The sequence below is a fragment of the Dickeya oryzae genome (genome assembly GCF_020406815.2).
Taxonomy (GTDB): Bacteria; Pseudomonadota; Gammaproteobacteria; order Enterobacterales; family Enterobacteriaceae; genus Dickeya; species Dickeya oryzae.
The window spans coordinates 2,191,515-2,306,857 of record NZ_CP162670.1; the positions used below are offsets into that span (position 1 = coordinate 2,191,515).

The 115,343-nt window shown below is 51.6% G+C and carries 111 protein-coding genes, 2 tRNA genes, 1 pseudogene, 1 riboswitch and 1 other annotated feature (1 of these 116 only partly in view); of the genes and pseudogenes, 60 read left to right on the forward strand and 54 right to left on the reverse strand.

The window, feature by feature from the left end:
- A protein-coding gene (locus LF929_RS09620; RefSeq protein WP_210176793.1) for a DeoR/GlpR family DNA-binding transcription regulator crosses the window boundary here: on the forward strand, positions 1-251 show its 3' portion. The gene continues 505 nt to the left of window position 1, outside the view; only the last 251 of its 756 coding nucleotides appear in the window; the start codon falls outside the window, past its left edge; it ends in the stop codon at positions 249-251.
- Positions 252-272: 21 nt separating this feature from the next.
- On the opposite strand, the gene LF929_RS09625 is transcribed toward LF929_RS09620, so the two are convergent.
- From LF929_RS09625 to LF929_RS09635, 3 genes are all read right to left on the reverse strand, one after another.
- Complete coding sequence (locus tag LF929_RS09625) at positions 273-719, reverse strand: hypothetical protein (RefSeq protein WP_226092578.1); 447 nt, start codon at positions 717-719, stop codon at positions 273-275.
- Between the two features lie 154 nt (positions 720-873).
- Entirely contained in the window at positions 874-1,671 is a 798-nt protein-coding gene (locus LF929_RS09630) for an HNH endonuclease (protein ID WP_226092577.1), read from the reverse strand.
- A gap of 460 nt (positions 1,672-2,131) precedes the next feature.
- Positions 2,132-2,221 (reverse strand) — tRNA-Ser (locus LF929_RS09635).
- Between the two features lie 269 nt (positions 2,222-2,490).
- Here LF929_RS09635 and LF929_RS09640 point away from each other — a divergent pair.
- Both LF929_RS09640 and LF929_RS09645 read left to right on the forward strand, forming a co-directional pair.
- A complete protein-coding gene (locus tag LF929_RS09640; protein WP_210175702.1) occupies positions 2,491-3,228 on the forward strand; it encodes a phosphatase in 738 nt (245 codons plus the stop codon).
- Positions 3,229-3,274: 46 nt separating this feature from the next.
- Positions 3,275-3,853 (forward strand): molecular chaperone, encoded by a 579-nt coding sequence (locus LF929_RS09645; protein ID WP_038914032.1) that lies wholly within the window; start codon positions 3,275-3,277, stop codon positions 3,851-3,853.
- A gap of 69 nt (positions 3,854-3,922) precedes the next feature.
- Here LF929_RS09645 and LF929_RS09650 read toward each other — a convergent pair whose 3' ends face one another.
- The 3 genes from LF929_RS09650 to mdtH all read right to left on the reverse strand — a co-directional run bounded on the left by LF929_RS09650 (position 3,923) and on the right by mdtH (position 6,646).
- Positions 3,923-4,486, reverse strand: coding sequence for a lipoprotein (locus LF929_RS09650; RefSeq protein ID WP_016941208.1), 564 nt, complete (start codon positions 4,484-4,486; stop codon positions 3,923-3,925).
- A 126-nt stretch (positions 4,487-4,612) separates the two neighbouring features.
- The gene (gene grxB / locus LF929_RS09655) at positions 4,613-5,260 is read right to left on the reverse strand and encodes a glutaredoxin 2 (protein ID WP_019844994.1); all 648 of its coding nucleotides are present in this window, start codon (positions 5,258-5,260) and stop codon (positions 4,613-4,615) included.
- A 180-nt stretch (positions 5,261-5,440) separates the two neighbouring features.
- Entirely contained in the window at positions 5,441-6,646 is a 1,206-nt protein-coding gene (mdtH, locus tag LF929_RS09660; protein ID WP_038904484.1) for a multidrug efflux MFS transporter MdtH, read from the reverse strand.
- 312 nt (positions 6,647-6,958) lie between these two features.
- On the opposite strand from mdtH, the gene rimJ reads away from it, so the two are divergent.
- The 5 genes from rimJ (at position 6,959) to LF929_RS09685 (ending at position 12,884) form a co-directional block, all read left to right on the forward strand.
- Complete coding sequence (gene rimJ, locus LF929_RS09665) at positions 6,959-7,543, forward strand: ribosomal protein S5-alanine N-acetyltransferase (RefSeq protein WP_013317780.1); 585 nt, start codon at positions 6,959-6,961, stop codon at positions 7,541-7,543.
- A gap of 36 nt (positions 7,544-7,579) precedes the next feature.
- Complete coding sequence (locus LF929_RS09670; RefSeq protein ID WP_226092576.1) at positions 7,580-8,233, forward strand: YceH family protein; 654 nt, start codon at positions 7,580-7,582, stop codon at positions 8,231-8,233.
- A gap of 35 nt (positions 8,234-8,268) precedes the next feature.
- On the forward strand, positions 8,269-9,192 hold the full coding sequence (locus LF929_RS09675; RefSeq protein WP_038908098.1) for a Gfo/Idh/MocA family protein: 924 nt from the start codon (positions 8,269-8,271) through the stop codon (positions 9,190-9,192).
- Positions 9,193-9,390: 198 nt separating this feature from the next.
- Entirely contained in the window at positions 9,391-10,926 is a 1,536-nt protein-coding gene (gene murJ, locus LF929_RS09680) for a murein biosynthesis integral membrane protein MurJ (RefSeq protein WP_226092575.1), read from the forward strand.
- A 365-nt stretch (positions 10,927-11,291) separates the two neighbouring features.
- On the forward strand, positions 11,292-12,884 hold the full coding sequence (locus LF929_RS09685; protein ID WP_038908095.1) for a methyl-accepting chemotaxis protein: 1,593 nt from the start codon (positions 11,292-11,294) through the stop codon (positions 12,882-12,884).
- Positions 12,885-12,963: 79 nt separating this feature from the next.
- Here LF929_RS09685 and argS read toward each other — a convergent pair whose 3' ends face one another.
- Entirely contained in the window at positions 12,964-14,694 is a 1,731-nt protein-coding gene (gene argS, locus LF929_RS09690; RefSeq protein WP_226092574.1) for an arginine--tRNA ligase, read from the reverse strand.
- A gap of 702 nt (positions 14,695-15,396) precedes the next feature.
- On the opposite strand from argS, the gene LF929_RS09695 reads away from it, so the two are divergent.
- The 3 genes from LF929_RS09695 to LF929_RS09705 all read left to right on the forward strand — a co-directional run bounded on the left by LF929_RS09695 (position 15,397) and on the right by LF929_RS09705 (position 17,580).
- Positions 15,397-15,984, forward strand: coding sequence for a VOC family protein (locus LF929_RS09695; RefSeq protein WP_226092573.1), 588 nt, complete (start codon positions 15,397-15,399; stop codon positions 15,982-15,984).
- A 280-nt stretch (positions 15,985-16,264) separates the two neighbouring features.
- On the forward strand, positions 16,265-17,029 hold the full coding sequence (gene cutC, locus LF929_RS09700) for a copper homeostasis protein CutC (protein WP_226092572.1): 765 nt from the start codon (positions 16,265-16,267) through the stop codon (positions 17,027-17,029).
- A gap of 254 nt (positions 17,030-17,283) precedes the next feature.
- Positions 17,284-17,580, forward strand: a complete 297-nt coding sequence (locus LF929_RS09705; RefSeq protein ID WP_038904472.1) for a hypothetical protein — start codon at positions 17,284-17,286, stop codon at positions 17,578-17,580.
- 92 nt (positions 17,581-17,672) lie between these two features.
- Here LF929_RS09705 and cmoB read toward each other — a convergent pair whose 3' ends face one another.
- The 4 genes from cmoB to LF929_RS09725 form a co-directional block, all read right to left on the reverse strand.
- Complete coding sequence (gene cmoB / locus LF929_RS09710) at positions 17,673-18,644, reverse strand: tRNA 5-methoxyuridine(34)/uridine 5-oxyacetic acid(34) synthase CmoB (protein WP_016941239.1); 972 nt, start codon at positions 18,642-18,644, stop codon at positions 17,673-17,675.
- Positions 18,641-19,384 carry a carboxy-S-adenosyl-L-methionine synthase CmoA gene (gene cmoA, locus LF929_RS09715; RefSeq protein ID WP_038908071.1) on the reverse strand — a complete coding sequence of 248 codons (744 nt, stop codon included), beginning with the start codon at positions 19,382-19,384 and terminating at the stop codon, positions 18,641-18,643. The genes cmoB and cmoA overlap by 4 nt, the downstream gene beginning before the upstream one ends.
- Positions 19,385-19,517: 133 nt before the next feature.
- Positions 19,518-19,913 carry an MAPEG family protein gene (locus LF929_RS09720; RefSeq protein ID WP_012884874.1) on the reverse strand — a complete coding sequence of 132 codons (396 nt, stop codon included), beginning with the start codon at positions 19,911-19,913 and terminating at the stop codon, positions 19,518-19,520.
- A 254-nt stretch (positions 19,914-20,167) separates the two neighbouring features.
- Entirely contained in the window at positions 20,168-20,980 is an 813-nt protein-coding gene (locus tag LF929_RS09725) for a DUF72 domain-containing protein (RefSeq protein WP_210175694.1), read from the reverse strand.
- A gap of 327 nt (positions 20,981-21,307) precedes the next feature.
- Here LF929_RS09725 and aspS point away from each other — a divergent pair, with 327 nt between their 5' ends.
- The 7 genes from aspS (at position 21,308) to ruvB (ending at position 28,059) form a co-directional block, all read left to right on the forward strand.
- A complete protein-coding gene (aspS, locus tag LF929_RS09730; protein ID WP_038908069.1) occupies positions 21,308-23,098 on the forward strand; it encodes an aspartate--tRNA ligase in 1,791 nt (596 codons plus the stop codon).
- 1 nt (position 23,099) lies between these two features.
- Positions 23,100-23,549, forward strand: a complete 450-nt coding sequence (gene nudB / locus LF929_RS09735; RefSeq protein ID WP_210176781.1) for a dihydroneopterin triphosphate diphosphatase — start codon at positions 23,100-23,102, stop codon at positions 23,547-23,549.
- A gap of 71 nt (positions 23,550-23,620) precedes the next feature.
- Entirely contained in the window at positions 23,621-24,364 is a 744-nt protein-coding gene (locus LF929_RS09740) for a YebC/PmpR family DNA-binding transcriptional regulator (protein WP_016941244.1), read from the forward strand.
- A gap of 40 nt (positions 24,365-24,404) precedes the next feature.
- Positions 24,405-24,926 (forward strand): crossover junction endodeoxyribonuclease RuvC, encoded by a 522-nt coding sequence (gene ruvC / locus LF929_RS09745; RefSeq protein ID WP_016941245.1) that lies wholly within the window; start codon positions 24,405-24,407, stop codon positions 24,924-24,926.
- 279 nt (positions 24,927-25,205) lie between these two features.
- Positions 25,206-26,234, forward strand: a complete 1,029-nt coding sequence (locus LF929_RS09750) for a HoxN/HupN/NixA family nickel/cobalt transporter (RefSeq protein ID WP_226092571.1) — start codon at positions 25,206-25,208, stop codon at positions 26,232-26,234.
- Positions 26,235-26,423: 189 nt separating this feature from the next.
- Positions 26,424-27,041 carry a Holliday junction branch migration protein RuvA gene (ruvA, locus tag LF929_RS09755; protein WP_226092570.1) on the forward strand — a complete coding sequence of 206 codons (618 nt, stop codon included), beginning with the start codon at positions 26,424-26,426 and terminating at the stop codon, positions 27,039-27,041.
- 7 nt (positions 27,042-27,048) lie between these two features.
- A complete protein-coding gene (gene ruvB / locus LF929_RS09760; RefSeq protein ID WP_020477026.1) occupies positions 27,049-28,059 on the forward strand; it encodes a Holliday junction branch migration DNA helicase RuvB in 1,011 nt (336 codons plus the stop codon).
- Between the two features lie 120 nt (positions 28,060-28,179).
- Here the strand turns inward: ruvB and znuB are convergent, their stop codons facing one another.
- Entirely contained in the window at positions 28,180-28,965 is a 786-nt protein-coding gene (gene znuB, locus LF929_RS09765) for a zinc ABC transporter permease subunit ZnuB (RefSeq protein WP_016941249.1), read from the reverse strand.
- Positions 28,962-29,720 carry a zinc ABC transporter ATP-binding protein ZnuC gene (gene znuC / locus LF929_RS09770; RefSeq protein ID WP_226092569.1) on the reverse strand — a complete coding sequence of 253 codons (759 nt, stop codon included), beginning with the start codon at positions 29,718-29,720 and terminating at the stop codon, positions 28,962-28,964. The genes znuB and znuC overlap by 4 nt, the downstream gene beginning before the upstream one ends.
- Positions 29,721-29,795: 75 nt before the next feature.
- Here znuC and znuA point away from each other — a divergent pair, with 75 nt between their 5' ends.
- The 5 genes from znuA (at position 29,796) to LF929_RS09795 (ending at position 34,882) form a co-directional block, all read left to right on the forward strand.
- The gene (gene znuA, locus LF929_RS09775; protein WP_226092568.1) at positions 29,796-30,821 is read left to right on the forward strand and encodes a zinc ABC transporter substrate-binding protein ZnuA; all 1,026 of its coding nucleotides are present in this window, start codon (positions 29,796-29,798) and stop codon (positions 30,819-30,821) included.
- 12 nt (positions 30,822-30,833) lie between these two features.
- Complete coding sequence (gene mepM / locus LF929_RS09780; protein ID WP_038904467.1) at positions 30,834-32,252, forward strand: murein DD-endopeptidase MepM; 1,419 nt, start codon at positions 30,834-30,836, stop codon at positions 32,250-32,252.
- Between the two features lie 149 nt (positions 32,253-32,401).
- Positions 32,402-33,388 (forward strand): lauroyl-Kdo(2)-lipid IV(A) myristoyltransferase, encoded by a 987-nt coding sequence (lpxM, locus tag LF929_RS09785; protein ID WP_210175690.1) that lies wholly within the window; start codon positions 32,402-32,404, stop codon positions 33,386-33,388.
- Between the two features lie 410 nt (positions 33,389-33,798).
- Positions 33,799-34,203 (forward strand): hypothetical protein, encoded by a 405-nt coding sequence (locus LF929_RS09790; RefSeq protein WP_226092567.1) that lies wholly within the window; start codon positions 33,799-33,801, stop codon positions 34,201-34,203.
- 256 nt (positions 34,204-34,459) lie between these two features.
- Positions 34,460-34,882, forward strand: a complete 423-nt coding sequence (locus LF929_RS09795; RefSeq protein ID WP_038906359.1) for a hypothetical protein — start codon at positions 34,460-34,462, stop codon at positions 34,880-34,882.
- Between the two features lie 153 nt (positions 34,883-35,035).
- Here LF929_RS09795 and pyk read toward each other — a convergent pair whose 3' ends face one another.
- Positions 35,036-36,478, reverse strand: a complete 1,443-nt coding sequence (gene pyk, locus LF929_RS09800) for a pyruvate kinase (RefSeq protein ID WP_038904462.1) — start codon at positions 36,476-36,478, stop codon at positions 35,036-35,038.
- 184 nt (positions 36,479-36,662) lie between these two features.
- Entirely contained in the window at positions 36,663-37,532 is an 870-nt protein-coding gene (locus LF929_RS09805) for a MurR/RpiR family transcriptional regulator (RefSeq protein WP_038904461.1), read from the reverse strand.
- Positions 37,533-37,897: 365 nt separating this feature from the next.
- Between LF929_RS09805 and zwf the strand changes: the two genes are divergently transcribed.
- Together zwf and LF929_RS09815 are read left to right on the forward strand one after the other, a co-directional pair.
- Positions 37,898-39,373: a glucose-6-phosphate dehydrogenase gene (gene zwf, locus LF929_RS09810; protein WP_016941258.1), complete on the forward strand. Its 1,476-nt coding sequence runs from the start codon at positions 37,898-37,900 to the stop codon at positions 39,371-39,373.
- 154 nt (positions 39,374-39,527) lie between these two features.
- Entirely contained in the window at positions 39,528-40,169 is a 642-nt protein-coding gene (locus tag LF929_RS09815) for a bifunctional 4-hydroxy-2-oxoglutarate aldolase/2-dehydro-3-deoxy-phosphogluconate aldolase (protein ID WP_016941259.1), read from the forward strand.
- 95 nt (positions 40,170-40,264) lie between these two features.
- On the opposite strand, the gene purT is transcribed toward LF929_RS09815, so the two are convergent.
- Positions 40,265-41,443, reverse strand: a complete 1,179-nt coding sequence (gene purT, locus LF929_RS09820) for a formate-dependent phosphoribosylglycinamide formyltransferase (RefSeq protein WP_038904460.1) — start codon at positions 41,441-41,443, stop codon at positions 40,265-40,267.
- A gap of 277 nt (positions 41,444-41,720) precedes the next feature.
- Here purT and LF929_RS09825 point away from each other — a divergent pair, with 277 nt between their 5' ends.
- Positions 41,721-43,757, forward strand: a complete 2,037-nt coding sequence (locus LF929_RS09825) for a S9 family peptidase (protein WP_226092566.1) — start codon at positions 41,721-41,723, stop codon at positions 43,755-43,757.
- Positions 43,758-44,320: 563 nt separating this feature from the next.
- On the opposite strand, the gene LF929_RS09830 is transcribed toward LF929_RS09825, so the two are convergent.
- Positions 44,321-44,551 carry a DNA polymerase III subunit theta gene (locus LF929_RS09830; RefSeq protein WP_038904458.1) on the reverse strand — a complete coding sequence of 77 codons (231 nt, stop codon included), beginning with the start codon at positions 44,549-44,551 and terminating at the stop codon, positions 44,321-44,323.
- 161 nt (positions 44,552-44,712) lie between these two features.
- Between LF929_RS09830 and copC the strand changes: the two genes are divergently transcribed.
- From copC to ftnA, 3 genes are all read left to right on the forward strand, one after another.
- The gene (gene copC, locus LF929_RS09835) at positions 44,713-45,093 is read left to right on the forward strand and encodes a copper homeostasis periplasmic binding protein CopC (RefSeq protein ID WP_210175686.1); all 381 of its coding nucleotides are present in this window, start codon (positions 44,713-44,715) and stop codon (positions 45,091-45,093) included.
- An 18-nt stretch (positions 45,094-45,111) separates the two neighbouring features.
- Positions 45,112-45,990 (forward strand): copper homeostasis membrane protein CopD, encoded by an 879-nt coding sequence (gene copD / locus LF929_RS09840; RefSeq protein WP_226092565.1) that lies wholly within the window; start codon positions 45,112-45,114, stop codon positions 45,988-45,990.
- Positions 45,991-46,315: 325 nt separating this feature from the next.
- Positions 46,316-46,825 carry a non-heme ferritin gene (ftnA, locus tag LF929_RS09845; protein WP_038908056.1) on the forward strand — a complete coding sequence of 170 codons (510 nt, stop codon included), beginning with the start codon at positions 46,316-46,318 and terminating at the stop codon, positions 46,823-46,825.
- Positions 46,826-47,033: 208 nt separating this feature from the next.
- On the opposite strand, the gene LF929_RS09850 is transcribed toward ftnA, so the two are convergent.
- The 6 genes from LF929_RS09850 to LF929_RS09875 all read right to left on the reverse strand — a co-directional run bounded on the left by LF929_RS09850 (position 47,034) and on the right by LF929_RS09875 (position 51,847).
- Positions 47,034-48,305 (reverse strand): alanine racemase, encoded by a 1,272-nt coding sequence (locus tag LF929_RS09850; protein ID WP_226092564.1) that lies wholly within the window; start codon positions 48,303-48,305, stop codon positions 47,034-47,036.
- A gap of 11 nt (positions 48,306-48,316) precedes the next feature.
- Positions 48,317-49,054: an amino acid ABC transporter ATP-binding protein gene (locus LF929_RS09855; protein WP_016941268.1), complete on the reverse strand. Its 738-nt coding sequence runs from the start codon at positions 49,052-49,054 to the stop codon at positions 48,317-48,319.
- On the reverse strand, positions 49,051-49,695 hold the full coding sequence (locus LF929_RS09860; protein WP_038904453.1) for an amino acid ABC transporter permease: 645 nt from the start codon (positions 49,693-49,695) through the stop codon (positions 49,051-49,053). Before LF929_RS09860 ends, LF929_RS09855 begins: the two co-directional genes overlap by 4 nt.
- Positions 49,692-50,432 (reverse strand): amino acid ABC transporter permease, encoded by a 741-nt coding sequence (locus LF929_RS09865; RefSeq protein ID WP_038904452.1) that lies wholly within the window; start codon positions 50,430-50,432, stop codon positions 49,692-49,694. Before LF929_RS09865 ends, LF929_RS09860 begins: the two co-directional genes overlap by 4 nt.
- A gap of 48 nt (positions 50,433-50,480) precedes the next feature.
- Entirely contained in the window at positions 50,481-51,317 is an 837-nt protein-coding gene (locus tag LF929_RS09870; protein ID WP_226092563.1) for a transporter substrate-binding domain-containing protein, read from the reverse strand.
- A gap of 137 nt (positions 51,318-51,454) precedes the next feature.
- Positions 51,455-51,847: a RidA family protein gene (locus LF929_RS09875; protein WP_016941272.1), complete on the reverse strand. Its 393-nt coding sequence runs from the start codon at positions 51,845-51,847 to the stop codon at positions 51,455-51,457.
- Positions 51,848-52,250: 403 nt separating this feature from the next.
- Here LF929_RS09875 and LF929_RS09880 point away from each other — a divergent pair, with 403 nt between their 5' ends.
- The 4 genes from LF929_RS09880 to LF929_RS09895 all read left to right on the forward strand — a co-directional run bounded on the left by LF929_RS09880 (position 52,251) and on the right by LF929_RS09895 (position 54,636).
- Positions 52,251-53,003, forward strand: coding sequence for an IclR family transcriptional regulator (locus LF929_RS09880; protein ID WP_168365619.1), 753 nt, complete (start codon positions 52,251-52,253; stop codon positions 53,001-53,003).
- Between the two features lie 455 nt (positions 53,004-53,458).
- Positions 53,459-53,785 carry a hypothetical protein gene (locus LF929_RS09885; RefSeq protein WP_038908054.1) on the forward strand — a complete coding sequence of 109 codons (327 nt, stop codon included), beginning with the start codon at positions 53,459-53,461 and terminating at the stop codon, positions 53,783-53,785.
- 462 nt (positions 53,786-54,247) lie between these two features.
- Positions 54,248-54,415, forward strand: coding sequence for a hypothetical protein (locus LF929_RS09890; RefSeq protein WP_193744464.1), 168 nt, complete (start codon positions 54,248-54,250; stop codon positions 54,413-54,415).
- Between the two features lie 53 nt (positions 54,416-54,468).
- On the forward strand, positions 54,469-54,636 hold the full coding sequence (locus tag LF929_RS09895) for a hypothetical protein (RefSeq protein WP_226092562.1): 168 nt from the start codon (positions 54,469-54,471) through the stop codon (positions 54,634-54,636).
- A gap of 374 nt (positions 54,637-55,010) precedes the next feature.
- Here LF929_RS09895 and LF929_RS09900 read toward each other — a convergent pair whose 3' ends face one another.
- The gene (locus tag LF929_RS09900; protein ID WP_038908052.1) at positions 55,011-55,349 is read right to left on the reverse strand and encodes a YebY family protein; all 339 of its coding nucleotides are present in this window, start codon (positions 55,347-55,349) and stop codon (positions 55,011-55,013) included.
- Positions 55,350-55,644: 295 nt separating this feature from the next.
- Between LF929_RS09900 and LF929_RS09905 the strand changes: the two genes are divergently transcribed.
- Positions 55,645-56,040 (forward strand): hypothetical protein, encoded by a 396-nt coding sequence (locus tag LF929_RS09905; RefSeq protein WP_016941276.1) that lies wholly within the window; start codon positions 55,645-55,647, stop codon positions 56,038-56,040.
- 101 nt (positions 56,041-56,141) lie between these two features.
- Here LF929_RS09905 and LF929_RS09910 read toward each other — a convergent pair whose 3' ends face one another.
- Positions 56,142-57,419, reverse strand: a complete 1,278-nt coding sequence (locus LF929_RS09910) for a YeaH/YhbH family protein (protein ID WP_038906357.1) — start codon at positions 57,417-57,419, stop codon at positions 56,142-56,144.
- A gap of 36 nt (positions 57,420-57,455) precedes the next feature.
- Complete coding sequence (gene yeaG, locus LF929_RS09915; protein ID WP_038908051.1) at positions 57,456-59,390, reverse strand: protein kinase YeaG; 1,935 nt, start codon at positions 59,388-59,390, stop codon at positions 57,456-57,458.
- Positions 59,391-59,839: 449 nt separating this feature from the next.
- Here yeaG and LF929_RS09920 point away from each other — a divergent pair, with 449 nt between their 5' ends.
- Together LF929_RS09920 and LF929_RS09925 are read left to right on the forward strand one after the other, a co-directional pair.
- A complete protein-coding gene (locus tag LF929_RS09920; protein ID WP_038908050.1) occupies positions 59,840-60,589 on the forward strand; it encodes a MipA/OmpV family protein in 750 nt (249 codons plus the stop codon).
- Between the two features lie 114 nt (positions 60,590-60,703).
- Positions 60,704-61,555, forward strand: coding sequence for an aldo/keto reductase (locus tag LF929_RS09925; protein WP_226092561.1), 852 nt, complete (start codon positions 60,704-60,706; stop codon positions 61,553-61,555).
- Positions 61,556-61,622: 67 nt separating this feature from the next.
- Here LF929_RS09925 and LF929_RS09930 read toward each other — a convergent pair whose 3' ends face one another.
- Positions 61,623-62,495, reverse strand: coding sequence for a D-hexose-6-phosphate mutarotase (locus tag LF929_RS09930; protein WP_210176770.1), 873 nt, complete (start codon positions 62,493-62,495; stop codon positions 61,623-61,625).
- 88 nt (positions 62,496-62,583) lie between these two features.
- A complete protein-coding gene (gene gapA, locus LF929_RS09935; RefSeq protein ID WP_012884832.1) occupies positions 62,584-63,579 on the reverse strand; it encodes a glyceraldehyde-3-phosphate dehydrogenase in 996 nt (331 codons plus the stop codon).
- Between the two features lie 349 nt (positions 63,580-63,928).
- Here gapA and msrB point away from each other — a divergent pair, with 349 nt between their 5' ends.
- Together msrB and LF929_RS09945 are read left to right on the forward strand one after the other, a co-directional pair.
- Positions 63,929-64,345, forward strand: coding sequence for a peptide-methionine (R)-S-oxide reductase MsrB (gene msrB / locus LF929_RS09940; protein ID WP_038906356.1), 417 nt, complete (start codon positions 63,929-63,931; stop codon positions 64,343-64,345).
- 84 nt (positions 64,346-64,429) lie between these two features.
- Positions 64,430-64,705, forward strand: a complete 276-nt coding sequence (locus LF929_RS09945) for a YeaC family protein (protein ID WP_210176769.1) — start codon at positions 64,430-64,432, stop codon at positions 64,703-64,705.
- 64 nt (positions 64,706-64,769) lie between these two features.
- On the opposite strand, the gene pncA is transcribed toward LF929_RS09945, so the two are convergent.
- From pncA to sppA, 3 genes are all read right to left on the reverse strand, one after another.
- Positions 64,770-65,408: a bifunctional nicotinamidase/pyrazinamidase gene (pncA, locus tag LF929_RS09950; RefSeq protein ID WP_038904440.1), complete on the reverse strand. Its 639-nt coding sequence runs from the start codon at positions 65,406-65,408 to the stop codon at positions 64,770-64,772.
- Positions 65,409-65,462: 54 nt separating this feature from the next.
- Positions 65,463-66,482 carry an asparaginase gene (gene ansA, locus LF929_RS09955; RefSeq protein WP_038904438.1) on the reverse strand — a complete coding sequence of 340 codons (1,020 nt, stop codon included), beginning with the start codon at positions 66,480-66,482 and terminating at the stop codon, positions 65,463-65,465.
- Between the two features lie 119 nt (positions 66,483-66,601).
- The gene (sppA, locus tag LF929_RS09960) at positions 66,602-68,452 is read right to left on the reverse strand and encodes a signal peptide peptidase SppA (protein WP_038904437.1); all 1,851 of its coding nucleotides are present in this window, start codon (positions 68,450-68,452) and stop codon (positions 66,602-66,604) included.
- 246 nt (positions 68,453-68,698) lie between these two features.
- On the opposite strand from sppA, the gene LF929_RS09965 reads away from it, so the two are divergent.
- The 3 genes from LF929_RS09965 (at position 68,699) to LF929_RS09975 (ending at position 71,702) form a co-directional block, all read left to right on the forward strand.
- Positions 68,699-69,250 (forward strand): NAD(P)H nitroreductase, encoded by a 552-nt coding sequence (locus tag LF929_RS09965; RefSeq protein WP_016941286.1) that lies wholly within the window; start codon positions 68,699-68,701, stop codon positions 69,248-69,250.
- 83 nt (positions 69,251-69,333) lie between these two features.
- Positions 69,334-71,259 carry a DNA topoisomerase III gene (locus LF929_RS09970; RefSeq protein WP_210175676.1) on the forward strand — a complete coding sequence of 642 codons (1,926 nt, stop codon included), beginning with the start codon at positions 69,334-69,336 and terminating at the stop codon, positions 71,257-71,259.
- A gap of 164 nt (positions 71,260-71,423) precedes the next feature.
- Positions 71,424-71,702 (forward strand): DUF1496 domain-containing protein, encoded by a 279-nt coding sequence (locus LF929_RS09975; RefSeq protein ID WP_050570735.1) that lies wholly within the window; start codon positions 71,424-71,426, stop codon positions 71,700-71,702.
- 36 nt (positions 71,703-71,738) lie between these two features.
- Here the strand turns inward: LF929_RS09975 and xthA are convergent, their stop codons facing one another.
- On the reverse strand, positions 71,739-72,545 hold the full coding sequence (gene xthA / locus LF929_RS09980) for an exodeoxyribonuclease III (protein ID WP_038908041.1): 807 nt from the start codon (positions 72,543-72,545) through the stop codon (positions 71,739-71,741).
- 242 nt (positions 72,546-72,787) lie between these two features.
- A riboswitch (glycine riboswitch) is annotated at positions 72,788-72,882 on the forward strand.
- 21 nt (positions 72,883-72,903) lie between these two features.
- Here xthA and LF929_RS09985 point away from each other — a divergent pair.
- Complete coding sequence (locus tag LF929_RS09985; RefSeq protein ID WP_016941290.1) at positions 72,904-73,524, forward strand: trimeric intracellular cation channel family protein; 621 nt, start codon at positions 72,904-72,906, stop codon at positions 73,522-73,524.
- Positions 73,525-73,720: 196 nt separating this feature from the next.
- On the opposite strand, the gene LF929_RS09990 is transcribed toward LF929_RS09985, so the two are convergent.
- The 3 genes from LF929_RS09990 to LF929_RS10000 all read right to left on the reverse strand — a co-directional run bounded on the left by LF929_RS09990 (position 73,721) and on the right by LF929_RS10000 (position 75,367).
- A tRNA-Tyr gene (locus tag LF929_RS09990) sits at positions 73,721-73,805 on the reverse strand.
- 165 nt (positions 73,806-73,970) lie between these two features.
- A complete protein-coding gene (gene purU / locus LF929_RS09995) occupies positions 73,971-74,822 on the reverse strand; it encodes a formyltetrahydrofolate deformylase (protein WP_038904431.1) in 852 nt (283 codons plus the stop codon).
- A gap of 77 nt (positions 74,823-74,899) precedes the next feature.
- Complete coding sequence (locus tag LF929_RS10000; RefSeq protein ID WP_038908040.1) at positions 74,900-75,367, reverse strand: YchJ family protein; 468 nt, start codon at positions 75,365-75,367, stop codon at positions 74,900-74,902.
- Between the two features lie 237 nt (positions 75,368-75,604).
- Here LF929_RS10000 and rssA point away from each other — a divergent pair, with 237 nt between their 5' ends.
- The 3 genes from rssA (at position 75,605) to galU (ending at position 78,698) form a co-directional block, all read left to right on the forward strand.
- Positions 75,605-76,507, forward strand: a complete 903-nt coding sequence (gene rssA / locus LF929_RS10005) for a patatin-like phospholipase RssA (protein WP_038908039.1) — start codon at positions 75,605-75,607, stop codon at positions 76,505-76,507.
- Between the two features lie 60 nt (positions 76,508-76,567).
- On the forward strand, positions 76,568-77,584 hold the full coding sequence (gene rssB / locus LF929_RS10010; protein ID WP_038904428.1) for a two-component system response regulator RssB: 1,017 nt from the start codon (positions 76,568-76,570) through the stop codon (positions 77,582-77,584).
- A gap of 202 nt (positions 77,585-77,786) precedes the next feature.
- Complete coding sequence (galU, locus tag LF929_RS10015; protein WP_038904427.1) at positions 77,787-78,698, forward strand: UTP--glucose-1-phosphate uridylyltransferase GalU; 912 nt, start codon at positions 77,787-77,789, stop codon at positions 78,696-78,698.
- Between the two features lie 314 nt (positions 78,699-79,012).
- Here galU and hns read toward each other — a convergent pair whose 3' ends face one another.
- Positions 79,013-79,420, reverse strand: coding sequence for a histone-like nucleoid-structuring protein H-NS (hns, locus tag LF929_RS10020; RefSeq protein ID WP_029456333.1), 408 nt, complete (start codon positions 79,418-79,420; stop codon positions 79,013-79,015).
- Positions 79,421-79,875: 455 nt separating this feature from the next.
- Between hns and LF929_RS10025 the strand changes: the two genes are divergently transcribed.
- Entirely contained in the window at positions 79,876-80,475 is a 600-nt protein-coding gene (locus LF929_RS10025) for a thymidine kinase (RefSeq protein ID WP_016941297.1), read from the forward strand.
- Positions 80,476-81,001: 526 nt separating this feature from the next.
- On the opposite strand, the gene adhE is transcribed toward LF929_RS10025, so the two are convergent.
- Complete coding sequence (gene adhE, locus LF929_RS10030) at positions 81,002-83,695, reverse strand: bifunctional acetaldehyde-CoA/alcohol dehydrogenase (protein ID WP_038908036.1); 2,694 nt, start codon at positions 83,693-83,695, stop codon at positions 81,002-81,004.
- A 556-nt stretch (positions 83,696-84,251) separates the two neighbouring features.
- Between adhE and LF929_RS10035 the strand changes: the two genes are divergently transcribed.
- The 6 genes from LF929_RS10035 (at position 84,252) to oppF (ending at position 91,652) form a co-directional block, all read left to right on the forward strand.
- Positions 84,252-84,896, forward strand: coding sequence for a YchE family NAAT transporter (locus tag LF929_RS10035; RefSeq protein ID WP_016941300.1), 645 nt, complete (start codon positions 84,252-84,254; stop codon positions 84,894-84,896).
- 1,166 nt (positions 84,897-86,062) lie between these two features.
- The gene (gene oppA, locus LF929_RS10040) at positions 86,063-87,706 is read left to right on the forward strand and encodes an oligopeptide ABC transporter substrate-binding protein OppA (RefSeq protein WP_226092560.1); all 1,644 of its coding nucleotides are present in this window, start codon (positions 86,063-86,065) and stop codon (positions 87,704-87,706) included.
- A gap of 100 nt (positions 87,707-87,806) precedes the next feature.
- A complete protein-coding gene (gene oppB, locus LF929_RS10045; protein ID WP_012884812.1) occupies positions 87,807-88,727 on the forward strand; it encodes an oligopeptide ABC transporter permease OppB in 921 nt (306 codons plus the stop codon).
- Positions 88,728-88,739: 12 nt separating this feature from the next.
- Positions 88,740-89,648 (forward strand): oligopeptide ABC transporter permease OppC, encoded by a 909-nt coding sequence (gene oppC / locus LF929_RS10050; RefSeq protein ID WP_038904422.1) that lies wholly within the window; start codon positions 88,740-88,742, stop codon positions 89,646-89,648.
- Between the two features lie 16 nt (positions 89,649-89,664).
- Entirely contained in the window at positions 89,665-90,651 is a 987-nt protein-coding gene (locus LF929_RS10055) for an ABC transporter ATP-binding protein (protein WP_023639746.1), read from the forward strand.
- Positions 90,648-91,652 carry a murein tripeptide/oligopeptide ABC transporter ATP binding protein OppF gene (oppF, locus tag LF929_RS10060; RefSeq protein WP_226092559.1) on the forward strand — a complete coding sequence of 335 codons (1,005 nt, stop codon included), beginning with the start codon at positions 90,648-90,650 and terminating at the stop codon, positions 91,650-91,652. The genes LF929_RS10055 and oppF overlap by 4 nt, the downstream gene beginning before the upstream one ends.
- Before the next feature lie 112 nt (positions 91,653-91,764).
- On the opposite strand, the gene LF929_RS10065 is transcribed toward oppF, so the two are convergent.
- Both LF929_RS10065 and cls read right to left on the reverse strand, forming a co-directional pair.
- Positions 91,765-92,088 (reverse strand): HI1450 family dsDNA-mimic protein, encoded by a 324-nt coding sequence (locus LF929_RS10065; RefSeq protein ID WP_012884808.1) that lies wholly within the window; start codon positions 92,086-92,088, stop codon positions 91,765-91,767.
- A gap of 54 nt (positions 92,089-92,142) precedes the next feature.
- Entirely contained in the window at positions 92,143-93,603 is a 1,461-nt protein-coding gene (gene cls / locus LF929_RS10070) for a cardiolipin synthase (protein WP_038904419.1), read from the reverse strand.
- Positions 93,604-93,810: 207 nt separating this feature from the next.
- Here cls and LF929_RS10075 point away from each other — a divergent pair, with 207 nt between their 5' ends.
- Complete coding sequence (locus LF929_RS10075; protein ID WP_012884806.1) at positions 93,811-93,987, forward strand: YciY family protein; 177 nt, start codon at positions 93,811-93,813, stop codon at positions 93,985-93,987.
- A 76-nt stretch (positions 93,988-94,063) separates the two neighbouring features.
- Here the strand turns inward: LF929_RS10075 and LF929_RS10080 are convergent, their stop codons facing one another.
- Positions 94,064-95,767, reverse strand: a complete 1,704-nt coding sequence (locus LF929_RS10080) for a methyl-accepting chemotaxis protein (protein ID WP_210175671.1) — start codon at positions 95,765-95,767, stop codon at positions 94,064-94,066.
- Between the two features lie 128 nt (positions 95,768-95,895).
- Positions 95,896-96,192, reverse strand: coding sequence for a YciI family protein (locus LF929_RS10085; RefSeq protein ID WP_016941307.1), 297 nt, complete (start codon positions 96,190-96,192; stop codon positions 95,896-95,898).
- 175 nt (positions 96,193-96,367) lie between these two features.
- On the opposite strand from LF929_RS10085, the gene tonB reads away from it, so the two are divergent.
- Positions 96,368-97,120, forward strand: a complete 753-nt coding sequence (gene tonB / locus LF929_RS10090; protein ID WP_016941308.1) for a TonB system transport protein TonB — start codon at positions 96,368-96,370, stop codon at positions 97,118-97,120.
- A gap of 78 nt (positions 97,121-97,198) precedes the next feature.
- Here the strand turns inward: tonB and yciA are convergent, their stop codons facing one another.
- From yciA to LF929_RS10110, 4 genes are all read right to left on the reverse strand, one after another.
- Positions 97,199-97,621 (reverse strand): acyl-CoA thioester hydrolase YciA, encoded by a 423-nt coding sequence (gene yciA, locus LF929_RS10095; RefSeq protein ID WP_038908028.1) that lies wholly within the window; start codon positions 97,619-97,621, stop codon positions 97,199-97,201.
- A gap of 52 nt (positions 97,622-97,673) precedes the next feature.
- A complete protein-coding gene (locus tag LF929_RS10100) occupies positions 97,674-98,234 on the reverse strand; it encodes a septation protein A (protein WP_016941309.1) in 561 nt (186 codons plus the stop codon).
- A gap of 197 nt (positions 98,235-98,431) precedes the next feature.
- Positions 98,432-99,184, reverse strand: coding sequence for a YciC family protein (locus tag LF929_RS10105; RefSeq protein ID WP_210175670.1), 753 nt, complete (start codon positions 99,182-99,184; stop codon positions 98,432-98,434).
- A 113-nt stretch (positions 99,185-99,297) separates the two neighbouring features.
- Positions 99,298-99,666, reverse strand: a complete 369-nt coding sequence (locus LF929_RS10110; protein ID WP_210175669.1) for a YkgJ family cysteine cluster protein — start codon at positions 99,664-99,666, stop codon at positions 99,298-99,300.
- A gap of 282 nt (positions 99,667-99,948) precedes the next feature.
- On the opposite strand from LF929_RS10110, the gene ompW reads away from it, so the two are divergent.
- Complete coding sequence (gene ompW, locus LF929_RS10115; RefSeq protein WP_038904411.1) at positions 99,949-100,581, forward strand: outer membrane protein OmpW; 633 nt, start codon at positions 99,949-99,951, stop codon at positions 100,579-100,581.
- 68 nt (positions 100,582-100,649) lie between these two features.
- Here the strand turns inward: ompW and LF929_RS10120 are convergent, their stop codons facing one another.
- The 6 genes and pseudogenes from LF929_RS10120 to LF929_RS10145 all read right to left on the reverse strand — a co-directional run bounded on the left by LF929_RS10120 (position 100,650) and on the right by LF929_RS10145 (position 108,493).
- Positions 100,650-101,381 carry an oligogalacturonate-specific porin KdgM family protein gene (locus tag LF929_RS10120; protein ID WP_038908022.1) on the reverse strand — a complete coding sequence of 244 codons (732 nt, stop codon included), beginning with the start codon at positions 101,379-101,381 and terminating at the stop codon, positions 100,650-100,652.
- Between the two features lie 542 nt (positions 101,382-101,923).
- Positions 101,924-102,733 carry a tryptophan synthase subunit alpha gene (trpA, locus tag LF929_RS10125; protein WP_038908021.1) on the reverse strand — a complete coding sequence of 270 codons (810 nt, stop codon included), beginning with the start codon at positions 102,731-102,733 and terminating at the stop codon, positions 101,924-101,926.
- The gene (gene trpB / locus LF929_RS10130; RefSeq protein WP_172640062.1) at positions 102,733-103,926 is read right to left on the reverse strand and encodes a tryptophan synthase subunit beta; all 1,194 of its coding nucleotides are present in this window, start codon (positions 103,924-103,926) and stop codon (positions 102,733-102,735) included. Before trpB ends, trpA begins: the two co-directional genes overlap by 1 nt.
- Before the next feature lie 15 nt (positions 103,927-103,941).
- Complete coding sequence (gene trpCF / locus LF929_RS10135; protein WP_226092589.1) at positions 103,942-105,327, reverse strand: bifunctional indole-3-glycerol-phosphate synthase TrpC/phosphoribosylanthranilate isomerase TrpF; 1,386 nt, start codon at positions 105,325-105,327, stop codon at positions 103,942-103,944.
- A gap of 8 nt (positions 105,328-105,335) precedes the next feature.
- A pseudogene (gene trpD / locus LF929_RS10140) lies at positions 105,336-106,931 on the reverse strand (bifunctional anthranilate synthase glutamate amidotransferase component TrpG/anthranilate phosphoribosyltransferase TrpD).
- A complete protein-coding gene (locus LF929_RS10145; RefSeq protein ID WP_226092558.1) occupies positions 106,931-108,493 on the reverse strand; it encodes an anthranilate synthase component 1 in 1,563 nt (520 codons plus the stop codon). Before LF929_RS10145 ends, trpD begins: the two are co-directional and overlap by 1 nt.
- A 22-nt stretch (positions 108,494-108,515) precedes the next feature.
- Positions 108,516-108,615, reverse strand: a sequence feature (Trp leader region).
- Here LF929_RS10145 and LF929_RS10150 point away from each other — a divergent pair.
- From LF929_RS10150 to rluB, 4 genes are all read left to right on the forward strand, one after another.
- A complete protein-coding gene (locus tag LF929_RS10150) occupies positions 108,553-108,678 on the forward strand; it encodes a hypothetical protein (protein WP_264084733.1) in 126 nt (41 codons plus the stop codon). Its footprint overlaps the feature before it by 63 nt.
- Positions 108,679-108,867: 189 nt before the next feature.
- The gene (locus LF929_RS10155; protein WP_210175666.1) at positions 108,868-109,740 is read left to right on the forward strand and encodes a PHP domain-containing protein; all 873 of its coding nucleotides are present in this window, start codon (positions 108,868-108,870) and stop codon (positions 109,738-109,740) included.
- 190 nt (positions 109,741-109,930) lie between these two features.
- Entirely contained in the window at positions 109,931-110,551 is a 621-nt protein-coding gene (locus LF929_RS10160; protein WP_016941321.1) for an L-threonylcarbamoyladenylate synthase, read from the forward strand.
- Positions 110,552-110,775: 224 nt separating this feature from the next.
- Positions 110,776-111,666 (forward strand): 23S rRNA pseudouridine(2605) synthase RluB, encoded by an 891-nt coding sequence (gene rluB / locus LF929_RS10165; RefSeq protein ID WP_023639728.1) that lies wholly within the window; start codon positions 110,776-110,778, stop codon positions 111,664-111,666.
- A 93-nt stretch (positions 111,667-111,759) separates the two neighbouring features.
- On the opposite strand, the gene cobO is transcribed toward rluB, so the two are convergent.
- Complete coding sequence (cobO, locus tag LF929_RS10170; protein WP_210175665.1) at positions 111,760-112,350, reverse strand: cob(I)yrinic acid a,c-diamide adenosyltransferase; 591 nt, start codon at positions 112,348-112,350, stop codon at positions 111,760-111,762.
- Positions 112,351-112,383: 33 nt separating this feature from the next.
- Positions 112,384-113,145: a YciK family oxidoreductase gene (locus tag LF929_RS10175; protein ID WP_038904401.1), complete on the reverse strand. Its 762-nt coding sequence runs from the start codon at positions 113,143-113,145 to the stop codon at positions 112,384-112,386.
- Positions 113,146-113,427: 282 nt separating this feature from the next.
- On the opposite strand from LF929_RS10175, the gene sohB reads away from it, so the two are divergent.
- On the forward strand, positions 113,428-114,474 hold the full coding sequence (gene sohB, locus LF929_RS10180) for a protease SohB (protein WP_038909573.1): 1,047 nt from the start codon (positions 113,428-113,430) through the stop codon (positions 114,472-114,474).
- 272 nt (positions 114,475-114,746) lie between these two features.
- Here the strand turns inward: sohB and LF929_RS10185 are convergent, their stop codons facing one another.
- A complete protein-coding gene (locus LF929_RS10185; RefSeq protein WP_226092557.1) occupies positions 114,747-115,340 on the reverse strand; it encodes a YolA family protein in 594 nt (197 codons plus the stop codon).
- Between the last annotated feature and the right edge of the window lie 3 nt (positions 115,341-115,343).

The window sequence follows — 115,343 nt, forward strand, 5'->3', positions numbered from 1 at the left end:
TGGGCGTCACCGGGGTGCATCCGCAAGCGGGTTTCAGCACCGGCGATCTGGAAGAGGCGTATATCAAACGGGCGCTGGCAGCACGAGCGGCGGAAACCGTTGTCATGGCGACACAGGATAAACTGAATGTCGCCTCCCGCTATGCAATCGGCGAGCTCACCATGGCCAGCACGCTGATTGTGGAATCCGCAGTGCCTGATGAGGTGACGGCACCTTTTTCGCAGGCGGGAGTGAGTTTGGTTCGGGCTTGACGTTGTGGGTGGACACAAGTGCTATTTACGATTGCAGACGGGTAACCTACCGTTGGCGTAAACAAACTGCAGAATTTGTCTGCGTTCTAAATATCTTATGTATGCTGATGTATAAATGCCGCCCGTCCGTTCCATCGGTATTATCGGCTCGACTGGAATAGGGCAGGCAGATACCCACAGCATACTTTCTGACACACCGCCTGATATTTCTTCGTTGTTTCGGAACGTATTTCCACCTGAATGACCCGGCTTATTATTAAAGGCAGATACAACAAATTGATGAATTCGATTATTAAGTTTTTGACTTGTCGTTTCGCCGATATAAATGATGGATGCGTTATTGGCACAATAGTCAGAAGGTGCAGTCTCACCGCGGGCAATCATATAGACACCAGGATGATCTTTCCCAATGATATCTTGCCTTTGGGTTAGGTTAACCCATGGGTGGAATTTAAAGTTTTTAGACATATGAATCCCTTTTTATATTGCCTAACAAATAAACTTTTATCAAAATAATAAAATAAAAGTTTATGTATTAATGCATATTTGGATTTTTAAGTTGCTCTGTATTGTCAATATGGTATTTTTTATAGATGCATAGTGACATGTGGTGTATTCTATTTTAATTTACTTTCAATATTTTCCCTAGATTGTTTTTAACTATTTCCTTCAAGGTCTGAAGTGGTTCTGTGCTTTGGATACGATGTAACATTGCATGACAGTTCGGGCAAACAGGGATTAAATCATCTTTATAATTAATTATATACTCTTCACCAATTTCTGATATTGGGATTAAATGATGAACATGTATAAATCCGTTAGCCAATTTCCCATAGATTAAAGTTAGGTCTAGATTACACACCTTACATATCGTACCATGATAGTTAATGCATTTATTTCTTGCTTCTCTACTACGTTCATATTTTTTAGTGAAAACCTGTTTTATTGTACCTTCCTTGAGATCTGAGGATGATTGAGCCTCATCGGGGAGAGATTCTTTTTCGAGCTTATTGTTGAAATAATCTTCAATGTAATTAAGCAAGTGTGGCGTACGATCAAGTTTTTTGGTCCCTTGTGGAGCGGCTTTAAGTTCATGTTTTAATAGTTTTTCAAGTGATAGATTGGGATTTTCGATTTGCTCAATAAGCTCTAGGCGCATATAAAATCCGGATAAAGACTTCTGATATTCATCTCGATTTTTCCAATATTCTTTATCATTACGAATTTCGTCTGAAGACAAATTCACTTTAGTGACACGGCATTTATATTGGATTTTTCCTGTTGGTTTTGTAACGTAAATGTAAACGATATCTAATACTTTGTACTTAGTTCTGCCCTGACGCCAATCAATAGATCCATAATCCTTAAAAGAGGATGTATGATCGTATACCTCTGAATTTGCTGAAATCAACCAATTCATAAAGATTTCCTTGGGGTGAAAATTAATTCCATGGGTCTTTATTACATCAAAATTTGTATTTTCTACTCTTTCATGTATATGAAATGTACATTCCCTAACTCTGTTTTTTCAACGTTAGGATCCAAAATAGTAGTCAGGGTTATAGGGGGAATATTTATATAAACAAAAAACTGATCGAGTATGATAATATATTTAATACCAGTTCTTTTGTTCAGTATCAAGTATCAAATCTTATAAATGAAAAACTATCGCATCCCCAGACTTGCACCTGAATCAAGGATAAGGGGGGCTAAACCGACCGGTCGGGATTGACTCGCGCGTTGCGCTCGCCCTACGGGCCGCCTGCGGCGGTCCAAAACGGCAAGCCGTTTTGTCGAACCCTGTCGAGGCTTCTCATCCATCCCGTCACCGGTTAAAAACAAAAACCCCAGACTTTCGTCTGGGGTTTTTGTTTTTAATCTGGCGGTGAGGGAGGGATTCGAACCCTCGATACGTTTTCACGTATACACACTTTCCAGGCGTGCTCCTTCAGCCACTCGGACACCTCACCGGATCGTCGCCTGCAGGGGCAACGGGGCGCTACTCTAGGGAAAATCCTCAGCAGCGTCAACACACTTCTTTCATAAAAGCGTGCGTTTAGCCAAACTTAGCGCAATTTGCTGCTTTAGTCGCCATTTCTGCCTGTCAGCTCTCTGCCACGATGGGGGAAATAGTGCATGTTTCATTTCTGTTAATTTGTCGTTATCCCATCATTGCCTCGGCTGTGCCAGTACGGGATAAATGGTATGCTTGCTTATCAATGCCGAGTCAGGAGAAACCATGTACCCCGTCGATTTACACATGCACACCGTCGCCAGCACCCACGCTTACAGCACCCTGCATGACTACGTGGCAGAAGCCAAAACCAAACAGATCCGCCTGTTCGCTATTACCGATCACGGCCCGGATATGGCGGATGCACCGCATCACTGGCATTTCATCAATATGCGTGTCTGGCCGCGAATGGTGGAGGGGGTTGGTATCCTGCGTGGAATTGAGGCGAATATTAAGAATCTGGCAGGCGACATCGACTGCACCGGGCCGATGCTGGAGTGTATGGACGTGGTTATCGCTGGTTTTCATGAGCCGGTGTTTCCCCCCTCAGACCGTGATATCCACACCGAAGCGATGATTGCCGCGATGGCTCAAGGATCAGTCCATATCATTAGTCATCCCGGCAACCCAAAATTCCCGATTGATATTCAGGCGGTTGCTCAGGCGGCCGCGAAATATAATGTGGCGCTGGAATTGAATAATTCCTCGTTTACTCATTCCCGCAAAGGCAGTGAGGCGAATTGCCGGGCAGTAGCCGAAGCGGTGCGCGACGCGGGTGGGTATCTGGCGTTGGGATCAGATTCACATATCGCCTGGTCGCTGGGTGAGTTTCCACACTGTGAGCGTATTATGCGAGACGTTGATTTTCCGCAGGATCGCGTGTTGAATGTCAGCCCGCGCCGGGTGCTGGATTTTCTGGAACAACGTGGGAGACCGGCCATCCCGGAGTTTGCCGATCTGTGACGTTGTCACTAAATCGCGCTGTCATGTCTTTTTACAGGTTGATGAGATGAATGAATTTTCCGTGGTGTGCCGTATTCTCGGCACGCTGTTTAAACGCTCGCCACAGGATCCGCTGTTGGCACCGTTGTTTACCCTGATTGAACAGGGCAAGCTGGCACAACAATGGCCGCTAGAGCAAGATGCGTTGATGGCGCGCTGGCAGCGCAGTATCGATTTACCGGCGATGAGTGCGGATTATGAGGCCTTGTTCGGCGCAGAACCCTCGGTGTCGCCATGGCGTTCCAGTTGGGAGCCGGACGCACCGCAAGCTGAAGTTCGGGCGTTTTTACAACAGCGCGGTATGCCATTAGGCGAAGGGCCGGTCGACCACTTTGGCGCATTGCTGCTGGCCGCATCCTGGCTGGAAGATCAAGCGCAGGAAGATGAAACGGCAGCGCAGTCAGCGTTTTTCGATAACTATCTGTTGCCGTGGAGCGATCGTTTTCTGGGCAAGGTGGAAAGCCATGCCACGACGGCGTTTTATCGTACGCTGGCGATTATTTGCCGTGAAGCGCTGGAAGCGATGCGTGACGAACTGGCAGAAGCAGAAGGCGACGAAACGGATGATGAGTCGTCTGAAGAATGAAAAACGGGTGGCGCATGCCACCCGCTTTCTTGTCTGTAGAAAACCCCAGCCTGGCTGGGCGTTCCCCATTTAATCGGTCAACATGATAACCAACTGACCGGGTTTTACCTCGATACCTTTAGCCAACTTTTTCGCCAGTGCCTCTTTGTTACTGTGCTCCGGATTCAGCACATAGGCGGGCTTCTGGTCAAAATAGCTCTTCAGCGATTGGTTCAGGTAGGGCGTCAGCGTTTGCATCACCGTTTGTAATTTTTCCGGCTGAACGCTGTAATCCACCAGCTCCATATCTTTCAGGTAGATGGCACCTTCATCCTTGTTGAATACTGGCTGGGCTTTGAGCGTCAGCTTCATGTCTGCCTGCTGTTTTCCCAGCAGGGAACTGATATCCACTTTCGCGTTGCCGCTCAACGTGACTTTGCCGGGTTCCGTGCGACCAATTTGGCTTGCCAGGTCAGTCAGCGTAATGTGTGCGTCCACCACACCGGGAACACCCAGTTGCTTCTGGTAGTCATTATGCTGTTGCAAATACTGATTGATTTCCTGCTCGCTCAGGCTGTATTGCGCCAACTGGTTGCAACCGCTGATGAGTAACGTCCCCAACAGCGCCAGAGCGGCCAGTCCCGATTTTCTCATTGTTATAACCTCTTGTTTTTCGTAATGGACCCCGCCGTGCGAGGCCTGTCGGCAGGGTGCGTTATTCCGCTGATATCGCCAATCGGAATACACCTAAACGCCGCCGTCGGGCGGCGGCGCCAGGGGTTATTGTGCCTGTTCGATCAGCAGGTCGATGTTGGCAAGCTGAGACATTGTATCGCAGTAGGTGGCGACAGCCGCCGGGACATTGACGTCAGCAACAATGGTCAGTGAACGCAGCAAGGGGAACAGGTTGATATCATCCAGTGACAATGTGCCATTGCAGGCCTGTGACGAGACAATTAACGGGGCCAGTGCCTGCAGATCACTTTCCAGCTGTTTTGTCAGGGTATCAGTCTGGCTAAAGTGGGTAGCAAAGCTGCCGATTTGTCCCTCTTTTTTGTTGATGAAGTAATTACGACCGGCTTCTGTCGCGAATTCCTCAAAGTCAGCCTGGGAGAAACGGGGAATCAGCAGACGTGGTGCGTAGTCGTACACGCCACGAATCCAGGCATCAATCGCCGGATTAGTGGTACCGGTCAGCACCGGTTTACCGTCCAGCTCATCAACGTATTTCACGATATCCAGACTTTCCGGCATATAGCTGCCGTCCTCTTTTTGCAGAATCGGCACCATTTTCTGACCGACCATCGAAATCGGCGTGGTTTCGTCATCGTTGGATAACACGCACAGTTCCACCGGTAACTGCTTCAGACCGAAAATCATGCGTGCCTTCACGCAGAAAGGACAATGTTCATAAATAAACAGTTTCATACCGGAACTCCTAGGGTTGATCAGCGTCGCATCGGACGCAACTGTGATGGTGGTGTCGAAGGGGATTATCTATTGTCAGCGTCGGCTCGTCCATGCGCAATGTGTGCTGCAACAGCTGGAAATTGAAGATAAAAACAGGGCGATGCGACGCCCCGTTCGTGATGTGGAAGCAACCCGCGATCAATGCTCGCTCAGCATGGCCGGTTCGATACGTCTTAAGTGGAACTGCCAGTAGAGGGCCGCCAGAGTCAGCATGCCGATGATACCCAGCATGCACCAGGGTAAGGCTGGCTGGCCGAGCGCCTTTCCGGTATCAAACAACCAGCCGCCGCCGCTGTAACCCAGCGCGCCGCCCAGTGCCAGCCCCATACGGCTAAACCCCATGTAGCTGCCGCGAGCGCGGGCATCGGACAATGATGCCCCCAGCGTTTCCCGCGCCGGTTCAGCAATGATAGAGCCAATATAAAACAAGGCGATTAACCCTAACAGCCATTGCAGGCTGGTGACCATCCCCATCGGAATCAGGCTCAGGGTCATGATGAACAGCCCGAACATCAGCCGTTGTTCCAGTCGAAACCGTTTTTCGCTCCAGCGGGCGACGGGGTAAAGCAGCGTCAGCGACAGCGCGGCTTCGATTGCGTACATCCATTTTACCGCAGACGGCGAGCCAGCCAGTTCATTGACCATGATCGGCATCATCAACAGTACCTGCACACCTAACATGAAATAGCCGGTCAGCGTCAGTACATAGACCACAAAACGCCGGTCGCGCATGACCCGCATCATGCCTTCGCGGATTGGGGTACGGGTGGTGGAAATACGATAAGCGGGTAATAGCAACGCATTCAGCAAGGCCACCAACACGAATACGCCTGCGCCGACCCAGCACACCACGGAAAAGTTGTATTGCATCAGCCAACTGCCGATGAGCGCGCCGATCACCGCACCAGCGTTATCCTGCATCATTAACAAGGAGAAGAAGCGACTGCGTTCATGGGGGCGCGTCAGCTTAATCACCATGGCGTTACGGGGTGGTTCGAACAGCGTCCCGCCCAGTGCGGAGAGCACGCAGGAGAGCATCAACATCAACGGGGTCGTTGCCAGCGCCATGAACGCAAAGCCAGAGGCACGCAACAGCATGCCGGTGACGATCATCGGTTTGGCACCGAAACGATCGGCGATGGCACCGCCGAAAATACCGAGTCCCTGTTGGGTGAACTGACGCAGGCCGAGCGCAATCCCGACGGTGAGCGCAGCCCAGCCAAGTTGATCGACAAAACGGATGGAAATGAGCGGGAACACCACAAAGAAACCCAGTATCACCAGCATGTTATCCAGCAACAGAAAATATTTACCCAGGCTGCGAGCCTGTGCCATCAACGACATGTTTCACCACGAGGCAGAAAGAGAGGAAGGTAAAAGATAACCATTCCATTCTCTCGCCGATTGCGTGATGGCGATAGGGGATCCTGCTAATAAATTTTTTTATCGTTCAACTGTTATCTGACGAACAATTTAAGAAAAAAAGTCATGACGGCGTATCGATTGTGCAATAACTCAGCGGTCATGATTTTACGCTATGGAATTTATAGGGTTATAGTAAGCGCTATGGGTTGTTTATCCTGTGGCGACGTTCGTCGGCGTTGATCACATTAATAAAAGTTATTCATCGATAATCCGTCACCTGAGGGGGAAGGCATGTTTGGCTATCGCTCAACGACACCCAGAGTCCGCTTGACTACGGATCGGCTGGTGGTCCGTCTGGCGCACGAACGCGATGCCTGGCGTCTGGCTGAGTATTACGCAGAAAACCGTGATTTTTTGAAACCCTGGGAGCCGGTGCGCGATGCCAGCCATTGTTACCCTTCTGGTTGGCAGGCGCGGTTAAGCGTGATTTGCGATATGCACAAACAGGGCAGCGCCTACTACTTTCTGCTGCTGGACCCGGATGAAAACGAGGTGCGTGGCGTCGCGAACTTCAGCAATGTGCTGCGCGGCTCTTTTCACGCCTGTTACCTCGGCTATTCGCTGGGCCAAAAGTGGCAGGGACAAGGCATGATGTATGAGGCGCTGCAATCTGCGCTGCGTTACATGCAACGCCAGCAACATATGCACCGTATTATGGCTAACTACATGCCGCACAATCAGCGCAGCGGTAACCTGTTGGCGCGTTTGGGGTTCGAAAAGGAAGGTTACGCCAAGAATTACCTGTTGATTGATGGTAAATGGCAAGATCACGTGCTGACTGCCCTGACTAATAATGAATGGACGCCGATGCGTTAAGTGCACGCCGCTACGGATCCGAATGAGGATAAGCCCATGAAATACCAATTGACGCCCCGCGAAGCGCGGATTATTGGCTGCCTGCTGGAAAAGCAGGTGACCACCCCGGAACAGTATCCAATGTCCCTCAATGGGCTGACCGCCGCGTGTAATCAGAAAACCAACCGGGAGCCGGTCATGGAACTGAGCGAAAGCGAGGTACAACAAACGCTGGATTTGCTGGTGAAGCGGCATTTTCTGCGTACCGTCAGCGGTTTTGGCAACCGGGTGATGAAATATGAACACCGCTTCTGTAACTCGGAATTTGGTGATCTGAAGTTTTCAACCGCTGAAGTGGCACTGGTCACGACCTTGCTGTTGCGGGGCGCTCAGACGCCGGGTGAACTTCGTACCCGTGCGGCTCGTTTGTACGAGTTTGCCGATATGGACGAGGTGGAGAACGTCCTACAGCACCTGCAACAGCGGGAAGACGGGCCGTTTGTTGTGCGACTGGCGCGGGAACCGGGTAAGCGTGAAAGCCGGTTTATGCATCTGTTCAGCGGCGAGGTTGATGACGCGGTGTCGTCTTCTGAGTCGGATGAGACGTCCGCATCGGTAGATGGCTCATTGGTCGCACGGGTGTGCGCGCTGGAAAATGAGGTGGCTGAACTGCGTGCGCAACTGGCGGCGTTACAGGCACACCTTGCCTGATACCATCCGGATAAGTGGGAAGGCGGGAGAACAGCATGACGCTTTTGCGTATTGGTGTGGTGGGGTTAGGGGATATCGCCCGTAAAGCCTATTTACCGATTTTGTCCCAGGCCACCGACTGGCAACTGGTGGGGGCCTGGTCGCCGGGTCAGGCGCGCGCCCGACAGGTATGTCAACAATACCGTATAACCTGCTTTTCCTCGCTGGCTGAATTAGGTCGCCAGTGTGACGCGGTATTTGTGCACAGCAGTACCGCCAGCCATTACGAGGTGGTGAAAACCCTACTGCTGGCGGGTAAACACGTCTATGTGGATAAACCGCTGGCGGAAACGCTGGCGCAGGCGGAAGAGCTGGTCGCGCTGGCTGCCAGCCGTAACCTGCTGCTGATGGTGGGGTTCAACCGCCGTTTTGCGCCGCTCTACCAACGGCTGCGACAGCAGCAGACTGTGCCGGATAGCCTGCGCATGGAAAAGCATCGTGTTGATAATGTTGGCCCGCAGCCGTTGGCGTTTTCGCTGTTGGATGACTATTTGCATGTGGTGGATACCGCACTGTGGCTGGCTCAAACACCGGATACGACCGCCACGTTGTGCGCTGGCCGGATACGGTGCAATTCGCAAGGGCAGATGGTGTACGCCGAACACCAGTTCCAGACCGCGCATACCCTGATCACCACCAGCATGCATCGCCAGGCGGGTAGCCAGCGGGAAAGCGTTCAGTTGATCAATGACGGCGGCTGGTATCAGGTGGATAACCTGCGGGAATGGCGTGAAGAACGCGAGGGGGTCGTGGTACTTCGTCCCGCGCCTTCCTGGCAGAGTACGCTGGAGCAGCGTGGTTTTACTGGCGCTGTCCGACATTTTATTGAAGCGGTGGTTTCACAGACGCCGCCGTTGACCTCAGGCGATCAGGCGTTGTATGCACAGCGGTTGATCGACTCGCTGCTGAGAGAATGCTGAAAAAAGCAGCGACCATCGGGTGCCTATGTGGCTATTGACGGTACAATCGACTAGGCTGTGTGCCGCGATAGCTGTGCCTGACCGTCAGTGTTGTGGCTGTCGGCATGACGTATCGCGGGCGGTGTGACCGTCGTGGACATGGCGGCTGAGCTGGTTTTGCCCTGCCATCTCTCTCTTTCCCATAGTCAGAACAACTGAATGAATCTACTGAAATCATTGGCTGCGGTCAGTTCCATGACCATGCTTTCCCGTGTGTTGGGCTTTGTGCGTGATGCCATCGTCGCTCGCGTGTTTGGTGCTGGTATGGCGACCGACGCCTTTTTTGTGGCGTTCAAACTGCCCAATCTGTTACGACGTATTTTTGCCGAAGGCGCGTTTTCCCAGGCATTTGTGCCCATTCTGGCGGAGTACAAGAGCCAGCAAGGCGAGGAGGCAACGCGCACCTTTTTGGCCTATGTCGCCGGGATGTTGACGCTGATTCTGGCGCTGGTCACGGTTGCCGGGATGATTGCCGCGCCTTGGGTCATTATGGTGACGGCACCGGGTTTTGCCTCCACGCCGGAGCGTTTCGAGCTGACGTCGGCACTGTTGCGGGTGACCTTTCCTTATATTCTGCTGATTTCACTGACGTCGATGGTCGGGTCGGTTCTCAACACCTGGAACCGTTTTTCCGTGCCAGCGTTTGCACCGACCTTATTGAACGTCAGCATGATCGGTTTTGCATTGCTGGGTGTGCGTTGGTTTAATCCGCCGGTGATGGCGTTAGGCTGGGCGGTGGTGGTCGGCGGGGTACTACAACTGGGCTATCAATTGCCGCATCTGAAGAAAATCGGCATGTTGGTATTGCCCCGCATCAAGTTTCGCGACCCTAGCGTCAGCCGGGTAATGAAGCTGATGGCACCCGCCATTCTCGGTGTGTCGGTCAGCCAGATCTCCTTGATCATCAATACTATTTTTGCTTCATTCCTCAGTCAGGGTGCGGTTTCCTGGATGTATTACGCGGACCGTTTGATGGAGTTCCCATCCGGTGTGCTGGGTGTGGCGCTGGGGACGATTTTGTTGCCCTCGCTGTCGAAAAGTGTCGCCAGCGGCGATCACCAGGAGTATTCCCGGTTACTGGATTGGGGGCTGCGGCTTTGCTTTCTGCTGGCGTTGCCCGCCACCGTCGCACTGGGGTTGCTGGCTAAACCGCTGACCGTTGCGTTATTTCAGTACGGTAAATTCAGCGCCTTTGACGCGATGATGACCCAGCGGGCGCTGGTAGCTTACTCCATCGGGCTGATGGGCTTGATCCTGGTGAAGGTGCTGGTGCCCGGATTTTACGCCCGGCAGGACATTAAAACGCCGGTAAAAATTGGTATCGCGACACTGGTGATGACCCAACTGATGAACCTGATGTTTATCGGTCCGTTGCAACATGCCGGGTTGTCGCTGTCGATTGGTCTGGCATCCTGCATCAATGCCGGGTTGCTGTTCTGGCAATTGCGTCGTCAGCGCCTGTTTGCACCGCAGCCCGGCTGGACGATATTTTTGGTTAAAATGGTCACGGCCGTTGTTGTCATGTCGCTGGTGCTGCTGGCGCTGAACCTGTGGATGCCCCCCTGGGCGCAAGGCAACATGACGGAGCGCCTGCTGCGCTTGTTGTTTGTGGTAGTCGTGGGGGCTTGCAGCTACTTTGCTTCACTGGCTGTATTGGGCTTTCGTCCGAAAGATTTTTCTCGCCGCAGTCTCTGATCCTTTCTCTTTTTCTTGCTCGCTCTTGCGTTCTGCAGGTGGTCTGACCCACCGCCTGCAGCGGATTTCTGCTTTTCAGGGTTCCATTTTTATTCTGACGTTTCCTAAAAAAATAGCACATCAACTGACTTTTAGCCTTTTGTTTAGCTTTTCTGATCAGTTAAGCCGAAAGCTTCACAAATAACCTATTCAGTAAAGATCTGGTTTTAATCGATCTTCGTTGAAGGAATGTTTTTTATATTACTGTTTTGTAAGTAGATTCCCGTAATGATGTAACACTTGTTGCCGATAACGAGTTATCAGCGCAACACGGCTGATGCTTTAAATAAAAACACGATAACCTTTAGTAAACAAAGGAAAAAAAGATGACAATTTTCCAAAAGCTAGCGATAGCTATCATGATTTTCGTACTGGCGCTCATTGCGGTGGGTGGGTACGGCATTAAGGCACTCGGGGATTCGAAAGATAGAGTGGAATACGTGACAGGGAATACGCTGCCTAGTCTGACATTATTATCTAACTCAAACATCAACATACGGGAAGTTAGGGCAACACTTTCCACTCTGCCACTCGTTGAAGATCAGGAGCAACGCACAACTCAACTGAAATCGGCTATGGACAAGTTGGCCAGCGTGGATAAGTTCATGGCGGATTATAAGCAGAACTACATTGCTGATAGCCGCGATGCGCAGATGACGGATAATACGATTCAACTGCTGGTGTCTTATCGTCAGAACATTGAGAACCTTTATAAGGGCGGCACTATCCAGAAAAGCACCGATGCGGCAGCGGAGAGCGCCAAAAAGCAAACAGAGCAGGCGGTGATTAAATCCTTGCAAGATCAGCGTGAATACAACCTGACGCTGGCTTCTGCTCAGGAAAAAGCCAATGAGGAGAGCTATGACAGCACGTTATATACGCTTATCAGCCTGATCGTTGTTTCAGTCGCGGTAGCGGGCACGCTGGCGTTGATGATCCTGCTTTATGTCCGTCGTAGCCTTAACCACTTGCAGCATACTTTGCTGACGATTAGCGACAGTCTGGATCTGACGCTGCGGGCGGATGATAGTCATCATGATGAAATCGGTAAAACCGCACAGGCACTGAACAGCCTGACTGAGCGTTTTGCGACGGTGCTGGCAGATGTGCGTACGGCTAGCGAGAGCGTGGCGACGGCATCTAACGAAATAGCCGCCGCCAATATCGATCTTTCCGCACGTACTGAAGAGCAGGCGGCATCACTGGCGCAAACCGCCGCCAGCATGCACGAAATTTCCTCTACCGTAGAAAGTAACGTCGAAAATGCCCGTCAGGCCAATAGTCTTGGTCAACAAGCCGCAGATGCCGTTGCCCATGGTGATGACTCGGTGGAACGCATGATGCAGGCGATGAAGGCGATTGCTTCCGGTTCCGAAAAAGTCGCAGAGATCACTACGCTTATCGAAGGTATCGCTTTTCAGACGAATATTCTGGCGCTTAACGCCGCAGTGGAAGCGGCACGTGCTGGTGAGCATGGACGTGGTTTCGCCGTGGTAGCAGGCGAGGTGCGCACGTTGTCTCAGCGCTCGTCTTCCGCAGCCAGAGAAATTAAAACGCTCATCGATAATGCTATTGGGGCAGTGAAAAACGGGTCGCAGCAGGCTGATGATGTGCGCGATGCCATCAGCAATGTCAAAACCTTGATCACCAATGCATCATCACTGGTAGGGGAAATGTCGCTGGCATCGGAAGAGCAAAGTCGTGGCATCAGCCAGATCAACGTGGCGATTAACCAGATGGAAGCTGTCACGCAGCAAAACGCCGCTATGGTGGAAGAGGCATCATCAGCAGCAGAATCACTCAATGATCAGGCGGTGCGGTTGCGTCAATTGGTAGAGATCTTTCGGTTGAATGCAGGCGGGGAACGTCAACAATTTGGCGAGGTATCCGCACCCCGGTTGTCTGTTGGGATGAGATAACGGTTAACGACAATCGAATCGTGTCCTGGGATGAGACTGGCCGACATCACGTAGTGGATGTCGGCCAGGGTTCGGATAATTACATCTTCTCAACGGTCTGGATGCCGAGCGTATCCAGGCCGGTTTTCAGCGTTTTCGCGGTCAGCTGTGCCAGTTTGAGACGGCTCTGGCGAGTACTGTCGTTGTCAGCATTGAGAATAGGGCAGTTTTCGTAAAAACCGGAGAACAACCCAGCCAGGTCGTAGAGGTAAGCACACATCACATGCGGCGTACCGTCGCGGGCTACGGTCGTTACTGTCTCTTCAAACTGCAGCAAACGGGTCGCCAGCGCCTGTTCGTGTTCAGCGCTCAGCACGATAGGCTGAGTCAGGCTGCTTTCTTCCACGCCAGCACGTTTGAAAATAGACGACACGCGAGTGTAAGCGTACTGCATATACGGCGCAGTGTTGCCTTCAAACGCCAGCATGTTATCCCAGTCGAAAATGTAGTCGGTGGTGCGGTTTTTCGACAAGTCAGCGTATTTGACCGCGCCGATGGAGACCACTTGCGCCAGTTGTTCCAGCTCAGTACGTTCCATTTCCGGATTTTTACCAGCAATCAGCGTCAGTGCACGTTCGTAGGCTTCATCCAGCAGTTCGGACAATTTGATGGTACCACCCGCACGGGTTTTAAACGGTTTGCCGTCTTTACCCAGCATCATGCCGAACATGTGGTGTTCCAGGCTGACGGATTCCGGCACGTAACCGGCTTTGCGTACGATGCTCCAGGCCTGCATCAGGTGCTGATGCTGGCGAGAATCGATGTAATACAGCACACGGTTGGCACCCAGCTCTTCGTAGCGGTATTTGGCACAAGCGATATCCGTGGTGGTGTAGAGGTAGCCGCCATCCTTTTTCTGGATGATGACACCCATCGGTTCGCCTTCCTTGTTTTTGTATTCATCCAGATAGACCACGATGGCACCTTCGCTCTCTTCTGCCAGCCCTTTGGCTTTCAGGTCCGCGACGATGTCAGGCAGCATGGCGTTATAAAGGCTTTCACCCATGACATTCTCTGGCGTCAATGACACATTCAGGCGGTCATAACTGCGCTGGTTCTGCACCATGGTGATGTCGACCAGTTTGCGCCACATTGAACGGCAGTACTCATCGCCACTTTGCAGCTTCACCACATAACCACGTGCCCGCTCAGCGAACGCTTCATCGTCGTCGTACTGTTTTTTCGCTTCGCGGTAGAAGGCTTCCAGATCAGCCAGCTCCAGGTCCTGGGTACTGTCATTTTGGACATCTTCCAGATGCGCGATCAGCATGCCAAATTGTGTCCCCCAGTCGCCGACATGGTTGGCACGGATAACGTGGTGACCGAGGAACTCCAGCGTTCGCACGGCCGCATCACCGATGATGGTGGAGCGCAGGTTGCCGACGTGCATCTCTTTTGCAACGTTGGGGGCGGAATAGTCAACGACGATAGTTTGCGGCTCAACCGGTGAAACACCCAGTTTGGGTGCTGTCAGCGCGTGTTCCAGTTGGGCAGACAACCATTGAGGATCGAGAAAGATATTGATGAAACCGGGACCGGCAATTTCTGTCTTGGCTGCAATGCCATCCAATTGCAGTGTGTTAACGACTTTTTCGGCCAACTGGCGAGGTGGCACGCCTAATTTCTTGGCGGCAGCCATGATACCGTTTGCCTGATAATCACCAAATTGCGCTTTTGCTGACTGGCGAACCATTGCTTCGCTGTCAGCGGGTGCGCCCGCCGCAATCATTGCCTGATGGACTTTTTCTGAAAGAAGAGCCTGAATATTCACCGGTTTACCCTAAATGACGAATCAAGCCTTTCTTTATACCATATTTGGGTGGTGTAGTCAGCAGAGCAGCATAACAAGCGCCCCGGGCGGGGCGGCAATAAAAATAAATACAGTGCCTGATAATGCGGCAAGATACTTGCTGTCATTATCGATAGTCAGAATTAAGGTAAAACATACGGCTTACCGACAAGCCGGAATAATGAAGGGAGGGGATTATAAAAAAAACTTAGCGCCGTTTGTGTCGGCGATCCGTACTCAGGCGTGTGCTCTGTATCGTTTTGAAATGGCGGAACAGAGAATAGCCAGCAATGACAACCAGCATAGAGAACGTTATTAGCAACATGATGAATGCCCTTCAGTCATTTAGTGGAAAGTGGGTAGTTTCGAAGTTATCTGCTTTTCGTTTATTTCTCAATGTTACAGAGAATATTTAAGAATACTCTCATCGGGTTTTTAAAGTCATTTAAAATCAATTAATTGTAATTTATATTATATTTCTTTCATTTTGTTAATGGTGCCTGTTGGTATTATTGTTTGATTGAAATGAAGTTTGTCCAACATTGTCAATGATGACATGAAAAGACAAGAATAGGGGGCTAATGTCAGCATTGTTTGATACAAAAAGCGGAAAAAAGACGGCGGTTATTCTGCCTATGTTAAATTATACTGAATAAACTTTTTATTCAGGCTAATGAGGAAATAATGACCGCTCTGTTACCGTCGACGCTTCCCCCCTCCTTAATGAATGATCTTTCCCGCTTTACGATAGAACTCCAGCAACTCGCGCAACAGCTTGAGCTTGATCTGGCTGCGTTTGAAGCCGACCACATATCCCTGCGTTGTCATCAAAACAGTACGGCTGAGCAGTGGCGTACCGCATTACTGGCTTGTGGCACGTTGTTATCGGAAAACGTGATTAATGGCCGAACAATTTGTCTGTTCACGCTGCACCAGCCATTAATCGTCGGACCGTGGCAGATTGACTGCGTGGAGTTACCGTGGCCAGGCAATCGGCATTATCCGCATGAAGGGTGGGAGCATGTGGAATTGGTCTTGCCCGGCGACCCGGCGACACTTCATCCCCGAGCACTGGCCTGTTTGTCGGATACGGCCCTGACCGCGCCCGGGATTAAACTGAAATTCAGTCATCCCCAGGGTGAGCATGAACGATTGCCCAACCCGACGCTGGCAGTGACCAATGGTCGCATCACGTTAAAATTCCATCCCTATCGTATTCAGGACATCGTAGCCAGCGAACAGTCAGCCATCGAACAGTCGACCCGTCAGTAGGTTAAGTCCCGCTACATGCTATGCAACCCACTGCGCATATATAACAAACGTTATGCCATCAATGACATGTTCGTGGTGGCTGGCAAGGGATCGGTAAACTGTGTGGCGCGTCATATTCCACATGTAAATGCTGTCACCAGTGTGACATGCCTCTCTTCGCCACCAGCGAGGGGATGCCAGTATTAGGCCGTATGCCATACGGTCAACTCATTATGAGCGGGCAATTGTTTCGGAAAGTCTGGTGTTTTTCCGATTTGGTTATTTTTTCTAAGGAGGGGGTATGCCGATGTTGGAGGTCTGCTGTTACAGTCTGGACTGCGCACTGACGGCACAGCAGGCAGGTGCGGATCGAATCGAGCTCTGTGCTGCACAGCGTGAGGGAGGCTTAACGCCGGGGTACGGTGTGCTGCGCTGTGCACGGGAAATGTTGTCTATCCCGGTACATCCGATGGTTCGACCGCGTGGGGGAGATTTTTGCTATAGCCAGCAGGAATTCAACGCCATGCTGTATGACATTGATCAGATTAAGGCGATGGGGTTTCCTGGGTTGGTCGTCGGCGTTTTGGATGAGGAAGGGCACATCGATATCGCGCGGATGCGGCAGGTGATGGCGCGGTGTGATGGGCTGGCCGTCACATTTCATCGTGCATTCGATATGTGCCTGAATCCCCGTCTGGCGCTGAATCAACTGACGGATTTGGGGATTGCCCGGGTACTGACATCCGGGCAACAGCAAAGTGCCGAAAATGGTTTAACGCTATTACGGGAACTTAATGAGGCCAGTTGTGGTCCAATCATTATGGCTGGGGCTGGGGTGCGTTTGACTAATTTGCACAAGTTTCGCGCCTGCGGCATTCAGGAGTTACATACATCCGCAGGCCAGTGGCTACCATCGCCGATGCGTTATCGTAAATTAGGCGTCACGCTCTGCTCTGAAACCGACATGGATGAGTTCCAGCATTACTGTGTTGATGGCGATGTCGTCGCGGCCATGAAAAACGCGTTGAGCCCACAGATGGCTCCCTCTGCGACATCCGCTTCCTAGGTGGTACCCCGTGGGGTGGGCACCATCAGGTATTCTTCCGATGCCCTTTGCCGCGCAGCATTCCTTTTTCGGTCTGCTTGCGAGTACCAGGCCCCGACGACTTTGTCGGGGCTTTTTTTCTGCTATAAATTGCATTGTAGCCGTTCGCGTAATGTGGGGTTGGTGCGACGATTATTCCGCCATCGAACGTGATCCATACCCAAAAATGCGCTGAATTGTTATGCGCTTATCTTTTATCATTCTAAGCCGGTGATATGCTGCTTACTATCTCAACAGTCAAAAGGAATCCTGTTATGCGTGGAGTCGTTGTGCATCATGAGCATCGCATTGGTCTCATCGTTATCCGCGATCCTGAAGAGCGGTTTATCGTTGCCAAATTGCTGGATATTTATGAGGTGGAAAGAGGAGACACGGTAACCGGTGATTTTCATACCGTTGGTAATACGACGCTTTTTAATGAAACCAGCAATCAGGACATTCAGGTCGAGATCCAGAGTACTGATATGACCGAAGAGACGGCCATTGATATGATCGTCAAGCATCGCAACTGACATTCTGTGCAGTGTGGGGCGGCGAGATTATGCCAGTCGGTATTGGGGCTGGCATGTCGCGCCGCTCTGTTTTTGTATATCGGGTTGCCCGGTCAGGGTTTGCGTGCAACCAGTACCGCACGTAAAGGCGCAGGATAGCCTTCGACTGTCTTGCTGCGGTCATGTGGATCAAGAAAGTCCGCCAGTGACCCGGTTGTCATCCAGTCGGTGCGGCGTTGCTCTTCCAGCGTCGTCACGCATTGATCCACGATACGGATGTCGACAAAACCGCATTTTTCCAGCCAACGGGCAAGTGCGGCAGCCGAAGGCAGGAAATAGACATTGCGCATTTGAGCGTAACGCTCGCCCGGCAGCAGCACCGTATTCTCATCGCCTTCCACCACCAGGGTTTCCAGCACCAGTTCTCCGTCGGTAACCAACTGATTTTTGAGCTGCCAGAGGTGGTCGAGCGGTGAACGCCGGTGGTACAGCACGCCCATCGAGAATACGGTATCAAATGCCGCCAGTGCCGGGAGTTGTTCAATGCCCAACGGCAGCAGGTGCGCACGTTGATCGTCACCCAGCAGCTTGCGTACCGCTTCAAACTGACACAGAAACAGTTGCATCGGGTCGATGCCGACGGCCAGTTTGGCACCGGCACCGATCATGCGCCACAAGTGATAACCGCTGCCGCAGCCCACATCCAGAATCAATCGGTCCTGCAAGGGGCTGATATGTGGCAAGACGCGATCCCACTTCCAGTCAGAACGCCACTCGGTGTCGATAGTGACGCCATAGAGCGAGAACGGCCCTTTGCGCCAGGGCATCAGATTGCGCAACAGGCGCTCAACACCCGCTTGCTGACGCACCGACAACGGCGTGTCCAGACTGGCGGTCACGCCGTGGGTGAGGTCGAGCTGGTCGGGCGTCAGCACAGGCAAATGTGAAACGCTATTGAACCAGTGCTTGAACTCGCCGTGCAACGACTCCTGCTGCCATTGGCTGATCTGGGGTGGCAGCGTGTTGAGCCAGTGGCTAAGCGGCCCTTTGGCGATCAGTTGATAGAAATTACCGAAATCGATCATGGTTGTGGCCCCGCTTTTAGCGCTAGCAAAGAGCCGAAGTTGAAGCACTGAAACCACACGTCGTTGTGTGCAAAGCCTGCCTCACGCAGCCGGGCTTTATGGGTATCAACCGAATCGGTGAGCATCACGTTTTCCAGCATGCTGCGCTTTTGGCTGATTTCCAGCTCGCTGTAGCCGTTGGCGCGTTTGAAATCCAAATGCATATTGAAGAGCAATTCGCCGATAGAAGCATCATCAAAACTGAATTTCTCCGATAGCACCAGCGCGCCACCGGGACGTAACCCTTGCCAGATACGTTTTAGCAGCAGCAAGCGCTGTTCTGGCGGGATAAATTGCAACGTAAAATTGAGCACGACCAGTGACGCATTTTCAATGTCGATATCCAGAATATCCGCTTCGCGTACGTCTACGGGGGTCTCGGCACGGAACGCTTCAATATGGCGGCGGCAGCGTGCCACCATCGCCGACGAATTATCCACAGCGATGATACGGCAACCCGGCACATGAATGTTGCGACGCATCGACAAGGTGGCCGCTCCCAGAGAACAGCCAAGGTCATAGACCTGGGTGTCCGCCTGAACAAAGCGCTCCGCCAGCATGCCGATCATGGAAATAATATTCGAATAGCCAGGAACAGAGCGCTGAATCATGTCTGGAAACACTTCAGCGACGCGTTCATCAAACGTCCAGTCACCCAGATTGGCGATGGGCGCGGAAAAAAGCATATCGCGGTTTGACATAGCAGGAAACATACATACAGGGAAGAACAGGCGCGCATTCTAGCAGAAAGATGACACAAAGATGTATGAGAGAAAGGCGGTAAGACATCACTATAAGCGGGCAGGGATGCCTTACCGTGAATAACCAATAGGGTTAACGCAGGGTCAGTATCAACTCCCAGGGCAGATAATAGAGGTTGAACAGGATCATTAGCAGTAACGACACATACGTGGCCATCATGCCGGAACGTCGCCAGTTCAACTCGCGATGGCGCAGGCCATAATAATGGCACAGCCGACCAAGCAACAGCATAATGCCGCACAGATGAATCATCGCATTCATGGCTCCGTTCATCTCCATCAGTACCAACAGCAGGCCACCGATGGGGATGTATTCGACCGCATTGCCGTGAACGCGAATGGCTGTCTGTAACTCGTAAAACCCACCGTCGCCGTAAGCCACCCGGTATTGCATCCGCAGTTTTACGACATCAACTGATAATTTCACTAACAACAATGCGCTGAGCACCACATAAAGCGCGCTTACCATTTTTTACTCCATTGCCTGACCAGAAACGGCAGCTGTTATCATAACGTGTCTGTTGAACGCATAACACGAAGATATTGTAGGTAAAATTGTCGGATATCCAATTCCGTTAATAAGAAATTGTGATAGAAGCCAACGACAGCAATCATGGGTCCGAGTGCCGAAAAATGCGCTAAAACAGTTACTTCAAGGCATCATCTTCAAAAAACTATTTTCAATACACGCTTTTTAAAACGCTATGCGTTAAGCCGCAGGTTTTAAAAGAGCGAGGTCTGCTGCGGCCAGTCGGGGCAGGGCGGCATGCTGGGAATCACGGCGCTCAGAAGCGGCCATAGCCGTTGCGCCAGCTCAGGGGCGCTGGCGGTACCTGCTGTGTGGATAAACAGATAAGGCGAGTGTGATTGCCACTGCGCCAGTTTGTCTATCCACGGTGTAAACCAGCGGAGATTGTCGTCGGCGTCTTCATTACCAATAAACCGAATTAAAGGGGCATCGGCAGTGCGCACCACATGGAGTGGTACCTTGGGTTTCTTGCGTTGAGCATCGCGCAGTACCTCGCTGACTGGTGCGGCATGGTGCACTGGTCGGCTGTCCATAATAACCCGGTTCAGGCCGCGTTGATGCAACCCTTGGTTGATACGGCGTTCATCGTCACCCTTAGCGAAAAACAGTGGGTGACGCACCTCGACCCCGTAGCAAAACCCTGTGGGCAGTGTATCCAGGAATTGCCACAGCGTTTCTTCCTGGTCGGGGCCAAACGCGGACGGCAACTGTAACCACAGTTGCCCCAGGCGAGGGTGCAGAGGTTCAAGACAACGAAAAAACTCGGTCACTTGCTGCTGGCAATGGCGTAAACCGGCCTGATGGCTAATGGCAGCGGGAAATTTGAAACAGAAGCGGAAATCATCATGGGTCATGTCGTGCCAGCGCAATACTGATTCGGCCGACGGCAACGCATAAAAGGTGGTGTTTCCTTCCACGCAGTTGAAATAGCGGGCGTAATCCGCCAGATCGCGCAGGCCCAGCCGGGTCCAACCCGGATGCTGCCACTGCGGTAAACCAATATACATAAGCCCTTGTCCTGATAGGTTTCTCTGCGAACCAACATCCTGATGTCATCCACTTTTATGGCGATGGATGTAACAGGGTTTTAGCATAATAACTCGCAATTGTGTAACCAGCAGGCAAATGCACGGCAAAAAACAAAAAAGAGTATGCGGGGCGGCCCGCAGACCGCTACCATCATACTTATCGTTGTGGGGAAATTCCTTTATAATGCCCCCCTTTTTTCATTGGACTGTAATCCAGAAAAACCATGCCGACCGGTTCACCGATTCTTATCGTTGCCATTTGGCAAGCGAAACAGAGCACCGGCGGCGGTGTAAAAGGACATCGTAATGCGTACTGAATATTGCGGGCTGTTGAATTCGTCCCATGTGGGCCAGGAAGTGACGTTGTGCGGTTGGGTTAATCGTCGCCGCGATCTGGGTGGGTTGATTTTTATTGATATGCGCGACCGCGAAGGTCTGGTGCAGGTGTTCTTCGACCCGGACCGTCAGGAGGCATTCAATCTGGCTTCCGAGCTGCGTAACGAATTTTGCATCCAGCTGACTGGTGTGGTGCGTGCCCGTCCGGACACTCAAATAAACAAAGACATGGCGACCGGTGAAGTAGAAGTACTGGCGACAGCACTGACTATCATCAACCGTGCTGAACCGCTGCCGCTGGACTCTAACCAGAACAATACCGAAGAAGCGCGCCTGAAATACCGCTACCTTGACCTGCGCCGCCCTGAGATGGCTCAGCGTCTGAAAACCCGCGCCCGCATTACCAGCTTTGTACGCCGCTTCATGGATAGCCACGGATTCCTCGATATCGAAACGCCGATGCTGACCAAAGCCACACCGGAAGGCGCTCGCGACTATCTGGTGCCAAGCCGTGTGCACAAAGGTAAATTTTACGCGTTACCACAGTCGCCACAGCTGTTTAAACAGCTGCTGATGATGTCTGGGTTTGACCGTTATTATCAGATAGTCAAATGCTTCCGTGACGAAGACCTGCGTGCCGACCGTCAGCCAGAATTCACCCAGATCGATGTGGAAACCTCGTTCATGACCGCGCCACAAGTGCGTGAAGTGATGGAAAAACTGGTGCGTGAGCTGTGGCTGGAAGTGAAAGGGGTGGATCTGGGCGATTTCCCGATCATGACCTTCGCAGAAGCCATGCGCCGTTTTGGTTCCGACAAGCCCGACCTGCGTAACCCGCTGGAACTGGTGGATGTGGCTGACCTGCTGAAAGATATCGATTTCAAAGTCTTTTCCGGTCCGGCCAACGACCCCAAAGGTCGCGTAGCCGCGATTCGTGTGCCGGGTGGCGCGCAGTTGAGCCGTAAGCAGATAGATGAATACGCTAAATTTATCGAAATCTACGGCGCTAAAGGGCTGGCTTATATCAAGGTTAACGAGAAGGCTAAAGGGCTTGAGGGTATCCAGAGCCCGGTAGCCAAGTTCCTGAATGACGGCATTCTGGCCGCCTTGCTGGAGCGTACTGCTGCCGATGACGGCGATATTCTGTTCTTTGGTGCTGATAGCGCGAAAGTGGTCACGGACGCACTGGGTGCGCTGCGCCTGAAGCTGGGCCGTGATCTGAAGATCACCAATGAAAACAGCTGGCAGCCGCTGTGGGTCATCGACTTCCCGATGTTTGAAGATGACGGCGAAGGCGGTCTGGCCGCGATGCATCACCCGTTTACGGCACCGCGTGATATGTCTCCGTCGGAGCTGAAAGACAACCCGACAGCCGCTATCGCTAACGCTTACGACATGGTGCTGAACGGTTACGAAGTCGGTGGTGGTTCCGTGCGTATCCACAACGGTGAGATGCAGCAGACGGTGTTCCGTATTCTCGGTATCGACGAACAGCAACAGCGCGAAAAATTTGGCTTCCTGCTAGATGCCCTGAAATTTGGTACGCCGCCGCATGCCGGTCTGGCGTTCGGGCTTGATCGTCTGGTGATGCTACTGACCGGTACCGACAATATCCGTGACGTGATTGCCTTCCCGAAAACCACAGCGGCAGCCTGCCTGATGACCGAAGCGCCGAGCTTCGCGAACCCGTCTGCGCTGGAGGAGTTATCCATTGCGGTGGTGGGTAAGGGCAAAGCCGCGCAGGATGCAGAGAATCAGTAAGATGAACTATAAGCGACCTGTCTCGGTGTTGGTGGTGATTTATGCCCAGAACACGGGGCGGGTGCTCATGCTTCAGCGGCGTGATGATCCGGATTTCTGGCAGTCGGTTACCGGTAGCCTGGAAGAGGATGAAAGCGCGCGATGTGCCGCACAGCGTGAAGTGAAAGAAGAAGTTAACATCGACATCGCCGCTGAGGCGTTGTCGTTGTTTGACTGTCAACGCAGTGTGGAATTCGAGCTTTTTGCTCATTTGAGACGTCGCTATGCCCCAGGCGTGACGCATAACCTGGAACACTGGTTCTGTCTGGCGTTGCCCGATGAGCGTCAGGTAGATATCAGTGAGCATCTGGCTTACCAATGGCTGGATGCACCCGATGCGGCGCGGTTGACCAAATCCTGGAGCAACCGGCAGGCGATTGAAGAATTTGTTATTTGTCCAGCCAGGCCCTGACCGCTTTTGGGGTGCTGCAATGCGGCGACCCGATAACGTTAGGGAATAACAGGCTTTTTTCGGAGATTTTTATGGCAGGTCATAGTAAGTGGGCCAACACTAAACATCGCAAGGCGGCACAGGACGCTAAACGCGGTAAAATTTTCACCAAGATTATCCGCGAACTGGTTACCGCGGCCCGTTTAGGCGGCGGCGATCCCGGTTCTAACCCACGTCTGCGTGCTGCTATCGATAAAGCGCTGTCCAACAACATGACGCGCGATACCCTGAACCGGGCAATCGCGCGTGGTGTGGGTGGCGATGAAGAAGCCAACATGGAAACCATCATTTATGAAGGTTACGGTCCTGGTGGTACAGCGGTGATGGTGGAATGCCTGAGTGACAACCGTAATCGTACGGTATCTGAAGTGCGTCATGCCTTTACCAAATGTGGTGGTAACCTGGGAACCGACGGCTCTGTGTCCTATCTGTTCTCCAAGAAAGGCGTGATTTCTTATGCACCGGGTCTGGATGAAGATACAGTGATGGATGCAGCGCTGGAAGCCGGTGCTGATGACGTGGTGTCCTATGATGATGGTGCCATCGACGTGTTTACGCCGTGGGAAATCTTCGGTCAGGTAAAAGATGCGTTGGATGCCGCGGGTCTGGTGTCTGAGGCGGCTGAAGTCTCGATGATTCCGTCTACCAAAGCGGATATGGATGCAGAGACAGCACCGAAACTGATGCGCTTGATCGACATGCTGGAAGATTGCGATGACGTTCAGGAGGTTTATCACAACGGTGAGATCTCCGACGAGGTAGCGGCACTGCTGTAATGGCAGTCCCTTCCTTTCTACCGGTGACTGGGGAAGAACGATGAGCATTATTCTCGGTATCGACCCCGGTTCCCGCGTGACCGGCTACGGCATTGTTCGTCAGCAGGGGCGGCAGATAAGCTATCTGGGCAGTGGATGTATTCGTACTGCGGTGGATGATCTACCTACGCGTCTTAAGCTGATTTATGCTGGTGTTAGCGAAATCATCACCCAATTTCAACCCGACTATTTCGCTATCGAGCAGGTGTTTATGGCTCGCAATGCGGATTCGGCGCTGAAACTGGGGCAGGCACGCGGTGCGGCCATTGTTGCAGCGGTAAACCAGTCTCTACCGGTATTTGAATACGCCGCGCGGCAGGTGAAGCAAACAGTGGTTGGCACGGGGGCGGCGGAAAAAAGCCAGGTGCAACACATGGTGAAAACGCTGCTCAAGCTGTCGGCTAATCCGCAGGCAGATGCTGCTGATGCACTGGCGATTGCCATCACCCATTGCCATTTTAGCCAGAATCTTTCACGTATCAGTCATGACAAACTGACGCTGGCGCGTGGACGAATTCGTTGAATGGTGTGATGTTTTAACCCCGGTTGCCGTTTGACTGCACCATAACGTTTGTCAGACGGCAGCCTGATTCCTCTTCTTTCTTTTCCGCTATTCCTGATACGCATCGTTGGCGTTTTATGTTCGCCCATGCTTCATGACCATGAATGTAACGTCTTCTTTGTACAACCACGCCCTGTTTTGATCTGGGATAACACAGCGGTGTATGAACAATTCATAAAATCTCATACCCGCAATTTACCCGACGGCAATGACCCGCCGGATCGATACAGAGATATTGTTATGATGTCTTCTCTTCTCAAAAATAACCCACGCGCTGTGGTCATACTGAGCGCGCTGGGTGTGGTCAATATAGTGGTGTGGTTACTGGCATGGGGTATGTTTCACAATCAAACTGCACTGATGGCGACGTGTCTGTTAGCCTGGTGCTATGGCCTGCGCCATGCGGTGGATGCAGATCATATTGCCGCCATCGATAACGTTACCCGAAAAATGATGCAGGAAGGAAAGATGCCATTAGGCGTCGGAGCCTGGTTTTCGCTGGGGCACTCTTCCATTGTAATCCTGGCATCGCTGGCGCTGGCAGCCACGGCGGCGGCCTTGCAAGATGACATGGCGTGGTTTCATGAGATTGGCGGTGTTATCGGCACCTCGGTTTCTGCCGGTTTCTTGCTGCTGATGGCTCTGGTGAATTTGGTGATTTTGCGTGGTGTCTGGCAGCGTTTTCAGCAGTTCAAGCAAGGCGGGGGGATACTAGGCCAGACTGACGCGGTACCCACTACAGGCGTTATGGGATGGTTATTCCGCGCCACGTTTCGGATGGTGAATAAAAGCTGGCATATGTATCTGGTCGGTTTGTTGTTTGGTTTAGGGTTTGATACCGCTACCGAAATTGGCGTGCTGGGGATTTCCGCTGCGGGGGCATCGCAAGGAATGTCTATCTGGTCAATCATGATTTTCCCGGCGTTATTTACCTGCGGCATGGCATTGGTGGATACGTTGGATAATGTGCTGATGGTGGGGGCCTATGGTTGGGCGTTCAGCAAACCACAGCGCAAGCTTTACTATAACCTGACGATTACGGCGACATCGGTGGTGGTAGCCGTCTTTATTGGTGGTATGGAGGCGCTCGGGTTGCTGGCGGATAAACTGGACCTGCATACCGGGTTTTGGAGCCTCATCGATGCGTTCAATGAACAACTGGGTAATGCCGGATTTTATGTGGTCGCGCTGTTTATCGCATGTTGGGTTGTCTCGTTGTGTAATTATCGCTGGCGCAATTACGACGCCATTAATAGCCAGGCAGTGTAATTAGCTAGCTGACTGGACGATCTCATCACCAATTTCTCCGGTGTTTCGCGGTTTTCATACCGTCACCGGAGAATGCTCACTGCCCTGTCTGATATCTGGATATGCATCCAGCTTTTCTGTATCCGCCTTTTTTTTTGTGTTATAAGCTATACGCCACGTTTACGTCAGCCAGATTAAGGAAAACATCACGTGATAGGTCGTCTCAGAGGCATCGTATTGGAAAAACAGCCGCCACTGGTACTGATTGAAGCCAGCGGTGTCGGATATGAAGTGCATATGCCGATGACCTGCTTTTACGAATTGCCGGATCTCGGTCAGGAAGCGGTGATTTTTACCCATTTTGTGGTGCGTGAAGACGCGCAACTGTTGTTCGGTTTTAACAATAAACAAGAACGCTCTTTGTTTCGTGAGCTGATTAAAGTCAACGGCGTAGGGCCGAAGCTGGCGCTGGCGATCCTGTCCGGCATGTCGGCACAGCAGTTTGTCAGCGCGGTGGAACGCCAGGAGATTAACGCACTGGTGAAATTGCCGGGCGTCGGCAAGAAAACCGCCGAGCGACTGGTCGTGGAAATGAAAGATCGCTTTAAAGGCCTGAATGGCGATTTGTTTAATGCCGCCAGTGATATTGCCTTGCCGACGGCAACCGGGAATGCAACACCGGAAGCGGATCCGTTGGCGGAGGCTGAAGCCGCATTGGTCGCGCTTGGTTATAAACCGCAGGAAGCGAGCAGAATGGTGAGCAAAGTGTCTCGTCCGGGCGCTGACTGCGAAACCCTCATCAGGGATGCGCTACGCGCTGCGTTGTGAGGTATATATGATTGAAGCCGATCGTCTGATTTCACCTGCCGCGGTATCCGATGAAGAGATACTGGATCGCGCCATTCGTCCTAAGCTGTTGTCGGAATATGTCGGACAGCCGGTGGTGCGCGAACAGATGGAGATTTTTATCGAGGCGGCCCGCAAACGAGGTGATGCACTTGACCATCTGTTGATTTTCGGCCCTCCGGGGTTGGGGAAAACCACACTGGCGAATATTGTCGCCAATGAAATGGGCGTCAATCTGCGCACGACTTCCGGGCCGGTATTGGAAAAGGCAGGTGATCTGGCGGCGCTGCTGACTAACCTTGAACCACACGATGTGCTGTTTATCGATGAAATTCATCGACTGTCACCGGTCGTGGAAGAAGTGCTCTATCCGGCGATGGAAGATTATCAGTTGGATATCATGATAGGTGAGGGGCCGGCGGCACGTTCTATCAAGCTGGATCTGCCGCCTTTCACGCTTATCGGCGCGACAACCCGTGCGGGTTCGCTGACATCACCGCTACGAGACCGTTTTGGCATTGTGCAGCGGCTTGAGTTCTACCAGGTGGCTGATTTACAGCATATCGTGCAGCGCAGTGCGCAATGTCTGGGGCTGGATATGACGGATGACGGTGCGCTGGAGGTAGCCCGCCGGTCACGCGGTACGCCACGTATCGCCAACCGATTGCTGCGCCGGGTACGGGATTTCTCCGAAGTGAAATCAGACGGCGCAATTTCAGCAACGGTCGCGGTGCAGGCGTTGGACATGCTGGCGGTCGACTCCGAAGGTTTTGATTATATGGACCGCAAACTGCTGCTGGCGGTTATCGATAAATTTATGGGCGGTCCGGTGGGGTTGGATAATCTGGCGGCGGCTATTGGTGAAGAACGCGAAACCATTGAGGATGTGCTGGAGCCTTACCTGATTCAGCAGGGTTTTTTGCAACGCACGCCACGGGGGCGTATTGCGACGCAGCATGCCTATCGCCATTTCGGACTCACTCGTGAACACGGCGAGTAAACAGGACAAGACGATATAGTCAGCCACCTCTATCCGTTATTGCCGCCAGTTTATAAGCTGGCGGCAACGCTGGTTCTTGCAACAGGTGGGTATTGTTTTACCGTAGCGTGATACGCCAGGTCAGGCGGCCTGCTTTTTCAGCAGACTGAGAATGAACAGCAGTGATGCGCATAGCACAACGGAAGGTCCAGCCGGTGTATTCGCTTCGGCCGAGAAGGCAAGCCCTCCCGTAACAGCCAGAATACCCGCGCCCATCGCGCAGAGTGCCATCTGTTCCGGTGTGCGAGAGAATCGGCGTGCGGTAGCGGCGGGAATAATCAACAGTGATGTGATGATCAGCGCACCGACAAATTTCATCGCCAGCCCGATGGTTAATGCTGTGACCAGCATCAGAATCAGTTTGGTGCGGGCGATAGCTACACCGTCAACGTGCGCCAGTTCAGGGCTGACGGTCATGGAGAGTAGTGCCTGCCATTGCCACCCCAGTACACCAAGCACCAGCAGTACACCGGGGCCTATTAGCCACAAATCTTCACTGGTAACGGCCAACAGGTCACCAAACAAATACGCCATCAGATCGACGCGGACATTATTCATCAGGCTGACGACTACCAGACCTAGCGACAGTGCGCTGTGTGCCATGATGCCAAGCAGGGTATCAATGGCCAGTCCGGGGCGTCGTTCCAGCCAGACCAGCCCTACCGCCAGTAACAGGGTAATGGCGATCACGGCATAGAACAGGTTAACACCCAACAGTAACCCCAGTGCGACGCCGAGTAATGAAGCATGGGCGAGGGTATCGCCAAAATAGGACATGCGGCGCCACACGACAAAGGAACCCAGCGGCCCTGCCGCCACAGCCAGACATACCCCTGCCAGCCAGCCGGGCAACAACAACTCGATCATGCGTTATTACCATCCTGTCGTTTTAAAATAATTTTTCCGTTCAGATCGTGACGGTGATTGTGATGATGGCGGTAAATAGCCAGTTGTCCGGCACCACGGTGGCCGAACATGGCTAAAAATTCCGGGTGTAGCGACACGACTTCCGGCGTGCCTGAACAACAAATATGTTGATTAAGACACAGGACCTCATCGGTTTTCGCCATCACCAGATGCAGGTCGTGGGAAACCATCAATACACCGCATCGGTATTCTTGTCGCAACTGGTTAATCAACTCATACAACGCCAACTGCCCATTGACGTCGACACCTTGCGTGGGTTCATCCAGCACCAGCAGTTGCGGACGGGCGAGAATCGCGCGCGCCAACAAAACTCGCTGGGTTTCACCACCCGAGAGCTTTTGCATCGGTTGTTCTAGCAGATGACCGGCCTGCACGCGTTTTAATGCCGGCATAATATCTTGCTTATTCACCCCTGGGCGTAATTGCATAAAGCGTTTGACCGTCAAGGGCAGGGTCGGGTCCAGATGCAGTTTTTGCGGTACATAGCCAATGCAAAGACCCGCAGACCGTGTCAGCTTACCGTGGGTGGGAGGCTGCAAACCCAGTACAACCCGTACCAGCGTGGATTTCCCCGCGCCATTCGGTCCAAGCAGCGTCAGAATACGACCAGCCTGCAATGTGAAAGAAATATCATTGAGTACAGATTTGTTGCCAAACTGCACGCCAATATTTTCCAGTGAAACCAGCGTTGACATAGAATTCTGTTTGCAGAGGGGGTGTGACGTTATAATATAACGCGTTTTTGTTAATAAATCGACGGATGATTGGGAATGTTGCGAGTCACTCATTATAAATGGCTAAACGCTGTGCTGGCCACCGGTGCATTATTGGCGTCTCTGGCTACCATGTCGACGGCCTGTGCCGCTGTGGTTACGTCTATTCGCCCGCTGGCATTTATTGCCGCCGCTGTTGCAGACGGTGTGACACCGACGGAAGTAATGCTACCGGACGGCGCATCGCCGCATGATTATGCACTACGTCCGTCTGATATACAGCGCCTTAAATCGGCGCAACTGGTCATCTGGGTCGGGCCGGAAATGGAAGCCTTTCTGTCTAAAGCGTTACAGCCGTTACCGGCAGAGCGGCAAATCGCGTTAAGTCAGCAACCGGCAATCCGCACGCTATTGTTACAAGAATCACATCCTGAGCATGCGGCAGCAGAAAATGATACGCATCATGACGCTGATCATGACAATCACGCCAGCCACGAGCATGATCACGGTAATGAGCCTGAAAATCATCAGGATAGCGATGATGATGGGCATCATCATGGCGAGTTTAATATGCATATCTGGCTGTCGCCGGAAATGGCGCAGGCATCAGCCATTGCGATTCATGCAAAATTAGTGGAACTCATGCCGCAGAATAAAGACAAACTGGATGCAAATCTGCGTAAATTCACTGAGAAACTTGCACAGACAGATAAAAATATTGTTAATATGCTGACGCCTGTGCGCGGCAAAGGGTATTTCGTGTTCCACGATGCCTATGGCTACTTCGAACAGCATTACGGGTTGACCCCACTGGGGCATTTTACTATCAACCCGGCGATTGCACCCGGCGCACAGCGTTTAAACCAAATACGAACACAGTTGGTTGAGCATAAAGCGGTTTGCGTTTTTGCTGAACCACAATTCAGGCCAGCGGTCATCAATGCTGTCGCCAAGGGAACTGACGTGCGCATCGGCGTGCTGGACCCATTGGGAAGTGACATTGCACTGGATCAGGACAGCTATATGCGTTTTCTGTCGCAACTGTCTGAGCAGTATTTGAGCTGCCTGAAGGAAAAATCATGAGGATAGGAATAAGTGCAGCAGATAGTCCGAACTATCGCTCTGGCGTATAACAGCCTGCCCCGACCTCACCGTGTGATGTTGGGGTCACTGACTGTTGTTACATTGGCCGCCGCTGTCTGGCGGCCAATGACATATCCACCAGTCAATGACGCACCTGTTATCGTAAGAGACGCGGAAAGCGAAAAAACGCAAACACAGACCCAGAGCCAGGCTCTGAATCCCCCAGCCAGTGAACCCCTGGATAGTAATCCGTTGCCGCCTGTCGCTGCCCAGCAAACGGCTGCTTCTGCACCAACGACGGATGTTTCCGAAGTTAACAGCGAACCGCTGGATCAACCTTCAACAACGAATGGTATTGCCAGCGACGAGTTGGACGACAAAGACTCTGATAATACACATGAGTACGTTGTTTCTACCGGTGACACACTGAGCAGTATTCTGACCCAGTATGGCATCGATATGTCCGATATTGCTGCACTGGCTGACAAGAATGCGGCGCTGCGCAATTTGAAGATTGGTCAGCAATTGAGCTGGACGCTGGATGCCGATGGCGCACTACAAACGCTGACCTGGCAAGTCTCCCGACGTGAAAGCCGCACGTATACCCGCAGCGGCGACATATTCCGTGAGGAAATCGAAAACGTTGAGGGCGACTGGCAAAACAAAGTGCTGACCGGACGGCTCGACGGTAGCTTTGCCAGCAGCGCGCAGGCTGCCGGGTTGACCAGTAGCGAAGTGCGCGAAGTGATTCGTGCGTTACAATGGCAATTGGATTTCCGCAAGTTGCGTAAAGACGATAGCTTTGCTGTGCTGATTTCCCGAGAAATCCTGGATGGTCACAGCGAACAAAGTGAATTGCAGGGCGTTCGCTTGCGTACCGGCGGGAAAAATTACTATGCGTTCCGCGCTGAAGACGGCAAATTCTACGACCGGGAAGGTTCAGGGCTGACCAGAGGATTCCTGCGCTTCCCAACCATGAAGCAGTTCAAGGTATCCTCTAATTTCAATCCACGTCGTCTCAATCCGGTCACCGGCCGTATTGCGCCGCATCGTGGCGTCGACTTCTCCATGCCGGTAGGTACCCCTGTTCTGGCCGTGGGTGATGGTGAAGTGGTTGTGGCGGAGCGGGATAGCGAAGCCGGCAATTTTGTGGCTTTGCGTCACGGGCGGCAGTATACCACCCGCTATATGCACATGACCCGTTTGCTGGTGAAGCCGGGGCAGAAGGTGAAACGCGGCGACCGAATTGGGTTATCCGGCAATACCGGGCGCTCAACCGGCCCGCATCTGCATTATGAACTGTGGATTAATCAGCAGGCGGTCAACCCGCTCACGGCGAAATTGCCACGCTCTGAGGGCCTGATGGGTAAAGAACGTCGTGATTATCTGGCGCATGTACGCGAAGTTCTGCCTCAACTGCAACTGGATTGAGTGTCGTTGTGGATGATCGACAGCCGGCAGTCAACGCTGCCGGCTGTTTTTTTATCGCGTACGGGCAAATGTCAGGCCAGTGCGTGTTCAATTGCAAAACATCGGGTAGCGATTATCATTAACCCGATTTTGTGATGAAGAGTGGTTGCATGGAACAAGAAAAGAAAGAAAGAAAAACCAACGCTGAATTCATTCCACAGTTTACGTCGGCTTTTTTGCATCCGCGTTACTGGGGAATTTGGCTGGTGGTCGGGGTGATGGCGCTGCTGGTATGTATTCCAGCTCGTCTGCGCGATCCTATCCTGGGGACGCTAGGTCGGTGGGTAGGGCGATTGTCTAAAGGTGCCAGACGGCGCGCACGCATCAATTTGTTGTTATGCATGCCGCAACTGACGGAAAGTGAACGCGAGCATATTATCGATCAAATGTTTGCGACCGCGCCGCAAGCGATGTTGATGATGGTGGAGCTGGCGATATTACCGGCTAGCCGCGCTTATCGTCGTGTTCGCTGGCATGGTATGGAGATTGTCGATGCGTTGCGGGAGCAGCAGCGTAATATTATTTTCATGGTGCCACATGGCTGGGCTGTCGATATCCCAGCGATGCTGATGAGCTGGCAAGGTCAGAAAATGGCGGCCATGATGCACAATCAGAAAAACCCGCTACAGGATTATTTGTGGAATACCTTGCGCCGTCGTTTTGGTGGTCGTCTGCATACCCGTAATGATGGAATCAAGCCGTTTATTGGTTCGGTGCGCGAAGGGTATTGGGGGTACTATCTGCCAGATCAGGATCATGGCGCGGAGCATAGCGAGTTTGTCGATTTCTTTGCGACCTATAAAGCGACACTCCCTGCTATTGGCCGTTTGATGAAGGTCTGCCGGGCTGAAATCGTACCGCTGTTTCCGGTCTATAACGGCAAAACGTCACAACTGGATATCTACATTCGCCCGCCAATGAGCGACATTAGTGGTGCGGACGATCATACTATCGCCCGTCGTATGAATGAAGAAGTTGAGCATCTGGTGACGCCGAATCCTGAGCAGTACACCTGGATTCTGAAGCTGTTGAAAACCCGCAAACCGGGGGAAACTGAGCCCTATTTGCGCAAAGATTTGTACCCGCGCAAGAAATAAATCACCCGTGGGTTAAGAGCACAACCAATAAGGGCGATACCACAAGTATCGCCCTTATTGGTTTTTACCGGGTATAGGTTGTCTTATCTGCGTTTTTAATATGCTATTTTTGTGTTGTGTACTCAACACGTAGGTGTCCGGTACATAAGACTCGACAGTAAATACATAATCTGTAACAGTTAACCTCTGCTTAATTTAATAACTGCTGGAACTTATAAAGAAATTTAAAAATAGCGTTGAATGTCGCACTTTTTTTCTCAGACTATTCCATATTCTTTTTATTATCGCTTTTGATTTAATAACCCCAGAAGCCGCTCTGTTATGACTTCAACCGTTAGCCACCATAAATAATGCGAGATTGCTTATTTAATTCCGGCTAATAAAAAAATTTCTGCTGAAGGATTTCAACCATGAATCTGAAACCACTGTTTTTAGGCGTTTTACTGGCAACGACTTATGTAACTGCCAACGCAGCGACCACCACGGTGGAAAAAAGCGCAACTAACGCCACGGCAGCCAGTACGACACCCGCATCGGCGGAATCTTCACTGGGTAAGGCGGTGGATAAAGTCAATACGGACGCAGCCAAACGGGCAGAGCTTGACGCATCGGCCGTAAAAGCCAATGCCAGTGGGGATGCAACCATAAAACCTGAAAAGGCCACGGCACAAACACAAACGAAAGCTGAAGAGAAGTCAGCGAAGAAGGTGGTGAAAAAACATCATACTGATAGCGCTAATACCAGGGAAAAAACGAAAGCCAGTACCGGAGAAAAACAGGACGACATAAAAAATACCACCACGAATGCCCAATAAAACGTCCGTTAGTCAATAAACAATAAGATGAACATCGCGCAATAATAAAAGAAACAGTAGTATTGGCGCAGATGGCAATAATTTACCGGTCAGGAAATAGCGATAGGTGTTATGGCAATGAAGTCCAATTTGCCAGATAACCAGAACGCTATTCCTGACCGGCGTTATATCCCAAATAATTCGAGTAGTGCAGCCACACACCTGCAGCTCGACGTGTGAAGGGTATATATCCCTTTTGGATGAAAGGTTGGTTTTTATGAATAAATCACTTTTATGTCTTGCGTTACTGACTGCACATATTCCTTTTTCCCTGGCGGAGAGTTGTCGCGCCAATCTGTCCGGTGGTCAGGATTGTCGCTATAACGACGGCTCTACATCGACCAGTCGTACTAATCTATCGGGGGGATTTGATACCCATTACAGTGATGGGCGAAGTAGTACCAGCCGGGCTAATCTGGCAGGTGGCTACGATACCCACTTTAGTGACGGTACCAGTAGCACCAGTCGTGCAAATCGCTCTGGTGGGTTGGATACCCATTACAGTGATGGTTCAAGCAGTACCAGTCGTAGCAATCTTTCCGGTGGTTATGACGTGTATTACAGCAACGGACAGGTCAAACGTAGCCGCGCCAATCTCTCTGGTGGGCTGGATAGCGAGCCTGTGGCGGGGGCGCGTTAGCCCGACGTGGATCAGGCAAAAAGCGAACGCAGGGCAGAGGGTACCACTGGTGAATGAGTAAACAAATGGGGCAGCGTCAGCTGCCCCATTTGTTACTACCTAAGATGCACGATAGTGCGATTACCGGATATCACCGGCGTTGCCTGGCGGCGGTTATTCAACCCGCAGTACGCGCACAGTATTAGTGGTTCCGACCGTTCCCATCACGTCCCCTTGGGTCACGATAACCAGATCGCCGGAGACCAGGAAGCCTTTGTCACGCAGCAGCAGTACCGCATCATTAGCCGCAGCGACGCCATCGGTATAGCTGGTGAACTGCACCGGAGTGACACCACGGTACAAGGCAGTCAGGTTAAGGGTATGCTCATGACGCGACATAGCGAAAATCGGCAAGCCTGAACTGATACGAGACATCATCAGCGCGGTGCGGCCGGATTCGGTCATGGCGATAATCGCGGTAACACCGTTAAGGTGGTTGGCCGCATACATAGCGGACATGGCGATCGACTCTTCCACGTTATCGAACTGCACGTCAAGGCGATGTTTGGAGACATTAATGCTGGGGATTTTTTCTGCGCCCAGACACACTTTAGCCATAGCGGCAACCGTCTCGGCTGGGTACTGACCCGCTGCGGTTTCTGCAGAGAGCATCACGGCATCGGTGCCGTCGAGTACGGCGTTGGCGACGTCCATCACTTCCGCGCGGGTTGGCATCGGATTGGTGATCATCGACTCCATCATCTGTGTTGCCGTAATAACGGCACGGTTCAACTGACGAGCACGGCGAATCAGTTTTTTCTGGATACCGACCAGTTCCGGGTCGCCGATTTCTACGCCCAGATCACCACGAGCAACCATGACCACATCAGAAGCAAGGATAATGTCGTCCATCGCTTCATCCGTTGATACGGCTTCTGCACGTTCTACTTTCGACACAATTTTGGCGTTGCTGCCAGCTTCGCGAGCCAGACGACGGGCATAGTGCAGGTCTTCGCCAGTACGAGGGAAGGAAACAGCCAGGAAATCTACACCGATTTTGGCCGCAGTAACGATGTCCGCTTTATCTTTTTCTGTTAACGCTTCCGCCGACAGGCCACCACCGAGTTTGTTGATGCCTTTGTTGTTAGACAACGGGCCGCCGACAGTGACTTCGGTGAACACTTTCATGCCATCGACTGCCAGTACTTTTAACTGCACACGGCCATCATCCAGCAGCAGAATATCGCCTGGAACCACATCGTTGGGTAACCCTTTATAGTCGATACCCACTCTCTCTTTGTCGCCTTCGCCTTTTTCCAGGTTGGCATCCAGCAGGAACTTGTCGCCGACATTCAGGAAAATTTTCCCTTCTTTGAAGGTCGATACACGAATTTTGGGCCCCTGAAGATCACCCAGAATGGCAACATGGCGGCCAAGTTTAGCTGCGATTTCGCGAACTTTGTCGGCCCGCAGAAGGTGGTCTTCCGGCGTGCCGTGAGAAAAGTTCAGGCGGACTACGTTTGCGCCTGCGGCAATGATCTTTTCCAGATTATTGTCGCGGTCCGTAGCCGGCCCCAGCGTGGTAACGATTTTAGTTCTTCTGAGCCGTCTGGACATGTATAACTCCGTTGACTGGTGAAGCTGTTGTAATGTGGTAATGCCGTCAGGCGAGGGCACGGTATAGCGCCGTTTTTGCCGCTCTGCACTGTCCGGATGCCGCGCCTGTAGTTATGATTGGGTGACAGGTTGGTCTTATCATCGATATCACACCTTGCCACCCGATGTTGATGTTATAGCATAATTAGTTAAACGGGTTGCTGAATCGTTCTTCCTTATCAAATCTCGATTCGCGTAATGCTTCCTTGACCCGCTTCAAGTTATCGCGGAATTTTGCACCGCGCCGCAGAGTAAAACCGGTTGCCAGCACATCGATCAGTGTCAACTGTGCGATACGCGACACCATCGGCATATAAACATCGGTATCTTCCGGGACATCAACCTGCAAGACCAGCGAGGCTTCGCGAGAAAGCGGGGAACCTTCCGAGGTAATGGCGATCACAGTCGCGTCGTTTTCCCGCGCCAGCCGTGCCATCTCCACCAGGCTTTTCGTGCGCCCGGTGTGGGAAATCAGCACCACCACGTCGCCCTCGCCAGAGTTCATACAGCTCATACGCTGCATAACCAGGTCGTCAAAGTAAACCACGGGAATATTGAAGCGAAAAAACTTGTTCATGGCATCGTGGGCTACCGCCGCCGAGGCACCAAACCCGAAGAAGGAAATCTTGCGCGCCTGAGTAAGTAGATCTACCGCACGGTTGATGGCCTGGATATCCAGAGATGATTTCACCTGTTCCAGCGCAGCCATGGTGGATTCGAAAATCTTGCTGGTGTAAGACTCTACCGAGTCGTCTTCCTCTACGTTGCGGTTCACGTAAGGCGTACCATTAGCCAGACTTTGCGCCAGATGCAGTTTAAAATCGGGAAAGCCTTTGGTGTCCAGACGACGGCAGAAGCGGTTAACGGTAGGCTCGCTGACCTCAGCCACACCGGCCAGAGTGGCGATACTGGAGTGGATGGCTGTCTGTGGTGAGGCAAGAATAACCTCCGCCACCTTTCGTTCTGACTTGCTCAACAGCTCCAGATGACTCTGGATTTTTTCCAGCATATTCATATGACAACGACCATCTATGGTATTTTGGATTTCAGCCAAAGGTGAAACCGATGCGGATTTTGTGAAATATACTACGAGCCCGCTACGGTTGGCAGAGGTGGACACACCCAGTCATCGGCTTTTTTTGTCAGAACATGATGTGTGTCTAACTTTCAGAACGGTAACTGGCTGTCAGAAACGATGGAAAATTTCTCTTTTAGGCGGATGCCAGACTCGTTTCCTTCATCGGCACAACAGGTTCTGAGGCCTTATGGTATCAGAATCAGTCGATAATGTGGTTTTCTTACGGGTTTACTGGCTTGCGTCAAAAAGAGTACATTATTGATGTAATAAAATTACAGCGTCCTGCAATGAGGAGATTGAAAATGGCGGTAACGTCAACAGCCCAGGCGTGTGACCTGGTTATTTTCGGTGCGAAGGGCGATCTTGCGCGCCGTAAATTGCTGCCTTCACTGTATCAACTGGAAAAAGCAGGCCATATTCATCCAGAAACCCGCATCATCGGTGTCGGGCGTGCGGCGTGGGACCGCGACACGTATGTCGGCGTGGTGCGCGAAGCGCTGGAAACCTTTCTCAAAGAGCCGCTTGATGCTGCGTTATGGGCAACATTGAGCAGCCGCCTCGACTTCTGCAACCTTGATGTGGAAGACACCGAGGGGTTCAGTCGGCTGGGAACGATGCTCGACCAGCAAAATCGTACCACCATCAACTATTTCGCTATGCCGCCCAGCACATTCGGCGCTATCTGCCGTGGTTTGGGGAAAGCGGGTCTTAACAAAGAACCCGCCCGTGTGGTGATGGAAAAGCCGCTGGGTACCGATCTGGCATCCTCCCGGGTTATTAACAATCAGGTGGCGGAGTTCTTTAACGAGTGCCAGGTCTACCGGATCGACCACTACCTTGGTAAAGAAACTGTGCTGAATTTGCTGGCGCTGCGTTTTGCCAACTCCCTGTTCGCCAACAACTGGGATAACCGCACTATCGATCACGTACAGATTACTGTGGCCGAAGAAGTGGGGATTGAAGGGCGCTGGGGGTATTTCGACAAAGCAGGCCAGATGCGCGACATGATCCAAAACCATCTGTTGCAAATTCTGACCATGATTGCCATGTCGCCGCCAGCGGACCTGAGCACTGATCGTATCCGCGATGAAAAGGTGAAAGTGCTGCGTTCATTGCGCCGTATCGATCGCTCCAATGTGCATGACTTAACCGTGCGTGGTCAGTACACCAGCGGCTTTGTGCAGGGCAAAAAAGTACCTGGCTACCTGGAAGAAGAGGGTGCCAACAAGGCTAGCAATACCGAAACGTTTGTCGCGATTCGTGTTGATATCGACGACTGGCGTTGGTCCGGCGTACCGTTCTATTTGCGCACCGGCAAGCGTTTGCCGTCGAAATGTTCAGAAGTGGTGGTTTACTTTAAAAACCCGGCACTCAATTTGTTCCATGACTCCTACCAGCAGTTACCACAGAACAAATTGATCATTCGCCTGCAACCGGATGAAGGGGTCGAAATTCAGATCCTCAACAAGATCCCAGGGTTGGATCACAAGCATCGGTTGCAGACCACCAAGCTCGACCTGAGTTTCTCCGAAACCTTTAATCAGCAGCATCTGGCGGATGCCTACGAGCGGTTGTTGCTGGAAAGTATGCGCGGCATTCAGGCGCTGTTTGTGCGTCGTGACGAGGTGGAAGAAGCCTGGAAATGGGTAGACTCCATTATGGATGCCTGGGCAATGGACAATGATTCTCCCAAGCCTTATCAGGCCGGGACCTGGGGACCGGTGGCATCTGTCGCCATGATTACCCGTGATGGGCGGTCCTGGAACGAAGTGGAGTAACGCGGTTTTGCACTGCCGAAAGGCGGAGTGAGGCCGTTAGCATTTTTTTGGCTGACGGTGCGGTCGGACATCCGTGGGTAACTGCGGATCCCTGTGGCAGGGGCGCGCCAGATATTAATCAATGCCCGTTGGGCATGACTGGAGATTACCCTCGATGAAAAACTGGAAAACCAGTGCGGAACAGATTCTGACAGCCGGTCCGGTTGTTCCTGTTATTGTGATTAACAAACTGGAACACGCGGTACCGATGGCGAAAGCCCTGGTAGCGGGTGGCATTCGTGTCCTGGAGTTGACGTTGCGTACCGACTGCGCGGTAGAGGCTATTCGCCTGATCGCACAGGAAGTGCCGGACGCTATCGTTGGCGCAGGTACCGTTACCAACCCACAGCAGCTGGCGGAAGTGACCGCAGCGGGTGCGCAGTTTGCCATCAGCCCCGGCCTGACCGAACCGTTATTGAAAGCAGCAACAGAAGGCACTATTCCGTTGATCCCTGGGATCAGCACCGTGTCTGAGCTGATGTTGGGGATGGACTACGGATTACGTGAGTTTAAATTCTTCCCGGCTGAAGCGAATGGCGGTGTGAAGGCATTGCAGGCGATTGCCGGTCCGTTTGGCAAAATTCGCTTCTGCCCAACTGGCGGTATCTCACTGAAGAATTATCGTGAATATCTGGCGCTGAAAAGCGTGCTGTGTGTTGGTGGTTCCTGGCTGGTGCCTGCTGATGCGCTGGAAAGTGGTGACTACGACCGTATCACCGCGCTGGCGCGTGAAGCCGTTGCTGGCGCAACAGCCTGATAGCGTTATCCCTTTCTTCATATCAAAAAGCCCGCATCGCGGGCTTTTTTTGCATTCTGAATCGACGGGCCGACAGGCTGGCCTTATCGCAGGTCTCAGCCGCTTACACTGACGGCTGATGCACAGGATTTTGCCAGGTCTACTGCTGCGTCTGTACTGTCGGCTGTCGCCAGCGCGACTCCCATACGGCGGCGCCCGCTGATGTCTGGCTTGCCGAAGAGGCGAATCTGGGTATGCGGTTTCAGAGCCTGTTCCAGGCCTTGATAGCGCACATCATTGCTGGTCAGCTCTGGCAGGATAACCGCCGAAGCGGATGGTCCATACTGGCGGATAGCGCCGATCGGCAAGCCGAGAAAAGCGCGGACATGCAAAGCGAACTCGGACAGATCTTGTGAAATGAGCGTCACCATACCGGTATCATGCGGGCGTGGCGAAACTTCACTGAAAATGACGTCATCGCCGCAAATAAACAGCTCCACGCCAAACAAACCGAACCCGCCCAGCGCTTTTACTACGTTGCCGGCAATCTCTTTAGCTCGCGACAACGCCAGGTCGCTCATGTGCTGTGGCTGCCAGGATTCACGGTAATCGCCGTCTTCCTGACGGTGGCCGATAGGGTCACAGAAGTGCAGGCCGTCGGCGGCATGGATGGTCAATAATGTGATTTCGAAATCGAACTTCACCAGACCTTCGACAATCACTTTTCCACCACCGGCCCGGCCGCCTTCCTGAGCGTAGCGCCAAGCGTGATCCAATTGCTCCGGTGAACGAATAAGGCTCTGGCCTTTCCCTGAGGAACTCATGACGGGTTTGACGATGCAGGGAAAACCTAATTCCTGAGCAGCCTGACGAAATGCCGCTTCGTCGGCGGCAAAACGATAGCTGGATGTGGGTAACCCCAGCGTTTCTGCTGCCAACCGACGGATACCTTCGCGATTCATGGTCAGGCGGGTGGCTTCAGCGCAAGGCACGACTCGCTGCCCTTGCTGTTCCAGAGCGACCAGCATATCAGTGGCGATAGCTTCGATCTCCGGCACGATATAGTCCGGGCGTTCCTGTAACACCAGCTGTTTTAATGCGTCGCCGTCCAGCATATTGATGACATGGCTGCGGTGAGCGACTTGCATCGCTGGGGCATCAGCATAGCGATCAACCGCAATCACCTCGATTCCCAAACGCTGACACTCAATCGCTACTTCTTTTCCCAGTTCACCGGAACCTAGCAGCATAACGCGAGTGGCGCCGGGACGCAGGGCTGTTCCCATTGTTAACATAACCTGATACCTGATGGTGTTGTGAAAAGAGGGGGTAAAAACGGGCGGACTATAGCCCGAACGTGGCCGCAGTATAAACGAAAACGTTTGCGTTTGGCATCACTCGCGTACTGGTACGCAAAAGCGAGTGAAAATCCGTGCAGATCTCGGTACGAGCTGGATTCCCCTGCTGATTCATGACAGGCTTTGGGCATTTGCTGTTGCCCCATGGCTGGCGTGCCAGTGTGGGGCAGCGGTAAGGCAGAGTCTGACAAATGAATGGAAAGGAGTGATGTGCATGAGCGCGCCGCAAGCCGAAAAACGCCCGCATAAGATGACAATGCATGGTGATACCCGTATCGATAACTACTATTGGCTGCGGGATGATGAACGCAACAATCCGGATGTGCTGGCCTGGTTACAGCAAGAGAATCGCTATTGCGAACAGGTGATGGCACCTCATGAGGCTCTGCGTCGAACGTTGTACGAGGAAATGGTGGCGCGTATCCCCGGTGAAGATGTCTCGGTGCCTTATGTCAAACGCGGCTACCGCTACCAAAGTCGTTATGAACCCGGCAAAGATTACGCTATCTATCAGCGTCAAGCTGAGCAGGAAACGGGGGCCGATACCTGGCAGATCTTGCTGGATGGCAATCAACGGGCGGCTGGCAGCGAGTTCTACAGCCTTGGTGCGTTGGGGGTGAGCCCGGATAACCGACTGATGAGCGTGGCAGAAGACTTGCTCTCTCGTCGGCAGTATGTGGTGACGTTTCAGGACCTGACCACCGGTGAGTGGCTGGATGATCGGCTGGAGAATGTGTCTGCCGGTAGTGAGTGGGCGGCAGACTCTCGCACGCTTTATTATGTGCGTAAACACCCGCAGACGTTGCTGCCTTATCAGGTGTATCGCCATCGGTTGGGCGATGATCCGCAGCAGGATGAGTTGGTGTATGAAGAAACAGATGACACATTTTATCTCAGCCTGGATAAAACTACCTCCGAGCGCTATATCCTGCTCTATCTGGATAGTACTACCAGTACTGAAATTCTGTTGCTGGATGCGACTGACCCACAGGCAAAACCGCAGGTGTTTTTACCACGACGGCCGGATCACGAGTATGTGATTGACCATTTTCGTGATGATTTTTATGTTCGTTCCAACAAAGACGGCAAAACCTTCGGTTTTTATCGTGCTCACGATGCCAGCGAATCAACATGGCAGCCCTTGATCAACCCACGCCCGGATTGTGTGCTGGAAGGGTTTGCACTGTTTGATGACTGGTACGTGGTTGAAGAGCGTGAACGCGGACTGACCCAGATCCGCTATATTCACTGGCAGACGGCGATTTCTCGCCAGATAGCGTTTAATGATCCGGCCTACGTGAGCTGGCTGAGCTATAACCCAACGCCCGAGAGCACACAACTGCGGTACGGCTATTCTTCAATGACTACGCCGATGACCATCTATGAACTGGATATGGCAACCGGTGTGCAGGCGGTACTCAAACAATCCGCGGTAAAAAATTTTGATGCCGACAATTACCGCAGCGAACGAGTCTGGATAACCGCCCGTGATGGTGAATCGGTACCGGTATCGTTGGTGTATCACAAAGACTGCCAACTGGCGCAAAGCCCATTGCTGGTTTACGGCTACGGTGCGTATGGCAGCAGTATGGATCCAGAGTTCAGTAGCAGTCGTTTAAGTCTACTGGATCGTGGCTTCGTCTATGCGCTGGCGCATATTCGCGGTGGGGGAGAATTGGGGCAGCAATGGCACGATCAGGGACGGCTATTCAACAAGATGAATACCTTTACCGATTTCATCGATGTCACGCAGGCGTTGCTGGCGCAAGGTTATGGCGACCCGAAAAAAACCTTCGCCATGGGGGGCAGCGCCGGTGGTTTACTGATGGGTGCCGTCATCAACATGGCACCTTCACTGTTTTATGGTGTGGTGGCGCAAGTGCCGTTTGTCGATGTACTCACGACCATGTTGGATGAGTCTATTCCGCTCACCACCGGTGAATATGATGAATGGGGTAACCCGAATAACGCGGCTGATTACCAGTACATCAAGCAATATAGCCCTTATGACCGAGTCTCGGCGCAGTGTTACCCCCACTTACTGGTGACCACCGGCCTGCATGACTCACAAGTCCAGTACTGGGAACCGGCCAAATGGGTCGCGAAACTGCGCGAATTGAAAACTGACGATCATCTGTTGTTGTTACACACCGATATGGGGGCGGGTCATGGTGGTAAATCCGGTCGTCTGGCCCAGTTTGAAGACATTGCCCAGGAGTTCACCTTCCTGTTAATGGTGCTTGAAGGTTAGACTGTGCCGAATTAGCACCCCGGCGGGTATAGTGGAGAAAGACGGGCAGCGTGGTTTATTGAGTTCTGGCATCACAATAAACAGTGCCTGAAAAACAGCGCAAAAAAGCGGGAAGCCAGACAGGGAAAATGTGGGACTGCGATCACCAGGTGTCAGGAGGCAGAGGGTGATCGCAGGATGTTGCCTTAATGGTGCTCTGTTAGGTGAACAACGAAATTTGTGGCAACGCGGTTAGTTTCAGTTAATTTCAGGCTGTGGTTGAGCCCGTTTAGCCCGCTTCTCCGCCCGTTTTTGCTCAGCGGTTTTCAGCGGTTTTTTCTTGGCGTTTTTCTTGCTGTCCATTCCTTTACTCATCTTGTGCCTCGCTTGGTAAAAGGTTGGTTGCCTATCCATTAACCTCCTGTTTGTGGACAGATGCAAGCGAAAAAGTACTTTTGTGGTCATTAAAACGACGGCGCTGACTAGAAAAGACGGCGGAAACCGGTGTGTGAGGACGGGGAATCAGGCGCTATCCATCTGTATTGGATAGCGTTGCTGCTAACTTGCGCTGTTGAATGGAGAGACTATTTACTGTTTGGGTCGTACGGTAAGGTGGAGAACTGGTGGGAGATTCCCCGATAGTAACTGACCCTTTCCCGAAAATAGGACCGCAGGTGTGCAGGTTGTTGCTGCTCGATTTCATCCATGATCACCGGCATGTTATAGCGTTCGCGAAATGCCACGCCGGATGCCGCCAGATCCACATTGACCTTTTCCATTTCTTCATAAGGCAGGTCGGCCAGATTGTATCCCATGATTGCCTCCTCTGTGTTGCGCCACAAAAGTAAAGCAGAAGTGCGGAATTGGCAAATTCTGTTACTCTCCTGACCCTCGACAAAGCAGTGGGTGGCTCGTATTCTTGCCGTTGTTTTGCGTTAACTGAACGTAACAGGAAACTATTAGAAAGGGTAAGACCATGTTGAAGCGTACATTTTTTCCGGCGATGAAGGCAGTTCTGTTCGTAGGAAGCCTGTTTATCTCTCAGGCTGCACTGGCCCATGCCCATCTCAAAAGTCAGACTCCGGCGGCAGACAAGGTAATTGCGGCACAAACAGCACCGTCTTCTCTGACGCTGCTTTTTTCAGAAGATATCGAACCTGCGTTCAGTGGTGTGGAATTGACGCTGGCGGGGCAGGCTGTGTCGGTAGGCAAGGCGACGGTAGAAAATGATCATCATAATGTAATGGTAGTGCCGATTGAAAAGCCGCTAGCCAGTGGTAGCTATCAGGTTTCCTGGCATGTGTTGTCTGTCGATGGTCATAAAACGCAGGGAAGCTATCGTTTTGACGTCAAATAATACGGCAGTGATTGGCTGATGCTGCTGGAGACGGTATACGCTGGATTGCGTATCGGACATTTTTCCAGCCTCATGTTGCTGGTGGGGACAGCCTGTTATTGTCGGTTACTGTCACCCCGTACCTATCGCGCGCAGTTGGCATCGCGGTTGTATGGGGTGATGGTGATCGGTAGTCCTGTAGCCATGTTGACCGCTGTTGGCATTCTGGCGGCTCAGACTGGATTGATGAGCGGTGACTGGCGCAATATCGGTGATGTGAGTACCTGGTATGCCGTACTGGGTACCCGTTTCGGGATGCTATGGGTTTGGCAACCGGTGCTGGCGTTAATCACGTGTGCGACGGTGTTCTGGCACCGCAGTGGATGGCTCACGGGCATGCTGGTGTCTGGCGTAGCCCAACTCTGTGGTATGGCGTGGGTAGGTCACGCGGCGATGTTGGAGGGCTGGCCCGGGATGGTGCATGGCCTGAGCCAGACGGTACACTTGCTGTCGGTAACCTTTTGGGTCGGTGGGCTAGTGCCTTTACTGCCAGTATTGCGGGATGCGCAGCGGGTGTCGTTACGCGAGGATGCCATCCTGACGATGATGCGCTTTTCTCGTTTCGGTCATCTGGCCGTTGCGCTGGCAATCCTGACCGGTCTGGTGAATGCCCGATTGATTCTCGGCTGGCCGTTGCCACCGTTCGGGGTGTATAGCACGTTGCTGGCGGTGAAGGTTTTGCTGGTCGCTGCTATGGTGTTGTTGGCGTTATTCAATCGTTACTGGGTAGTGCCGCGCTTTCAGCATGCTGGGCATGCTGCTTACAGTTATTTTCTTCGGTTGACGATGGCAGAACTGTCGTTGTCTGTTCTGGTGGTTGGGCTGGTCAGTGTTCTGGCGACATTGTCTCCGGCATGAGTGCACCGGTGGGGGAAGGGGAATGTGCCGGTGTCGGGCATATTATGCAGGCAAGCATACTGACTTTATTTTTAACAAATATAGATTTTTAATAACCCCAGATTTTTAATAAACCCAGAATGCTTAATAAAATCAGTTAATGAAAATAATTATCAAAGCGATTTTCTAATCATGGAAATAATGAAAATTATTCTCATAACTAAATGATAATGCATTGAAGTTATAAAGATTTATTGCAATTTTGTGTTAACGAAATGTTTTAAATTCCACCCTTTACAGGCATAATAAGAAAATCAGTCACCTGCCAGTAAAATAAGGAACGGCCATGTTAAAGAACGAAATGATTCAGAAGCTGAATGAACAGCTTAATCTTGAATTTTACTCCGCCAATTTATATCTGCAGATGAGCGCCTGGTGTGGCGATAAAGGTTTTGAAGGTGCGTCGATTTTCCTGAAATCACATTCCCGTGAAGAGATGGATCATATGCAACGCCTGTTCGATTATCTGAACGACACCGGCAGCATGCCACAATTGGGCGCGATTGCCGCACCGCCGATCGAGTTTGATTCGTTGCAGGATGTCTTCAAACTGACCTATGAGCACGAGCAGTTGATTACCCAAAAAATCAATGAACTGGCTCATTCAGCTATGACGTTGCAGGACTATTCCACCTTTAATTTCCTGCAGTGGTATGTGGCGGAACAGCACGAAGAAGAAAAACTGTTCAAGTCCATTCTCGACAAGCTGGGTATGGTGAATGCACAGGAAGGTGGGTTGTTCTTTATTGATCAGGATTTGAAAAAAATGGCGGCCTCGGTAACCCCATCTGCCTGATATGAGTCGGGTAATAGTTTCCCTATTACCCGTTCTTTTTTTACCCATTCCCCTTGCGATGCTCTTGCCAGACCTTCCTCATCCCACGTCGTATCAAATACGCTATAACTCCTGTTGTGTTTAAGGTCTTATCGACGTGGTGTTTATCGTTCAGTCGTTTTCAACCGTCATAATGGTATACCCCATCCGTGGGGCCGGGGTTAGCGTCTTAAAATACGGTTTCCAGTGAATCGGTTACACAGTAATGATCATCCACCAATGGCAGGTAGCGCCATTTATCAAATGCCGTACAAGGGTGGGAAATGCCGCATCCCACCCAGTCTCCGGGCTGTAACCGTTCTGCGTCTGGCAGACTAAGGTACGCGTGCTGATCGTTCACTTCCGTGATGCGTAATTGTGTCGCCGTGCGGGCGGCACTGCCGTCTGCCTGGCGGATCCATAACGGAATAGGTAAATCTTGATCGAATGGTACATCACGCCGTCCAAAATCGAGAAATGCCAGTCCAGGCTCTGGACGCGACAACACGCGTCCCCAGATTTCCAGTGCGGCAGTGAAATGATAGTGGCTACCGGGCTGGGCGAATGGCGCGATACGTGCATAGAGGCCGTTGTCATGCGCCATGTAGGCACCGGAGCGGATCAACGGGATAATCGGTAATGGTAAGCGGGCGCTAGTTAAACTGTCAGTGACCACATCAAACCAGGCCCCGCCACCGGCGCTAAGAATAATACTGTCGCTGCTGAATAAATGCTTCTCCGCCAGTTGTGTCGCGGTGGCGATCAACATGTCGCAATAGTCTTTCACTCGTGCGATACCGTGAGCATCACGCCCGGCACCCAATGCCCCTTCATAGCCCGATACACCAACCAACTGTAACGATGGGCTTGCCGCGATGGCGTCAGCAATCATCACCGCGTCCTGGCGTGTTCGACAACCGGTGCGACCGCCGCTGACTGACATCTCCAGCAACACCGAGATACGGGTATTACCAAGATGCTGCTCCAGCAATTTTACCCCGTGCAGTGAATCGACGTAGCAGAGGAAACCATGGTCGGGGTGCTGTTGTTGCCATTGCGCTATCCAGCGGATACCGGCAGGGTCAACCAATTGATTAGCCAGAAACACGTTACGAATGCCGAAGTGACGCAGTGCACGCACTTGTGCAGGCGTCGCGGCGCTAATGCCCCATGCGCCACCTTCGGTAATCGCCCGGCGCAAAACAGTCGCAGACATGGATGTCTTACCGTGGGCTGCCAGCATTACGCCTCGCTCGCGGCAGAAGGTCGCCAACTGGCGCAAGTTGTTCTCCAGAGCGGACTGCTTCATCAACATCAACGGAGAGAACACTTTTTCACTGCTCAACACTGGCGTTCCGACAGGTAAGTATTCCGTACCGCTACCGGCAACAGATTTAAAACGCGGTGCGGTGTGCGGCGCATCCAGTAGGCCATCTGCCTGCAACGGAAAGTGAATCGACATGTCGCCTCCTGTTAATGTTCAAGTACGCGGGATAAAAACTGTTGAGTCCGTGGATTTTGCGGATGCACGAAAATCTGCTCGGGTGAGCCTTGCTCGGCGATGATGCCTTGATCCATAAACACCACACGGTCAGCCGTTTTGCGTGCGAAGCCCATTTCGTGGGTCACCACCACCATCGTCATGCCGTCACGTGCCAGACTGCGCATGACTTCCATTACTTCGCCGACCAGTTCAGGGTCGAGTGCGGAAGTAGCTTCATCAAAGAACATAATTCTGGGTTCAACAGCCAATGCTCGCGCGATGGCAACCCGCTGCTGTTGCCCACCGGATAACTGCGCAGGATAGTGGTGTGCGCGTTCCGCCAGCCCGACACGTTCCAGTGCCGCCATACCGCGTTTAGTGGCCTCGGCTTCAGACAGTTTTTGAGCCTTTATTAGCGCTAAGGTCACGTTGCCGAGTGCCGTTTTGTGTGGGAAAAGATTAAATTGCTGGAATACCATACCAACATGGCCGCAGATTTCATGGCTGCGGTTGGCATCGTGCAGTGGCACGTCATTGACCCAAATCTCGCCGCTGTCGGCACTTTCCAGCCCGCTCATAATGCGCAATACGGTGCTTTTGCCGGAACCGGACGCGCCAATCAGCACCAATACTTCACCTGGTGAGACGTCAAGACTGATGGCTTTCAACACCTGGGTGGTGCCAAATGATTTGGAAATACGGCTCAGTGTAATGGCGGATTTGCTCATGATAACTGGCTCCTGGCCTGGTGATGTTGAACCCAACGGGAAAGCGGAAAACAAACGGCGAAATAGAGCAGGGCGACCAGCCCATAAATGATGACCGGCTGGCCGATGCGATCGACAATTGCCTGCCCCTGATGCATCAGTTCTGACATGCCAATCATGCTGACTATTGAGGTATCCTTAATTAGCGACAGGTATTGCCCAGTCAGAGGGGGCAGCACGATGCCACGAGTCTGGGGTAGGATCACACTGAGAAAGGTCTGGCGTTTGGATAACCCTAAAATCCATGACACTTCCCATTGCCCTTTGGGAACCGCTTCAATGCCAGCGCGAAACACTTCCGCGATGTAAGCGCCCTGATAAATACTCAGCCCCAGGATCCCGGCGGCGAACAAGTTAATGTCGTATCCAAAATACGCTACGCCAAAGTAGATAAACATCAGCGTAATGAGTACGGGGGTACCGCGAAACAGCTCGATGTATAGCAGGGCGAGTTGCCGGGCGATAGGCAATCGGCTGGTGCGTAGCACCGCTGCCAGCAGGCCAAGCAACGTACTACCAATAATTGCGGCTACCGAGAGCATTAGCGTGGTACCCAGACCGGTTAACAGCAACGGCAGAGCACTGATGATGATGTCGTTCATAGCGCATTCTCCCGTTTTGGCAGCGAATTAATCAGCCATCGTCTTATCAGCCCGGCGGCGGGCTTTTTTACCGGTGTGACCAGCGGCGGATTGAACAGACGCCGTCCTGCCAGATGACCTAACCATGAAAACAGATTGCTGAGCAGTAAGTAAATCACCGTCACGATGCTGAAGGTCTGGATATACAGCAATGTGCGGGCGTTGATGACGGTTGCCGTACCTGTCAGTTCCGGCAGGGCAATGGCGGATAACAACGAGGTGCCTAACAGTAATTGGATCAGGTTGTTGATAATCGCGGGCCATACAGCGCGTGTGGCCTGGGGCAGTATCACGCTCAGGAAAATGTGTCGGCGTGAAATACCCAGGATCCAGGCGGCTTCCAATTGGCCTTTAGGTACCGATTGAATCCCGGCCCGAAAGGTTTCCGATAAATAGGCACCGACATTAATGCCCAATGCCAGAATCCCTGCTGTTGTTGCACTCATGGTGATGCCGAGTGAGGGCAGGCCGAAGAAAATAATGAAAATTTGTAATAGCACTGGCGTGTTACGAATGAATTCCACATAGCAGTGGCTCAGCCAGCGTACCAGCGTCAGCGATGAGGCCTTTGCCAGCGCCGCTAATAGCCCAAGCGCTATTGCCAGTGCAAAAGCCAGCAGAGTGACCTGCAGTGTTAGCCAGGTGGCCGTAAGAAACGTACCACCGTAGTGCCACAGGGTTAGCCATTGATAATTCATGGTTCTACTCCTTTGAGTGGCGCAACAGGAATGTTGCGCCACTCGCGGTCAATATTGTGGGTTCAGTGGGTAGCGGGGTTTACTGCCAAACCATTTTTGATATAGCGAAGCGTTTTGGCCGGACGCATTACTCTCAAACAGGAATTCATTCAGGTAATTCAGCCAGACCTGGTCGCCTTGCTTCACACCGAATGCGTTGTATTCCAGCGGAACCAATGCTTCATTGGTGACCGTCAGTGTTGAGTCGAGCTTACTTTGATAGGCGAGGAAATTATTATCTTCGATCATCGCATCAGCCTGACCCTGTTTCACCGCCAGAATGGCCGCCTGGGATGAGTCGTATTCCTGAATCTTGACATCGATACCGAGATTGCGCACTTCGTCGCCGTTTGTTGACCCTTTCACTGTGGCGATGGTTTTGCCCGCCATATCATGAGCGGACTGAATTCCGCTGTTCTTACGCACCAGCATGGCTTCGCTTGCCACGACATACGGGGCGGTGAAACTGATTTCTTTGGCGCGTTCCAGGTTGCGGGTGAAGTTACAAAATACGACATCCACTTTATTGGTCTGCAGGTTAGGAATGCGGTTCGCACTGGTGGTGTTGACCATCTCCAGCTTGACTCCCATCGCTTTTGCCAGTGCTTTGGCCAAATCCACATCGTACCCATCAGGGTTACCCGCCTGATCATAAAAGCCGAAGGGCGCGAAGCTCAGACAATCACCGACGCGTAGCGTCCCACGTTGCAAAACGGTTTGAAGGGCAGACTGCGGCGCAGCGTTGTCAGCCTTCTTCTCATCGGTAGGCGTACAGCCTGCCAGGGTCAACAACACCAGCGCGCTGGCAAAGAGCCTGGTGTTTATTTTTAGCGATGTTGTATTCATTTTATGCTCTCTTATTGAATGGAGATGATATGAAAACCGTTATTTTGCAGAAAAGTGAAAAACGCTTATTAATAACAGGCACCCTGGTTTTGACGCGTAAAATGAAAATAATTAGCCTGTTTTTAGCATGGATTTAATTACTTGCGATCGGCACGAAAGCATTTCATATCCACTTCCACTTTGCAGTCGACGACCAAATCCTGCACGCTGCAAATTCGTGCGGGAGGATGGCCGTTAAATATTTCACTGAATACTTTATTAAATGAACTGAAGTAACGGGCGTCGGTTAATACTGCTGTGACGTGGACGACATCTTCCACACGGTAACCCGCTTCACGCATGATAGTCAGGCAATTATCGAACGCTAATTGCGTTTGCTCGATGATGCCACCTTCCACCACTTCGCCATTGCGCATGGGCGTTTGACCGGAGATATACAGCCATCCATCGGCTTCAACGGCCCGTGCGAATGGCAGTTTTTGCCCGCCAGTCCCCGTCCCACCCTCAATGCCGTAGCGTTTGATCGTCATGCCACCTGCTCCTTATTCATGATAACTCGGGTATTGTGTTGTCTGTATCTTTGTCCGATATATCAGACTTAAATCTGTAATACCGGATAGCGCAAGATTTGCACAGGATTTTTATTTTTGCAATATAGGGATCCGTATTTAATTTCTAATCCTGCTGACAGGATCCCAAAAATAAGAGAAACGAATATCAGTTTTAGGGATTAAAACATCGGCAGTATTGATATTTTTAACCCTGCTATTATTTATTGCGCCAACATGGGGCACTAAAATGGAGCGCAGGTATTATCGGTATCCAGAGTAAAAAATTATTTTATCGAGATGGGTTAACGAGGTCTGGCAGTGTATGATCCTTTCTTTTTTCAGCGTATTTATCATTGCATGATTGCAACAGGAGAATGTGCCTATGTCTGACGAGAAAACGTCACGGGCGCGCGGTGTGGACCGGGTCATCGAGATTTTTCGCCAACTGCATATTTCCAGAAAACCCATGGCCATGCGTGATTTGATTGACGCGACAGGTGCTCCCCGTTCCAGCGTTTATGAACTGGTGAGCCTGCTCAGTGAGGCTGGCTTGCTGGAACTGGATGCTGATGGTGCCGTGTTCTTCGGTCGTGAGATGCACTACTATGGTGCGGACTACATGGCGCACAATGATTTGATTCGTCGTGCGCACCAGCTCATGGTGGAACTCGTTGCGCGTCATGGTGAAACCGTGCAGCTCTGCATGCTGGAAGGGAATAAATACACCGTCGTGCTATCGGAAAGTAACGCACATCCCTTCAAGATAACCTCGGATATCGGTGTCCGCGTTCCCATTCCGTGGACGGCGACGGGGCGGTTGCTACTGAGCAATTGGTCAGACAGTGCCATTCTTGAGCTGATCCCTGAAGAGGATTATCGTCTGGCGAATGGAACCGTTCTGGATAAACAGGCGTTTCTTGATGATATTCATCGGGCAGGGCTGCAAGGGTATTGCCAGACGGAAGGGCTATCGGAAAGTTTTACCTGTTGCATGGCCGCCCCGATTCGCTCACGCAGTGGTCAGGCGGTAGCGGCTGTCTGCTTTATGGTTAGCCGCGATACACCGCCAGAGCGCCGTAAAATGCTCTTGGAAGAGTTGATTGTTTCCGGGCAGAAGCTGTCTGATTTCACCTGACGTGATTTCCTGGGATGGGGAGTTATGGCGCAGCGGTAATATCCACGTGTGGGAAGAATGAATACGATTACCGCAGACATTCATTGAATGCCTGCGGTAATGCAATTATCAGTTTCCATATAATTATATTTTGGGGTGAGGATTGCTACTGAAGTGATGATGGATAAATGAAATAAGAATGAAAATCAATGTAGATGCAATAACAACAAAAATGCTCGTTACATCATCTGTTTTTATTTTTCTATTTCTTATTTTTAAGAGTGCTATTTCTTATTTAAGAGCACGCTCATGATTTTTTATTGTCATTAATTTTTTAATCAATATTTCTCTGGTTTATTTTTGAAAAATGGGCGTGCCCTGCTAGTCTTTATTAATGCGTGGTTATAAAAACACCACGAAAAAATGCTAATAAATAAAATGATTAATACGGGCAAGTAACAATAGAGGACAATATCATGAGACAAGTACAAAAAATCACGGTAAATAATAAAGGTGCGTATGTCTTTAATTTTTCAGTTCAATGGCTGGGAAGTGACGGTAAGTGGAATACTACTGAATGGAACAGCGGCAACTACCCGGTAGCGCAATCCCGAACCACACCCCCGCTTGATGAGATTGGTGTACCGGCTGATGCACTGGCTGTTACACCGTATGGACATGCTGTACTTGGTTCGTCTGGACAGGGGCATGCGTTTGTTGCCCTGGCAAAGAACGGACAGATCGCAACCTATGACGCTGTTGGTACGACTATTATTGGGTTTGATATTCAGTTGATTGAATAGCCGATAATGGCTTCTATGGTTTGACGTTGTCATAAACCATTATGACAAAAATAAATCAGCCGATACTTGAATTACCTGGCTTGTACTCATGTATTGGTTCACCCTCTGGAGGAATTTAGGCTGATAGTAACGCTACGGTCGTATATTTTTAATCGAATGCTATTCTACGTGTAATGGTATCCGCTTTCGTGGAGGTCCCGGCATATCTCGGTATTTACTGTGTCGGGGCCTTTTATTGTTCCTACACCAGAGATTTATTGTTGAGTGATTTTCATTCGTGCTAAGCATTACTGGAATTGATGAGTATTCTTGGGCATCGTTGTGGTACAACAAGAGCTTTTATAACGATAGGAGAATAGCGCTCCTATCTTACGTAGGGAGATAGTCTTTACAGCGGCTATATGCTGAAGATTTGGATGCGTTTTTTTTAAAAGCAACCACGTGAAGACAGTGAGGTATGAGATGGATTACGGTAAAATAGCAGTTTCTGTTGTTGAGAAATACAAGCCAGGGCAGGATATTCGGCAATGCTGGGAATGTGAATTGGTAGGTGTTACTGATAAAGAAGCATCTATAAAAAAAGCTGCCCATTATCAGCATTCCTGGGGCTTTGTGAAGACGGATATATAAAAGGAATACCTAAAGGGAAATATACGAAAAGCTACAAAAATAAGAAATACGCTGTGGTTGCTGCTGATATTGTTCTGGCTAGTGATAATATAAATCACGATCCAGATATGTTATGGCAGAAACTTAAAGAGTATATTCCTGATAGATGTGATACTCCAAACTCTCAAGTGAATATTGTCTTGGCACTGAAAGAAGCGAGTTTTTTACAGAAGCCGGAATGACGTTAATAATATCTCATTGATTTTTAAGTTTGATTAAGATGTATTGCTAATCAACACGATCCGTTAAGTGTTTACATCGATCGTGTGAATTCAGATTTTTTAGGGTTTTTAACTCAGTAAAATAAAAAAAAGACCGAACACGATTCCTGTGGCCGGTCTAGGGAAATGGCTCTTGGGAGAGAGCCGTGCGCTAAAAGTTGGCATTTGTTGCAAGTTGCATCACAACCTGCTCTTTAAGCGTAGACGACCCCTCTCTGTTTTCCAGTCTGGCACGCGCTTTGGCGGTCAATTCCGAAACAATCTGTACACTTTGTGACAACCAACGCAAACCTGCATATTGACGATCCACTCGCTTTTCTGTCGTGCTATATGTGCTACTGGCACAGGCGTTGTGCCCGGTCAATAAAGGGTTGCAGACTCATTTTTTGCCCTGGATTTTTCGGGTCATCCAGAAGGATGGTTTCCAACGGGCTGGCGTTTACCTTACCGGTGCTGACTTGTTCACGAGCGATGTCGTTAAGTGGATACTGAACCAGCGTGCTGGGGTTAATCACGTACATCGCGTGGTCAGCCCGGCAGATCAACTGAACCTCTTCACGATTAAATGCCCAATTTGCGCCATATTCCAGCTTACTTAAATTTGCCAGCTGCGTGGCAGCTAATGCCTGCGCCGACAGGGCCGAGATAATCAGTGGCAGTACTACTTTTTTCATCGTGATATTCCATGTAAAGCGCACCCTGACCGGAGGTCACCTCAGGCATACTGTCGGGTGCTGGATTCGCTATGGTTAAGGCGTGAGATAAACCAGTATGACTGAAGCCGTGATCATAACGGCCTGCTTTGATGAAGTCGAGCTAACGGCGTAGCGAGTGCAACTGATGCGAAGGTAAGCGCCAGGTTGCTCAAGATTAAGGATAAAATGTGGAGACCGAGTAGCGGTTAAGGTACCGTTGAGGTCAATCCTGAGATGTTGCAATGGGAAACAACCATCAACGGGATTACACATAATGAAAAAAATCATTGCCGCGGCTGCGCTGTCGGTCGCGTTGGTTGGCTGTGCGAATCAGTCAGCCTCTATGCGGATGGCCGCTGAAACGGCGGATTATGGAACATTACCGGCAGATTATAAAAAACAGATTTACAGCTATTGCAGCTTTGCGCTGAAAGACCCGTATAGCGCGCATTATTCATTCATGGCGCCATACAAAGGTTATTTGGAAAAGGACTCATTCACATCAAAGAATAAAGTCACATTTGGCTGGGTAGTCCCGGTGGTGATCAATGCGAAGAATGGGTTCGGTGCCTATATGGGGAAACATAAGATGTTGTTTGTGTTCTCTGAGGGGAAAATTAAAGACTCGTCATTCAACAAATCGTTCGGCAAGGTGGTACCGGTTATTTAAATGTTTGCTGGGTTGATGAAATATCGGGCCGTACAGCAGAAAAGGGTAGGGATAACAGGGGAAGCAGCCAGCGTGTAACACGCTGGCTGATGTAGGTCTGGTTAATTGTTGACGGTTTGTTTGTGAAAGATTTCGCGAAAGACGGGGTAAATATCATCCTGATCGCGAATATGCTGCATGGCAAAATTATCAAAATTCTCCCGCAGCACTTCATATTCCCGCCACAGCGTTTGGTGAGATCGGCGGGTTATCTCTATATAGCTGTAGTAACGCACCACCGGCAGCAGGCGGGTGGCCAGTAACTCACGACAGAGCGGCGAATCGTCCGCCCAGTTATCGCCATCGGAAGCCTGCGCGGCATAAATATTCCACTGCGCGGGGTTATAACGTTCTTTGACGACATCCTCCATTAATTTCAGGGCGCTGGAGACAATCGTGCCACCGGTTTCCTGAGAGTAGAAGAATTCCTGCTCATCCACTTCCTTGGCCTGTGTATGGTGGCGGATGTACACCACCTCCACATTTTTGTAGGTTCGACTCAGGAACAGATACAACAGGATGTAAAAACGTTTGGCGATGTCCTTGGTGGCCTGGTCCATAGAACCAGAGACATCCATCAGACAGAACATCACCGCCTGGCTCGACGGTTCCGGTCGGCGTTCGTAATTCTTGTAACGCAGATCGAAGGTGTCGATAAACGGCACACTGGCGATACGCTGGCGTAACTCGGCGATTTCCTGACGCAGCCGCTCCTCCTCCAGCAGCTGAGCCGGTTCCGTGTTTTCCAGCAATGCCAGGTCTTCCTCTCGCTGGTGCAGCTCGCGCCGTTTACCGGCGGTCATCGCCATACGGCGGGCCAGCGAGTTTTGCAGTGAGCGCACCACGCTGATATTGGCGGGGACGCCATTGGCGGTGTACCCAGCACGATGGGTTTTGTACTCGTTCAGTTGCCGATGCTCGGTTTTTTTCAGGTTCGGCAGCGCCAGATCTTCGAACAGCAGGTCAAGATATTCATCTTTGGATATCTGGAACACGAAATCATCCTGACCCTCACCGTCCTGCCCGGCATCCCCCTGGCCTGAGCCGCTACCGCCGCCACCACCTTGAGGGCGCTCGATCTTGTCGTTCTCGACAAAGTGATCGTTACCGGGGTGTACCCGGTGACGAACCCCGCCACGCCCCTGATGGAACATCGGTTCACTGATATCCGAGTTGGGGATCGAGATAGACTCCCCATTTTCCACGTCGGTGACCGAACGCTTGTTGATGGCCCCGGCAATCGACTGCTTTATTTGCGACTTGTAACGGCGCAAAAAACGCTGGCGGTTAACCGCGCTTTTGTTCTTGCCGTTCAAGCGCCGATCAATGAAATAGGCCATGTTTCCCCCAAACGACATGCCTGTCGATGTCCGGCATCAGGATGACTTCCTCACGCGCAGGTACCATTCGCACAGCAAACGCACCTGTTTGCGGGTGTAGCCTTTTTCCATCATGCGATCGACAAAGTCGTCGTGTTTTTTCTGCTCTTCCGTCGATGTTTTGGTGTTAAACGAAATCACCGGCAGCAGCTCTTCGGTATTGGAGAACATCTTTTTCTCAATGACCGTGCGCAGTTTTTCATAGCTGGTCCAGTTCGGATTACGGCCGCTGTTGCTGGCGCGGGCGCGTAATACAAAGTTGACGATCTCGTTGCGGAAGTCTTTCGGGTTACTGATACCCGCCGGTTTTTCGATTTTCTCCAGTTCAGCGTTAAGTGATTCACGATCAAACAACTGACCGGTATCCGGGTCACGGTATTCCTGATCCTGAATCCAGAAGTCGGCATAGGTCACATAGCGATCAAAGATGTTTTGACCGTATTCCGAGTAGGACTCAAGGTAGGCCGTCTGTATTTCCTTACCGATGAATTCGGCGTACTTCGGAATCAGGTAGCCTTTCAGGTGTTCCAGGTATTTCTCCGCGATATCCTGTGGAAACTGTTCCCGCTCAATTTGCTGTTCCAGCACATAGAACAGGTGAACCGGGTTGGCCGCCACTTCGCTGTGATCAAAGTTGAACACGCGCGAGAGGATCTTAAAGGCAAAGCGGGTGGAAAGCCCTTTCATGCCTTCATCGACACCCGCGTAATCACGATACTCCTGATACGACTTGGCTTTCGGGTCGGTATCCTTCAGGCTTTCACCATCGTATACCCGCATTTTTGAGTAGATACTGGAGTTTTCTGGATCTTTGAGCCGCGACAAAATGGAGAAGCGGGCCAGTGTTTCCAGCGTGCCGGGGGCGCAGGGGGCGCGACTCAGCTCACTGTTTATCAACAACTTGTCATAAATTCTGACTTCTTCGGAAACCCGCAGGCAATAAGGCACTTTGACGATGTAGACACGGTCGAGAAAAGCCTCGTTATTTTTGTTGTTACGGAATTGCACCCATTCAGATTCGTTAGAGTGGGCGAGGATAATCCCGTTAAACGGCAGCGCGGCAATACCTTCGGTACCGTTATAGTTACCTTCCTGTGTGGCGGTCAGTAAGGGGTGAAGCACTTTGATCGGTGCTTTAAACATTTCCACGAATTCCATCACGCCTTGGTTGGCACGGCACAGTGCGCCGGAGTAGCCATAAGCGTCCGGGTCGTTTTGTGCGAAATGCTCCAGCTTGCGGATGTCTACTTTACCGACCAGCGCTGAAATATCCTGGTTGTTTTCATCACCCGGCTCGGTTTTGGCAATAGCCAGTTGGGCCAGGATAGAAGGCCAGACTTTGACGACACGGAACTTGGTGATGTCACCACCGAATTCCTGAAGGCGCTTGGCCGCCCAGGGAGACATAATAGTGCCCAGATAGCGGCGTGGAACGCCGTATTCTTTCTCCAGGATTGACGCATCTTCTTGCGGGTTGAACAAGCACAGCGGATGGTCGTTGACCGGACTACGCTCGCCGTTGGCGCTCAGGATATAAATAGGAACACGCTGCATCAGTGCTTTCAGTCGTTCAGCCAGCGAGGACTTACCGCCGCCGACCGGGCCCAGCAGATAGAGGATTTGTTTCTTCTCTTCAAGCCCTTGCGCGGCATGTTTCAGATAGGAAACGATTTGTTCAATGGCTTCTTCCATGCCATAGAACTCTTCGAACGCAGGGTAGCGGGCAATTACCCGGTTGGAAAACAAACGAGACAGACGTGGTTCCTGGGCAGTGTCTACCATAACCGGTTCACCGATAGCCATTAACAATCGCTCAGCGGCGTTCGCATACGCACTGCGGTCTTGCTGGCAGATGGTAAGGAACTCTTGCAGAGTGAACTCTTCGTCTTTGGCAGCGTCGTAACGCTGACGATAATGATCAAATATGTTCATAGCGTTGCCCGTCCTTCGTCGATTAACACAGAGTAAGAGAGCGAATGGTATGTATAAAGCCTATGTAATGGATGGCTCTCCCGGAAGAAGATCTCATACTGGAATACAGCAACCCTTATGCCAACTTGGCTGGCAATGGGTCAGTGGATAACTGGCACCCGGCTGTAGTCAGCGGAAATCCTCTGCCTTGTTTAAAGCGTAGTTTGCATCCATAAATTTGCCTCTATTCTTGCGTCGCATTTTTAAGATATTTCAATGACTCACTTCGGCATGAAGGCGTAAAGCTGGCTTTTTTATCCGCCAACGCAGACCCGATGCGGGGTGATGGTTGGCAGACGAAATCGTTATAACTTATGTATCTTTCACATTAATGTGATGTATGTAGGACTCCGGCGCTGCTATGCTGCCGAATGCGATCAAATGTGTAACATCGAAGGAGCGCGACGACCGTGAAAAAACACGTATTCACTTTCTTAACGGCGATACTGGCTGGCGCTGTTACGACTGGCACCGCACTGGCGGACGAGTTCTCGCTGGGTGTGGGGGCGGTTGGTGGAACAGCACTATACCGTGGCGATAGCGGGCATGTTTATCCTTTCCCAATGGTGAACTATGACGGCGAGAATTTTTATCTGCGTGGTCTGCAAGGTGGGTATTACCTGTGGAATGACGCGCAGAACAAGCTATCACTAACCGCCTATTACAATCCTTTCGGCTTTAGACCGGGAGACAGCAACGACAGTCAGATGAAGCAGCTCGACCGGCGACGTGGCACGTTGATGGCGGGGCTGGCGTATCGTTACGACGCGCAGTGGGGGACGTTGCGCACGGTTTTCGCTGGCGACACGTTGGACTACAGCAACGGTCTGGTGTGGGATTCCGCCTACCTCTATCGTTTTAATGACGGTAACTGGAGCCTGACGCCGGGAGTGGGGATTACCTGGTCGAGCGAGAACCAGAACCGCTACTACTATGGCGTGACGGGCGATGAAGCGGCACGCTCAGGATTACGCAATTACCAACCGAACGATGGCTGGTCGCCCTACGTCGAGTTGAGTGCGGGTTATCAAATCAATGCCAACTGGAGTTCCTGGTTGAGCGGGCGTTATATCCGCTTGTCTGATGACGTGAAAGACAGCCCGATGGTCGATAAAAGCTATACCCTGATGCTGGGCGGTGGTGTCAGTTATCGCTTCTGACATGCTGCGCTCGCGCATTGTGCATTGGCTGCACAAAAATGGGGTGTATTCACCCCATTTGCACATTAATGGCGCAGCCAAGGTTTGTTACCCTGAGCGCAGGAGGGTAAGAATATGCTAAAGCAGGTGGTATTCCCAGAGGGGGAAACGGTTCCCGCGATAGGTCAGGGAACCTGGTTTATGGGCGAGAGTGCACAGCGACGACGTGCGGAAGTCAGTGCGCTACAGGCGGGTATTGATCTGGGCATGACGCTGATCGATACGGCGGAAATGTATGCGGATGGTGGCGCGGAAGAGGTCGTCGGGGAGGCGCTGCGTGGCCGTCGTGATCAGGTTTATCTGGTTTCCAAGGTGTATCCGCATAATGCCGGTGGTGAGCGGGCGATTGTCGCTTGCGAACGCAGTCTGAAACGTTTGAAAACTGATTATATCGACCTGTATTTACTGCACTGGCGTGGCGGGATTCCGTTGACCGATACCATTACCGCGATGGAGCGCTTGCAGCAGGCTGGCAAAATTGGGCGCTGGGGTGTCTCTAATCTGGATACGCGGGATATGGTTGAACTGTGGTCATGTCAGAGAGGCAATCAGTGCCAGACCAATCAGGTGCTGTATCATCTGGCTTCACGCGGTATCGAATATGATTTACTGCCCTGGTGTCAGCAGCGCCAACTTCCGGTGATGGCGTACTGCCCGTTGGCTCAGGCCGGGCAATTACGACATGATTTATTGACTCATCCGGCGGTCGTGCAGGTTGCTCACCAGCAGGCGCTGACACCCGCGCAGGTGCTGCTGGCCTGGGTGGTTCGCCAGCCTGGCGTTATCGCTATTCCCAAAGCCAGTACACTGGCGCATGTCAACGAAAACGCCGCTGCACTTGATGTGACGTTGTCACCTGAGCAGATAGCTATCCTCGATGAGGCTTATCCGGCGCCTCGTCACAAACAACCGCTCGATGTCGTATAAGCGGGATAACCCAAGCATGACTGGCTTTCGCCAGTCATGCTCAGCAGAAACAAGAACAACAGTAAAATTACTTCCGCAGACGAATTGTGGAGGTCAGGCGGGCGGGGGCTTGCGTGGTTGCCACAGCCGGTTGCGTCACGCGTGCCGTTTCAACACAAACAAACGTCTGGTAGCCGTCATCCGTCATATCGCTGATGGTGCGAGACAACTCTGCACCTGGGTTCCAGGCCACAACATCGCTGTGATGGGCGTGATGCACTTCAATGGTGCGTTGCAGTACCGGGTCTTCAATCAGGCTGACTGACGCCGGATGGGTATAGATACGATCGGTACGGGTGGCAAAGGTCAGGTCGCCTTGTTGGGTATCGGTTTTACCGTCGTTAACCTTATCGATAAAGGTCTCGCCCAGGCCGCTAATCTGAATTTTGCTGATGTCACCGATCTGGAAGTAGGTATGCAGCGCCGTGGTCAGGCTGTAGTCACCGTGGCATTCAAGTTCCATACGGCATTCTTGAGCCGTCAAATGGAAGCGAGCCAGAACGGTAAACGTATGTGGCCAGGCGGCGCGTGTCTGTTCGGAGTCACGTAACGTAAAGGCGAGGGTCACGCCATGGGCGTCTTCACTGTGCGAGGTGAATTCCCAGGCCAGCAGACGACCGAAGCCATGGTTGGGCTGCGCAGCCGGACCAAACCAAGGGAAACAAATAGGCACACCGCCGCGAATGGCCACACCGTTTTCAAATGGCGTGTTGTCGCTTAACCACAGCACCGGCTGTTCGTCAGTAGGCTGCCAGCTCAGCAGGTGAGCACCCTGTAAGGCAACGGCAGCACGAACCTGCGGATGATCTACCACAATCACCGGTAGTTGGCCCAGTTGACGTTGGCTTAGATGAGTGGTGATCGCATGAGTGATGGGAAGTGAATAAATGTTGTTGTTCATGGTATTGGTTTTGCCTTAGTGTTCTTGTTGTATACCCAATAAAAAAGGGCGACTCGCGTCGCCCTCTTATCATCTGTTCATCACCACATTATTTGGAGATGTGAGCGATCAGATCCAGAACCTTGTTAGAGTAGCCAGTTTCGTTGTCATACCAGGAAACCAGTTTCACGAAGGTGTCGCTCAGTGCGATACCTGCTTTGGCATCGAACACAGAGGTCAGTTTTTCGCCGTTGAAATCGGTGGATACCACGTCATCTTCGGTGTAACCCAGAACGCCTTTCAGTTCGCCTTCAGAAGCGGCTTTGATTGCTGCACAAATTTCTTTGTACGTTGCCGGTTTTTCCAGACGAGCAGTCAGGTCAACAACAGATACGTTCGGGGTCGGTACACGGAACGCCATACCAGTCAGTTTACCGTTCAGTGCCGGAATAACTTTACCTACAGCTTTAGCTGCACCGGTAGAAGACGGGATGATGTTCTGAGCTGCGCCACGGCCGCCGCGCCAGTCTTTGTGAGACGGGCCGTCAACGGTTTTCTGAGTCGCAGTGGTAGCGTGAACAGTGGTCATCAGTGCTTCAACGATACCGAATTTGTCGTTGATAACTTTAGCCAGCGGTGCCAGGCAGTTGGTGGTACAAGAGGCGTTAGACACGATATCCTGACCAGCGTAGGAAGCGTGGTTAACACCCATAACGAACATCGGAGTGTCGTCTTTAGACGGGCCAGTCAGAACCACTTTTTTAGCGCCAGCCTGGATGTGTTTACGCGCGGTTTCGTCGGTCAGGAAGATACCGGTTGCTTCAGCAACAACGTCAACACCAACTTCGTTCCACTTCAGGTTAGCCGGATCTTTCTCAGCGGTAACACGGATGGTTTTGCCGTTAACAACCAGGTGACCGTCTTTAACTTCAACAGTACCTTTGAAGCGGCCATGGGTGGAGTCATACTTCAGCATGTATGCCATGTATTCCGCATCCAGCAAATCGTTGATGGCAACGATTTCGATGTCAGAGCGTTCCTGTGCAGCGCGGAAAACGATACGGCCAATACGGCCAAACCCGTTGATACCTACTTTGATAGTCATATATTCCACCAGCTATTGGTTTGTGAATAAAAGGTTGGTTGTAAAATTACAAAAACCTTACTGAGCGTCAAGCGGAATCGTGTCAATCGTTGCGGTAAGTCAAAAGTCCGCTCAACAGTTGCACGATAAACAGCTATCAGCCTAACTAAAGGACATAACCCAATCATATGAGGAATGCACAGGCATGGAAACACCTGCCATAGGTGTAATTGTGATAGTGATCACAATTAAATGTGCCATTACTGCGTGGGGATAAGTGTAGGCCAAAATAGGCTGTGGCGGTGTTAACTTTTTGTTAGAATTATGCAGCATCGTTCTGGTGAAAAAATCGTGTTTCAGTGAGCATCTGATGACCAAGACAACTGTTTCCCAACGTAATCTGGATGAGTTAACCGACGTGCAACGGCACGTGACACAGCAACGGGGGACGGAAAGCCCCTATACCGGTAAGCTGTTGCATAACAAGCGCACGGGGGTTTATCACTGCCTGTGCTGCCATCAGCCGTTGTTTTATTCCGATAGCAAGTATGATTCCGGCTGCGGCTGGCCGAGTTTTGATCGCCCGGTGAATGAGCAGGCTATCCGCTATCTGGAGGATCATTCCCACCATATGCACCGTATTGAGATCCGTTGTGGTCAATGTGACGCTCATCTGGGGCATGTCTTCCCGGATGGCCCACAGGAGACGACCGGCGAGCGTTATTGTGTAAATTCTGTATCACTTAGCTTTATTGATGCAGAAAATGGTCAGCAGACGGATGGTTAGCCGGGCTAATACAATAGATTGACTTGAAACCAATAGATTGACTTGAAACGTTTCAGCTAAATCTGACTTCAGGCAGAAAAAAACATGCAATTAGACGATGTAATAACCAGTATGACGCCGGAGATTTATCAGCGTCTGACGACGGCGGTAGAGCTGGGAAAGTGGCCAGATGGCGTGGCCCTGACGGCGGAACAAAAAGAAAACGCACTACAGATGGTGATGCTATGGCAGGCGCGTAATAACACCGAAGCTGACCATATGACGATCAACACCCGTGGTGAAATCGAAATGAAGAGTAAGCAGGAATTAAAACAGCGCTTTGCTGGTGATACGATCACCACGTTGAAACCACAAGACTAAGCATTAGCGATATCGGTGGCTGGGCACGCCAGCGCTCAGCGCTGGCGTGATGAGAAGGGCGTTATTAACCCAGTGACGCAATAAACGTTGCCAGAGAAACCTGGGTGGCGCCGTGTTTTACCATCACGTCTATCGCCGACTGGCTGTCGTTGGGTTGCAGGTTAACGCCTCTGCAGCCCTCTGCCAGCACCTCGGTTTGATACCCCAGCGCCAGCGCATCCAGCACGGTGTATTTGACGCAATAATCGGTTGCCAGCCCCATGATGGTCAAACGGGTAATGTTTCTGGCTTTCAGCCAGTCGTTCAGGTCGGTGCGGGTGCGGTGACCGTTATCGAAAAATGCGCTGTAGCTGTCGATAAAAGGGTGCGTCCCCTTACGCACTACCCAGTCGATGGCTCGCTGATTCAGTCTGGGGTGCAGGTCGGCACCCGGTGAACCCTGTACGCAATGCACTGGCCACCAAATCTGTGGCAGCCCATCCAGTTCGCCTTGTTCACCCACATGGGTGCCGGAATTAATGGCGAAACTGCGGTGATCCGCCGGGTGCCAGTCCTGACAGGCTACCACCATGACGCCGGCCGATTTGCAGGCCGCGATAGCCTGATTGGCGATCGCGACCACACTATCTCCGTCCGAGACAGCCAGTGCGCCCCCCGCACAGAAGTCATTTTGGATATCCACCAGCAAGAGTGCTCTGTTCATCGTCTCTTCTTCTCATTGATGTTGTCTACCCTTAATACATCGGCTGCAGGTGATTTAATCTTTATCGCTTAATTCTCCGCGCAGGTTTTGCTGCATGAGTTGGCGAATTTGCTCAGGGGAGAGATCGTTTCGGCTTAACAGGTAATGCAGTTTCGTCAGCGCGGCCTCAACCGTCATATCAAACCCGCTGATAACGCCCGCTTGTGCCAGTGCATTACCAGTCGCGTAACCATCCATATTGACCCGGCCGGAGATACATTGCGTCAGGTTAACCACTACGATACCGCGTTCAGATGCGCGGCGTAGTTCATCCAGCAAACCTGAACTTTGTGGCGCATTACCGACACCATAGGAGCGCAGAATCAGTGCCTTGACTGGCTGGCGCAGGAAATTACTCACCACATCGGCAGAAATGCCGGGATAGATGGTCACCACGCCGATAGGTTGTGGTGTGATGGCATGGACAATCAGTGACCCGTCGAGTGGTTCGGGATTAGCGGGTGTTAAGCGGCGAATGTGGATACCGGCTTCCAGCAAGGGAGGAAAGTTCGGGGACGCGAAAGCATCGAAACCATCGGCATGTGCTTTGGTCGTCCGGTTACCACGCAACAATTTGTTGTTGAAGAACAGGCTAACTTCGTTGACCGGATGGTTGGCTGCCACGTACAGCGCATTGAGCAGGTTGGTTTGCCCATCAGAGCGCAACTCTGCCAGCGGAATTTGTGACCCTGTCACGATAACCGGCTTGGCGAGATTCTCCAACATGAACGACAACGCGGAGGCGGTAAACGCCATGGTATCGGTACCATGCAGGATGACGAAGCCATCGTATTGATCATAGTTTTGCTGAATATCATTGGCGATGAATTGCCAGTCCGAGGGTGTCATATCGGAAGAGTCAATCAGCGGCGTATATTCATGAATCGTGAATGATGGCATCTCCGGGCGATGGAATTCCGGCATTTGCGCCAATTGCTGTTGCAGGTGACCAGAAACCGGGACGTATCCGTGGGCGGAGCGCTGCATACCGATAGTGCCACCCGTATAGGCGACGTAGATGGATTTCTTTTGCATGGGTGTTATGGGTCGGGACTCGATTGGTTATAGAAAGGGTTAGCCCTGAAATGCTGGGATTATAAAAAGGTTTCAGTGGTAAAGACAGCCCGACTCGCGTCGGGCTGTGTAAGGGAGTGTTATCGTAAGTCGCCGCAGTTCAGGCACAACGCGTAGCGATTTTGCGGATCGTTTAGCGCGTCCAGAATCGAGGTCTGGGCACGAACGGTTTGCGCCAGTTGAGCCACCGGTGCCGGTACTAACGCCTGTACGGCGGAAGGCAACAATGCATAGACCGAACTTCTGACCTGGCTGAACATCACGTTGAGCAGATCCGGCTCTTCCGTGTACCAGCTCAACTGATACTGTTCCAGTTTGGCAAGCTCAGCGGCTTTCTTCACGGCATCGTCGAAGTCGCCCAATTGATCCACCAGACCATTAGCTTTGGCGTCACTGCCGACCCAGACATGCCCCTGGGCTATCGCATCGACTTCCTGCGGTGTCTTCTGGCGTGACTGGGCTACCAGAGAAACAAAATTTTGGTAACCACGCTCGATGCTAATTTGCATCAGTTGGCTTACTTGCGGTGGCAGTGTCTTGGTTTGGGACAAATCAGCCAGCGGCGAAGTGGCAACACCATCGGTATGCACACCAATGCTATCCAGCGCGTTTTCAAACGTGGTTACCACGCCGAAAATCCCAATCGAACCGGTCAGGGTACTGGGGCTGGCGATGATGGTGTTAGCTGGCGTAGAAATCCAGTAACCGCCAGATGCGGCCATCCCCCCCATGGAGACGATAACCGGTTTACCTGCCTGGCGTGCAGCCATCAGCTCAGAGCGAATCAGCTCAGACGCCGTCACGCTGCCGCCGGGGCTGTTAACCCGCAGGATAATGGCCTTCACTTTCGGGTCCAGCCGCGCATCACGAATTTGTGCGGCGGTGGTATCGCCACCAACGTATCCGGGGGTTTCTTTACCATCGATAATGGTGCCGCTGGCAAACACGACCGCTATCTCATTGCTGCTCGTGGCCGGTGGCGTTGGGGTGTAATCATAAATGCTGGTGAAATTGAAGTTCTTGGTTTTGGCATCCCACCCAAAGGCTTTGATAAGCGATTGCTCAATCGCCGAATGGGGAGCCACTTCATCCACCAGTTTATTTTCCAGTGCGTAACGCGCGGTATCACCATCTATCTTCTGCAGACCCGCGAGGATAGCATCAGCGCCGGGGAACAATTGCTGCGGGGTGATTTGACGGTTAGCCGCGACGGTATCGAGATAGTGCTGCCACAGGGTGGAAATCCAACGATTGTCGGCTTCGCGGGCATCGGGCGACATGTCATCGCGGATAAACGGCTCGACGGCGGATTTGTACGTGCCCACGCGGAAAATGTGCGCGGTGACTTTCAGCTTATCCAACAGCGTCTTGTAGTAGAGGTTATTGGTCGCAAAGCCATGCAGGTCAACATTTCCCTGTGGGGTCAGGTAGATTTTGTTGGCAAAGCTGGCCAGATAATATTGCGTCTGGTTGAAATTGTCGCCGACGGCAAAAATCGGTTTGCCCGCATCACGGAATTCGCGCAGCGCTTTACCGATGTATTGCAGTGAAGGCTGGTCAGCGCCGACAAAGTCAGACAAATCCATCACCATGCCGGTAATATTGCTGTCGTTTTTGGCCTGTCGAATACTTTCAACAATATCAAACAGCGAATTTTCCTGATGGCGGCTTGCCGACGCACCGAAAAATTCGCGGCCAAACTGGCGCAGCTTGTTATTAACGGACGGCTTATCCACCACCACCCCTGTCAGATCCAGCAACAATGCCCCTCGCACAGGTTCGGCCGGCGGGGCTTTGAACTGGCTGTAGATCCCGATAGCGACCAGGATCAGGCAAACCAGAAAGAGGTTGAGGATAAATTCGCGGATGAAATTCAGCAGGCGCCATCCCCATCTGAATATTCCACTGAAAATTCGCCACATTGTGCGCATGTCCACTCCGTCAAAAGAAAACTGGGTTTAAGCTGTGCTTCGGGTTAGCAGTGATATCTGCGTGAACGCATCCGAACGCGAGCACTGCGGTATCCTAATGAGCGACAGAATAAAAGTCAGCTATTTATCTTGCCGCACGGTCAGTAGCAGGGCGCTAACTTGTAACAAATCTTCTACCTGTGCTACCGTGGCGCGCAACCGGATTTTATTCACCGACAGCAGATTTTTCATGACAGGAGAGATGTGATGGATGCTCTGGAATTGCTACTGAATCGCCGTTCGGCGTCGCGTCTGGCCGCCCCTGCGCCGACAGGCGAGGTACTGGACAATATCCTGCGAGCGGGTTTACGGGCTCCTGATCATGGCGCACTTCAACCCTGGCGTTTTTCTATTATCCAGGATGATGGGTTATCCCGTTTTAGTGAGTTGCTGGTTAGAGCGGCATTGCAGGATAAGCAGGATGAGGCGGCCGTCGAAAAAGCGCGTCAGGCGCCGTTTCGTGCGCCGATGATCATTACCGTGGTAGCGCACTGCGTGGATAATCCGAAGGTTCCCCATTGGGAGCAGGTGGTCTCAGCAGGATGTGCGGTACAGGCGATGCAAATGGCCGCACTGGCACAAGGTTTCAACGGTATCTGGCGTAGTGGTGCCTGGACTCATCATCCGCTGGTACGTGATGCTTTCGGTTGTCGTGCGTCGGATGAAATTGTTGGTTTCCTCTATCTGGGGACTCCGCAGCTTAAAGCCTCCGCCGCTGTCGCGTCCGTTGATAGCACGAAGTTTGTCAGCTATTTCTAATCCTGTATTGACGATGTTTCCCTTGCGCCACATGCCCGATGGGCGGTGAAGCAAGGGATATCCGTTCTGTTGTGCGGTGTAACATGCGACTGTTTATTGCGGAAAAACCCAGTCTTGCCAGAGCGATTGCCGATGTCTTGCCTAAACCGCACCGGCGGGGCGATGGCTTCATTGCCTGTGGCGAACAGGATATGGTGACCTGGTGTGTGGGGCACCTGCTGGAACAGGCACAACCAGACGTTTACGATGCCCGCTACGCGCGCTGGTCGCTGGCTGACTTGCCGATCGTGCCACAAAAATGGCTGCTCCAGCCGCGCCCATCGGTGAGCAAGCAACTGAATGTGATCAAAAAACTGCTGACGCAGGCTGATGAAGTGATCCATGCCGGTGACCCGGACCGGGAAGGGCAGTTGCTGGTCGATGAGGTGCTGGAGTATCTGGCGCTGCCTGAGGCGAAACGCCAGCAGGTACGCCGTTGTCTCATCAACGACCTGAACCCGCAGGCGGTGGAGCGGGCAGTATCGCGCCTGCGTGAAAACCGGGAGTTTGTTCCGCTGTGTGTGTCCGCACTGGCGCGTTCACGTGCTGACTGGTTATATGGCATTAATATGACCCGCGCCTATACCTTGCTGGGGAAAAATGCCGGGTATGAAGGTGTATTGTCAGTCGGTCGGGTACAGACGCCGGTATTGGGGCTGGTTGTCCGGCGAGATGAAGAAATAGACAATTTTGTGCCGCGCGACTATTTCGAGGTTAAGGCCCACATTGTTACCCCCGCCAATGAGCGGTTTGTCGCATTGTGGCAGCCAAGTGAGTCGTGTGAACCGTATCAGGACGAAGAAGGGCGCTTGCTACACCGTCCGCTGGCTGAGCACGTTGTTAAACGCATTGAAGGACAACCTGCACAGGTCACGGCCTATAATGATAAACGGGAATCGGAAACCGCACCGTTGCCGTATTCTCTTTCCGCTTTGCAAATTGAAGCGGCTAAACGCTTTGGGTTGAGCGCCCAACAAGTGCTGGATATTTGCCAGCGGTTGTATGAGACGCACAAGTTGATCACCTATCCGCGTTCGGATTGCCGGTATCTGCCGGAAGAGCATTTCGCCGGGCGACACGCGGTACTGAAAGCGATTGCCGCACATCAGCCGGATTTATTGCCGCAGCCTGTGGTGGATCCTGAACGCCGTAATCGCTGCTGGGATGACAGCAAGGTTGACGCACACCACGCCATTATCCCCACCGCGCGTAGCACCCGCACGCCGCTAACCGAGCAGGAAAATCAGGTTTATGGGTTGGTTGCCCGGCAGTACCTGATGCAGTTTTGCGCCGATGCTGTGTTTCGTAAATGCGTTATCGAGCTGGATATCGCTGGTGGCAAGTTCGTGGCGAAAGCCCGTTTTTTGGCAGAGGCGGGGTGGCGCACGTTGCTCGGCCATAAAGAGCGGGACGAGGAAAACGAGGGAATGCCATTGCCGGTGGTGGCGAAAGGCGATGAATTGCTGTGTGAGAGGGGCGAGGTGGTTGAGCGACAGACGCAGCCTCCCCGGCCGTTTACCGACGCGACGTTGCTATCTGCCATGACCGGGATTGCCCGCTTCGTGCAGGATAAGGCGCTGAAGAAGATTTTACGTGAGACAGATGGATTGGGCACCGAAGCTACGCGCGCAGGCATTATCGAACTGTTGTTTAAACGCGCGTTTCTGATAAAGAAAGGGCGCTATATTCATTCGACTGATGCAGGTAAAGCATTGATTCATGCGCTACCACCGATCGCCGCACACCCAGATATGACGGCGCACTGGGAAGCGACGTTGACGCAAATTAGTGAAAAACGTTGCCGCTATCAGGATTTCATGCAGCCGTTGACGCAATCGTTGTACGAACTGATTCAGCAGGCACGACAAAGTGGTAATATCTCGGCGTTCAGAGGATTACCGCCCGTTAAGAGCGCTTCGCCCGAGAAGCGCAAACGTCGTCAGTCACGTTCAGCCAGCACCAAGGAGTAACGCAGATGAAAGCATGGGGCACCTTCCTGATGGCAACCGGCTTGTTGCTATCTTCCGCTACGCAGGCGGCGACGCAAACCACGGTGGTGACGCAGGGACATCCCGTCATTTTGCCGGGAAACAACGTCGCAACCCAGGGCACGGTATCCGGCACGCAGGGTGCGATTAATACGCAGGGCGTTGCCAATGCTCAGGGGACGACCAACACAGACGTGGTGGTGCCTGTGCCGCCACAGGTCGTGTGGGGTAACGGTGGTAATGCCGGTGGCAATGTTCAGCGAGAAACTCAGGTTAATTGCATGAGTTGCTGTATTTATCAAAACAGAAGCTACTCTGAAGGCTCGGTCGTCAGGGCGGAAGGGGTGTTACTGCAATGCCAGCGCGATAAAGGCAACCTGGGCACCAATAATCTGGTGTGGCGGATCCTCAAAGATCAGCAATAAACAGCGATAACGGGGCGATGTAGCCCCGTTGTTCTTTCAGAGAGTGAATTCCGCCCATACCGGTGCATGGTCAGAGGGTTTCTCCATTGCCCGAATGGCGTAATCAATACCCGTGGCGGCGCAGCGGCTGGCCAGCGGTGAGGTCGCCATGATCAGATCGATACGCAGTCCACGGTTATCATCAAACCCTGATGAGCGGTAGTCAAACCACGAAAACTTATCTTGACATTCGGGATTGGCAGCCCGGAATGTATCGACCAGCCCCCAGCTTTTCAGCCGTTCCATCCATTCACGCTCTTCTGGCAGGAATGAGCACTTCCCGGTGCGCAGCCAGCGTTTACGGTTATCGTCCCCAATACCGATATCCAGATCGGTCGGGCTGATGTTCATGTCACCCATGATAAGCACCGGCTGGTCCGCCTGATGGTGCTGCTCAAGATAGTGCTGCAAATCCTGGTAAAAACGGGTTTTGGCAGGAAACTTGACCGGGTGGTCGCGGCTTTCGCCCTGTGGGAAGTAGCCATTCACCACCGTCAGTGTGCCGAGCGGCGTTGCCAGATCCGCCATAATGATACGGCGCTGGGCGTCATCGTCGTCGGTGGGAAAACCGCGCCGAACCGCCAGGGGTTCAGCTTTGGTCAGCAGCGCAACACCGTAATGGCCTTTCTGTCCATGATAGAAAACGTGGTAACCGAACTGTTTTACATCGTCAAGTGGAAACATGTCGTCATGGACTTTGGTTTCCTGCAAGCCGATTACGTCAGGCTGGTGTTGTTCGATGATTGCGGCCAGTTGATGGGGACGGGCTCGCAGCCCATTGATATTGAAAGAAACAAACTTCATGTTCGCTGCCGTTGTTAAAAAAACGTGCTCTGATGTTAGCAGAAAGGCGGCAGAGGAGTCACGGCGGCGATACGATCGTGTCAACAGTCATAACTATCGGTGATGGCTGGTTGAACCGGTTCACAATAGCCCGTATACTCCGCGCCTTGCAGGAGAGCGGAAGGCACGACATACCACGACACGCCTTCCCGCCGAAGGCGCAAACTCCCATAATCGCTCAGGCCACCTTACTGCACATTTCAATGACGCCAACTGGAGAGCGGTTGCCAGACAACCCACCGAAGGGGCAAGCGGTATCACCGCGTAAACTCTCAGGTAAAAGGACAGAGGGAGGGGCACATTTCACAATGGTACATGTGTGCTGACCTATATCTATCTGATCGCCATTACTGCTGAAGGGATGTCCGGTGCGCTGGCCGCTGGCCGTCGTAACATGGATATTTTTGGTGTTTCGATGATCGCCTTTATTACCGCGTTGGGTGGCGGTACGGTGCGCGATATCATGCTAGGCAATTATCCCATCGCCTGGACGCAACACCCTGCCTATATCTATCTCACTATCGGTGCAGGTCTTCTGGCCGTGCTGGCATCACGTGTGATGCATCACTTGCATCGGCTGTTTTTAGTGCTGGATGCCATGGGGTTGGTGGCATTTACCATCATCGGTTGCAATGTGGCTATCGAACTGGGTTATTCACCCACCGTAGTGGTAATGGCTGGCATCACCACCGGTATCTTTGGCGGCATCTTGCGGGATATTTTTTGCAACCGTACGCCGATGGTGTTGCGTAAGGAGCTTTACGCTTGCGTGTCACTGCTGGTGGCACTGGTGTACCTGAGCTTGCGTGAAATCGGCATAAACCACGACATCAATCAGCTTATCTCTTTTTCTATCGGGCTGGCGCTCCGTCTGGCGGCCATTTTCTGGTCCTGGCAGTTGCCAGTATTCAGTTATATGCCAGAACGCTGGAAAGAATAATGGTTCTTCCACCGGACAAGGTGACACTGACGATCACATCGCTGTAGGACATCACGGATGCGATAATGCCTACAGGCCGCATCGGTCTTGCCACGACATGTCGTTATCTGGCGATTTATTGGTTTTTGTACGAGTGAGTGTATCGGGGAATAACAACGTGATGGATTTCAGTGGGTCGCGATAAACGCGGTAGAGATGGTGGTGGGGGAAGGATTCGAACCTTCGAAGTCTGTGACGGCAGATTTACAGTCTGCTCCCTTTGGCCGCTCGGGAACCCCACCACTGGCCTGATTGCTCTTTCGTGTCGAGCGGGGCGCATCATATCAAATGCCGCGCCTCTGTAAAGGCTGAAAAAACAAAAACAAGTTCGTTTGCCGTTTTTTTATGCCGCCCGATGCAATTGTAGGCAAAGGGCGGCGAAGTGCTAATCAACGCAGGATAGCTAACTACCGCAGGATAATAGTGCGGTTGCCGTAGACGAACACGCGCTGGGCCAGAACATGATAGAGCGCCCGGCTCAGGACGTTTTTCTCTACGTCGCGGCCGGCACGCATCATGTCGTCGGCAGTGTAGGTGTGGTCAACATTAATCACGTCCTGCATGATGATGGGGCCTTCATCCAGATTGTCATTCACGTAATGCGCGGTTGCACCGATGATTTTCACGCCTCGCTCGTAAGCCTGATGATACGGGCGTGCACCGATGAAGGCTGGCAGGAACGAGTGATGAATGTTAATAACCCGGTTAGGGTAGTTCTGGACAAATGCGGGGGTTAAGACTCGCATATACTTCGCCAGTACCACGTAGTCCGGTTTGTATTGGTCTATCTGCGCGACCATTTTCAGGTCGTGCTCTTCGCGTGTCAGGCCGTCATGGCTGACCAGATGGAACGGAATATCGAAGCGTTCTACCAGAGTGCGCAGCGTGTCGTGGTTACCGATCACGGCAGCGATTTCAACATCGAGACCGCCGTAGGTGCTTTTCATTAGCAGATCGCCAAGGCAATGCGCTTCTTTGGTCACCAGAATGACGACACGGCGACGCCCGGCGCTGCTCAGTTCGCGCACGGAACCTTCCGGTAAGGCGCTGTCCATATCGGCCAGCAGCGTAGTGTCATTGAAAATGCCTTCCAATTCCGTACGCATGAAGAAACGACCAGTACGGTGATCAACGAATTCCGAATTCTGCACAATATTCAGTTCGTGCTTGTAACAGATGTTGGTGATCTTGGCGATAAGCCCTTTTGCATCAGGGCAGATTGTCCGTAAAATTTTTCGTTGGATATTCTGGGATTGCATGGAGTTGGGATCCTGTCCAAAACATAAATCAAGTATTGCTGTTACGCGATGCCGGAATCACCGCCGTAATCAAGGTGTCATTGTCCGCAGCACTTTTTGTATTTTTTGCCGGAGCCGCACGGACAGCTATCGTTCCTGCCGGTTTGCAAGTGAACGCCGTCGACATAGTACCAGCGATCGTGACAGCGAAGGAAGCGAGAACGCTCTCTCATCAATACCCGGGAGTCTGGATGGCCGGTTGTGCTATAGCTGGCAGCGAACTCAACATACCCTTCGTCTGCTGTTTTTCCCGGGGTAACATCCAGTATCCGTAGACCGAGCCAATGGGTATCAGCACAACTGGCGGCAATATCGGTTCGCCAGTTTTCCGCGTGACAGTCTGGATGCCAGGTGGCGACCAGATAGTCAACGTCTTGTTTGACGTAAGCGGTATAGCGTGAACGCATCAGCAACTCAGGACGCGGCGCCTGACTGTCATGAAGCAGGTAAGGCTGACAACAGCGTTCATACGGCTGGGCACTACCGCATGGGCAATATTCGGACACAATATCTCCTGCAAAATTCTGCAATAACGTTAATTAATTAAGACACCATCGATAAGACGTGGGGTATGTTACCTAATACGGTTTGTCGGCCGCAATCATCTGGTCTTGCAGGGACGTCACGACGATATCGCAACCAGTCGGCACTCGTAGCGGAATGACCATCAGCAACTGTCACGCACGAGAACTGTCACACACGATTGTGTGACACCGCCTAGAATAAGACATAGGAGGAACACCATGCGGAAGGTAAAAATAGGTCTGGCATTGGGTTCTGGTGCTGCCAAGGGATGGGCGCATATCGGCGTGCTGAATGCACTGGAGGAGTTGGGGATTTTTCCTGATGTCGTTGCCGGATGTTCGGTGGGCGCACTGGTTGGTGCGGCCTATGCCACACATCGACTGGATAGCATGGCGCATTGGGTGAACGGTTTTCGCTACTGGGATGTCATCCGATTGATGGATTTTTCCTGGCGTCGTGGTGGATTATTGCGGGGCGATCGTGTTTTCAACCACGTAAAGCATTTGCTACTTACGCAACATATTGAAGAGTGTGCTATCAAATATGGTGCTGTAGCGACTAACCTGAGTACAGGGAGGGAACTATGGCTCACACAAGGCGATTTGCACTTAGCTATTCGTGCCTCCTGCAGCATGCCGGGGTTATTGGCACCTGTGCAACTGAATGGGTATTGGCTGGTGGATGGTGCTGTGGTGAATCCCGTGCCGGTCTCATTGACGCGGGCGATGGGAGCGGATGTGGTGATTGCGGTGGATTTGCAACACGATGCCAGCTTGCAGCAACATAATCTGTTGTCCGGTAAAATGGCTCCAGCGCAAGAAATGACGACTCCGCGTAGTTGGCGTGAGCGCATTCGTTATCGTTTATCTCATCGCTTTCGTCAACAGACGGAGGTGACGCCTACCGCGATGGAGATAATGAGTACCTCTATACAGATATTGGAGAATCGCCTGAAAATGAACCGTATGGCGGGTGATCCCCCTGATGTATTGATTCAGCCTTATTGTCCGCAAATTGCTACGCTGGATTTTCATCGGGCGGGAGAGGCTATTGAGTCTGGCAGGGCGGCGGTAGAAAAACAGCGGGAGTTATTGTTACCACTGGTCAACCGGGTCATCTAAGGAAGTTTTTCGATTTAGGATTCGGCAACGAATGATAATAAGCGTTTCAAGGGGTCGCGGATGGCACAACCATTGACGGGAAAACACATTTTAGTGGTTGAGGATGAGGCTGTTTTCCGTTCTGTGCTGGCTGGTTATCTGACATCCTTGGGCGCTGATGTGCACGAGGCGGGTAACGGCAAAGAAGCGCTGGAAAAAATGGCTGTTCAGCCACCCGATCTGATTATTTGCGATCTCAATATGCCCATGATGGGTGGTTTTGAATTCGTCGAACGCTTGCGCCTGCACGATACTACAACGCCGGTACTGGTGGTGTCCGCCACCAGCCATCTGGCAGATGTCGCCAGAATATTACGTCTTGGCGTACAGGATGTTCTGCTCAAACCCCTGCATGATTACACGCGTTTGCGAGAGTCGGTTATGGCATGTCTATATCCGACAATGTTTACTTCACAGGCGAATGAAGTGGAACAACTGATGCGTGATTTGGATACATTAAACCAGTCTCCGGGTGCTGCATTGAAACTTCTGGAGCAATTGCAGCCACCGGTCCAGCAGACGTTGGCTCGCTGTCGTATCAATTATCGGCAATTGATGGCGGTAGACCGACCAGGATTGGTGCTTGATATCGCGGCGTTATCTGAGGATGAGCTGGCGTTTTACTGTCTCGATGTGACGCAGGCTGCGAATAATCACGGCGTATTGGCGGCATTACTGTTGCGTGCGTTATTCAATAGTCTCTTGCAGGAGCATTTGGCTCATCAGCAGCGCCGCTTACCTGAATTATCGGTCTTGCTTAATCAGGTCAACCAACTATTGCGTCAGGCGAATCTGCAAGGACAGTTTCCTTTGCTGGTGGGGTATTACCATCGCGAATTGAAACGGCTAATTCTGATTTCTGCTGGTCTGCATGCCACGTTAAGTGTTGAAGATCATAATATCGGGCTGAATAACGGCGTACCGTTAGGCACATTAGAGGGTGCTTATCTCAATCAGATGAGTTACCCGTGTGAAGCATGGCAGTGTCAGATGTGGGGGAGTGGCGGTCGTCTGCGTCTGATGTTGTCTACAGACTAATCCGATAGCGGCGAGTCTCCCCGCACTTCAGACTCTGAGTATCTATCGTAATTATTCTTTATCCCCTACTATGTGGCCTATGATTTTTCTCATCACACATCCAGATTGGACGAGCATCACGCATTGAACCTGATATACTTTCGCGGTTTTATGCGCCGGACAAATAAAGCTCATTATTTGAACGATATATACGAGGCTGTTTATGTCAACTGTTAATAAAAAAGTAAAAAAAGCGGTCATTCCAGTGGCCGGGTTGGGAACACGTATGTTGCCTGCGACTAAGGCTATTCCCAAAGAAATGTTGCCGCTGGTCGATAAGCCGTTAATCCAGTATGTAGTTAATGAATGTATTGCTGCCGGTATCAATGAAATAATTTTGGTTACACATTCCTCCAAGAATTCAATAGAAAACCATTTTGATACCAGCTTTGAACTGGAAGCTATGCTGGAAAAACGCGTTAAGCGTCAGTTGCTGAAAGAAGTTCAAGCTATTTGTCCAGAGCATGTCACTATTATGCAGGTTCGTCAGGGGCTGGCGAAAGGATTAGGACACGCGGTGCTGTGTGCACATCCTTTAGTGGGTGATGAACCGGTAGCGGTTATTTTGCCGGACGTCATCATCGATGAATATGAATCTGATCTGAAGAAAGATAACCTCAGTGAAATGTTGCAACGTTTTTATAGCACGGGTCATAGCCAGATTATGGTAGAGCCAGTGGAAAACGTCAGCAGCTACGGTGTGGTGGATTGCAAAGGCGTCGAATTAAAGCCGGGCGACAGTGCACCTATGGTTGGGGTTGTTGAAAAACCAAAAGCGTCAGAAGCGCCGTCTAATTTGGCTGTGGTTGGCCGTTATGTGTTGTCTGCTCAGATCTGGGATCTGTTGAAGAAAACAGAGCCCGGTGCGGGTAATGAAATTCAGCTGACAGATGCTATTGCCATGCTGATGGAAAAAGAAACCGTTGAGGCTTATCACCTGAAAGGAGTAAGTCACGATTGCGGCAATAAACTGGGATACATGACTGCATTTGTAGAATACGGTATTCGTCATGACGCATTGGGTGAGGATTTTACCCAGTGGCTGAAAGAAGCGATAGAAGAAGACGCTAATTAATCCTCCTCTTTCCCTCTAGCCGTAACGTCACACGCAACACGCAACACGCAACACCACATATCCTCAGTCGTTTACATGGTTAAACGGCTGATGGTGTCTAAAACTGGGGGAGCGCATTTGTTAGTGCACCGCCAGAAAGACAGGCTTATTTATAGAGCGAGTAAAGGTGTAAAGGCGAGGTGAGTAAAAAGCCTGCAGGCCTGTCGTTGCGAAGTATGGCGAGAGTATCAGTTGGGCGAGCGTTTGGTTGCGTTAATCAGACATAAAAAAACACCCCGTTAATGGGGTGTTTTTATTTATTCTTAAACTAAGAATTACAGCAGGAAGTCATCCAGGGATTTGCCCTGTTCTTCGATGGCTTTCTTGATAACTGCAGGCGTACGGCCCTGGCCGGTCCAGGTTTTCAGTTCGCCGTTTTCGTCAGTGTATTGATATTTAGCCGGACGTGCAGCACGTTTAGCTTTACCCGCTACTTTGCTTGCACCCAGAGATTGCAGTAATTCGTTAGGATCAATGCCATCAGCAATAAGCATTTCACGATACTGCTGTAATTTGCGTGTGCGTTCTTCAATTTCAGCCTGAGCCTGGTTTTCTTCTTCACGACGTTCGTTAACCACGACTTCCAGCTTTTCCAGCATTTCTTCCAGTGTTTCGAGGCTGCATTCTCTTGCCTGGGCACGCAGAGTGCGGATGTTGTTTAGAATCTTAAGTGCTTCGCTCATTGGATTAATCTCAAAATAAATATTATCGGTGACAGTACAGAGATAATAGAGTGCTGTTTTATTTTCTGCAATAGGCAAAATTGTCAGGTTGTTAAAATTTAGCAAATTTAAATCGAAAATCACGTATCAGACGAGCAATATAAATTTCTAACAAACCAGCTAATACATTCTGTTAGCGTGCTCTGTAGCGGAAATAGCCATGCACAAGTGTAGCGGAAATAGCCATGCACAAGTGTAGCGGAAATAGCCATGCACAAGTGTAGCGGAAATAGCCATGCACAAGTGTAGCGATAGTTTCTTGTGGCCCATGATGGCGCAGTCAATATTACTAAACCACAGAATGATTGTGGTACTGACAACGCCGACGGTATGACTAAACCCTCGTCAGCATCAATACCTATGTTACAATAAATTTTAACGATTACTGACCGGTGAATGCCGTTGAACGAGGAGCCATGGCGCAGCTTTATTTTTATTATTCCGCGATGAATGCAGGGAAATCTACCGCACTGTTGCAGTCTTCATATAACTATCAGGAGCGGGGAATGCGCACGCTGGTGTTTACGGCTGAAATAGATGATCGTTCCGGCCGGAGCGGCATCGTCAGTTCTCGTATCGGCCTCTCTTCACCCGCGTTATTGTTTAACGAGCAGACAGATTTATTCCAGGCTCTTGAACAGGCCCATCGTCAGCAAACTATTCACTGTGTGCTAATTGATGAAAGTCAGTTTTTGACGCGTGAGCAAGTGAATGCGTTGTGTGATGTTGTCGATCAATTAGACATTCCGGTTCTTTGCTATGGTCTACGCACCGATTTCCGTGGGGAATTGTTTAGTGGCAGTCATTATTTATTGGCTTGGGCTGACAAACTGGTTGAACTTAAAACCGTCTGCCATTGTGGGCGTAAGGCGAATCACGTATTGCGAGTAGACTCACATGGCAAGCCTGTCATTGAGGGCGCTCAGGTTGTGATTGGTGGAAATGAAAGTTATGTATCGGTATGCCGTAAGCATTATAAAATCGCACTGGGGCTGACGCGGGCCGAGGCGGAATAATCCATATCAATAATAGGTTAAGTATTTAGCCTGCCTTATTAATAGCCGGAGCGTGGCACATCGATCCGGTTATAGCCCCGGTAAATATTGCTAATAAAAATTAAATATTCGTTACTTTGTGTGTATGGAACCCGTGCATCAGGTTGCCAAACGCCAGCAGTAAGATTTCCCATGTCATGACGGTTATTCTAAAAGACGTGCGTGTGGTGTTGCCTAAAATGGGGTGGTTTTGCCCCGCAAGAGGAATCGTTGCTGGCAGGCTCGTCACGCTTTTCTTTTGTTCACCCTGACTCCCCCTTCAGCATCCTGCATTTCAGGCTTATAACATGCGTTTATGGCCTCGATTCTCGTCTTCTTATAGCTGGTTGAGACTTACAGATACATAGCGTTATACAAGCCTATAGGAGCCCCAGCCAGCGACGGTTAGGAAGAGGGCGGCCTACTATTACTGGATAAAAAATGACTGGATAAAAAAAGCCCTGTGCGACATGCACAGGGCTTGATAGTCGTTGTGGGTTAACGGCTATTAGTTAACGGCTTTCTTCTCTTTCTTTTCCGCTTTGGCTGGTGCGCTGGCGGTGACCGCGGCGGCTTTAGTGTCCGTCACGGCATGCTCGACAAACGGGCGGCCATAAAACGAATCCAGCAGGATTTGTTTGAGTTCGGCAATCAGCGGATAACGAGGGTTAGCGCCGGTGCACTGATCGTCAAAGGCATCTTCAGAAAGCTTGTCCACTTTGGCCAGGAAATCGGCTTCCTGCACGCCCGCTTCACGAATAGACGCTGGGATCCCCAGTTCTTTCTTCATGCTTTCCAGCCAGGCCAGCAGTTTTTCAATTTTCTGAGCGGTACGGTCACCGACGGCACTCAAGCCTAAATGATCGGCGACTTCGGCATAACGACGGCGAGCCTGCGGACGGTCGTACTGACTGAATGCCGTCTGTTTGGTCGGGTTATCGTTAGCGTTGTAACGAATCACGTTGCTGATCAGTAAGGCGTTAGCCAGGCCGTGCGGGATATGAAATTCAGACCCCAATTTGTGTGCCATTGAGTGGCAGACACCCAGGAAGGCGTTGGCAAAAGCGATACCGGCAATGGTGGCCGCGTTGTGGACGCGTTCACGTGCTACCGGGTTTTTGGCACCTTCGTGGTAGCTGGCTGGCAGGTTGTCTTTCAGCAGTTTCAGTGCCTGCAACGCCTGTCCGTCGGAGTATTCGTTTGCCAGTACTGAAACGTAGGCTTCCAGCGAGTGGGTGACGGCATCCAGACCGCCGAAAGCACACAGCGATTTCGGCATGTTCATCACCAGATTCGCATCGACAATCGCCATATCCGGTGTCAACGCGTAGTCTGCCAGCGGGTATTTCTGACCGGTGGTATCATCGGTTACTACGGCAAACGGTGTGACTTCAGAACCTGTCCCTGAGGTGGTCGTGACGGCAATCAGTTTTGCTTTCACACCCATTTTCGGGAACTTGTAGATACGTTTGCGAATATCCATGAAACGCAGCGCCAGTTCTTCGAAATGGGTATCCGGATGTTCGTACATGACCCACATGATCTTGGCGGCATCCATCGGCGAACCGCCACCCAGTGCGATGATGACGTCAGGTTTAAACGCGTTCATCTGTTCAGCACCTTTGCGAACGATGCTGAGTGTCGGATCCGCTTCCACCTCGAAGAAAACATCGGTATCCAGACCTTGCTGTTTCAGTACTGAGGTAATCTGGTCTACATAGCCGTTATTAAACAGGAAACGGTCGGTTACGATAAAGGCGCGTTTGGCACCATCAGTCGCCACTTCTTCCAGCGCGATCGGCAGTGAACCGCGACGGAAATAGATAGATTTAGGAAGTTTATGCCACAGCATGTTTTCAGCTCGCTTAGCAACGGTTTTACGGTTGATCAGGTGCTTCGGTCCGACGTTTTCGGAGATAGAGTTACCGCCCCATGAGCCACAACCCAGAGTCAACGATGGTGCCAGCTTAAAGTTGTACAGATCACCGATCCCACCCTGAGACGCTGGGGTATTGATCAGAATGCGGGCAGTTTTCATCTTGTCGCCAAAATGGTTCACGCGCTGCGGCTGATTATCCTGATCGGTATACAGACATGAGGTATGGCCGATCCCGCCCATCGCAACCAGTTTTTCCGCTTTCTCTACGGCCTCTTCAAAATCTTTCGCCCGGTACATAGCCAGTGTCGGGGAGAGTTTTTCGTGTGCAAACGGTTCAGACTCGTCAGCATGGGTGACTTCACCGATCAATACCTTCGTACTGGCTGGGACTGTAATACCGGCCATTTCGGCGATCTTGATGGCGGGCTGGCCGACGATAGCGGCATTGAGCGCGCCGTTTTTCAAAATAATCGCCTGCACTGCCTGCAACTCTTTACCTTTAAGCAGGTAACCGCCGTGCGTAGAGAAACGTTCACGTACCGCGTCATAGATCTTATCAACGACGATAACTGACTGTTCGGACGCACAAATTACGCCATTATCAAAGGTTTTTGACATCAGAATCGATGCAACGGCACGCTTGATGTCAGCGGTTTCGTCAATTACGACAGGGGTGTTGCCTGCGCCTACACCAATAGCCGGTTTACCGGAGCTATAAGCGGCTTTCACCATGCCCGGGCCGCCGGTTGCCAGGATCAGGTTGATATCCGGGTGGTGCATCAGCTGGTTGGACAGTTCGACTGAGGGTTCGTCAATCCAGCCGATGATGTCTTTCGGGGCGCCAGCGGCAATCGCTGCCTGCAGCACGATATCGGCTGCTTTGTTGGTTGCGTTTTTAGCACGTGGGTGAGGAGAGAAAATAATACCGTTACGTGTTTTCAGGCTGATCAGTGCCTTGAAGATAGCGGTAGACGTCGGGTTGGTGGTCGGGACGATACCGCAGATAATACCGATAGGTTCGGCAATCGTGATGGTACCGAATGTGTCGTCGACGGACAGTACACCACAGGTCTGCTCGTCTTTGTAAGCGTTATAGATGTATTCGGAAGCAAAGTGGTTCTTGATGACTTTATCTTCGATGATCCCCATGCCTGATTCTGCAACCGCCATTTTTGCCAGCGGAATACGCGCATCTGCGGCAGCCAGTGCTGCTGCACGGAAGATTTTATCAACCTGCTCTTGCGAGAAGTTTGCGAACTCATGTTGCGCTTTTTTGACGCGTTCGACCAAAGCGTTAAGTTCAGCAACGTTTGTTACGGCCATAATGCTCTCCTGTAATGTTAAGCTCTTTCAGTCAATGGTCCATCGATAAATAAGCAGTATAGATAATGGTTGAGGTACCTGATAATTTGGCTCTTACGATTATCCATTGACTCAAAGCGCTCGATTAATCTTCTGATGCGCGTCATTACCTTTTTACTGGCAGAAACCATGGTTTCTCAATGCTATTCCTAAAACGGCTGCCGATATAAGGGCAATGTTCGCTGCTTCAGGTGCTGTTTTTTTCTCTGAAGTCAGAATACCCCGTTGCTAGTCGGTTTTTTGTGATCTCACTCGCTAAATTGCCATGCTGACACCATTCAGCATGGTGTTATTGAGAATCAATATCATCTATATCCGGAATTTGTTAAAAATAAATGACCATTCCATGTGCTTTTCTGGGGGAATTTGTATCGAAAATTGGCGTGGTGACAGAGAATAATCGTCAGATGAAAGAGTGGAGGCACGCTGTACTTTACATTACTGTAGGCGATGTCACGGTGTGTGCCGTCGATCGCCAAAGACGCCTGGCGTTGACAATAATCTTCAGAGGTGAAAAGTGATTCAGCCTGTCCTGGATTTCTCTGGTTACATCAAGTTTTTTATTGGGCTGTTTGCGTTGATAAACCCGGTAGGTATTCTGCCTATCTTCATTAGTATGACCAACTACCAGGCAGGGGAAGGGCGGGCGAGAACCAACCTGACAGCCAATGTCTCTGTGGTGATTATCCTTTGGGTCGCGCTATTTTTTGGTGATGCTATCCTGCGACTGTTTGGCATCTCGATTGATTCATTCCGCATTGCAGGCGGTATTCTGATTACCACCATCGCGATGTCGATGATCAGCGGCAAACTGGGTGAGGACAAACAGAATAAACAGGAGAAGACAGAAACCGCCAATCGGGAAAGTATTGGCGTGGTGCCGCTGGCATTACCATTGATGGCAGGGCCGGGTGCCATTAGCTCCACCATTGTCTGGAGTTCCCGCTATCACGGTTGGCAGAATTTATTAGGGCTGTCGTTGGCGATTGCCGTTTTTGCATTTTGTTGCTGGTTGTTGTTTCGGGCTGCACCCGCGTTAGTCAGGTTGCTGGGACAAACCGGCATCAACGTCGTGACACGTATTATGGGGCTGTTGCTGATGTCGCTCGGTATTGAATTTATCGTGACAGGCATTCGCGCGTTATTTCCAGGATTGTCCTGATAACGAGTGTGCCCTGGCGTAGGTGTCGATATGTGATGTCTGAGCCGTGTTGCCTTTATTTATGCATTTATACTCTGCTGCTGGGCCGCTGGTGAATCTGCCTGAGAGCGGGACTTTGCTCAATTTGGCTCCGGCGGCATGGCTATGTCGTTGGCGCTATGGCTATGTCGTCGGCGCTAAAGTGTCGGCGGGCTAACGTGGGAGAGCAACGACAAGTTAATGTGCTACCTGCCTCATCTACCAATCCACTCCGATCTTACAACACACCCAGCCCTCGATTGAGTACATTCCGTTCATCTGACTTGCCTTATTTTTATTACTACTTTTTTCTTATGTCATTTCCCGGTCATCATCAGCAGAAAAAGGCACATTCCCTACTATTATTTATCACACGAGGTGGCATAACTTATTTTTATGCCATGTGAATGCCTTAGATAAGCTAATGCATATGGCGTAAAACACAGCAGATGTTTTATTGCAATGCACATGAGATTTCACTGTTAATTTATTCACATGTAGAGGCGCTGGTGTCGGAAAGTCATTGATGGCGGTGGAAGTGTTTTATCGTGCATTTTTTGTCCTTGACTATGGTTAATTCTTCCATGTCTACCACTTATTGGACAATCTGCTGTCGGCGGCGCTTTTGCCATAGTTGATGCCATGCTCGGGTGCTTTTGTGTCCATTTACACATACTGGTTTTTTTGTGACTTTCCGGGATTGAAAAGAAATTTAAGTAACAGCCTGCAAAATCTATTGGCGAAGACGGATTCTTCTGATACGTTCGGCATCACGCTATTTTCCCAAGCCGTTACGGATAAGTTAATTTTATTAGAACGTTATCCCCGACGATTTTTTGTGGAATTTGGGAAGGGCGTACCATCAGGGAAGAGTGGAAATGGTGACAGACTGCCGGTCCTGGGAAGGGACAGCGGCAGTTTTTGGGTTGCTGATATGTGCTGTTTTTATCTCTGTTGATTTTTCCAACACGTTGTTGCGGCATTAAGCGTATCGAGTCGTGCGACGTGGATAAAACAATTTTGATGTGATTAAGCGGCCATGTTGCCAGAGTCGTTCCTCTGGCGACGGTATTGTCTGTCCGCGTAATACGTAAAAAACGTTATATGCCTGATTGGGTGATAACAGTAGAACAGGAGCAAGGTAAATAATGGTAAACAACACTATTAAAAAAAGACTGGCAGTGAGCATTTTCGCTGCGATCACGGCTTCCGCAGGCGTTTCTGCCTGGGCTGTTACGGTGCCTGCTGGTGTGCAACTGGCTGAAAAGCAGGAGCTGGTGCGTAATAACGGTGCTGAAGTTGCTTCCCTCGACCCGCATAAAATGGAAGGCGTACCGGAATCTAACGTTGCGCGTGATCTGCTGGAAGGGCTGCTGGTTACCTCTCCAGATGGCCACCCGGCACCAGGTGTTGCAGAAAGTTGGGATAACAAAGATTTCAAAGTATGGACCTTCCACTTGCGTAAAGACGCTAAATGGTCCAATGGTGATCCGGTTACTGCTCAGGATTTCGTTTATAGCTGGCGTCGTGTTACCGATCCGAAAACAGCTTCTCCTTATGCCAGTTACCTGCAGTTTGGTCATATCGTGAATATCGATGATGTGGTAGCAGGCAAAAAATCGCCTGATACGCTGGGCGTGAAAGCCATTGACGATCACACGCTGGAAGTCACGCTGAGTGAGCCGGTTCCGTACTTCTATAAGCTGTTGGTTCACCCCTCCACCTTCCCAGTGAATCAGAAAGTTGTTGAAAAATATGGCGAAAAGTGGACTCAGCCAGCTAACTGGGTCGGCAACGGTGCTTATACGCTGAAAGAGTGGGTTGTCAACGAGAAAATCGTTCTGGAGCGTAACCCGAATTACTGGGATAACGCCCATACTATCATCAACAAAGTGACCTATCTGCCGATTTCTTCTGAGGTGACGGATGTTAACCGTTACCGCAGCGGTGAAATCGACATGACCTATAACAACCTGCCTATCGAGTTGTTCCAAAAGTTAAAGAAAGAGATCCCCAACGAAGTGAAGGCGGATCCGTATCTGTGCACCTATTACTACGAGATCAACAACCAGAAGGCACCGTTTAACGATGCGCGTGTACGCCAGGCGTTAGTGCTGGGTCTGGATCAAGACATTCTGGTTAACAAGGTGAAAGCGCAGGGTGATACCCCGGCGTTTGGTTTCACCCCGCCGTACATTGATGGTCTGGATGGCAAACTGACTCCGCCAGAGTGGGTGAGCTGGTCGCGTGAGAAACGTAACGCCGAAGCGAAGAAACTGCTGGCTGAAGCCGGTTTCACGCCGGAAAAACCGTTGACCTTTAACCTGCTGTACAACACCTCTGATCTGCATAAAAAACTGGCGATCGCCGCGTCCTCTATCTGGAAAAGCAACATCGGTGTGGACGCGAAACTGGAAAACCAGGAGTGGAAAACATTCCTGGACAGCCGTCATCAGGGCACATTCGATGTCGCTCGTGCTGGCTGGTGTGCGGATTACAACGAACCGACCACGTTCCTGAATACCATGATCTCCAACAGCAGCAGCAACACCGCACATTATAAGAGCGCGGATTTCGACAAGTTGATGGCAAAAGCATTGGCTGCCACCACAGAAGAAGCGCGTGCGGACGTTTACAAGCAGGCTGAGATGCTGCTGGAAAAAGACGCTGTCGTGGTTCCGGTGTATTACTATGCCAACACCCGTTTGGTTAAACCGTATGTGGGTGGCATTACAGGTAAAGATCCACTGGATAACCTGAACGTTAAAAACCTTTATATTATCAAGCATTAATGATGACAGGGCTGTGTGTCTGGCACACAGCCCTTATTCGGTTTAATAAAGTGTGATAAATAGAAGCGAAAATTTCAGACCGGTTTTATAGGTAAGGTCAATGTTAAAATTTATTTTCCGTCGTTGCCTGGAAGCAATCCCGACGCTGTTCATCCTGATCACGATCTCGTTTTTCATGATGAGGCTGGCCCCGGGAAGTCCGTTCACGGGAGAGCGTAATCTTCCCCCTGAAGTGATGGCGAACATCGAAGCCAAATACCATCTGAATGATCCGATGATCAAACAGTATGGCAATTATCTGGTACAGTTGTTGAAAGGTGACTTTGGTCCCTCTTTCAAATACAAAGATTATTCAGTCAACGATTTGGTTGCCCAGGCTTTCCCTGTATCGGCCAAGTTGGGGATTGCTGCTTTTCTGCTGGCGGTCGTGCTGGGGGTGACCTCCGGTGTGATTGCCGCGTTGAATCAGAACAGTAAATGGGATTATACCGTCATGGGGTTTGCCATGACCGGCGTGGTGATCCCTAGTTTTGTTGTGGCACCGCTGTTGGTGTTGATATTCGCGATAACCCTGCACTGGTTGCCAGGGGGCGGTTGGAACGGTGGAGCGCCAAAATACATTATTCTGCCGATGGTCGCGCTCTCGTTATCGTATATCGCCAGCATTGCGCGTATTACCCGTGGCTCCATGATTGAAGTGCTGCATTCAAACTTTATCCGTACTGCGCGTGCCAAAGGGCTGCCGTTGCGTCGGATCATTTTGCGTCATGCACTCAAGCCTGCGTTGTTGCCAGTGTTGTCCTATATGGGGCCGGCCTTCGTAGGGATTATCACTGGCTCTATGGTGATTGAAACCATCTTTGGTTTACCTGGTATTGGTCAGTTATTTGTTAACGGTGCGCTTAACCGTGACTATTCGCTGGTGCTGAGCCTGACTATTTTAGTGGGTGCGCTGACCATTCTGTTTAATGCGGTCATCGATGTGCTGTATGCGGTCATCGATCCGAAGATCCGTTACTAAGGTAAATCACTGATGTTCTGGAATAAACGTAACCGTGAAGCGCTGGATAACTTCAGCGAGAAACTGGAAGTGGAAGGGCGTAGCCTGTGGCAGGATGCGCGCCGTCGCTTCATGCACAACCGTGCCGCGCTGGCCAGTCTGTTTGTCCTGACGCTGATTACGCTGTTTGTTGTTATCGGCCCGATGGTGGCACCGTTCAATTATGCGGACACCGACTGGAATATGATGTCCAGTGCACCGGATATGGCGTCTAAGCACTACTTTGGTACCGACTCTTCCGGTCGCGACCTGTTGGTGCGTGTGGCTATCGGCGGGCGTATTTCGCTGATGGTCGGTGTTGCTGCAGCCCTGGTAGCGGTCATTGTCGGGACACTGTATGGTGCGGCGTCAGGGTATATGGGTGGCAAAGTCGACTCAGTGATGATGCGTCTTTTGGAGATCCTCAACTCTTTCCCGTTCATGTTTTTCGTGATTTTGCTGGTCACCCTGTTCGGGCAGAATATTCTGTTGATCTTTGTGGCTATCGGCATGGTGTCCTGGCTGGATATGGCGCGTATCGTGCGCGGTCAGACGCTGAGCCTGAAGCGCAAAGAGTTTATTGAAGCTGCGCTGGTATGCGGAGTCTCTACCCGTAGCATCGTGTTGCGTCATGTGGTACCAAACGTGCTGGGTGTGGTGGTGGTGTACGCATCGCTGTTGGTGCCGAGCATGATCCTGTTTGAATCCTTCTTGAGTTTCCTTGGCCTGGGTACCCAGGAACCGCTGAGCAGTTGGGGGGCATTATTAAACGATGGTGCTAACTCAATGGAAGTGGCGCCATGGTTGTTGCTTTATCCCGCCGGTTTCCTGGTGGTAACCCTGTTCTGTTTTAACTTTATCGGCGATGGCTTGCGTGACGCCCTCGATCCGAAAGACCGCTAAGGAGACGCTTCATATCATGATGAATACGTCAGAAACCCACGCTTTGCTTGATGTTAAAGACTTGCGCGTGACGTTCAGTACGCCTGATGGTGATGTCACGGCGGTAAACGATCTGAATTTTTCGCTCAGTGCCGGTGAAACACTGGGTATTGTGGGTGAGTCCGGCTCGGGTAAATCCCAGACGGCATTTGCGCTGATGGGGCTGCTGGCTGCCAATGGTCACATTGGTGGTTCGGCACGTTTCAACGGGCGTGAGATTCTCAATCTGCCGGAGCGTGAGCTTAATCGCCTGCGAGCAGAAGAGATCGCCATGATTTTTCAGGACCCGATGACCTCACTGAACCCGTACATGCGTGTTGGCGATCAGTTGATGGAAGTGCTGATGCAGCACAAGAAATTGGGTAAAAGCGATGCGTTTGAAGAGTCCGTACGCATGCTGGACGCGGTAAAAATGCCAGAAGCCAGAAAACGGATGCGCATGTATCCGCATGAGTTTTCGGGTGGGATGCGCCAGCGCGTGATGATTGCCATGGCGTTGCTGTGCCGCCCTAAATTACTGATCGCTGACGAGCCGACCACTGCGCTTGATGTGACGGTGCAGGCGCAGATCATGACGCTGCTCAATGACCTAAAGCGTGAGTTCAATACCGCCATTATCATGATTACCCATGACCTGGGCGTGGTCGCCGGTATTTGCGACAAAGTCTTGGTTATGTACGCCGGACGTACTATGGAGTACGGCAGTGCGCGCGAGATTTTCTATGAACCAACCCATCCATACTCTCTGGGCCTGCTAAAAGCGATTCCTCGTCTTGATGAAGAGAATGCTGAGTTGGCTACGATTCCGGGGAATCCACCTAACCTGTTGCGCCTGCCGAAAGGATGTCCTTTCCAGCCGCGTTGCCCGTATGCACAGGAACAATGCCAGCATGCACCTGAATTGAAGCCGTTTGGTGAAGGTCGTCTGCGTGCCTGTTTCCGGAGTGTGGGGGAATTAGTATGAATGAGCTGGAAAACAAAAAAGTCTTGCTTGAAGTGGATGAACTCAAGGTCCACTTTGATATCCGTGATGACAAACAATGGTTTTGGCAACCGGCTAAAAAGCTGAAAGCGGTAGATGGCGTTACCCTGCGTCTGTATGAAGGGGAAACCCTGGGCGTGGTCGGGGAGTCGGGGTGTGGTAAATCCACACTGGCTCGCGCTATTATCGGTCTGGTAAAAGCGACCAGCGGGCGCATTAGCTGGTTGGGGAAAGATCTGCTGGGTATGCGTGACACTGAATGGCGTGATGTACGTAGCGATATTCAGATGATTTTTCAGGATCCGCTGGCATCGCTCAACCCGCGTATGACCATTGGTGAAATTATTGCCGAGCCGTTGCGTACCTACCACCCGGATATGTCGCGTCAGGAAGTAAAAGACCGCGTCAAAACCATGATGATGAAGGTTGGCTTGCTGCCGAACCTGATTAACCGTTACCCGCATGAGTTTTCTGGCGGCCAGTGTCAGCGTATCGGTATCGCCCGTGCACTGATTCTGGAACCAAAACTGATTATCTGTGACGAACCGGTTTCTGCATTGGACGTGTCGATTCAGGCTCAGGTGGTGAATCTGCTGCAACAGTTGCAGCGTGAGATGGGACTGTCATTGATCTTTATCGCCCATGATTTGTCGGTGGTAAAACACATTTCTGACCGTGTGCTGGTGATGTATCTGGGACATGCGGTGGAACTGGGGACCTATGATGAGCTGTACCATAATCCACAGCATCCTTACACCCGTGCGCTGATGTCGGCGGTGCCGATTCCGGATCCAGACAAGGAGCGCAACAAACAGATTCAACTGCTGGAAGGCGATCTCCCTTCGCCGATTAACCCGCCGACGGGCTGTGTATTCTGTACCCGCTGCCCGGTTGTGGGGCCGGAGTGCACCAAAACCCGTCCAGTACTGGAAGGTAGCTTCAGACACGCTGTATCCTGCCTGAAGGCTGACCCATTACCGTGATTCGCTGATACGTCTGGTATCCAGTATCAGGTAAAAGAAACGCCCCAGATATGGGGCGTTTTGCGTTTTAAGACAGGCGGTTGACCCGCCAGTCAGGTTATATTCGAGAGTGTTACTCTTTCCACAGGATGTGGCACAGCTTGTGATCTTTTTCCCGGCAGATGAGAATACGGGCAAAAATATCCGTAATTTCTTCACCGTCCTGCTCGGCCAGCCCAATCACCACTTCGGCGAAAAAATCCGGATTCAGGTCGAAATCCACGTGTTCTTGCCAGTCTTCCGCCGGGTCAAACAGTTCCGCACCGCCACGCTCTTCAAACTGCAAGTTGAACAGCAAAATATCTGCTGGATCCAGATTATCCGGTGCCAGTTCCAGAAAGATATCGTAAGCCTGTTCCAGAGCTTCATCTTCTGTCAGGCGGTTATTTAAATCCATACAACATTCCTGTTAAAACGTAATGGGGGTATTAGAGCATGAAGGGCGGTGTGATTACAGCAGTGGGCTGAAAAAGTAAAACAGTCGCTCGACAATCCGTTGCCAATAAGGGCGCGTTAACCACTCCTTGGTATTCAACAGTCGTGAGCGGGACATGTAGTCCTCCTGAACACAGGCCAGATCGCTACCAAAACCGTCATCGTCAATCACCAGCGTGATTTCAAAGTTCAGCCAGAGGCTACGCATGTCCAGATTAACCGTACCGACCAGGCTAAGTTGCCCATCGACCAGCACGCTTTTGGTATGCAATAAACCGCCTTCGAACTGGTAGATCCTGACGCCCGCCGCCAGTAACTCGGTGAAAAAGGCTTTACAGGCCCAGCCCACCATCATGGAGTCATTTTTATACGGTACGATAATACTGACCTCTACGCCACGCTGGGCTGCGGTACAGATGGCGTGTTGCAGGTCATCACTCGGTACAAAATAAGGGGTAGTCATGATGAGTTGGTGCCGTGCAGAATAAACCGCTGTCAGCAATGCCTGATGAATCATCTCCTCGGGGTAGCCGGGGCCAGAGGCGATAACCTGCACGGTATGGCCGCGCTCTTGCTCAAATGGCATGATATTGACATCCGGCGGCGGCGGCGGCAGGCGCTGGCCGGTTTCCATTTCCCAGTCGAGACTATAAATCACACCCATGGTCGTGGTTACCGGGCCTTCGATACGCACCATCAGGTCCACCCACTGACCGACACCAGAATCCTGCTTGAAATAACGCGGGTCCACCATATTCATGCTGCCGGTGTAGGCGATACGGTTGTCTATCAGGATAACCTTGCGGTGCTGACGCAAATCCATACGACGCAGGAAGGCGCGTAACAGATTCACCTGTAACGCGTCCACCACGGTGATGCCAGCAGTACGCATCATCTCCGGGTAGGTACTGTGAAAGAACTGTACGCTGCCTGCCGAATCGAGCAGGATTCGACATTTGACCCCACGGCGTGATGCTAAGAGTAGGGCGTTCATCACGTGATCCACCAAACCGCCTGCCTGCCAGATATAGAACACCATCTCAATATTACTTTGTGCCAGTTCGATATCGCGGATTAACGTTTTGATGGTGTCGTCAAAGGAGGTCAGCAATTGCAACTGATTGCCCTTGATACCACCAATTCCCTGTCGACGTTCACACAGTTGAAATAATGAGCGGGCGACCTCGCTATTCTCGGTGGCGAAAATGCGGCGGTATTCCTTCAAGTCACGCAGCCATTGAGCTGTCACTGGCCACATTTGTCGGGCGCGCTCCGCACGGCGCTTTCCTAAATGTAGCTCGCCGAACAACAGATAGGCGACGATACCGACCAACGGCAGAATATAAATCACCAACAGCCAGGCCATCGCAGAAGGGACGGCCCGCCTTTTCATCAGAATACGCAACGTAATACTGGCAACAAGCAGCCAGTAACTGAAAACCAGTAATCCGCTAAGTACAGTATAAAATGCTGTCATAGTAACAATGTACGGTTCCCTGCTGCGAAATGTTCACCAGCTCAAGTGTATGCATAGTTCCCCTGGGGGGAAAGTCCTTTACTCTGAATACTATAGCGTATGGCTGGCAAGCATGCGGATTCGGGAAAATCCTGCTTTCTCTCTTGGCGCGCGAAAACAGGGGGATATAATAGAAGGGCCCATCATGCTTATCATAAGAGTCGTGCCATGAAACGCAGCCGGAATGAAGTCAGCCGCTGGCGTATGCAACGTCAGGTGCAGCGCCGTCGGAGTCGCTGGCTTGAGGCCCAGTCGCGTAGCTACCGACATATCCATCACGTACGTTATCTGTGCCAGAAACAGCAGCGCCGTGCGTTATTGTATGCCGTAGCTTACGAGTGGTAGTCGCCGGGTAGTGAGTGTCAGGCCCAACAACCATCAGGTTGTTGGGCTTTTTTATCACAATCAGATTGTATGAAGACTACAATGCGGGGGAATGCTGCGGCAGGGCGACGTAGTTTTTGGCGACCTGAATCGGTGTCGTGCGCTGGGCATTGATTTCCTCTGGTGTGTCTTCCATCACGGGCAAATGGAACAGTGATACTGACAGGTTGAGCTGTTCTGCTTGATCAAGGAGTTGAAGACAGGTTCGGGCCGAGGCTTCCACCTGCAGGGCGTTTTGCTTCACGGTATCATTGAGTGAACTGATTCGGTTGGTGACCTCATGAATGCTCTGATTCTGCTGTTGCGAGATGTCAGTGATTTCATTGAGGAAGGTACTGGTACCTTTGGCGGCCTGAATGATTTCCTGCAAGCTATCATTCAGGCGAACAACCAGCTTGGCACCGGTGGCAACACTGCTGTCTGATTCGTGAATCAAGGCATTAATGTTGTGCGCTGACTGGCTGCTTTGCGAGGCCAGCGTACCGACTTCCCGCGCCACGACCGAAAATCCTTTGCCCATTTCTCCGGCCCGTGCGGCTTCAATCGCTGCATTCAGTGACAGGATATGCGTCTGGAAGGCGACGTTTTCTATCAGTGAGATCACTTCCGTCATTTCTTTACTGCGACTGGAAATATTCTGCATCGCATTTCTGACGTCACTCATCATGCCTTCGCCCTGTTCGGCGATATGGCTGGTTTCTTGGGCATGATGGCTGGCTTGTTCTGTGTACCGGGCATTCTGTTCCAGATGTTGGCTAATCTGAATGATGTGCTCGGTGGTGACTTTCAGTTCCGCGGATTGCAGGTTGGCCTGCTCTGATAACTGGCGGTTGTCGCTGGTGACGTGGCTTACCTGCTGCATCATGGTTTCCATGCCCTGACGAACCTGGCTTATCAGCTCGACCAGACCGCTTTGCATCTGGACTACACTGTTGTTCAGTACGGCGATTTCACGGGTTGCACGTTTTTCTATGGCAATGTCGTGTGACAAATCACCGGATGCGATCAGTTTCAGGTGATCGGTGATGCGTTTAAGTGGATGAACGATCACCTTGTTGACACCAATCCAGACCAGCACCGAAATGACCAGCAGTAATCCCAGAATCACGATAAACAGGGTGTGTGCAGCATCGAGGTTATTCAACAACTGCTGAGCATGCTGTTTCTGACGGGCATCGTTTTCCTGCAGAAAGCGGGAATACTTCTGGGTGAACTGCGTCTGGTAAGCCTGAATAGGTACGGCAAAGAAAATGTCGATTTCGTTCGTTTTTTTAATACCCTGGGCAAGTTCAACCAACCCGTTATAAAGCTGCTGGTAGCTGTTTTTGAGGTCGGTGAAAGCGGCATCATTACGTGCGGAACCAGAGAAACGCTCTAGTTTTTGGTAAGACCCTTGTGCGTTAGCTAATGAAGTTTCTGCTTCCGACATCAGGCTATTCCAACTGCCGACAGAGCCGGTTTCCTTATCAAACATCAGGTAGATACCTGCGCGATTGAGCTTATCGCTGGCGTTCATGACCTCCATTCGAGCCAGATCCATCAGTGCCTGTTGCTGGCGCAGTGCCTCGTTGGCGGCGCTATCCTGACGCACCTCGGTCATGGTTTTCGAGATCATGCCTACAGACAACAACTGTAATAAGGAAAAGAGTCCGATGATCAACAATAAACCGGAAAGGAAACTCAGGCGGTACTGGCGTAATTTGCCCAGAAAACCGGAGCGTGACGGGGTGGATGTTGACATGACAATTTACTCGCTAAAGAAAACTGCCGCCAACATAACATCATTAAATGAATAAAATATTTCAGATATTTGGGGTGAAAATGGAGGTCATATTTATTGAAAATTCCATAACCTCCGTCAAGTTTAGATTAAAAAACTTTTCTAAAGGGTTTAACGCTGACCGCGTCGTAAACACCTGCGGCGACATAAGGATCGTCGTTAGCCCACTGACGAGCCTCTTCCAGCGATGGAAATTCGGCAATAACGGTGGAACCGGTGAATCCGGCGGTACCGGGGTCTTCACTGTCAATGGCAGGTAGCGGACCTGCTGTTAACAAACGGCCCTGATCGCGTAGTGTTTGCAATCGTTCAAGATGTGCCGGTCGGGCAGCAAGACGCTTTTCCAGTGAGCCAGGGACATCGGTGGCATAAATCACATACAGCATGGTAAACCTCATGGTGTCATATCGTTATGAGATGAACCGTCATCATACGCTATGATACTGACAGGCCGAAACCGGATAAATCGTGACGTCGTTTATGACAGGAATTGAAGTGATGCTATTGAATATGATTGTCATTTGCATTTAAACTTGAGCGGTGAGAGGACATCATATAACTATGCCGCAGAAAACATTTTTCCTGACCCACCGATACTCATGGCCTGTATTGGTTTCCGTCGTATTCCATGGTTCATTGATAGCTGGGTTGTTGTTTGCTTCTTTTAATACATCAGTCACTCTGCCGACGGCGCCACAACCGATCCAGGTCATGATGGTTAACACCGCACCGCAGGAAGCCGCACCCGCACCGACCGCTGAGCCAGAGCCAACACATGAGCCCGAACCAGTGCCGGAACCACAGGTTCAACCTGAGCCGCCGCCGTTGCCAAAACCGGTCCCCATTCCGTTACCGGAACCTAAACCTCAGCCGAAACCCAAACCTAAGCCGGAAACAAAGCCTAAACCGGTGAAAAAGCTGGAGCCGCAAAAGGACAAGCCCCAGGAACGTGTGCCTGAGCCGAATGCCGCACCCGCATCCAGCCAGACCGTGAATCATAATCCGGCACCGGTTAGTCAGGCTCCGGTTGCCAGCGCCCAGCCTGCTGGTCCCAAACCGGTAAATCGCGCTCAGCCGGAATATCCTGCCCGTGCGTTAGCCCTGCATATTGAAGGCCGGGTTAAAGTACAGTTTGATGTGGATGAGTCGGGTCGTGTAGGTAATGTCCGGGTGTTGTCAGCTGAACCGCAAAACCTGTTCGAGCGAGATATCAGGCAGGCGATGCGTAAGTGGCGTTATGAAGAGAATCGACCAGGGAAAGACCTGGTGGTGACGATTATTTTCAAAGTTAATGGTGCTACGGCGATGGAATAAGCCGGGTCAGTGTCGCACCAATGAATAAGGCACCGCAAGTGGTGCCTTATTGCCATGCTTCCAGAATGGTTAAGGTGATTATTGTTCTGGTGCGAAGTGGCTTTTTCCTTGCGGCAATTCTCGTGGACGCCCCTCTTCATCGACAGCGACATAAGTAAACAGGGCTTCAGTCGCACGATAGCGTTGGCCAATGGGGTCTGTTGATACTTTTTTTACCCACACTTCCACATTGACTGTCATTGAACTACGTCCGGTACGAACGCAACGGGCGTAGCAACAAACCACATCACCAACGGCAACGGGCTTGAGAAAGGTCATGCCGTCAACGCGAACGGTGACAACGCGGCCTTCTGCAATCTCTTTTGCCAGAATCGCGCCACCGATATCCATCTGTGACATTAGCCAGCCGCCAAAGATATCGCCATTGGCATTGGTATCCGCTGGCATGGCCAGGGTGCGCAGCACCAACTCGCCGTGAGGTAATACATCTTGTTTGCTCATAGGATCAACGAATCCGCTTGTGAGTAGTCAATAATCAGTCTGTGGCGGTAGGTTATTTATCGCCTTCATTTTCCGTCTTCTCCGGTTCGCCCGGCAGGTGACGGTAAATGTAAACGCCGCACAGTAATGTAAATACCAGAGTCAGGCCGGTGAGGCCAAATACTTTAAAGTCGACCCAAACGCTTTGTGGCAACCAGAAGGCAATATAGATGTTCGCCAGTCCGCACAGCAGGAAAAAGATAGCCCAGGCGATGTTCAGTTTTGCCCACACCATTTCCGGTAAGACCAGCTCTTTGCCGAGCATGCGCTGAATTAGCGGTTTTTTCATGACAAACTGGCTGAACAGCAATGCGGTAGCGAACAGCGTGTAAATGATGGTGACTTTCCATTTAATGAATTGATCGTTATGGAAGACCAACGTCAGGGTGCCGAATACGGCCACCATCAGGAAGGTCAGCAGCATCATCTTTTCTATCTTGCGGTAAATGAACCAGCTAAACAGCAATGCGGCTGCTGTTGCTGCGATCAGTGCACCCGAAGCGACATAAATATCATACAGTTTATAACAAACAAAAAAGACAATAAGTGGAATAAAATCAATTAGTTGCTTCATTATGTTAATCCGTCACGTATCCGGTGTGGGGCCGCGTATACCAAAAAAGGGTGAACTCTCTGCGAATTATTATCGCTGTTTATGCGGCACGATTCCCGATTTATCGTAACAATTTGCAGAAAATTACGTTGTCACCGTTATAACGGCGGGTTGAGAGGGAGCGGCGCTGGCGCCACTCCCGTTCAGGATAGACAGCATTAACTGCGTACCAGCATGTACAGACGAAACACGTAGACCAGCAACATGGCAGAGATAATGTTGCTGATGGCATTTAATATCACCGCCATCGCGGTTGGCGACACCATCGGCAAACGGGCGATCAGTAGCAGTAGTGCGACTTTGACCAGCAACCATAGCATGACGGCTGGCGCTGTCTGGCGGAAATGGGCGAATGCCAGCTTGCTGCTGGCTCGCATGGCAGCGAATACGCCGCGCTTTTCCGTTACGGCGATCACCGGTGACAGGCTAAAGGCGATGGATAATAAAATCCCCGGTACCACCACCAGTAGCATGCCTAACTGAATTAACAGGGTACAAACCAGTACCAGCAGAAGCAGGCGGGGTAACAGCGGTGCAGAAGCGGCAATCGCCCGCAGCGCGCTGGTCTGGTGGCCCGCTGAGACCAGTTGGATCAGCATAAGGATACCGCCAGTTAACAGGGCATTACCTACCAGCGTCGCAAAAGTACCTGCGGCAGATGCCTTCAACAGAACGAGTTGTTGCTCAGGGGAAAGCTGCGCAATGATATCGCTGATGCCTGGCTGCTCAATGGAGGATAAATCCACATTGCTGTTACTGAGTAGCTGTAGTTGATCGCTATCGGGAGTAAAGACGTGCCCAAGGACGACGGTGATCAATGACGTCAGCAGCGCCAGCATGAGAATGCTGAAAAACTGGTTACGCGTAAAATTCAAGGTGTCACGGTACAACCTGCTGGCCGTGATAGGCATGAAAACTCCTTGGCAAAAGTTAGCAATAGGCATTAGCTGGCTATTGTAACCCGTTCAGGTGTTCCGTGGCACCCCGACATCGATTTCATCTATCTGCTTATTTTTGCTCTGATTTATGAGCACGGCTGCGGCAAACGGGCCGGGATGAGCGGCGGTAAGCCATAGGCCGCACGTGCCCGATCACAGGCATCGTTATGCCGACCCTCTTCGCCCGACTGCGCAAACTCGTGGCATGGCGATGGGCGTTGGGCATAAATGCGACAACTGACCGACTCGCCGATGTTACCTTCCAGCGCGCAGCAACGGATCGGTTTGCTGTTTGTGCCTGCCATACAGCGTAGAAACGGCGTGACTGGCTCAGTTAGCTCAACGGGTACTGCGCCGCCTCCGTCATTCGCTTCTGACCAGTAAAACGATACCCGGAAATAGCCACAGCATGCGCCGCATTCCATACAAGGGTTAACGTGACTGTGATGACTCATAATTGATTACCCACCGGCCTCACTCGGCGCTGAATCTCAGATGAAAAAATAACATTACGCCGGAATATCTGGCGGTGCAGCTTCTTTTTTGTGCTTGTGGAGGATTTGCTTTTCCCGTGCTTTTTGATTTGGATCAATTCTATGTTTTTTAGTGACTTGGAGTGATTTGATTGAAGTCGTTTTGCCGCAAAAATCCTGTCAGGATGTGATCTGGATTCAAACAAAGCTACCCCTTAGTGGGTATAGTTCGCACGGACATTAACCTTACAAATGGAGTGGATAATGAAAAAGGTTGCTTTATTGATGGTAGCAGCGGCGATGGTACCTGCATTGGCAGAAGCCCATCAGGCAGGGGATATTATTGTTCGTGCTGGAACCGCAACGGTACGCCCGCATACCAGCTCTGATGATGTGCTGGGTCTGGGGTCATTTAGTGTGAATAACAATACCCAACTGGGCCTCACCTTAGGCTACATGGCGACGGATAATATTGGTGTCGAACTGCTGGCTGCAACACCGTTTAAGCATCGGGTGGGTGTCGGTGGTGTGGGCCAGATTGCGGAAGTGAAACACTTACCGCCAACACTGATGGCACAGTATTACTTCGGGCAGAGCACAGATAGCCTGCGTCCTTATTTGGGTCTTGGTTTGAACTACACGACATTCTTTGATGAGAAATTTAACCAGACCGGTCAGGATGCCGGGTTAACCGATCTGCACCTGAAAAGTTCCTGGGGTGTTGCCGCACAGGCAGGTCTGGATTACAACCTGAATAAAAACTGGTTGTTAAATATGTCGGTATGGTGGATGGATATCGACACTACCGTAAAATTCAAGGCTGCCGGTCAGGATCAGAGCATCAAAACCCGTCTGGATCCTTGGGTATTTATGTTTGGCTTCGGTTACAAGTTCTAATAAACGACGTAACAAGCAAAAAAGGCGGAACCTCGGTTCCGCCTTTTTTATAACCGCGATAACGGTTATCAGAAGTTGTACTGCACGCCGACGCGGTAGCGAGTCTGACGTTCGTCAGTGGTTTTAGGACCTTCAACGTTAGCAAGCTGAATATAAGGCGTCCAGTTTTTGTCGATCTTGTATGCAAGCTTCACGTCATGAGTAAAGTTGTCGTTATCACTGTCGTAGATATAGCCGAAGCTACCAGCTTTGGTATTTTTGTTATATTCCAATTCATACTCAACGGTGAATTTGTCTAGGAATTTATAACCCAGAACGCTGGTGATAGTGTAGCCTTTCATATTCGTTGCTTCTGCAGGACCTTTCGGGTCGTTAATGCTGCCGCTATAGCGTTTGTAGAAAGGACGATAACGCAAAGTGTAGTAAAGGTTATCGGTAAAGTTCACACCACCTCTGATGTAAGGACGATAGCTGTTACTTGTACTGTCGGTAACCAGGTTGAAACCAAACTCGGTACTAAACATTTTATTGAATTTATACAGATAGCTGGCAGTGACTTCAGTACCATTACTTACTTGTTCGTTGTACGGTTTGTTTGGGGTAGTGTCATTGCCGGATTGTTTCCACTTCACTTCAGAAGACAGACCAAATCCATTGTCAAAACGATGCGAAATCAGCAGTCGATCTTTGTGATCGGCGTTTTTGGTATCAAACATCTCATGGCGATAATCAAACGTCACTGCCATTGAACTCATACTTACCAAAGATGCAACCATCACTGTCAGAATTTTAAATTTCATTGTTATAACCCTCTCAGAGATCATTTCTTATAAGTGTTGTGTCGCCGATGTGGCGCAGCACGATGCCGATTTTTATTTATCTCTGCTTACAAATGTGTGATCAGGAACATCAAATTGAAAAAAATGAAAAGCCATTTCATTATGTGATGTTCGTCTATTTACATAGCGTGAAATCTATGCCTATAGAAATAAAACCATGTTTCAACAAAATGGAATTAAATTGTTTTATTTGAATTATGTTTATTACATATAAATGTTTATTTTTATTTTATTTTTGTTGACTTTTGTTTTTGTTTGATTTTTTTAACAATTTATTTTCTTCTTAATAAATTCATATTTGTGAGCATGTTTATCATTTTGTGACGTTAATCCTGCTTGTGAGTGAGGGTGAATGAAGTGGTCGGGCGCGACATCACTAAACGACAGGATACCGGGCAAGGCAGGGGTCAGCATCGCCGCGGATAAGATCTGGAGTGATTGACAAGAAAACGCCATAGCCGGTCAACAGCTATGGCGTTAAAACGACGGGAGGGGGAGATAAATCAGCGAGTGCGGGTGGCCGCTTTCATCGTGCTGACAAATTCGCTCAGTTTTGCCAGCATCGTATCTGGTTGCTCATGGTGCTGCTCAATGATTTTGACAATCGCTGAACCAGAAATCGCTCCGGCTGCGCCAGATGTTAACGCCTGCTGCACCTGAGTCGGTTCAGAAATACCGAAACCGAGTAACGGTGGTGCCGCGTGGTATTCCTGCAATTTTTCCAGTAAATGATGTAACGGTAGCTGAGCACGTGTTTCTGCACCGGTTACCCCAGCCCGAGAGAGCAGGTAGGTGTAACCGCGACCAAAGGAAGCGATTTCACGCAATAACTCGTCATCGGCATTGGGCGGACAGATAAAGATAGGCGCGACACCATGCTTGATTGCTGCAGTACGAAACTGTGCGGATTCTTCTACCGGTACATCGGCGACTAACACAGAGTCAACGCCAGTTTGCGCACAACGCTGATAAAAGGCATCAACACCGTTGCTGAAAACCAGGTTGGCATACATCAGCAAACCAATCGGTAGGTCAGGGTATTTCTGACGGATAGTGGCCAGCATTTCAAAACACTGGGCTGGGGTTACACCTGCTGCGAACGCGCGCAGCGTGGCATTCTGAATGGTTGGGCCATCTGCCAGCGGATCGGAGAAAGGGATACCCAATTCCAATGCGTCAGCTCCGGCAGCGACCAGTGTGTCGATTATCTGCAGTGACAATTTTGGGGAAGGGTCACCCAAGGTGACAAACGGCACGAACGCCCCTTCCTGCTTTTCCGATAACCGTTTAAACAAAGCGTGGTAGCGTTCCATCAGATTTCTCCCCGGGATTTCAGAATGTCGTGAACCGTAAAAATGTCTTTATCGCCGCGCCCGGACAGATTCACCACCAGAATTTGTTCTTTTTCCGGCTCAGCGCTGATCATTTTCAGCGCATGTGCCAACGCATGGGATGACTCCAGCGCCGGAATGATACCTTCATGACGAGACAACTCCCGAAAGGCGTTCAGCGCTTCATCGTCGGTTACTGACACATACTCCGCTCGCCCGATACTGTTCAGGTACGCATGCTGTGGACCGACTGAAGGGAAGTCCAGACCGGCTGAAATCGAGTATGATTCTTCGATCTGCCCGTCATCCGTCTGCATCATCGGTGATTTCATTCCGAAGTAAATACCGGTGCGACCATGCTTCAGTGGTGCGCCGTGGTGCCCGGTTTCGATACCGAGTCCCGCCGGTTCTACACCGATTAAGCGTACAGAAGGCTCATCGATGAAATCGGCGAACATACCAATCGCATTGGATCCACCACCGACGCAAGCCAGCACCGCATCCGGCAGGCGACCTTCTTTTTCTTTCACCTGGGCTTTCGTTTCTTCCCCGATCATGCGCTGAAATTCCCGCACAATAGTGGGGTAAGGATGGGGGCCAGCGGCAGTACCCAGCAGATAATGCGCCGTTTCATAACTACCGGACCAGTCACGCAGCGCTTCGTTACACGCATCTTTCAGTGTGGCAGAACCGCTGTGTACCGGAATGACTTCTGCGCCCATCAAGCGCATACGAAATACATTCGGTGACTGACGTTCTACATCCTTGGCACCCATGTAGACCCGGCATTTCAATCCCAACAGCGCACACGCCAGCGCCGTGGCAACACCATGTTGGCCTGCACCGGTTTCGGCGATAATTTCTGTTTTACCCATCCGTTTTGCCAGCAACGCCTGACCCAATACCTGATTGGTCTTGTGGGCACCGCCGTGCAGCAGGTCTTCACGTTTCAGGTAGAGTGTGGTGCGAGTGCCTGCCGTCAGGTTTTTACACCGTGTCAGCGCGGTCGGGCGACCGGCATAATTCTTCAGTAAATCGCTGAACTCAGACTGAAACGCGGGATCACGCTGTGCGCTAACAAACGCTTCTTCCAACTGACGCAGGGCGGGCATCAGAATCTGTGGTACATACTGACCACCGAATTCGCCAAAATAAGGGTTAAGTAATGTCATAATCAGCCTGTACCTTCTTTATGCATGGGAGGTGCGACGGGATTGCGCCGCACGCAGCGTTTGAAATACCGCCGCAATTTTTTGTGAATCTTTGATGCCGGGTTGCGATTCAACGCCGGAGTTAACATCCAGTCCTGCCGCGCCGAATTTGGCCGCCTGCGCGATGTTGTCCGGGTTGAGGCCACCGGCCAGTAGCATCTGCTGTAACGATTGTCCTTGCAGCAATGACCAGTTGAACGCTTGACCACTGCCACCCTGACCGCTGTCAAGCAGTATCCGATCAACCTGTGGCAGTGCCAGAGGGGGCAACGTATCGCCGACCGATAGGGCTTTCCATATCTGGCAGGTTGCAGGCAGTTGTTCCCGCAGTGCAGCAACGGTGGCCTCGTCTTCATGGCCATGTAATTGAACTGCTGCCAGTTGAAGCGATGATGCCGCTTCCACGATTTCAGCCAGTGGCGCGTCACGGAATACCCCGACATAGCGCAATGGGGCACCGGCCATGACAGTACGTGCTTGTGACGTTGTCACGTAACGAGGTGAGCTGGCAACAAAAATCAGCCCGCCATACACCGCACCGGCCTGGAACGCGGCGGCGGCATCTTCTGGCCGGGTCAGCCCACAGACCTTGTTTTCGCCCAAAATAACCCGACGCACCGCCATGGACAGATCGTCTTCCTCCATCAGCGAACTGCCGATCAGAAAGCCGTTGGCATACTGACTTAATTCCTGAATATGGGCATAGCGGCTGATGCCAGATTCGCTGATGACCGTGACGCTGGCGGGTAACTGTGGTGCCAGTGTGCGGGTACGGTCCAAATCGATCGACAGATCGCGCAAATCGCGGTTATTAATGCCGACAACGCGTGCCTCCAGCGCGATGGCACGCGCCAGTTCGGCTTCATTGCTCACTTCAGTCAGAATGCCCATATCCAGACTGTGTGCCACCTGTGCCAACTGGCGATACTGGTCATCATCGAGCACGGAGAGCATCAGCAGGATGGCATCTGCCTGATAGTAACGGGCCAGGTAAATCTGATACGGGTCGATAATAAAATCTTTGCACAGAATCGGCTGGGCAACCGCGGCGCTCACCTGGGTCAGAAAGGTGAAGTCGCCTTGAAAGTACTTCTCGTCAGTCAACACGGAAATGGCGGAGGCGTAATCCTGATAAACTCGCGCGATAGCAGCCGGGTCAAAGTCAGCCCGAATCAACCCCTTGGAGGGTGAGGCTTTTTTACATTCCAGAATAAATGCCGGGCTGGCCTTTTTCAGTGACTGATAAAAATGGCGTGAACTGGGCGTGACCTGCGACTGAAAGCTGTCGAGCGGCTGTCGTTGTTTGCGCTCGGTTACCCACAGTGCCTTGTCGCGTACGATTTTGGTTAATACGGTTTCCTGCATGTTCATCATCATCCTCTGGTTGCCAGTTCTAACACCCGCTGGTACGCCTGACCGCTATGAATCACGTCCAGTGCTTGTTGGGCATTCTGCCGCAGATCTTCCTGTCCGAACAGTTTTAACAAGAGTGCCACATTAGCCGCGACGGCGGCATCGTGCGCGGGTTGCCCTTTACCCTGAAGCAATCGGGCCAGAATATCACGGTTTTCTTCCGGTGAGCCGCCCAGTAACTCGTCCAGCGAGAAGGAGTCCAGCCCGAAATCATGGGGGGTTAACTGGTAGGTGGTTACCTGCCCGTCACGCAGTTCTGCCACATGCGTTGGGGCATGAATGGCGACTTCATCCATTCCACCGCCGTGTACCACCGCGGCACGCTGATACCCCAGTACTTTCAGTGTTTCGGCAATTGGCGCGACCAGCTCGGGCCGGTAGACGCCAATCAGCGCCAGCGGCGGACGTGCAGGGTTAATCAGCGGCCCTAACACGTTGAACAGGGTACGAGTTTTTAACTGTTGGCGCACTGGCATCGCATGACGAAAACCGGTGTGGTACTGCGGCGCAAACAGAAAACAGACGCCCAGATCGTCCAGTGCCTGACGGGATAGCTCTGCCGACATATCGAGTTTGATGCCGAAGGCCGACAATAAATCAGACGATCCTGAACGGCTGGATACGCTACGGTTGCCGTGTTTGGCGACTTTTACCCCGCAAGCAGCCGCGACAAAGGCACTGGCGGTAGAAATGTTGATGCTGTTGGAGCCATCGCCGCCGGTGCCGACAATATCAGCAAACAGGTAGTCCGGACGTGGGAACGGTTTGGCATCAGCCAGCAGCGCCGTTGCGGCACCCGCGATTTCATCGGGGTGTTCACCACGAACTTTCATGCTGATGAGTGCCGCCGCCAACTGTGTCGGCTCCAGTTCACCCTGAATAATAGCCGCAAACAGTTGCTGGCTTTCTGCCTGACTCAGAATGTCGGCACGGTACAATTTCTCAAGAATCTGTTGCATTCGTGTGTCTCCTTCCATTCAAGCCAAAGCCCAGTCCAGCGTTTGATTCAGCAACCGCGCACCTTGTGTCGTCAGAATCGATTCCGGGTGGAACTGGAAACCACAGACACGGTGTTCATCGTGGCGTACCGCCATCACCATGCCGTTAAAACTGGCGTTAATTACCAGTTCAGCCGGGATGTTGCTTCCCACCAGCGAGTGATAGCGTGCTACCGGCAACGGGCTGGGTAACCCGATGAACATGGCCTGACCGTCGTGTTCAACACTGGAGGCTTTACCGTGCAGGATCTCACCGGCCTGACCCACATGACCGCCGTAGGCTTCGACGATGGCCTGATGTCCCAGACAAATCCCGATGATCGGCAGTTGGCCGCGTAAGCGTTGCAGCAGTACCGGCATGCACCCGGCTTCAGCGGGGGTGCCGGGCCCGGGAGAGAGCATCAACACCGGCTTTTCCATCTGTTGCAGGCGTTCGATGATCACATCCGCAGGCAATTGGTTACGGTACACCACGACGTTGTGGCCGCTGGCACGCAGTTGATCGACCAGGTTATAGGTAAAAGAATCAATGTTATCGAGTAACAGGATATCGGCCATCAGAACACCTCCCGGGCATGATGCGCGCTGGCAATCGCGCACAGAACCGCGCGGGCTTTGTTACGGGTTTCGTCGGCTTCGGCTTGCGGCTGGGAATCCAGCACGACGCCAGCACCAGCCTGCACGGTAGCGATGCCATCTTCCACATAGGCGGAACGGATGACGATGCAGGTATCGAGGTCGCCACGTGCGGTGAAGTAACCTACCGCACCGCCGTAGCTGCCGCGGCGTGTTTTCTCACTTTCCGCGATCAACTGCATCGCCCGGACTTTAGGCGCGCCGCTGAGCGTCCCCATGTTCATACAAGCGCGGTAAGCGTGCAGGACATCCAGATCGTGACGCAGCGTGCCAACCACCCGCGAAACCAGATGCATAACGAAGGAGTAGCGGTCTACTTTGGTCAGGTCAGCCACATAGCGGCTACCGGGTTCGCAGATCCGCGCCAAATCGTTGCGAGCCAGGTCAACCAGCATCAGATGCTCGGCCAGTTCTTTATGGTCGGTACGCATTTCCAGTTCGATACGGCTGTCCAGATCCCGGTCCAGCGAGCCGTCGGCGCGACGTCCACGAGGACGAGTGCCTGCAATAGGGTAGATTTCAATCTGGCGGCTGATGGCGTCATATTTGAGCGAGCTTTCCGGCGAGGCACCGAACAGGGTGAAATCTTGATCCTGCATGTAAAACATGTAAGGGCTCGGATTGTTGTCTTTCAGTGTCTGGTAGGCGGCCAACGGTGACGGGCATGGCAGCGAGAAACGACGGGACGGGACGACCTGAAAGATCTCACCGATGCGAATTGCCTGCTGCATCTGGCTGACGACGGCACCATAGTCTTCATCGCTTTGATTGCAGTTCAGGGTCATGGTGTCTAATGTCTGGTACGGTAACGCTGGCGCAGGCTGGCGTAACTGGTGTTGTAACTGCTCCAGACGCTGTTGCAGACGCAGACGCTCAGTAGCATCAGGTGTAAACAGGCTGGCCTGCAGGTGGGTGACCCGTTTTTGGTGATCCACAATCAGCAGTGTTTCGGCCAGATAAAAACAGTAATCCGGGCAGCGCTGTTGCTGGCTGAGTGGCGGCAGGCTCTCGAAGCCGGCTACCAGATCGTAGGCGAACAGGCCACCGAAGAACATCGCTTCACGTTCGTCTGGCGGGCAGGTCACCAGTATCAACATCTGGCGTAGCGCATCGAATACCGACAGCGAGCGCAGGCGCGCATCTTCATCTAACAGGCCATCGATGCCAGGAAAGGTCAGTTCGCGGCCGTTTGGACGCACATCGACCGTGACATCGCTCGGTAGTGCTTTGTCCAGCAACGGTAACAGCGAGGCACCGTTAGCTGTTAATGCCTGAATGGATACCTGCGAGCCGAGGGCGGTAATGCGCAATGCACTGTCGACAATCAGCAAGCTCTGCAGATTCTGCTTGCTATCGATCTCGGCTGACTCCAGCAACAGCGTTGCCGGACGCGCGCCGCATAATTGATGGAACGTGGCGCTGGGATCGTTACGGTATTCGGCGTCGACGCGCAACAGCTCTAGTTCTGGTTGTGGTGTGTGCATGATGTTTACTCGTATTTTGTCCATAAAAAAACCCGCTACCAGCGGGTTTCAGGATAGGCATGTCGGAAAATGGCTATGCGTTATCACTTCGCCCGCAACAGGGAGAAGCGCCACCAACCAGCATGATTTTTCAGGGGCAGGGTTGTTACCGTCATCGCCATATCCTCACTTATCGCTACGCTTGAACTTGTGTACTAGTTAACTGGAACACAGAAAGGAAGTCAATAACATTTAACCGGATTTTTTCGGGGAAATGTCTGGTGGCTGATGGCAGGATGGTGAGAGCAGGCAGCACGGACCGATCTTTTTTCCTTTTTGGTCAGGTTGATGGCATCATGCCGCCTGAAATTTCCTGAAACAGCGAGATACCCGACGTGCCAGATGAGTTACCCGCATCACCTGCATTTCCCCTGTATGACCTGCACAGCCACACCACGGCGTCTGACGGATTACTGACGCCTGTTGAATTGGTGCAGCGAGCGGTGAGTATGCGCGTCAGCGTGCTGGCAATTACCGATCACGATACCACGGCGGCATTGGCGCAGGCGCAGGCGGCTATTGTGCAGCAGGCATTACCATTACGGCTGATTGCTGGTGTTGAGATTTCCACGGTCTGGGAAAATCACGAAATTCATATCGTCGGACTGGGGATGGATTGTGAGCATCCCGCCTTGACCTCGTTGCTGCAACAGCAAGTGCAGTACCGCCAGCAACGGGCCGAACAGATAGCTCTGCGGCTGGGAAAAGCGCTTATCCCTGATGCGCTGGCTGGCGCATCGCGGCTGGCGGAGGGCGGCATGATCACCCGCGGGCATTTTGCGCGCTATCTGGTCGAGCTGGGAAAAGCCGACACGGTCGCCCAGGTGTTTAAAAAATATCTGGCTAAAGGGAAAACCGGCTATGTACCGCCACAGTGGTGTACAATACAACAAGCCGTGGACGCTATCCGTCAGTCGGGTGGAGTGGCGGTGCTGGCGCATCCTGGCCGTTATGACCTGACCACCAAATGGCTCAAACGCCTGATCGGGCATTTTGCTGATTGTGGTGGGGAAGCGATGGAAATCGCCCAATGTCAGCAGGCACCGGATGAGCGTTCACAACTGGCGCGTTATGCGCAGGACTATCATTTGCTGGGGTCACAGGGGTCGGACTTTCATCAACCCTGTGCCTGGATAGAGTTGGGGCGAAAATTGTGGTTGCCTGCGGGCGTGGAGCCAGTCTGGCAACACCCGGCGTTAGCGGGCTAAGTCACGACGGTACGACGCGGGATAGGTTCATTTCATTTACTCGTTGCTGTTACCAGGTCATCGTGATGGTGCTGGTATACCGGTTTCGCCTTTACCCCGCTCGCTATTCATACAGCATTTTGTCGCGTGTCACTTCCGTTGTGGCGACTTGCCTGAGAGTGACGCGTTTTCAGAAGACAGAGGATGTAGCATGAGTCAGTTTTTCTATATTCATCCGCAGAACCCGCAACCACGTCTGCTTAACCAGACGGTGGAGATCCTGCGTAAAAGCGGTGTTATCGTTTATCCCACCGATTCAGGGTACGCACTGGGGTGCATGCTGGAAGACAAAGCGGCGATGGAGCGCATTTGCCGTATTCGCGAACTGGATCAAAACCATAATTTCACGCTGATGTGTCGCGACCTGTCAGAGTTGTCCTCCTATGCGTATGTGGATAATGCCGCGTTTCGCTTGATCAAAAATAATACGCCGGGTAATTACACCTTTATCCTCAAGGCAACCAAGGAAGTGCCACGTCGCCTGATGAACGATAAGCGCAAAACCATTGGTATGCGTGTGCCGTCTAACCCGATTGCACTGGAATTACTGTCGGTACTGAATGAGCCGTTAATGTCAACCACGCTGATGCTGCCGGGTAACGATTTTGCCGAGTCTGACCCGGAAGAAATTCAGGAACAGCTGGGTAAGCGGGTTGACTTGATTATTCATGGTGGCTTTTTGGGACAACAACCCACCACGGTTATTGACCTGACCGACGATGTGCCAGTGGTAGTACGCGAAGGTACGGGTGATGTGACACCGTTTTTGTAATACGGCTCCTGTTTGTCATTTGTTATTCTTGCAATAAGCCTTACGGTCAGGCGAGGCTTACCGCACAAAGCCCATTGTCGCTAACATTTGGCATACAAATGGGTTGAATCAAGGTATAATCGCGCTATTCTGCGTTAACTCTTTATTTTTAATGAGTTAACGCATTTCTGGTCATCAATGACATTCCCCCCGACGCCTGTGAAGGCGACATCAGAGGTTGCTCAATGAGCGAAAAGCTACAGAAAGTACTGGCGCGTGCAGGGCACGGTTCACGCCGCGAAATTGAAAGTATGATTGAAGCCGGGCGCATTAGCGTTGACGGCAAGATTGCCACGCTGGGGGATCGCGTTGAGGTGACCCGGGCGACCAAAATTCGTATCGACGGACATGTGGTGTCAGTTCGTGAAACTGAAGAAGCTGTCTGCCGTGTATTAATGTATTACAAACCGGAAGGGGAACTCTGTACCCGCAGCGACCCGGAAGGCCGACCGACGGTGTTTGATCGTCTGCCGCGCATTCAGGGATACCGTTGGGTGGCAGTAGGGCGTCTTGACGTGAATACCTCTGGCCTGTTGCTGTTTACAACGGATGGTGAGCTGGCTAACCGTCTGATGCACCCCAGCCGTGAAGTTGAACGTGAGTATGCCGTACGCGTCTTTGGCGAAGTGGGTGATGATAAAATTCGTCAATTGAGTAAGGGTGTTCAACTGGAAGATGGCCCGGCGGCATTTCGCGCGATTCGCTATCAAGGTGGCGAAGGGCTGAATCAATGGTACAACGTCACCCTGACGGAAGGCCGTAACCGCGAAGTACGTCGCTTGTGGGAAGCGGTGGGCGTACAGGTGAGTCGTCTGATCCGTGTGCGTTACGGCGATATTCAGTTACCGAAAGGGTTGCCCCGTGGTGGTTGGACGGAGATGCCGCTGGCTGACGTTAACTACTTGCGTGAACTGGTGCAACTGACGCCCGAAACGGTCAGTAAACTGCCAGTGGAGCGCGAGCGCCGTCGGGTGAAGGCTAACCAGATACGCCGTGCGGTGAAACGCCATGGGCAGACGGGCGCGGCGAGTCGTCCTGCTGGTAACCGTCGCAGTGCGCCGAAGCGCAACGGCTGATTGGTTTGTCTGAGGCTGTGCCGGCTGGCGCAGCCTCTTTGCTGTTGTCTCCTGGGTGTCCATCTACCTTCGCGGTTTATTCTTTCCTGATATCTACCAGTCAATTCCTTGCTGGGCTTGGATCCCGGCGTCAAAGGCATGTTTCACCGGCCGCATTTCCGTTACGGTATCCGCTATTTCCAGCAGGTCGCGATGACAACCCCGGCCAGTAATGATCACGCTTTGGTGCGCTGGCCTCTGCTGTAGTGCGATCATGACATCGTTCAGCGGCAGGTAATCGTAGCTCAGCATATAGGTCAGTTCATCGAGCACCACCAGGTCGAGCGAATCATCGGCCAGCATACGCAGACCATGTTGCCACACGCGCTGGGCGGCTTCGGTGTCTGTCTGGCGGTTTTGTGTATCCCAGGTAAAGCCGGTCGCCATCACCTGAAACTCCACCCCATGCTGCTGTAGCAGATTCTTTTCGCCGTTTGGCCATTCACCTTTAATGAACTGGATGACGCCTGCTTTCAGTCCGTGCCCGACGGCCCGGGTCACCGTACCGAAGGCCGCCGTGGTTTTTCCTTTACCGTTACCGGTAAATACCATCAGAATGCCACGTACGTCTGTGGCAGCGGCGATGCGGGCGTCGACTTTCTCTTTAAGTCGCTGTTGACGTTGCTGGTGACGATCATCACTCATAAGCGAGTACCCTTTGTTCCATTGTGTGTTGCATCATTCGGCTGGGCCGGGTTTGCGGTCGGGTTGTGCGTCAAAGCTCATGCCGGTCTTACGGCGGCTGTCATCCCCCATCAGATAGAGGTAAAGCGGCATAATATCTGCCGGTGTTTTGAGCTTGTTCGGATCTTCGTTGGGGAATGCGGCGGCGCGCATCGGAGTACGGGTACCACCAGGATTGATGCAGTTGACCCGCAGGTTGCGGTTGCGATACTCCTCGGCCAGTACCTGCATCATGCCTTCGGTCGCAAATTTGGAGACCGAATAAGCCCCCCAGTTAGCTCGCCCCTGACGACCCACACTGGAACTGGTGAAAATGAGCGACGGGCTGGTGGATTTCAGCAGCAACGGCAATAACGCCTGCGTCAGCATAAACGTCGCGTTAACGTTAACCTGCATGACCTGGTGCCAGACGGTAGCAGATTGTTCCTCCATCGGCACAATGTCACCCAGCAGACCGGCATTGTGCAGCACGCCATCTAGCCGCGGTAGCGCCTGACCAATCTGCCCGGCTATCTGCATAAAGTCATGTTGACTGGCGGTCAGCATATCGCAGGGGATGAGATAACTGTGAGTCCCGCACTCTTGCAGGATTTGTTGTTCCACGTCCCGCAGTTTACTCTCGGTACGTCCCAGCAACACCAGGCTTGCACCATGACGAGCATAGGTCAGTGCGGCCTCGCGTCCAATGCCGTCACCGGCACCCGTGACCAGAATAATACGGTGTTGCAACAAGTCTTTTTTCGGTTGGTAATGCAAAACAGTGTCCTCTGGCTGTCATCATTCGTGGATGATGCGGTGTTTCTAAAAAGCCATCATGGTTTTTTTATGCCTGAAACAATAGGTGTTTTCAATCAGAAGGTCCGGCTTTCTCACAGACTACGCAGCAAAAAGCAGCGGAAAGTTCAATTTATATATAAAGATCATCGCCATCACGCTTGTCATACGTTAGGTTAGAAGCTCGGCGCACCGCGCTGTAAGCCGTAATGGTTGTTGTAGAATCAACGTCATATATCACATTGGTCAATGAAGGCGGTATTTGTGGAATTACTTTCTCAGTATGGTTTATTCCTGGCAAAAGTCGTCACCCTTGTCGTCGCGATCGGCGCATTGGTGGTGCTGACAGTCGGTATGACGCAGCGTAAACGCCATCGTAAAGGCGAACTGCAAGTGATTAATCTGGGCGAACAATACCGTGAAATGCGGCAGGAGATGCGGTCTGCCGCGATGAGCGACACCGAGCGCAACCTGCTGGAGAAAAAACAAAAAAAAGAAGACAAGGAAACCGCCAGACAGGAAAAGAAACGTGCCAAACGTGGCGAGGAGAAATCCGCTCGCCCGTGCTTATATGTACTCGATTTTAACGGCAGCATGGATGCGGGCGAGGTCAGTTCGCTACGTGAAGAGGTATCGGCGGTGCTGGCGGTGGCGCGTCCGGAAGATGAAGTGTTACTGCGACTGGAAAGTCCCGGTGGCGTGGTGCATGGCTACGGGCTGGCCGCATCCCAGTTACAGCGCATCCGGCAGCGCGGTATTCGCCTGACGGTAGCCGTGGATAAAGTAGCGGCCAGTGGCGGCTATATGATGGCATGTGTGGCGGATCGTATTGTGGCGGCACCGTTCGCTATTGTCGGGTCGATTGGCGTGGTAGCGCAAATCCCGAACTTCAATCGGTTATTGAAAAATAAAGATATTGATGTGGAGCTACATACGGCGGGCCAGTACAAACGCACACTGACGCTGTTCGGTGAAAACACGGATGAAGGACGGGAAAAATTCCGTCAGGAATTAAATGAAACGCATCTGCTATTTAAACAGTTTGTCAGCGAGATGCGTCCGTCCTTGGATATTGAATCGGTCGCGACCGGTGAGCACTGGTTTGGTACGCAGGCGAAGGACATGGGGCTGGTGGATGCCATTGGCACCAGTGACGACCTGCTGATTGCTGAAATGGAAAACCACGAAGTATTGGCAGTACGCTATACCCGCCGTAAGCGCTTGCTGGACCGGTTAACCGGCAGTACCAGTGATGCGCTGGAACGTCTGATGCTGCGCTGGTGGCAACGAGGAAATCATTCCCACCTGTAAGTCAGTTGTTTGACCTGCCTGTCCGTGTATTGCCTTTGTATCAATACCATCAGTGTATTGTGGCGTGCCGGATGGGTGGGATACTGCCTGTTATTTGCATTCTGGTTTCGGTATAAATATTGTGTGGCGATTTTTAATCGTTTATTCATCTATGAGTCATTTTATTTTTCTGATGCCCCGATAATTTAATTTTTATAGTTCATGGCTGTTTTTAAATTAAAAATAGATGACCTCGATGAATGAACGGCCCGTGGGGCCGTTCATGTGATGAATTATCGAATAGTTATCTGTGTGGATAACGTATTTCTTGGCGCATTCGTTGATGTGTCCTGGAATTGGAATTGACCACTTTCATTTCCATCCAGATTATAATAACGCATCCAGCCTACAACGGTGTAACCGGCCGGACAAGGGAAGGTATATTGCCCCCCGACATTACAAATAGTATCGGTTTGATAATTGGCGCTGCGTGGCAATAAACCGCTGTTCATCCAGGCCACCGGATTACTGCCGTAACCAATTTCCTGTACCGCTACCCTAAGTTGTGAGCCACCGTGGTCACAGGTGGTTGAAAATTGCCCCAGAGAGGTCATGGGTTCCCAACCACAGTTAGACGAACCTACGGCATAGACCGCCACACGTGATAGCGCGGGGGCCGGAGCTCGCAATGGACCAGACGATGATGAACGGGGGGTATCTCTGGCTACAGAAAGCGGGCCATTGCTTTCCAGCGTCTGGAACGTTGTCAGGCCTGATTCAATCGGCAGGCCTGCCTCATCGGTATTATTAAGGGTTTGAGAATAACTGCCATGACTAAAAACTGCTGCGAGTGACAATAACAAAGGCAATCCAAATTGCTTTTTCATAAC

Bases quoted from the DNA above. Each gene is read 5' to 3' on its own strand.
- LF929_RS09625 (WP_226092578.1), bottom strand. From the start codon at position 719: ATGTCTAAAAACTTTAAATTCCACCCATGGGTTAACCTAACCCAAAGG.
- LF929_RS09630 (WP_226092577.1), bottom strand. From the start codon at position 1,671: ATGAATTGGTTGATTTCAGCAAATTCAGAGGTATACGATCATACATCC.
- LF929_RS09640 (WP_210175702.1), top strand. From the start codon at position 2,491: ATGTACCCCGTCGATTTACACATGCACACCGTCGCCAGCACCCACGCT.
- LF929_RS09645 (WP_038914032.1), top strand. From the start codon at position 3,275: ATGAATGAATTTTCCGTGGTGTGCCGTATTCTCGGCACGCTGTTTAAA.
- LF929_RS09650 (WP_016941208.1), bottom strand. From the start codon at position 4,486: ATGAGAAAATCGGGACTGGCCGCTCTGGCGCTGTTGGGGACGTTACTC.
- grxB (WP_019844994.1), bottom strand. From the start codon at position 5,260: ATGAAACTGTTTATTTATGAACATTGTCCTTTCTGCGTGAAGGCACGC.
- mdtH (WP_038904484.1), bottom strand. From the start codon at position 6,646: ATGTCGTTGATGGCACAGGCTCGCAGCCTGGGTAAATATTTTCTGTTG.
- rimJ (WP_013317780.1), top strand. From the start codon at position 6,959: ATGTTTGGCTATCGCTCAACGACACCCAGAGTCCGCTTGACTACGGAT.
- LF929_RS09670 (WP_226092576.1), top strand. From the start codon at position 7,580: ATGAAATACCAATTGACGCCCCGCGAAGCGCGGATTATTGGCTGCCTG.
- LF929_RS09675 (WP_038908098.1), top strand. From the start codon at position 8,269: ATGACGCTTTTGCGTATTGGTGTGGTGGGGTTAGGGGATATCGCCCGT.
- murJ (WP_226092575.1), top strand. From the start codon at position 9,391: ATGAATCTACTGAAATCATTGGCTGCGGTCAGTTCCATGACCATGCTT.
- LF929_RS09685 (WP_038908095.1), top strand. From the start codon at position 11,292: ATGACAATTTTCCAAAAGCTAGCGATAGCTATCATGATTTTCGTACTG.
- LF929_RS09695 (WP_226092573.1), top strand. From the start codon at position 15,397: ATGACCGCTCTGTTACCGTCGACGCTTCCCCCCTCCTTAATGAATGAT.
- cutC (WP_226092572.1), top strand. From the start codon at position 16,265: ATGCCGATGTTGGAGGTCTGCTGTTACAGTCTGGACTGCGCACTGACG.
- LF929_RS09705 (WP_038904472.1), top strand. From the start codon at position 17,284: ATGCTGCTTACTATCTCAACAGTCAAAAGGAATCCTGTTATGCGTGGA.
- cmoB (WP_016941239.1), bottom strand. From the start codon at position 18,644: ATGATCGATTTCGGTAATTTCTATCAACTGATCGCCAAAGGGCCGCTT.
- cmoA (WP_038908071.1), bottom strand. From the start codon at position 19,384: ATGTCAAACCGCGATATGCTTTTTTCCGCGCCCATCGCCAATCTGGGT.
- LF929_RS09720 (WP_012884874.1), bottom strand. From the start codon at position 19,913: ATGGTAAGCGCGCTTTATGTGGTGCTCAGCGCATTGTTGTTAGTGAAA.
- LF929_RS09725 (WP_210175694.1), bottom strand. From the start codon at position 20,980: ATGTATATTGGTTTACCGCAGTGGCAGCATCCGGGTTGGACCCGGCTG.
- aspS (WP_038908069.1), top strand. From the start codon at position 21,308: ATGCGTACTGAATATTGCGGGCTGTTGAATTCGTCCCATGTGGGCCAG.
- nudB (WP_210176781.1), top strand. From the start codon at position 23,100: ATGAACTATAAGCGACCTGTCTCGGTGTTGGTGGTGATTTATGCCCAG.
- LF929_RS09740 (WP_016941244.1), top strand. From the start codon at position 23,621: ATGGCAGGTCATAGTAAGTGGGCCAACACTAAACATCGCAAGGCGGCA.
- ruvC (WP_016941245.1), top strand. From the start codon at position 24,405: ATGAGCATTATTCTCGGTATCGACCCCGGTTCCCGCGTGACCGGCTAC.
- LF929_RS09750 (WP_226092571.1), top strand. From the start codon at position 25,206: ATGATGTCTTCTCTTCTCAAAAATAACCCACGCGCTGTGGTCATACTG.
- ruvB (WP_020477026.1), top strand. From the start codon at position 27,049: ATGATTGAAGCCGATCGTCTGATTTCACCTGCCGCGGTATCCGATGAA.
- znuB (WP_016941249.1), bottom strand. From the start codon at position 28,965: ATGATCGAGTTGTTGTTGCCCGGCTGGCTGGCAGGGGTATGTCTGGCT.
- znuC (WP_226092569.1), bottom strand. From the start codon at position 29,720: ATGTCAACGCTGGTTTCACTGGAAAATATTGGCGTGCAGTTTGGCAAC.
- znuA (WP_226092568.1), top strand. From the start codon at position 29,796: ATGTTGCGAGTCACTCATTATAAATGGCTAAACGCTGTGCTGGCCACC.
- lpxM (WP_210175690.1), top strand. From the start codon at position 32,402: ATGGAACAAGAAAAGAAAGAAAGAAAAACCAACGCTGAATTCATTCCA.
- LF929_RS09790 (WP_226092567.1), top strand. From the start codon at position 33,799: ATGAATCTGAAACCACTGTTTTTAGGCGTTTTACTGGCAACGACTTAT.
- LF929_RS09795 (WP_038906359.1), top strand. From the start codon at position 34,460: ATGAATAAATCACTTTTATGTCTTGCGTTACTGACTGCACATATTCCT.
- pyk (WP_038904462.1), bottom strand. From the start codon at position 36,478: ATGTCCAGACGGCTCAGAAGAACTAAAATCGTTACCACGCTGGGGCCG.
- LF929_RS09805 (WP_038904461.1), bottom strand. From the start codon at position 37,532: ATGAATATGCTGGAAAAAATCCAGAGTCATCTGGAGCTGTTGAGCAAG.
- zwf (WP_016941258.1), top strand. From the start codon at position 37,898: ATGGCGGTAACGTCAACAGCCCAGGCGTGTGACCTGGTTATTTTCGGT.
- LF929_RS09815 (WP_016941259.1), top strand. From the start codon at position 39,528: ATGAAAAACTGGAAAACCAGTGCGGAACAGATTCTGACAGCCGGTCCG.
- purT (WP_038904460.1), bottom strand. From the start codon at position 41,443: ATGTTAACAATGGGAACAGCCCTGCGTCCCGGCGCCACTCGCGTTATG.
- LF929_RS09825 (WP_226092566.1), top strand. From the start codon at position 41,721: ATGAGCGCGCCGCAAGCCGAAAAACGCCCGCATAAGATGACAATGCAT.
- LF929_RS09830 (WP_038904458.1), bottom strand. From the start codon at position 44,551: ATGGGATACAATCTGGCCGACCTGCCTTATGAAGAAATGGAAAAGGTC.
- copC (WP_210175686.1), top strand. From the start codon at position 44,713: ATGTTGAAGCGTACATTTTTTCCGGCGATGAAGGCAGTTCTGTTCGTA.
- copD (WP_226092565.1), top strand. From the start codon at position 45,112: ATGCTGCTGGAGACGGTATACGCTGGATTGCGTATCGGACATTTTTCC.
- ftnA (WP_038908056.1), top strand. From the start codon at position 46,316: ATGTTAAAGAACGAAATGATTCAGAAGCTGAATGAACAGCTTAATCTT.
- LF929_RS09850 (WP_226092564.1), bottom strand. From the start codon at position 48,305: ATGTCGATTCACTTTCCGTTGCAGGCAGATGGCCTACTGGATGCGCCG.
- LF929_RS09855 (WP_016941268.1), bottom strand. From the start codon at position 49,054: ATGAGCAAATCCGCCATTACACTGAGCCGTATTTCCAAATCATTTGGC.
- LF929_RS09860 (WP_038904453.1), bottom strand. From the start codon at position 49,695: ATGAACGACATCATCATCAGTGCTCTGCCGTTGCTGTTAACCGGTCTG.
- LF929_RS09865 (WP_038904452.1), bottom strand. From the start codon at position 50,432: ATGAATTATCAATGGCTAACCCTGTGGCACTACGGTGGTACGTTTCTT.
- LF929_RS09870 (WP_226092563.1), bottom strand. From the start codon at position 51,317: ATGAATACAACATCGCTAAAAATAAACACCAGGCTCTTTGCCAGCGCG.
- LF929_RS09875 (WP_016941272.1), bottom strand. From the start codon at position 51,847: ATGACGATCAAACGCTACGGCATTGAGGGTGGGACGGGGACTGGCGGG.
- LF929_RS09880 (WP_168365619.1), top strand. From the start codon at position 52,251: ATGTCTGACGAGAAAACGTCACGGGCGCGCGGTGTGGACCGGGTCATC.
- LF929_RS09885 (WP_038908054.1), top strand. From the start codon at position 53,459: ATGAGACAAGTACAAAAAATCACGGTAAATAATAAAGGTGCGTATGTC.
- LF929_RS09890 (WP_193744464.1), top strand. From the start codon at position 54,248: ATGGATTACGGTAAAATAGCAGTTTCTGTTGTTGAGAAATACAAGCCA.
- LF929_RS09900 (WP_038908052.1), bottom strand. From the start codon at position 55,349: ATGAAAAAAGTAGTACTGCCACTGATTATCTCGGCCCTGTCGGCGCAG.
- LF929_RS09905 (WP_016941276.1), top strand. From the start codon at position 55,645: ATGAAAAAAATCATTGCCGCGGCTGCGCTGTCGGTCGCGTTGGTTGGC.
- LF929_RS09910 (WP_038906357.1), bottom strand. From the start codon at position 57,419: ATGGCCTATTTCATTGATCGGCGCTTGAACGGCAAGAACAAAAGCGCG.
- yeaG (WP_038908051.1), bottom strand. From the start codon at position 59,390: ATGAACATATTTGATCATTATCGTCAGCGTTACGACGCTGCCAAAGAC.
- LF929_RS09925 (WP_226092561.1), top strand. From the start codon at position 60,704: ATGCTAAAGCAGGTGGTATTCCCAGAGGGGGAAACGGTTCCCGCGATA.
- LF929_RS09930 (WP_210176770.1), bottom strand. From the start codon at position 62,495: ATGAACAACAACATTTATTCACTTCCCATCACTCATGCGATCACCACT.
- gapA (WP_012884832.1), bottom strand. From the start codon at position 63,579: ATGACTATCAAAGTAGGTATCAACGGGTTTGGCCGTATTGGCCGTATC.
- msrB (WP_038906356.1), top strand. From the start codon at position 63,929: ATGACCAAGACAACTGTTTCCCAACGTAATCTGGATGAGTTAACCGAC.
- LF929_RS09945 (WP_210176769.1), top strand. From the start codon at position 64,430: ATGCAATTAGACGATGTAATAACCAGTATGACGCCGGAGATTTATCAG.
- pncA (WP_038904440.1), bottom strand. From the start codon at position 65,408: ATGAACAGAGCACTCTTGCTGGTGGATATCCAAAATGACTTCTGTGCG.
- ansA (WP_038904438.1), bottom strand. From the start codon at position 66,482: ATGCAAAAGAAATCCATCTACGTCGCCTATACGGGTGGCACTATCGGT.
- sppA (WP_038904437.1), bottom strand. From the start codon at position 68,452: ATGCGCACAATGTGGCGAATTTTCAGTGGAATATTCAGATGGGGATGG.
- LF929_RS09965 (WP_016941286.1), top strand. From the start codon at position 68,699: ATGGATGCTCTGGAATTGCTACTGAATCGCCGTTCGGCGTCGCGTCTG.
- LF929_RS09970 (WP_210175676.1), top strand. From the start codon at position 69,334: ATGCGACTGTTTATTGCGGAAAAACCCAGTCTTGCCAGAGCGATTGCC.
- xthA (WP_038908041.1), bottom strand. From the start codon at position 72,545: ATGAAGTTTGTTTCTTTCAATATCAATGGGCTGCGAGCCCGTCCCCAT.
- purU (WP_038904431.1), bottom strand. From the start codon at position 74,822: ATGCAATCCCAGAATATCCAACGAAAAATTTTACGGACAATCTGCCCT.
- rssA (WP_038908039.1), top strand. From the start codon at position 75,605: ATGCGGAAGGTAAAAATAGGTCTGGCATTGGGTTCTGGTGCTGCCAAG.
- rssB (WP_038904428.1), top strand. From the start codon at position 76,568: ATGGCACAACCATTGACGGGAAAACACATTTTAGTGGTTGAGGATGAG.
- galU (WP_038904427.1), top strand. From the start codon at position 77,787: ATGTCAACTGTTAATAAAAAAGTAAAAAAAGCGGTCATTCCAGTGGCC.
- hns (WP_029456333.1), bottom strand. From the start codon at position 79,420: ATGAGCGAAGCACTTAAGATTCTAAACAACATCCGCACTCTGCGTGCC.
- LF929_RS10025 (WP_016941297.1), top strand. From the start codon at position 79,876: ATGGCGCAGCTTTATTTTTATTATTCCGCGATGAATGCAGGGAAATCT.
- adhE (WP_038908036.1), bottom strand. From the start codon at position 83,695: ATGGCCGTAACAAACGTTGCTGAACTTAACGCTTTGGTCGAACGCGTC.
- oppA (WP_226092560.1), top strand. From the start codon at position 86,063: ATGGTAAACAACACTATTAAAAAAAGACTGGCAGTGAGCATTTTCGCT.
- oppB (WP_012884812.1), top strand. From the start codon at position 87,807: ATGTTAAAATTTATTTTCCGTCGTTGCCTGGAAGCAATCCCGACGCTG.
- oppC (WP_038904422.1), top strand. From the start codon at position 88,740: ATGTTCTGGAATAAACGTAACCGTGAAGCGCTGGATAACTTCAGCGAG.
- LF929_RS10055 (WP_023639746.1), top strand. From the start codon at position 89,665: ATGATGAATACGTCAGAAACCCACGCTTTGCTTGATGTTAAAGACTTG.
- oppF (WP_226092559.1), top strand. From the start codon at position 90,648: ATGAATGAGCTGGAAAACAAAAAAGTCTTGCTTGAAGTGGATGAACTC.
- LF929_RS10065 (WP_012884808.1), bottom strand. From the start codon at position 92,088: ATGGATTTAAATAACCGCCTGACAGAAGATGAAGCTCTGGAACAGGCT.
- cls (WP_038904419.1), bottom strand. From the start codon at position 93,603: ATGACAGCATTTTATACTGTACTTAGCGGATTACTGGTTTTCAGTTAC.
- LF929_RS10075 (WP_012884806.1), top strand. From the start codon at position 93,811: ATGAAACGCAGCCGGAATGAAGTCAGCCGCTGGCGTATGCAACGTCAG.
- LF929_RS10080 (WP_210175671.1), bottom strand. From the start codon at position 95,767: ATGTCAACATCCACCCCGTCACGCTCCGGTTTTCTGGGCAAATTACGC.
- LF929_RS10085 (WP_016941307.1), bottom strand. From the start codon at position 96,192: ATGCTGTATGTGATTTATGCCACCGATGTCCCTGGCTCACTGGAAAAG.
- tonB (WP_016941308.1), top strand. From the start codon at position 96,368: ATGCCGCAGAAAACATTTTTCCTGACCCACCGATACTCATGGCCTGTA.
- yciA (WP_038908028.1), bottom strand. From the start codon at position 97,621: ATGAGCAAACAAGATGTATTACCTCACGGCGAGTTGGTGCTGCGCACC.
- LF929_RS10100 (WP_016941309.1), bottom strand. From the start codon at position 98,234: ATGAAGCAACTAATTGATTTTATTCCACTTATTGTCTTTTTTGTTTGT.
- LF929_RS10105 (WP_210175670.1), bottom strand. From the start codon at position 99,184: ATGCCTATCACGGCCAGCAGGTTGTACCGTGACACCTTGAATTTTACG.
- LF929_RS10110 (WP_210175669.1), bottom strand. From the start codon at position 99,666: ATGAGTCATCACAGTCACGTTAACCCTTGTATGGAATGCGGCGCATGC.
- ompW (WP_038904411.1), top strand. From the start codon at position 99,949: ATGAAAAAGGTTGCTTTATTGATGGTAGCAGCGGCGATGGTACCTGCA.
- LF929_RS10120 (WP_038908022.1), bottom strand. From the start codon at position 101,381: ATGAAATTTAAAATTCTGACAGTGATGGTTGCATCTTTGGTAAGTATG.
- trpA (WP_038908021.1), bottom strand. From the start codon at position 102,733: ATGGAACGCTACCACGCTTTGTTTAAACGGTTATCGGAAAAGCAGGAA.
- trpCF (WP_226092589.1), bottom strand. From the start codon at position 105,327: ATGCAGGAAACCGTATTAACCAAAATCGTACGCGACAAGGCACTGTGG.
- LF929_RS10145 (WP_226092558.1), bottom strand. From the start codon at position 108,493: ATGCACACACCACAACCAGAACTAGAGCTGTTGCGCGTCGACGCCGAA.
- LF929_RS10150 (WP_264084733.1), top strand. From the start codon at position 108,553: ATGTCGGAAAATGGCTATGCGTTATCACTTCGCCCGCAACAGGGAGAA.
- LF929_RS10160 (WP_016941321.1), top strand. From the start codon at position 109,931: ATGAGTCAGTTTTTCTATATTCATCCGCAGAACCCGCAACCACGTCTG.
- rluB (WP_023639728.1), top strand. From the start codon at position 110,776: ATGAGCGAAAAGCTACAGAAAGTACTGGCGCGTGCAGGGCACGGTTCA.
- cobO (WP_210175665.1), bottom strand. From the start codon at position 112,350: ATGAGTGATGATCGTCACCAGCAACGTCAACAGCGACTTAAAGAGAAA.
- LF929_RS10185 (WP_226092557.1), bottom strand. From the start codon at position 115,340: ATGAAAAAGCAATTTGGATTGCCTTTGTTATTGTCACTCGCAGCAGTT.